We start from the raw sequence: 112145 nt of genomic DNA, 5'->3' as shown, positions 1-112145 counted from the left end.
TTCTCTATCCGCTATTGACCGCGGCTGCGGCAGCGACGTTCCTCCTATCACTGGTGCGCGGCGCACCGGAAGCGCAGCGCTTCTGCTCCCGAATCCTCTGTTTCTTCGGCCGCACCTCCTACGCCATATATCTCACGCATCTGCCGATCCTCGGGTTGATGCATGGCCTTCTCCTCGGCGCGCGTCCCGACGTCGTAACGCCGGCGCAATGGCTGGTGACGTTGGCGTCGCTGCCGCTGTGCGTCGTGGCCGGCTGGGTGCTGACCCGGTTGATCGAAGAACCGATCACCGCCTATGGGCGGACATGGACGTGGAGCGGCGTGGAGCGCCGCACACGGGCTGTCACGGCGGTTGAACCCACGCCGAAGCAAATCTGAAGGCCTCCGACTTCAGGCCGCTGCCGCGCGCTTGAGCCAGCGGCTCCACGGCTCCGGCGCCAGCAGTTCGTCGCTGATCCATACTGGCGCGATGACCGTTCTTGTCGCCGAAGCGGCCGATGACCGCCGGCTTACAAAGGTGCTGCGTACCGCGGCAGGTCGGTCGTGCCGGCCGCATTGACCGCCTGCACCCAGAGCTGGAAGCCGATCCGGCTCGCTTCCATCGGATCTTTGGTGGTTGCCTCGGCATCAAGATAGCCGGGACAAGCCCGATCATGACGTTGGAAATACAAAATCAAAAAAATGGCCGGGCTTTTTGCCCGGCCATTGGCAATGTCGGCGCGGTGACGCGCTTACGTATTCATCGACTCGAAGAACTCGCTGTTGCTCTTGGTGTTGCGCAGCTTGTCCAGCAGGAAGTCGATGGCGTCCATCGTGCCCATCGGATTGAGGATGCGGCGCAGGACGTACATCTTCTTGAGCACGGCCGGCTCGGTGAGCAGCTCTTCCTTGCGCGTGCCGGAGCGGGTGATGTCGATCGCCGGGAAGGTGCGCTTGTCGGCGACCTTGCGATCGAGGATGAGCTCGGAGTTACCCGTGCCCTTGAACTCCTCGAAGATCACTTCGTCCATGCGCGAGCCGGTGTCGATCAGCGCGGTGGCGATGATGGTCAGCGAGCCGCCTTCCTCGATGTTGCGCGCGGCGCCGAAGAAGCGCTTCGGCCGCTGCAGAGCGTTGGCGTCGACGCCGCCGGTGAGCACCTTGCCGGATGACGGAACGACCGTGTTGTAGGCGCGGCCGAGGCGGGTGATCGAGTCGAGCAGGATGACGACGTCGCGCTGGTGCTCGACCAGGCGCTTGGCCTTCTCGATCACCATCTCGGCGACCTGCACGTGGCGCGAGGCCGGCTCGTCGAAGGTCGAGGAGATGACCTCGCCCTTCACCGAGCGCTGCATGTCGGTGACTTCCTCCGGCCGCTCGTCGATGAGCAGCACGATGAGGAACACTTCCGGGTGGTTGGCGGTGATGGCGTGGGCGATGTTCTGCAACAGCACCGTCTTGCCGGTACGGGGCGGCGACACGATCAGCGCGCGCTGGCCCTTGCCGATCGGCGCGACGATGTCGATGACCCGGGCCGAGAGATCCTTCTTGGTCGGATCGTCGTGCTCCATCTTCAGCCGCTCTTCTGGATAGAGCGGCGTCAGGTTGTCGAAGTTGACCTTGTGCTTGGCTTTCTCCGGGTCCTCGAAGTTGAGGGTGTTGACCTTGAGCAGCGCGAAATATCGTTCGCCTTCCTTCGGCGAACGGATGTGGCCCTCGACCGTATCGCCGGTGCGCAGACCGAAGCGGCGGATTTGCGAGGGCGAGACGTAGATGTCGTCCGGGCCCGAGAGGTAGTTCGACTCCGGCGAGCGGAGGAATCCGAAACCGTCGGGGAGGACCTCGACGACGCCTTCGCCGATGATGTCGACCTCCTGGCTCGCGAGCTGTTTCAGGATCGCGAACATCAGCTCCTGCTTGCGCAGCGTGCTGGCGTTTTCGACCTGGTGCTCTTCAGCGAAAGCGACGAGTTCGGGAGGCGTCTTGGACTTCAGGTCCTGGAGCTTCATTTCCCGCATGGGGGGCATTGGTCCTGTAGGGATGATCGGCGGGCCAAATGAAAAGTTGGGTGCCGCCTTGGAATGAGAAGTCTGGAGTCGCAGGTCTGGATTGATTGGGGGCGCTTAGGGGAAGGTCCCTGGGGCCCGATGCTGCGCCCGGCTCCGAACGAGATCGGTTCCGGAACGCGACGGCATCCGCCTGCGTTCGGGGGGATACCGACCAACATAAGTTGGCGCGTGCTTTTGCGCAAGGGGCGAAGTCCGACGGCTCCTACGATCTTTTGAGGGACGCGCTCGCGGTTCGCCATGGTGTGCACGGGCAGTGCCGATCGGCGCGCCGGCTAGAACGGCTTGACCACCGCCAGGATCACGATGGCGATCATGAGCAGCGTGGGTATCTCGTTGGCGATACGGAAGAATTTCTGCGGCCGCCGGTTGCGGTCGTGCTGGAAATCCCGCTGCCAGCGGCTCATCAGACCGTGCATAGCTGAAAGCACCAGCACCAGCACCAGCTTGGCGTGCAGCCAGCCGGCCACCTTGAAGGCGTCGAGGCCCATCGCCCAGATCATCGCCAGACCGAACAGCCAGGTGGCAATCATCGCCGGCGTCATGATGTAGCGCAGCAACCGCCGCTCCATCACCTTGAAGGTCTCCGACTGCTCGGACCCGGGCGTCGCGACCGCGTGATAGACGAACAGCCGCGGCAGGTAGAGCAATCCGGCCATCCACGAGATGACGGCGATGATGTGCAGGGCTTTGAGCCAGAGGTACATGAGCCGTGCCTAGCGAAGCGAAATGGCCGGCACAAGCCTGGCCATGACCTACACCCGTTATCCCCGCACTCGCTTGAGCATACGCTCGACATGCGCGATCGGCGTTGGCGGCAAGATGCCGTGACCGAGGTTGAAGATGAACGGCCCGCCCGCGAGCGCTTCCATTACCGCGTCGACCTCGCGGTCGAGGGCGCCGCCGCCGGCCAGCAGCGCCAAGGGATCGACGTTCCCCTGCACCGGCTTGAGCGGCTGGATGTGGTCGCGCGCGTAGATCAACCCTTGCGTCCAGTCGAGGCCGACGGCATCGACGCCGGTGTCCTGCACGTAGCGCCAGAGCTTCGCGCCGACGCCGCGCGGAAAGCCGATGATCCTTGCGCCCTTGACCTGCCCGCGCACGCCCTCGACGATGCGTTTCGCAGGCTCAATCGACCAGCGCTCAAACTCGCCCTGCGACAGCACGCCCGCCCAGGTGTCGAACAACTGCACACACTCGGCGCCAGCCTTCAATTGGCCGACCAGGTACTCAATCGAGGCCCCGACGAGCCGATCGATCAACAGTGCGAACGTCTCAGGCTCGCGATAGGCAAACATGCGCGCCGGGGCCTGATCGGGCGTGCCTTCGCCGGCCACCATGTAGGTCGCGACCGTCCACGGCGCGCCGCAGAAGCCGATCAACGTCGTCTTGTCGTCGAGCGACTTGCGCACGCGCCGCACGGTTTCATAGATCGGCGCCACCACCATGGCGTCGATGCGCTTGGCCAGCCGCTTCACACCCTCCGCATCGGTCAGCGGCTCGAGCTTTGGCCCTTCGCCAACAAGAAATTCCACCTTGCGGCCGAGCGCCAGCGGCACGACCAGGATGTCGGAAAACAAGATCGCGGCGTCGAAACCGAACCGCCGCACCGGCTGCAGCGTTACTTCCGCCGCGAGCTCAGGGTTGAAACAGAGATCGAGGAAGCCGCCCGCTTTCTCGCGCAGGGCGCGGTACTCCGGCAGGTAACGTCCCGCCTGCCGCATGAGCCAGACCGGAGGAACGGCCTGTCGTTCGCCAGCAAGGACGCGCAGCACGGGTTTTGTCCCCACGGCAGGGCCGGTCCCGTCTTCCCTCATCAAGACTCTCTTAAGATTATCTGTAGTGGTTATTGGAGTGTTGATTGGACTCATGCCTGCCGCTCAACAGTCTGTCCACTGGCATGCCGATCACGATCCAGATTCACCTGCAATCCGATAGCGGGCGGTCCACAGCGGTACAGGCCCATTCACCGCGTCTTTGCGCAGATATCCCCGGCCGTCCCCAGCCGGCTGTCCACATCGCCGGGTGATCGCGGCTCCTCGGTGCGTGGGCGCCCCCAATGGACGGCATGTGGAGGGTGTGAGGACAGAATCGGCAAGGACGCTTGCCTCGGGGGGTTAAAGGTGGCCTCCTCCCCAACTGTCCACACGTGAAACCTTTCGTTATCCATGGCCGATACCGGTTATTTCCATCTGCACCTGGTCTCCGATGCGACCGGCGAAACGCTGATCACCGTCGCGCGCGCGGCGGCAGCGCAGTACGCCAACGTATCGCCGGTCGAGCACCTCTACCCGATGGTGCGCTCGAAGAAACAACTCGACCACGTGCTTGCCGAGATCACCGAGTCGCCGGGCCTTGTGCTCTACACCTTGCTGGAAGAGGACCTGATCCAACTCCTGGAAGAGAAATGCCGCGAGCTCGGTCTGCCCTGTATGTCGGTTCTGGGACCGATCCTGCGCCTGTTCCAGTCCTATCTCGGCGCTGAGACAATCCACCGCGTCGGCGCGCAGCACGTGCTCAATGCCGAATATTTCCAGCGCATCGATGCGCTGAACTTCAGCATGATGCACGACGATGGCCAGCATCCGGAAGGGCTGGAAGAAGCCGACGTGGTGCTGATCGGCGTATCGCGCACATCGAAGACGCCCACCTCGATCTATCTTGCCAACCGCGGCGTAAAAACCGGCAATGTGCCGCTGGTGCCCGGAGTGCCGCTGGCGCCGCAGGTCGAGCAGCTGGCGCGACCGCTGGTGGTCGGGCTGTTCGCAAGTCCCGAACGCATCGTGCAGATCCGCGAAAACCGGCTGCTTGGACTGAAGGCGCACCGCGACGACGACCAGTACATCGACAAGGCGTCGGTGGCGGAGGAGGTCCAGTTTTCGCGCCGGCTATGCTCGCGCCACAACTGGCCGATGATCGACGTGACGCGCCGCTCTATCGAGGAGACCGCCGCCGCGGTGATGCGGCTCCTGACCGACCGCCGCCGCGCGCCGGGGATCTGATTTCGCGGATGACTTGGTGCGGCCCAAGTTGAATTTTAGGGCTGACCGCGATACCCCGCTCATTCCCGCGCAAGCGGGAATCCAGCGCTGGGCCCCCGCTTTCGCGGGGGGCGAACGGATAGAACGCAGGGAATTCCATGCCGCTCTGGCTCGCGCCGCAACCGCTCGTGCTCGCCTCCAAGAGCGACATCCGCGGCAAGATTCTCGCCGCCGCCGGGCTGCGCTTCGAAATCCGCCCGGCGCAGATCGATGAGCGCGCGGTCGAGACCGCGGCACAGCCGGCCGCTGCGGCCGCTGCGGCGCGCCTTCTGGCGCGCGCCAAGGCTGAAGCCGTCGTCGCAAACGTGCCGGGGCGTCCGGTGCTCGGCGCGGACCAGACCTTGGCGCGCGGCGCGCAACGCTTCACCAAGCCGAAGGATCGCACCGAGGCCGCCGCCCAATTACGCGCGCTGCGCGGCCGTACGCACGAATTGCATTCGGCGCTGGCGCTGGTGCGCGACAGCGAATTGCTGTTCCAGTGTGTCGACACCGCGCGGCTGACGATGCGCGATATCTCCGATCGCTTCATCGACGACTATCTCGACATGAGCGGCGACCTGGCACTCGCGAGCGTCGGCGCTTATCAGCTCGAGGGCATCGGCGTGCATTTGTTCGAGCGCGTCGAAGGGGACTATTTCACCATTCTCGGCCTGCCGCTGCTGCCGCTATTGGCGTATCTGCGCGGCGCCGGGTTTGTGGATGGCTGACGATGTTCATCCTCGGCCTCACCGGATCGGTCGGCATGGGCAAATCGGCCACGGCGAAGATGTTCGCCGAGGAAGGCGTGCCGGTGAGCGATGCCGACGCCGTCGTGCACCGGCTTTACGAAGGTGAGGCAGTGGCGCCGATCGAAGCGGCGTTTCCCGGCACGACCGCCGGCGGCAAAGTCGATCGCATGAAGCTCGGCGAGCGGGTGATAGGCCAGCCTGAGGAGATGCGCCGGCTGGAGGCGATCGTGCATCCGCTCGTGGCGGCAGCGCGCGACGCGTTCCTCGCCGCGGCCGAGCGCAGCGGCGCGCCGGTGGCCGTGCTCGATATTCCGCTGCTGTACGAGACCGGCGGCGACACGCTGTGCGACGCGGTGGTCGTCGTCTCGGCGCCGCCCGAGATGCAGCGCGAGCGCGTGCTGGCGCGGCCGGGCATGACCGAAGCGAAGTTCACCGCCATCCTCGTCAAGCAGACGCCTGACGCCGAGAAGCGGGCGCGGGCGGACTTCGTGGTGGATACGTCGCAAGGCTTCGACGTCGCGCGCGCGCAAGTGCGGGACATTCTGGTCAAGGTCGCTACAATGCCGAAGCGGCGGAGCTGATTCCCGCCAGCGCCACGGAACAACATGCGCGAGATCGTCCTCGATACCGAAACGACCGGCCTCTCCCCCGACCAGGGGCATCGGGTGGTCGAGGTCGGCTGCATCGAGCTGCTCAACCGCATCCCGACCGGCGCGACCTTTCACGCCTATCTCAATCCCGACCGCGATATGCCGGCGGAGGCTTTCGCCGTGCACGGGCTGTCGGTCGAGTTCCTGAAGGACAAGCCCCGGTTCGCCGACGTGGCCGACGATTTCCTGGCGTTCCTCGGCGACTCGCCGCTGGTCGCGCACAATGCCGGCTTCGACTACGGCTTTATCTGTCACGAGCTGAAGCGCGCCGCGCGGCCGGAATTGCCGCGCGACCGCGTCGTCGACACGCTGATGCTGGCGCGGCGCAAGCACGCGGCCGGCCCCTACAGCCTCGACGCTTTGTGCGCGCGTTACGGCATCGACAATTCACGCCGCACCAAGCACGGCGCGCTGCTCGACGCCGAGATCCTCGCCGAAGTCTATCTCGAATTGATCGGCGGCCGGCAGGCGCAGCTCGGTCTCGCCGAGACGGTGGTGACGGCGGTCACCGGCACTGACGGTGCTTTGGTGATCCGCGTGCGGCCGGCGCCGCTCGCGCCGCGCATCACCGAGGCCGAGCGCGAAGCGCATGCGGCCTTCATCGCCACATTGGGCGAAGCCGCAATCTGGCTGAGCTATTCGGCAGAGAAGTAGCGCTGCCGCGGCACCTCGGACAGCAAGCTCTTCAAAAAGCAATGGCCGGGACAAGCCCGGCCACAACAAAACATCTAATGCTGCGCGCGACGCCTTACGCCATCGCGGGGTTCGCCTGCATCTGCTCCATCTTCTGGCGATAGAGCGCGACGAAGTCGAACGGATCGAGCAGCAGCGGCGGGAAGCCGCCGTTGCGCACGATCGTGGCGACGATCTCCCGCGCGAACGGAAAGAGCAGGCGCGGACATTCGATCAGCACGATCGCCTGCAGGCTCTCCTGCGGCACGTTCTGGACGCGGAACACGCCGGCGAAGGTGAGCTCGAAGGCGAACATCACATTCGACTCGTGCTCCGCCCTGCCTTCGAGTCGCAGCGCGACCTCGATGTCGGTTTCCGACAGCGGATTGGCGTCGACATTGATCTGGATGTTGATCTGCGGCTGCTGACCCGGCATCAGCGAACGCGGCGCGTTCGGGTTCTCGAACGAGAGATCCTTGATGTACTGCGCCAAAACGCTGAGCTGCGGCTGCGGAGCCTCGGCGGGGCCGCCATTGGTCGTCGACATGCGATCTCCTTCGTATGCGGCGGGTTCGCTAACACAGCCCCCCGCGACGAACAAGGATGGGTGACGGCGGCCGCTTACCGGCCATCGCGGTCGTTGCGGCGGTCGGGCAATTCCGGGTCGGGCACCCGATGCCACTGCTCCGGCTCGAGATCGACCACGCCGTCATTGGCGCGTGCGACGCCCGGCCGCAGGCCGACGAGACCCAGCACGGCTCGACGCAGCGGTGGAAACAAGAGCGCCAGGCCGAGCGCGTCGGTGATGAAGCCGGGGATGACCAAAAGCACGCCGGAAAGAAGGATCATGCCGCCGGTCGCATCCGCCTGCAGGGTGCTGAAATTGCCCTCGGCCATGGCGACGCGGAGGCGCGAAATGTGGCTGCCGCCGGCGTGGCGCAGCAGCAGCATCCCGGCGATGCAGCCTAGCAGGATCAGCCCCAGGGCCGCGCCAAAGCCGATCGCCACCGCAACTGCAATGAACACCACGAGTTCCATCAGTGGCAGAAACAGCAGGAAACTGAGCAGCGAACGGGCGATCTTCATTCCATTTACTCATTTCGGGCCCGTATTTTGCCGCGGGCTCCGTGTTGGCGGCAGCGCCCCAAATCGTCTAACGTGCGGCCCGGATCGGGAGGCCGGAACATATGGCTCCCGGCCTATGGATCGGCGCCGCCATCCGCTTACATAGTACCGGTGGGTCCGGCTGCCATGCCGTCCCGCCGGCGACGGTCCCGACGGGCCGTCCGTCACGGTAGCCGAAAGCATGCAGAACGTGTTCGACATCTACACCATCATCTTCCTAGCGCTGGCGGTGTTCATTTTCCTGCGCCTGCGCAGCGTCCTCGGCCAGCGGACCGGCCGTGAGCGGCCCCCGTACGATCCCTATTCCGCCCGCGAGCCGGTGCGGCCGGCGACCGAGAAGGTCGTCGCTTTGCCGCCGCGGCAGGCCGAGCCCATGGCGGCGCCGAAGCCGGCGGAGCTGGCCGAGCCGAGCGAGCCGGGCGACCGCTGGAAGGGCATCGCCGAAGCGGGCTCCCCGGTGGCGGCCGGTCTCGAAGGCATCGTTGCGGCCGATCCCGCTTTCGACGGCAAGCACTTCGTCGCCGGGGCGCGGGGCGCCTACGAGATGATCGTCGGCGCCTTCGCCGAGGGCGATCGCCGCACGCTCAAGAACCTGCTCTCGCGCGACGTCTACGACGGCTTCGACGCGGCGATCGGCGAGCGCGAGAAGCGCGGCGAGACGGTCGAGACGCGCTTCGTCTCGATCGACACCGCCGACATCGTCGCCGCCGAACTGAAGGCGAAGACAGCGCAGGTGACGGTGCGCTTCCATTCCAAGCTCATCACCGCGACACGCGACGGCAACGGCAACGTCATCGACGGCAGCGCCGAGCGTGTCACCGATATCACCGACGTGTGGACATTCGCGCGCGACGTGTCGTCGCGCGATCCGAACTGGAAACTGGTCGCGACCGAAGCCGAGCATTAGGGGCATGCGCAGAGGGGGGCTCGCTCTCGCACTGACGATCGCGCTGACCGCGCCGGCGCTGGCGCGCGAGGTGCCGATGCAACTGCGTCGCGCGCACGTCGTGCCGCTCACCTTCGCCGAGATGAAGGGCTGGCGTCGCGACGATCATCGCGCGAGCTATGCCGCTTTCGTGAAGAGCTGCGGCGCGATCCTGAATTCCAGCAAGGCGCAGCGCGCCAGGCGCGCGATGCTCGGCGGCCTGTACGTCGCCTGCCAGCAGGCGGTGAAAATCGCGAAGCCCGACGACGCACAGGCACGCCAGTTCTTCGAGGACAATTTCCGGCCCATGCGCATCGCCAAGGCGGGCGACGTCGACGGCTTCTTCACCGGCTATTACGAGACCGAAGTCGAGGGCTCGCTGGTCAAGACCGCCGAGTACAACATTCCGTTCTACGGCATCCCGTCGAAGCTCAAGGGACGCAGCACCGTCTTCGGACAGTACGACCGCACGCAGATCGAGGCCGGCGCCATCGCCGGCAAGGGCCTCGCGCTCTGCTGGGTGAAGGACCCGGTCGACGTGCTGTTCGCGCAGATCCAGGGCTCGACGCGCGTGAAGCTGGCGGACGGTCAGCTCCTGCGGCTCAACTACATCGCCAGTAACGGCAAGCCTTATTACCCGGTCGGCAAATATCTCATCGATCAGGGCATCATCGCACGCCAGGACATGTCGATGGACCGCATCCGCGACTGGATGGAAGCCAATCCGGTCGAGGGTAAGGCGCTGCGCGACAAGAACCGCTCCTATGTCTTCTTCGAGAAGACGCCGCTGTTGCCGACGACGCAGATCCTCGGTGCGCAGGGTGTGCCGTTGACGCCGCTTCGTTCGGCCGCGGTCGACAAGTCGCTGCACATCTACGGCACGCCGATCTGGATCAACGCCAACCTGCCGCTGCTGAGCGAAGAGCCGTCGACGCCGTTCCGGCATCTGGTGATCGCGCAGGACACGGGCTCTGCCATCGTCGGCCCGGCGCGCGCCGATATCTTCTTCGGCGCCGGCAATCTCCTCGGCCACGTCGCCGGCCGCATCAAGGACCATGGCGAGTTCGTGATGCTGGTGCCGAAATCGGTTGCGCTGCGCGGCGACAGCCCCGCCGCCGAGGTGCCGCTGCCGCAACCCCGGCCGGCGGCCATCGCGACGCGCACGGCGGAAGCCGACGACGCAGCGGACGGCGCCGGCGCGCGTTGACCGCATGGCCCCCCGCGACGGCAAGCGCCGCGTCCTCTCCTACGATGAGCGCGTGCTGTGGACGATGGTGGCGAAGTCCATCGCCCCGATGCATGGCGCGCTGCCGGCGGTCGAAGAGATGGCGGCGCCTGAGCCGGCAAAGCCGGTGCGCGCAAGGCCGGTCAGCGTTGCCCCGCCGTCTTCAGCTCCGCCCGCCAACCGGCCGCCGCCGCTGACGCCGCTCGGCCGCCGTGCGCGCCAGCGCGTGGCGCGCGGACGTGACGCGATCGACGCGCGCTTCGATCTGCACGGGCTGACGCAGGCGGAAGCACATGCAGCGCTGACGCGCTTCCTGCATTCGGCCAGCACCCGCGGCGCCCGCCTGGTGCTGATCATCACCGGCAAAGGCCGTGCCGGCGATAGCGAGCGCGGCGTGCTGCGCCGGCAGGTGCCGCACTGGCTGGCGCTGCCGGAATTGCGCGAACTCGTCATCGGCTTCGAGGAAGCACATGGCGCGCATGGCGGGGAAGGCGCGCTCTACGTAAGATTGCGCCGCCAGCGCGCCGCCGGCGACGACGAGTGATCTTCGCGGCGCCCCCGCCGCGGCATGATACGGCATCAGGGACGGAGGACGTGATGACACGGACGGCCGTTTTCTTCGCGACAGTGCTACTGGCGGCATCGGCCGCCGGCGCGGCGACCATGACGCCCAGCGCGCCCGACAAGATGGCTTCGCCCGCCGACAAGCAGAAGATGCAGGCCTGTCAGGATCGCGCCGCCGCGCAGAAGGTACCGATGCCGGATCGCTCGAGGTTCGTCATGAACTGCATGGCGAAGCCGGCGAAGTAGCGACCGCGGTTCTTGCCGGCGACTTGATGCCGCGAACCGGCGGGCGTGGTTCGGCGCGGCTGGTCAGCGCCAGTACTTTCTCACGCAGGCGAGCGATGCTCAGCCACATGCCGAGGAATTCGCTCTCGATGTCGTCGACGCTGTCGGCAGGCGTGCGGCCGCGTGCGGCCGGCACCGTCGCGGGCTTGGCAGATCGGCTCATGATACCCCCTTACGCGATGCGCGCCATGATTGGCTCATTCTCGCTTACACAACCTAAGGAAGCATACATCACCAACCCGGTCTGTCAAATTTTGTTTATTGCCTATTTGACACGCCTTGCGCGTTTGCGGGCCCGCGTCGGCAGCGCCCCCAGCGGCACGATCTCCAGGCTGAGCACGGGATCGCCAGGCCGCAAAAGGATATCGCGGTCGCCGGCGTTGAAGATGCACACCTCGAGCGCGCCGCTGAAACCGGGGTCGATCTGCAAGGCGTGCGAGGCGATGGCTCCGAGACGCGCCAGATGCGGCACCGCGCCGATGCGGCCGAGGTGATCGTGTGGAAATGCGACGCGCTCGCTGGTGACAATGCGCACGCTGCGTCCGCGCGTAAGCCTTACGCTACGCGCAGGAGTATTCCGCCGCGGCGCGACGACTGCGCCGAACGTCAGATCGAAGGCCGCCGGCCGCATTCTCGCCTCGTCGAAACCGGTGATGCCGATCACGCCGTCTTTCACTGCCCGTGCGATCTGGTGGTTCACCAAAACGCTGCCGCGAGGTTGCGCGGCAGTTGCCGGCACTGCGCTGCCGCCGAACGACCCTTGCAGCCAGTAGTCGGAGCTGTGGCCGGTGATGCGTCCGAGCTTGGCCGCCATCGCGCGCGAGATCGGCTGCCGGCCGTTGACGATATTGTTGATCGATTGGCGCGAGACGCCGGTCGCCTTGCTCACCGCGCCCTGGTCGAGCCCGAGACGCGCGAACTCCGCACGCAAGTGGTCACCCGGTTTGAGCGGACTGCCGCGCCTGGCGCGGTCCGTGCTTTGGGCGGACATTGTCTCCTCCTTGTCGGTCGTCCCGACGCGATGCCGCGAAGGAAAGCGTCCCCTTTTTTACAACCGGAGGCGGCAAGTCAGAAATCAGTCCGCGACTATCGATGATCTTGGTTTACGGTAACCATAGGATATCGCGTCGGGAATCCGTCGGCCGACGGCACTCGGAAAGGTAGTATTTCTAGCCAAATTACAGAATGAATCGACTGAGATCGGTGTTCTTCGCAAGGTCGCCGATGTGCTTCTGCACGAAGACGGCGTCGATGTGGACGGTCTCGCCGGCGCGGTCGGTGGCGGTAAACGACACCTCGTCGAGCACCCGCTCCATCACCGTCTGCAGCCGCCGCGCGCCGATGTTCTCGACGCTCGCGTTCACCGACACGGCGATGTCGGCGATCGCATCGATCGCGTCCTCGGTGAAGTCGAGGGTCACGCCTTCGGTCAACATGAGCGCGACGTATTGCTTGATCAGCGACGCCTCGGGCTCCGTGAGGATACGGCGGAAATCGTCACGCGTCAGTGCCTTCAGTTCGACGCGGATCGGGAGGCGGCCCTGCAATTCGGGCAAGAGATCCGACGGCTTTGAAATGTGGAAGGCGCCGGAGGCGATGAAGAGGATGTGATCGGTCTTCACCGGACCGTGCTTCGTGTTGACGGTGGTGCCTTCGATCAACGGCAAGAGATCGCGCTGTACGCCCTCACGCGAGACGTCGGCGCCGCCGCGACCCTCGCGGCCGGGGCCGGCGATCTTGTCGATTTCGTCGAGGAAGACGATGCCGTTCTGCTCGACTGTGCGGATCGCCTCCTGCGTCAGCTGCTCGCTATCGAGCAGCTTGTCGGATTCCTCGTTGATCAGGATCGCGTGCGAGTCCTCCACCGTGACGCGCCGCGTCTTGGTGCGGCCGCCGCCGAGCTTGCCGAAGATGTCGCCGATCGAGATGGCGCCCATCTGCGCGCCGGGCATGCCGGGTATCTCGAACATCGGCATGCCGGACGAGCCTTGGCTCAACTCGACCTCAATTTCCTTGTCGTTGAGCTCGCCTGCGCGCAGCTTCTTGCGGAAGCTCTCGCGCGTCGCGGGGCTGGCGCCGGGACCGACCAGGGCACTCAGCACGCGCTCTTCCGCCGCCTGTTCGGCGCGAACCTGTACGTCCTTTCGCTTCTTTTCGCGCGTCAGCGCGATCCCGATCTCGACGAGATCGCGCACGATCTGCTCGACGTCGCGACCGACATATCCGACTTCGGTGAACTTAGTCGCTTCCACCTTGAGGAATGGCGCGCCGGCAAGCTTGGCCAACCGCCGCGAAATCTCGGTCTTGCCGACGCCGGTCGGGCCTATCATCAGGATGTTCTTCGGCAGCACCTCTTCGCGCAGTCTGTCGTCGAGCTGCAGGCGGCGCCAGCGATTGCGCAGCGCGATGGCGACGGCGCGCTTGGCGTCGGCCTGGCCGACGATGAAGCGGTCGAGTTCGGAGACGATTTCCCGCGGGGAGAAGTCGGTCATGCGCTGCGCACCATGAGGATTGCGGGGCCGTTGGGCGTGTCCACTAAACGGTCTTTGTTAAAGCCGGCCTTTTCATAGGCGCGTACCGCGCGAAGGTTTGCGGGATCGGGGTCGGTGATGACGCTCGGCGTTCCCGCCGCGAGTTGAGCGTCGACGAAGGCGCGAACGAAGGTCGAGCCGTGGCCGCGACCGATCATGTCCGCCTCGCCGATGAACTGGTCGATGCCGCGCGTGCCGTACGGCAGCCGGCCGAAACCGTTCTCCGGCCAGACGTGCGGATCGTAGCATTGCAGGTAGGCGAAGGGCCGGCCATCCGCCGCCACGATGAACTGATCTATCGCCGGATGAGCAAGATCGCCGCTGACCAATTCGAACTGCGTATCGGCGTCGCCCCACCATTGCGCAACCTGCGGCGTTTCCAGCCACTGCCGGATCAACGGCAGGTCGGCGGGCGTCATCGGACGAAACTGGTAACCCGCCATGCTCACGCGCTCTTCAGCGACTCGATGGTGACGTTGCGGTTGGTGTAGACGCAAATGTCGGCGGCGATGTCGAGCGACTTGCGCACGATCGCCTCGGCGTCGAGCGGCTGGTCGAGCAGCGCGCGCGCGGCGGCGAGCGCATAGTTGCCGCCGGAGCCGATGCCCATCACGTTGTTTTCCGGCTCGAGCACGTCACCGGTGCCGGTCAAGACCAGCGACACCTGGCTGTCGGCGACGATCATCATCGCCTCGAGCCGGCGCAGGTAGCGGTCGGTGCGCCAGTCCTTGGCGAGCTCGACCGCGGCGCGGGTGAGCTGGCCAGGGTACTGCTCGAGCTTGGCCTCGAGCCGCTCGAACAAGGTGAAGGCGTCGGCGGTGGCGCCGGCGAAGCCTCCGATGACGTCGCCCTTGCCGAGCTTGCGGACCTTCTTGGCGTTCGACTTGATGATGGTCTGGCCGATGGAGACCTGGCCGTCGCCGCCGATCACCACGGTCCCGCCCTTGCGGACGGTCAGGATGGTGGTGCCGTGCCAGGAGGGAAGCTCAGCGGACGCCATACGTTAACCCCTTGAAAGGCGTGATCTAGGCACACCGGTCGGGGAATGCAAACCGGTCCGGGGCGTTGGCGAATCCGCTCGGGCCCTGCTAAAAGGCGGCGCAATCGAAGGATTTTTGCCCATGCGCACCGGCGCCGTGAAGCGCAAGACCAAGGAAACCGACGTCGAGGTCGCGGTCGACCTCGACGGCCAGGGCCGTGCCGACGTCTCCACCGGTATCGGCTTCCTCGACCACATGCTCGACCTTCTGGCGCGCCATTCGCGCATCGACATCACGGTCAAGGCCAAGGGCGACCTGCACGTCGACCACCACCACACCACCGAAGACGTCGGTATCGCGCTCGGGCAGTCGGTCAAGCAGGCCCTCGGCGACATGAAGGGCATCACCCGCTACGCCGACGTGCACATGCCCATGGACGAGGCGCTGACTCGTGTCGCCATGGACATCTCCGGCCGGCCGTTCCTCGTGTTCAAGGCTGAGTTCGTGCGCGACAAGGTCGGCACCTTCGACACCGAGCTGGTGCAGGAATGGTTCCAGGCCTTCGCCATGAACGCCGGGATCACGCTGCACGTGGCCACTTTGTATGGCACGAACGATCACCATATTGCCGAGTCGTGCTTCAAGGGATTGGCGCGCGCCTTGCGTGCGGCAATCACCATCGACCCGCGTGCCGCCGGCGAGGTGCCGTCGACCAAGGGCTCGCTGGGGGGCTAGGCGTCGGCCGGCCTCGCGATCTGTTCGAGAGTATTGCGTATGCCCACGTTCACCGTGCACGCCCCGCCGCGAACTGACGGAGCGCCGGCTTCGCCGGAGCGCTTCCTGTTCGTGCGCGACGGATTCCACGGCTGGGCCTTCCTGCTCGGGCCGTTCTGGCTGATCCGCTATCGGCTGTGGCTGGCGCTCGTGCTTTATGCCATCGGGATGGTCGCGCTCATCGCCGGGCTGGCCACGCTCCGCGCATCGGGATCGACGCAGGCCTTTGCCCTCTTCATCGTTGCGCTGCTCATCGGCTTCGAAGCGGCAAGCATTCGCCGCTGGACCTTGGCGCGTCGCGGCTGGGCGACGCTCGGCTTCGTTGTCGGCGACGACCGCGACATCGCCGAGCATCGCTTCTTCACGCAATGGGCCGGGCGCGATCAGAGCGCGCCGCCGCCGGCGCAGGAGCCGCCACCGACCGTGACCGCGCCGATACGGCGCGGGCCGCCGAGCGGCCGCGATGTGATCGGCCTGTTCCCCGAGCCGGAGCAGACGCGATGACGGTCGCCATCGTCGATTACGGTTCCGGCAACCTGCACTCGGCGGCGAAGGCCTTCGAGCGCGCCGCGCGTGACAGCGGGCACGACCAGCCGATCCTCGTCACGTCCGACCCGGCGGCGGTGGCGCGCGCCGACCGCGTCGTGCTGCCGGGCGTCGGCGCCTTCGCCGACTGCCGCCGCGGGCTCGATGACATCCCGGGCATGATCGACGCTCTCAACGAAACCGTGCGCAAGCGCGGTCGGCCGTTCTTCGGCATCTGCGTCGGCATGCAACTGATGGCCGAGCGCGGCCGCGAATATCAGGTAACGCCGGGGCTGGGCTGGATCGCCGGCGAGGTCGACCGGATCGCGCCTGACGATCCGCAATTGAAAATCCCGCACATGGGATGGAACACGCTCAACGTCGCGCGGCCGCACCCGCTGCTCGACGGCATTCCGACCGGCGCGCAGGGGCTGCACGCCTATTTCGTGCACTCCTACGAGCTTAAGCCCGCGCACCACGCCGACCTGATCGCGCAGAGCGATTACGGCGGGCCGCTGACGGCCATCGTTGGCCGCGACACCATGGTCGGCACGCAATTCCATCCCGAGAAGAGCCAGAAGCTCGGGCTGAAACTGATCGCGAATTTTTTGAAGTGGAATCCATGATCCTCTTTCCAGCCATCGATCTGAAAGAAGGCCTCGCCGTTCGGCTGGAACAGGGCGACATGGCGCGTGCGACCGTCTTTCATCGCGATCCAGCGTCGCAGGCGCGCGCTTTCGAGCAACAGGGATTCGAATATCTGCATATCGTCGATCTCGACGGCGCCTTCGCCGGCAAGCCGGTGAATGCCGCGGCGGTCGACCGCATTCTGGAAAGCGTCAGCATTCCGGTGCAGCTCGGCGGCGGCATCCGCAACACGGCGACCATCGAAGGCTGGCTGGACAAGGGCGTGACGCGCGTCATCATCGGCACCGCCGCTGTGCGCGATCCGCCATTCGTCAAGCAGGCCGCGCGCGATTATCCGGGCCGGATCGCCGTCGGTCTCGACGCCCGCGACGGCAAGGTCGCGGTCGAAGGCTGGGCCGAAACGTCGGAGGTGACGGCGCTCGATATTGCGAAGCGGTTCGAGGACGCCGGCGTCGCCGCCATCATTTACACCGACATTTCCCGCGACGGCATGCTCCAGGGGCTCAACCTCGACGTCACCATCGCGCTGGCCGATGCGATTTCCATTCCGGTGATCGCCTCGGGCGGCTTTGCCTCCATCGACGACGTGAAGGCGCTCCTCGAGCCGCGCGCACGCAAACTCGAAGGCGCCATCGCCGGCCGCGCGCTTTACGACGGCCGGATCGACGCGGCGGAGGCGCTCAGGCTCATCCGTGCGGCGAGGAAAGCGGCCTGATGTTCAAGGTCCGCGTCATCCCCTGCCTTGACGTGAAGGACGGCCGCGTCGTCAAAGGCGTCAATTTTGTCAATTTGCGCGACGCCGGCGATCCTGTGGAGGCGGCGATCGCCTACGATGCCGCTGGCGCCGACGAGCTCACCTTCCTCGACATCACCGCCAGCCACGAGAACCGTGACACCATCTTCGACGTCGTGCAGCGGACGGCGGAAGCCTGCTTCATGCCGCTCACGGTCGGCGGCGGCGTGCGCACCGTCGACGACATCCGTAAGCTGCTTACTTGCGGCGCCGACAAGGTGTCGATCAACACCGCCGCAGTGGCGCGGCGCGAGTTCGTCAAGGAAGCGGCGGAGAAGTTCGGCGACCAGTGCATCGTCGTCGCCATCGACGCCAAGAAGGTGTCGAAGGGCGGCGAGCAGGATCGCTGGGAGATCTTCACCCATGGCGGCCGCAAGCCGACCGGCCTCGACGCCGTCGAATATGCGCGTGAGGTGGTCTCGCTCGGCGCCGGCGAGATCCTGCTCACCTCGATGGATCGCGACGGCACCGGCCATGGCTATGACATCCCGCTGACGCGGGCGATCGCCGACGCAATCACCGTGCCGGTGATCGCTTCCGGCGGGGTCGGCGCGCTGCAGCACATGGTCGAGGGCATCCGCGACGGTCACGCCACGGCGGTGCTGGCGGCCTCGATCTTCCACTTCGGCCAGCATTCGGTGCGCGAGGCCAAGGCGTACATGGCCGCCGCCGGCCTGCCGATGCGGCTGGACCCCTAAGCCGCCGAGCCGAATGACGGCCTGCCGAGAACCTGCTAAATCACCGCCCGGAAAGGACCTTTCCGATGACCGACTTCACCCTTGCTGACCTTGAAAAACGCGTTGACGAACGGGCGCAGGCTGGCGCGACCGAGTCCTATACCCGCGCGTTGATCGACAAGGGCGTGGCGCATTGCGCCAAGAAGATGGGCGAGGAGGCATTCGAAACCGCCATTGCCGCCGTGCAGGAAGACAAGGGCCGGCTCGTATCCGAGGCGGCCGACCTGCTTTATCATCTGCTGGTGGTGTTGAAGGCGCGCGACGTTTCCCTCGCAGAGGTCGAGGCCGAGCTCGCCAAGCGTACCGCGCAGTCGGGCCATGCTGAGAAGGCGTCGCGACCGCGCGGCTGACCGGATTATTCGATGGAACAGCGGACCGAAGAAAACCTATCGCCCTACCGCACATTCACGCGCTCCGCCTGGGCGGCGATGCGCGAAGATGCGCCGATGACGCTGACCTCGGACGAGGTGCAGCGGCTGCATTCGTTGCACGACCGCCTCGACATCAAGGAGGTCGAGGACATCTACCTGCCGCTGTCGCGTCTGTTGTCGATGTATGTCGACGCCACGCAGCGGCTGTTCGTGGCGCAGGAGCGCTTCCTCCGCACCGAAGACGCCAAGATGCCGTACATCATCGGCGTCGCCGGGTCGGTTGCGGTCGGCAAATCGACCACAGCGCGCGTGCTACAGGCGCTGCTGGCGCGCTGGCCGCACGTACCGAAAGTCGATCTCGTCACCACCGACGGCTTCCTCTATCCGAACGCGGTGCTGGCACGCGAAGGCCTGATGGAGAAGAAGGGCTTTCCCGAGAGTTACGACCTGCCGGCGCTGTTGCGCTTCCTCACCGACGTCAAGGCCGGTCGGCGTCCGGCGCGCGCACCGATCTACTCGCATCTCATCTACGACGTCATCCCGAATCAGTGGGTCGAGGTCGACCGACCGGACATCCTCATTGTCGAGGGGCTGAACGTGCTGCAGACCGGGCGCCTGCCGCGGGATGGCAAGGCGATCCCGTTCGTGTCGGATTTCTTCGACTTCTCGGTCTATCTCGACGCCGAAGAGGACGTGCTCAAGAACTGGTACGTCGACCGGTTCCTGACCTTGCGCGGCACCGCGTTCCGCGATCCGAAATCGTACTTCCATCGCTACGCGCGGCTGTCGGACAAGGAAGCGGTCGTGACCGCGTCCGATATCTGGGAGCGCATCAATCTCGTGAATTTGCACGAGAACATCCTGCCGACGCGGCAGCGCGCCGACCTGATCCTCAAGAAGTGCCAGAACCACACGATCGAGAACGTGTCGCTGCGACGCCTGTAAGCTTGGCTGCCGCGCGGCGGCAAATCAGGCAAACCCGTACAGAGTCTTGGCGTTGTCGGCCAAAATGCGGTTGCGCACGCTCTCGTTTGGAACCCATTCTCCGATTTGGTCGAACAGATCGCCGTCATTCGGCATCGTGCGGCCGTTCATGTTCACGTGCGGCCAGTCGGAGCCCCACACCAGCCGCTCCGGCGCGTACTTCACGAAGGCGCGCGCGAGCGGGATGACCGAAGGATAAGGCGGCTCCTCCATGGTGCAACGCATCGGGCCGGAGAGTTTGAGCCAGACGCGGCCGGTGTCGAGCATGCGCAGCACGGTCCGCATCGCCGGCTGATCGACGCCGCCATTGGCAGGAATGCTGGCGAAGTGATCGAGCACGATCGTGTTGGGAAGCGCGAGCAGGCGATCGGCGTAATCGACGATATCGGCGCCATGCGGGTAGAACTGCAAATGCCAGCCGTGTTCGTGCGCGCGCGCCGCGGTTTCCGGATTGAGATGCGGTACGTGACTGCCGCGGCCGACGCTCATCATACGCAGGCCGCGCACGCCGAGTTTGCCCAACCGTTCGAATTCGGAATCCGAAGCGTGATCCGGCATTAGTGCGATGCCACGCAAGCGCTCGCGGTACCGGCTCAGCACGTCGGCGAGCATCGCCATATTACGGCCGTAGCCCGCCGGGCTGACGATCACCGCGCTGCTCAGACCGAGCACATCCTGCAACGCGATCAGGGTTTCCGGCAGCGCGTCGCGCGCCTCGTACGGGCTGTCGGAGGCAAACGGATATTTGCCCGTCGGGCCGAACAGATGCACATGAGTGTCGCAGGCACCCGGTGGTGCCTTTATGCGTGGCATTTTGGGATGCGGATCAGGCGCTTGCGTCAGTTCGGGCATTGGCGATTTCGTTTCTCCTGGACTACTGAAGCGTGATGTGGGCGCTCTTCGCCAGATCGCCCCATTGTTTCAGTTCGTGCGTGATCAGATCGGCAAATTGCGCCGGCGTGCCGCCGATCGGCTCGACGCCTTGCGTGCGCAGGCGCGCGGCGAGCGCAGGATCCTTCGCCGTTGCCTGCGCGGCGGCCGCCAGACGATCGATGACCGGCTGCGGCGTTCCGGCCGGCGCCATCATGCCGATCCAGAGCACGCCCTCGTAGCCGGGAACGCCGAGCTCGGCGATGGTCGGAATGTCCGGCAACAGATCCGAACGATGGCTGCTGGCGATCGCCAGCATGCGCAGCTTGCCGGCAACGACATACGGATGCGACGTCGCATAGGTGTCGAGCTTGAGCTGTACGACGCCGGCAAGCAGGTCGGTCATGGCTGGTGCGGCGCCGCGATAGGGCACCTGCGTAAGTTTGATCCCGAGCCGGTGCGCCAGCAACTCCATGGTCACGTGCGGCAGCGTGCCGAGCCCGGCGGAGGCATAGTTGATCTTGCCGGGGTTCTTCTTGGCGTAGGCGACGAAGTCGGCAAATGTTTTGTACGGTGCGCCTGGATTGCTGACGAGGACCTCCGGGACGTCCGCCAGCACCGAGATCGGCGTCAGGTCCTTCTGCGTGTCGTACGGTAGCGAGGCACGCATCGCGCCGTTGATGGTGTGATTAGGTGTGGTCAGCAGCAGCGTGTAACCATCGTGCGCAGCCTTCGCCACCGCTTCGGTGGCGATGATGCCGCCGGCTCCGGCCTTGTTCTCAACGATGATTTGCTTCCCGAGGATCGCGGACATCTTGGCCGACATGAGCCGCGCCACAATGTCGACGGCGCCGCCTGGCGGAAACGGCACCAGCAGGTGGATGGGCTGTTCCGGATATTCGGCGAGACTGCGGGCCGGCTGCAGAAGCACGGCAATTGCCAGCAGCACCAGCGCTGCCCGTTGAAGACGTTTCATACCGTTCGCCTTGGTTATTTTGTGCGCGCGAACGCGCACTTTCCCGGGCGGATGACCGGCCGTCAACCGGGCGATACCGCAGCGCTCAAGGCTGATGGACGAAGAGGCCTTACGCCGCCCTGCGGCTCAAATCGAAGTGCTCGATATAGCGCTTCTGGATCACCGACATCGGCAGCACGATCAGCACGTCGGTGGTGCCGAACTCATGGTCAATGACGGCGCCGTCGCCGATATAAGCACCGAGGCGGAGATAACCCTTGAGCAGCGGCGGCAGCGCGCGCAAGGCCGCCTTGGGATCGATCGCCTCCTTCGAAAGGCGGTTCATCTCGACGTAGCGCTCCGGCAGCGCCTGCGCGCGCCACTGCTCCGGCGCCCGCGAATAATGATGCAGGAATGACAGCGGCAGCGCGAGCCGCGACGGGTCGGTGCCTTCGATCGAGGCGCAGCCGATCATCACGCCGCAGCGGTTCTGCAGCACGTAGGCATGGATGCCGTGCCAGAGCAGCTCGACGGTGCGCTTGTTGCGATATTCCGGAAGAACGCAGGAACGGCCGAGCTCGAGGAATTGCAGTTGGCAGTGGCGGCCGACGAGGCCGCCGATGTCGAACTCGCCGGCGGTGTAGAAGCCGCCATACTCCTCGGCGAGCGGCTGGCGCAGCAGCCGGTAGGTGCCGACGACCGCCGGCCGGTTGAGCGGCCCGCGTTCGCGGCTGGTGTGATCGACCACCAGCAGGTGGTCGCAGATGGCGTCGTAGGAATCGACGTCGCGGCGGGCGAGGAGACGGGCCGGGTTCGGAACCGCCGAGCCCTCTTCGTAGAACACGCGGTAGCGCAGCTTCTGCGCCTGCCGCACCTCGGCGGCGTTGCGCGCCAGCCGCACCTCGAGGCTGCCGATCCGGCCGAGGGTCTGCGAGGCTTGGGGGGCGCGTGCCGCCAGGGTCTGGATCCCGCCATAGGCCTGCAATGCCGGGAGCAGGCGCGGCACGTTTCCAGCGGGCGGAGAGCGCAGTCGGCCAAACAAGTTGCGCGTCAAATTCACGCGTTGCATCATAGGGTTAGGTCCTAGCGGATTCTCGACCAAGTGCCAAACGGGCAGCGAATCACACCAAGGGCCGCCGTCCGTAGCCCTACACCACAGGGGGGACACGGATTTATGACACTGTGCGGAAGGTTTCACTACGCCGCAAGCGGCGCCGATGCCCGGTGGATAGTTTCGAGCACTTCGCGCAAGCGCTCGCGATCGAGCGGCTTCACCAGCAGGCCGTCCATGCCGGACGCGAGAACCGCGTCGCGGTCGTCGCCGGACGCGTTGGCGGTGAGCGCCAGCACCGGCGTCGGTTTCTCCCCGAGCTCGGGCTCGCTCTCGGCTGCGCGGATACGACGCACCGCTTCGAGCCCGTCCATGACCGGCATCTGCACGTCCATCAGCACCAGATCATAGGGCGCGCCGGCCGCGCGCGCCGCCTGCCACGATTCGACTGCGGCGGCGCCGTCGCTGGCGATCGTCGGACGGTGGCCAAGGCGCGTCAGCAGAGCGCGGGCGAGCAGGGCGTTGATGTCGTTGTCCTCGGCGACGAGGATCGACAGGCCTTTGTCGGCGCCGGCGCCGGCGCCGGCGCCATTCGCCGCCGCGACCGCTTCGTCGGTGGCGTCGGCGACCGCCTGCTCATAGGCATTGCTCGCGGCCAGCCGCGCAGCGAGCGATGCGGCGCGCACCGGCTTGACCAGATAGCCGTTAAACCCCGCTGCCTTGAGCGCCGGCAGCTCATGGCGGTCGGTCGGGCGGATGAGCACGATCCGCTTCGCGACGTCGATCTTGCTCAGGTCGCCGCGCGCCATCATCGCCTTGGCCAACGGGTAGTCGACGATCAGCGCATCCCATCGCCGCTCGGGCAGCAGCGCGAAAGCGACCTCCTCGTCGAGCGCGGCGCAAGTCCTGGCGCCCCAGCGGCCGAGCCGTCGTGCAAGCAACGACGTTTCGATTTCCGCGGCGGCGACGATCATGACCGCGGCATCGGAGAGATCGGGCGGCGCGAAAGCATGTTCCGGTTCGCCGGGCGCCGGCATCAGCGGCACGGTGGCGCTGAAGGTCGCGCCCTTGCCCGGGGCGCTGTCGACGGCGATGGCGCCGTGCATACGTTCGACGATGCGGCGCGAGATGGCGAGGCCGAGCCCGGTGCCGCCATGTTTGCGCGTCGATGAGGAATCCGCCTGCTCGAAATCCTGGAAGATGCGCGCCTGATCCTCAGGCGCCAGCCCGACGCCGGTATCGCGCACGCGGAAGCGGACCTCGTGTACGCGCTCGCCCGGCTCGACGATGACGGCGACGCCACCCTTCTCGGTGAATTTGATGGCGTTGCCGGCGAGATTGAGCAGCACCTGGCGCAGCCGCGGCGCGTCACCGACGAGGCGCGCGGGCAGGCGCTCGTCGACGAAGCTCGCGATCTCGATGCCTTTGGCCTGCGCGCGCGGGGCCAGCAGTTCGACCGCTTCCTCGACCAGCGCCGCGATGGCGAACGGCCGCGCCTCGACATCGAGCTTGCCGGCTTCGATCTTGGAGAAATCGAGAATCTCCTCGATCAGCGACAGCAGCGTCTCGCCCGATGTTTTCGTCGCCTTGGCATAGGTGACCTGTTCGGGCGAAAGCGGCGTGTCGAGCAGCAGGTCGGCCATGCCGAGGATGCCGTTGAGCGGCGTGCGGATCTCGTGGCTGACCATGGCGAGGAAGCGCGACTTGGCACGGTTGGCGCTCTCGGCCTGATCGCGCGCGGCGTAAAGCGCGCGCTCGGCCTCGACGCGCGTGGTCACGTCGCGGCCGACCGCCTGCACCTCGTTGCCGTCCTCGGTGCGCACGGCGACCTCGCGCCAGGCGATCCAGCGCGCGCCGTCGTCGGTGTCGATCTTCTGGTCGTGCACGCGGGTGCCGTCGGGCAGCACGCTCAGCTCGCTCTGCTCGCGCACCGGCAGCGCGAAGGTCTGGCCGATCAGGCTCGGCCGGCCGCGGCCGACGAGCTTACAGAAGGCGTCGTTGACGTAGGTGATGCGGCCTGCGCCGTCGCGGCGAACGATGAGATCGCCCTGCGCGTCGATCAATCCGCGCGCGCGTTCTTCCGCCTCGCGCAGCTCCCAGTTCCGATCGGCAAATTCGTCGACCTCGCTTTGCAATGCGCGCAACTGGCGGAGGAGGCTGCGCCGGCGCATGAGCATGAAGGCGAGCATGGCGCAGGCGACCGCGAACAGGGCGGCGACGCCGGTGGCGAAATTCGCGGCGTCGAAATTGCCGCGGCCGATCTGGATGCCGGCGAAGAAGCCGATCGCAGTCGAAGCCACCGCCAGTGTCGTGAACACGGCACGGCCGAACAGTATCAACGCCGCCTTGTTGCGGAACCTGGTGCGTTGCGCGCGCATGTGCGTCCGGGTGTCCGCGTGCATCGGTTCGGCGGCCTTCGTCCTCGGCAGAAGCACGTCCCTGCCGGGTATTGTGCCGCATTGAACGTTGCGGATTTATTGGAAAGTAACGCTGACGGGTTCCGACGCGCGGTCGTGGTGAATGCGGCGTTAACGCCGCGTCACGCGGCGTGGCGCATTTCGTCGGCGAGCGAACGGTAGGACAAGGCCTCGGCGAAATGCACGCGCCCGACCTTCTCGGCGCCGTCGAGATCGGCGAGCGTTCGCGCCACGCGCAGCACGCGGTGATAGCCGCGCGCCGAGAGATGCATGGCGCTCGCCGCATCGCGCAGCAGCGCGAGGCCGGCATTGTCGGCGCGCGCGATTTCCTCGAGCACCGGCCCCGAGGCCTGCGCATTGACTCGCACATGATCGAGCTTGAGCGCGGCGTAGCGTTGCACTTGAAGGTCGCGCGCCCGGGCAACGCGCGCGGCGATCTCGCGTGAGCCTTCCGACGGCGGCGGCAAAATGAGATCGGCGGCGGTGACGGCCGGCACCTCGATGTGCAGATCGATGCGGTCGAGGAACGGCCCGGACAGCCGCGCCTGATAATCGGCGGCGCACCGGGCGTTCGGCGCGCGGCGGCAGGCGAAGCCCGGATCGGAGGCGCGGCCGCAGCGGCATGGATTCATCGCCGCCACCAGCATGAAGCGCGCCGGATAGGTGATGCGGTGGTTGGCGCGGGCGATGGCGACCTCGCCGGTTTCCAGCGGCTGGCGAAGCGAGTCGAGCACGGCCGGCGCGAACTCCGGCAGCTCGTCGAGAAACAACACGCCGTTATGCGACAGCGAAATCTCGCCCGGCCGCGCGCGCAAGCCGCCGCCGACCAGAGCCGGCATCGAGGCGGAATGATGCGGCGCGCGGAATGGCCGGCGGTTGGTGAGCGCGCCGCCTTCGATCTCGCCGGCGACCGAAGCGATCATCGACACTTCCAGGAGCTCGGCCGGCAACAAAGGCGGCAGGATGGTCGGCAGCCGCGCGGCGAGCATCGATTTGCCGGCGCCGGGCGGACCGACCATCAGGAGGTTATGGCCGCCGGCGGCGGCGACCTCGAGCGCGCGCTTGGCGCTTTCCTGGCCCTTGATGTCCGCGAGATCGAGCGGCACGCCGTCGAGCTCGCGGATGCGCGGCTGCGGCCGGTTGAGCACCTGCGTGCCCTTGAAATGGTTGGCGAGCTGGATCAGCGACTGCGCCGCGACGATCTCGATCTCCGGACTTGCCCAGGCCGCCTCGGGGCCGCAGGCGTAGGGGCAGATCAGGCCGTGGCTGCGGGAATTGGCGCCGATGGCGGCGGGCAGCACGCCGGCGACCGCCGCGATCGAACCGTCGAGGCCGAGCTCGCCAAGCACGTCGTAGCCGGCGAGCGCGTCGGCCGGGATGGCGCCGATCGCCGCCATCAGGCCCAGGGCGATGGGCAGGTCGTAGTGGCTGCCTTCCTTCGGCAGGTCGGCGGGGGCGAGGTTGACGGTGATGCGCCTTGCCGGCAGCGCCAGCCCGGAGGCGATCAGCGCAGCGCGCACGCGCTCCTTGGCCTCGGAGACCGCCTTGTCCGGCAGGCCGACAATGTTGAAGGCCGGCAGGCCTGGCGCGACCTGCACCTGCACATCGACGGCGCGGGCCTCGATGCCCTCGAACGCCACGGTGGTGACACGCTGGACCATGTCCGTCCCTCTGCCGCTACCCAGAGTAGTACCGCAAGTTGTGGAGGACGGGTGGTGTCTCAGTTTGAAATCTGTGCATTCCGTTTGCGATAGGGGCCGCGAACCTTCGGCATCTCGCAAGCGTCGATAATCGCAACAAGATCGGCCATATCCATCACCTTGTCGGTGAGGCCAGCGGCCATTGCCGGGGTCACGCGCAGCGTCTTGTGAATGCGCATGAAGTTGTACCAGACGAAGTAGAGCGCCAGCGCGTGACAGTGGTTTTCCAGCTTCTTGGAGAAGCCGTTAGTCAGGCGAGTAAACCGGCGCATGGACATGCGCATGGTGAGGTTCTGGCGCTCGGCAAATGACGTATTGATGTGAGCCGGGTCGGGGTTGCCACGGATCACCTTGGTATCGGTGGCCACGACCACGGGCGGGCTATAGCGACCAGCGGGGCCACTTTCCTTGCCGAAAATCTTGATCAGCATGGCGTAGTCGGCGTCGAAATCGAGTTCTTCGACCGCACTGAGATACGCGCGATGACCGTCCGTGGAGAGTTGCACCTTGTTCGCCAGCCGGGCGCGAAGATCGCTCATGAACTCCATCGCCGCGCCGTGATGACGGTCGCCGACGTGCCATGACACGATCAGCTTCGAATCTGCGTCAATCCCGGTCCACGTCCACACGTCGCCAGACCCGTAGGGAGCAGCGCTAGCGGTGCGCAGGTTCTTTTGCTTGGCGTAGGAGAAGCTCCAGATTTCATCGCACTGGATGCTCTTAGAGGCCACGTTGCGCACGTTCTCGTGGTGATACGCCGCACAGACGTTACCGGCATCCACAAGCAGCTTCGTGACCGTATTGATGGAGACCCCACAGACCCGGGAAACCGAGCGCATGGACGACCCCTCGCAAAGCATCGAGAGGATTTGGACGCGGGTCTCAACAGGGAGTCTGTTCATGGGACACAGCATGAACGCTGTATCCATTTCTGTCAAGATAAAAGTTCAGTTTAGACTCCACTTAACCCTACAAGTAGTAACTTGTTGGATTCGTACGTATTTTACGTTTGGATAGCGCCTGAAATTGGCTATATTAAATAGATCGCGCGCTCCGGGTGGGGCTCGAACCCACATTCTCCCGATTAGCAATCGGGTGCTGTACGCCCTGGCAGGCATCCAATTCAGCTTCCGGAGCACGCGACAGATAGAAGATCGGCGGGGCCGAGCACCCCACCGCAGAAAGCTATAGCCACTAGCTGGTGTTGTTCATCAACGCCTCCTTCATTCGGTTACATCGTCCAAGGGACCCGGGGAGCCACCCCCGGGTTTCTTCGTTTCGTCGCTCGGTGACGGCCCGAAGAACCACGTAAACCCGTCGCGGTGCGCAAGGTTTTCTTGCGACAAGCGGTACAGGGTCATGCCGATAGTTTTGTAATGAATTTGCCTATTTAGAGCGGCCTCAACGGTCCTGCGGATGGGGCCAGCTTTGGACCCTTTGGTGCCCGCGCCTTGCAATAGTGACAGGACCAATTCGCGTATCGTCGGCGGGGCTAACTCGTAGCCCGGCGGGAGTGGTGGTGGTACGGGCGGACGCGAGAGCGGCAATTCGGCCATCGCCTCGACTGGTCCGATAGGGGGCGGCGGTAAGGGCGCTGGCGGCGCAGACGTGACGGCTGATGGAGGGGCTGGCCGCGCCTTGATTATGAGAGCCGGGCGCACGTCTTCCGGAAGCTTGACTTCCAAGCCGAAGAGCCGACCAGCGGCGCGACAGTCCCAAAGGTCGCGGTCAATACGCCGGATGCGCTTATCGATTTCCGACTTATTGGCTAACTCCCGTTCGCGAGCCTCCAACAGCTCGCGGAGCTTTGCCTCAATTGCCTGAGCGGCAACTCTATTGGATGTCTGGTTTGAGTCCGGCGCCATTACCAGAGTGTGCCGGAAACCTGACTGGAAATCAAGTAGGTGTTTCTAATTCCCCTTGTTCCGACTCCGAGCGGCTTGTTGGGCTATCTTAACCCTTTGTTCACTCGACAAATTCGCGGCCCGCTTCTTTCCGCCGATCTGCCCGGCAGCGGCCTTGGTCAAGTTTTTCGGGGGCGTTTCGTCCACATCGCCAGTAGCGATTCGGGCCACCATTATGGCGGCACCGATCACGTCTGCGGGGCGCTTCTCGCCTTTGGGACCTCGGGGCATGGTTCAGCTCAGGTTTTGAAGGGCAAGGTTGCGATGGGCTTCGGGCAGCGTCGCAATCGGATTTGCTAGAGCGGCGAGCACACGCGCTTTCAGCGCATCCGAGATCGGCCCTCGGTCCCTGGCGGCGGTAGCTTCGGAACTAGAAATGCCCTTAATGCCCGAAAGGTCTAGATAGCAACCTTTCGTAATCGCCGGATGCTCGCCAGCCGCAATAGCCAATTGGCCGTGCCCGTGGAACGCTGCGCTGCTATTAAACCAAAACAGGAAGGACTGTTTGTCGCAGACGCAAAGGGCGATTTTGTCGTGTGGATTTTTGATCCACTGACATAGATAGATGCATACCTTCTTGTTCTTCAGCGTCATAGAATGGCATAGGCAGCGTTTTCTTGCGCCAACCTAAGTATTTCTTTTTTGTGCGGATTGTCGTCGTCAATAAAATCTGCGTAGTCCATTGGGCGATTAGCCTCGGCCGCTTTCCATGCCTTTTCGAAATGCGTTATTTTCGATAGCTCGTCTGGGCTTTTGTCTTTGCAGTAGTCAATTGCTTCTTTCAGACATTCGGCGTCCGATGACGAAAGTAGCCCTCCTTCTTGGCGGCCTTCAATCGGCATCAGGCGAGGAAATCGTCCGCTGTGGTCAATCTTCACCGCCTCATCGAGGCCGTCCGGTTCGGGCGACCATCCCCATTCTCCATCCATGTAGTTTTTGATGGTAGACGGAACCGGACCACGGGGCATTGCGATGTAGGTGTCCGCGATGATCGGCCGACCGTATCGGTTCAAGTGCCATTTTTCCGCGAAGAACAGAACTTTTGCGACGTAAAATGGAGTGAACCCAGCCTTTATCTTTGCGATAAAAGCTAGAGTTTCCAGTGCTTTAGCTTCGTTGAAGGCGAACTTAAGGGGCATTGCGATGGACCCCCGCGCTATCAGGCGAAACGCCAAAAATACAAGTCGCCCAGCGCTCCATCCGTTCGGACTATATCTGAATCGTGACCAAATTGCATCACCCGAATAGGCCATTAGCTACCCGCCTTTTTTCAAACTGAGACACTACCGGAGGACGACAAGAACATTTGCAGAACAAAAAAGACAGGTTACACTCCCAGGATACCCAGGACGGGGGACGAGCCATGATCGATCGCAAAGCCATGCAAGACGACCTCGACCGCGCGCGGCAGGCGCGGCTGGACGCCGAGGCCGCAAACGCCGACGTCGAGGAGATGCTGTGGGAGGTGCAGCACATCCGCCTCGGTCACCAGCGCATCGTGTTCTCGATCGCCGGCTTCGAGCAGGACGCGCTCGTCAACTGAGACGCGCCGCGCGCGTCACCGTGATTCGCGTTGATCTCGCGCGCGAAGCCGCCGATCATCTCCCCATAAAAAGCTATGGGGAGAAACGACCATGACGATGCGGTGGAGGAGTCTGCTTGCCGGTGCGGCGGTAGGGACGGCGTTGTTCGCCGGCGCGGCCGCGGCGGGAGCGCAACAGCTGAAAGTCTGGAAGCACGGCATCATCGAGCCGAAAGGCGACGCCGGCTTCAGCCTGATGGTCGGCCAGCACGACTTCGCCGCCAAGCACGGGCTCAAGGTCGAGATCGTCCCGATCAAAAACGGCGCCACCGCGCACAAGGCGCTGCTCGCCGGCGAGCTCGACAGCATCGAATCGAGCCCCGGCGCTGCCATCCTCGCGGGATCGCACGGCGCCGACATCAAGATCATCGGCTGCGACTGGCCGGGCGTGCCGCACGGGCTGATGACGCACGCGAACATCAACTCGGTTGCCGACTTGAAGGGCAAGACCATCGCTGTGGCAGCGCCGGGCTCGTTGCCCAACCTGCTGGTCAATGCCATTCTCGAGCAGAACCACATGAAGCCGTCGGACGTGCGCTTCGCTAATCTTGGCGGCGATCTCGACCGCTACAAGGCGATCCTGGCCGGCGTGGCCGACGCGGGCATCGTCGCTTCGGAATTCATGGCGGTGGCGCCGAAGGATATAAAAATGCTGGTGCCCGGCCACGCGGCGTTGCCGAACTATGTACGGCTGTGCCTCACCATGACCGGCAAGACCGTCGCCGGCCGGCACGACGACGCAGTGAATTTCATCGCCGCCGAAATGGACGCGCTGCATTACGCGACGACGCATCGTGACGACACGATCCGCGTCACGCGCGAGGCGATCCACGCCAAGCCCGACGATCCGCGCCCGGCTTTCGCCTATGACGACACCGTCAAGCGCAAGCTGGTCGATCCCGACGTGACCTTGCCGCTCGACAAGCTTTCCTGGATGCAGAACGAGCTGCACAAGGCCGGTAACCTCAAGGCGCCGGTCGATCTGGCTAAGATCACCGCGCCGGACATCCACGACGCGGCGGCGAAGCTGGTGGGGAAATAGCGCTCAGACCTTGACCGGCGCCATGATGCCGGGCGGGAAGATCTCTTCCGGCCTGGCGAGCCGATGGGCGATGCCCTGTTCATGGCAGTAGCGCAGGAACAGCTCCAGTGTCGGGCGGTTGGGCTCGATGCCGTAAGGAAAGGGGTCGCCGCCGAACATCTCGCTGATGCTGCGGGCGTGGTTGGTCAGCCACGGGATGGGATAACGCGACACGGCGGGATCGAGCAGGCGCTCGAGGCTGCGCCTTTTCGATTCCTCGAAGGCATTGAGCAGATTGCGCGCGATCCACGGATTGTCGGCCAGGATCGCCTTGCGCAACGCGATCACATGCATGATCGGATAGACATGCGTGTCCTGGTAATAGCGGTGCTCGATCTCCTCGAAGTCGGGAAACAGCCGCACGACGTCGGGATGCTTCTCGCGGAAACAGTTCGGCGGCCGCGCGATGATGACGCAATCGAGCTCGCCGCTGGCGATCATGCCGCTCAGCGTCTTCTCCGGCTCGCGCCGCAGCGTGACGCCCTTCGGCAGCGTCAGCTCGACTTTCTCGATGCGACCGGCCTCGTTGGTGCCGGCCTGCACCCATTCGATATCCTGCAGCGGCACGCCGCCCTCATGCATCAGCCAGCCGCGCATGTAGACTGCGGCGGTGTGCGCCCATTCCGGCACGCCGATGCGTTTACCGCGCAGGTCCTTGGCTGTTTTGATGCCCTTGGTGCGGTTCACGTAGAACGACGCGAAGCGGAACAGCCGCGAGGCATAGACCGGCAGGCCAATGATGTCGCTGTCCGCCCGCGTCACCTGCGCCGAGAACTTGGCGAAGGATAGTTCGGCCACGTCCCATTCGCGGTTGAAGGTGAAGCGCGAGAAGATTTCGTGATGGCCGAGCATAGACCAGGTCGCGTCGATGCCTTCGGCGCGCACGAGGCCCGTGCGGAAATCACGGAAATGGTCGTAGTCGGTGGTGGCGACGGAGAGCTTGACGTTCATTTGAAATTACCCGCGGCGCTTGGCTTCGATTTTGTCCCAGATGAGCTTGGCGATGTCCGGGCCGCCGAGATTCTTGATGGCGCGGATGCCGGTCGGCGAGGTGACGTTGATTTCGGTGATGTTGTCGCCGATCACGTCGATGCCGACGAAGAGCAGGCCACGCTCGCGCAGCGCCGGACCGATGCGCGCGCAGATCTCGCGCTCGCGTGGCGTCAGCTCGGTCGCGGTCGCCGCGCCGCCACGCACCATGTTCGAGCGCAAATCGTCGGCCGCCGGCACGCGGTTGACCGCCCCGGCGAATTCACCGTCGACCAGGATGATGCGCTTGTCGCCGGCCTTCACCGCCGGCAGGAACTTCTGCACCACCCACTGCTCGCGGAACGTCACCGCGAACATGTCGTAGAGCGAGCCAAAATTGAGATCGTCGCGCGTGACGCGGAACACCGCGCCGCCGCCGTGGCCGTACAGCGGCTTCATGACGATGTCGCCGTGCTCGGCGCGGAAGGCCTTGATCTCGTTGAGGTCGCGCGTGATGAGCGTCGGCGGCATCAGGTCGGGAAACAGGGTGACGAACACCTTTTCCGGCGCGTTGCGCACGTGCGCCGGGTCGTTGACCACCAGAGTTTTTGGCTGGATGCGCTCGAGGAAATGCGTCGTCGTCACATAAGCGAGATCGAACGGCGGGTCCTGCCGCAGCAGCACGACGTCGAATTCGGTCAGGTCGGCGCGGCGCGCGGTGCCGAGCTCGAAGTGATCGCCGGGCTGGTCGCGAACGGTCAGCGGCTCGACCGAAGCGAACAGCTTGCCGTCGAGCAGCGCGAGCCGGTCCGGTGTGTAGTACGAAAGTCGGTGTCCGCGCGCTTGCGCCTCGAGCAGCAAGGCAAATGTGGAATCGCCTTTGACGTTGATCCGGGCGATCGGATCCATCTGGACCGCAACATTCAGACTCATGATTGCTCTCGGCTGCCTTTGTTGTGCATTCCGCGCAAAGGAAAATAGTGCGTTAACACATTGTTGCCAGTATGCCCCGGCCGCGCGGGTAGGGGCAGGCCGTGACCGTTCCGAAGCTCTCCATCTCCACCAAGCTCTATGCGACTTTCGCCCTGATGGCCATCGGGGCGGTCCTGCTCGACAGCGTCGTCGATTACAACGCGCCCGTCTGGGTTACCGCGGCCATGGGCGTTCTTTTCCTCGGCACCGTGACGCTCGCCGTCATCGGGGTGCGCAGCGTCGCCCACGCGGTCGCCGGCCTGACCCGGGCCACCGAAAAGATCGCCGCCGGTGAAGCAAACGTCTCGATCCCCGCCTGCGAGCGCACTGATGAAGTCGGCGCGCTTGCCCGCTCGATTGCCGTCTTTCAGCAGACGATGGCGCACAATGTCGAGCTCAACCGCACCGTCTCCGGCGACGCCGAGGCCCGCGCGCAGCGGCAGAGCGTCATGTCGGCGGAAATCGCCCGCTTCTCCGGACATATCGAAACGACCTTGTCGGAGCTCGGACGCATCTCGGACGAAATGCTCACGGCCTCCAGTCAGCTTGCCGGCGTCGCTGACAACGCCACCGGTAAGACCGTGCGCGCCGAAGCCGCATCCTCGGAAGCCTCCGCCAATGTGCGCGACATTGCCTCGGCGGCGGACGAGCTCTCGGCGTCGGTGAACGAGATCGACCGTCAGGTCGCGCAGTCGACCACCATCGCCGGCAAAGCGGTCGTGGAAGCGGAGGCGACCAACGCGGCGGTGAAGGAACTGGGCGAGGCCGCCGCGCGCATCGGCGACGTGGTCAAGCTGATCACCGATATTGCTGAGCAGACCAACTTGTTGGCGCTCAACGCCACCATCGAGGCGGCGCGCGCCGGCGAGGCGGGCCGCGGATTCGCGGTGGTGGCCGGCGAGGTGAAGGCGCTGTCGGGCCAGACCAGCCGCGCCACCGAGGAGATACGCACCCAGATCGATGGCATGCAGCGTGCGACGTCGCGCTCCATCACCACCATCACTGCGATCGAGCAAACCATCCGCGAGATCGGCAACATCTCGAGCGCAATTGCCGCGGCGGTGACGCAGCAGGGCGCGGCGACGCAGGAGATCGCGCGCAGCGTCGAAATCGCCGCGCACCGGACCATCGAGACGGCGAGTGAAGTGGCGTCGGTCGGTGCGGCGACGCAGGACACCCGCACCAGCGCGGTCGCGGTGAAATCGGTCGCCGACGATCTTGGCCAAGTTGCCGGTCGCATCCGCGCGCAGGTCGACGAATTCTTCGAGCGGCTGAGCGCCTAAACTACGTCTCGAACGCCCCCTGGATGTGCCGCGGAAACTTGCCGGGCGCCACCAGCATCGCGTCGAAGCGAATATCGGTGATCGACGGATCGGGATAGGTGGCGAGCCAGGCTTCGGCCGCCGCCGCGATGCGCGCGCGCTGGCGCGGCGTCACCGATTCCGCGGCTTGGTCGAGATCGTTGCGCGCCTTGACCTCGACGAACACCAGCAACGCGCGCCGGCGCGCGACGATGTCGATCTCGCCGACCGGACTCCTCCAGCGCCGCGCGACGATGCGGAAGCCCTTCGCCACCAGCAGCGCGGCGGCGCGGCTTTCCGCCGACAGCCCGGTGCGGAAGGCGGCCTGCCGCTCGGGGCTCGGCTCCGCCTTCGCCTTGTCCGGCTTCGGGCGGAGGCCGGGCGATCTGAATCGGCTCGGATCCATCACTCGTCGTCGCCTTTCGAAAGTTCGAGCGCGCGCTGGTAGACCTCGCGCTTCGGTTTGCCGGTTGCAAGCGCAACCTCTCCGACCGCGTCTTTCACCGAAACGCGCGCCAGCGCGCGGCGCAACAGGTCGTCGACATCGGCGGGCGCGGTCTCGTCCTCCGGCGGCGGCGCCACGACGACGACGAACTCGCCGCGCGTCTCGGCACCGTGCGCGTAGTCGCGCGCGAGATCGACGAGCGTGCTGCGGCGCACCTCCTCGTGCAGTTTTGTCAATTCGCGGCAGATCGCGGCCGGCCGGTCGCCCAGGCCCATCGCCAGGTCGGCGAGCGCCTCGGCGATGCGCGGGCCGCTCTCGAACAACACCAAAGTCGCCGGCATCGGCGCGAGCGCGGCGATGCGTTTCTGCCGCGCTCCCTGCTTCGACGGCAGGAAGCCTTCGAAGAAGAACCGGTCGGTCGGTAACCCGGCCACCGACAGCGCCGTCAGCACGGAGGAGGCGCCCGGCACGGCGACGACCGCAAAGCCCAGGTCTTGCGCCTCGCGCACCAGCCGGTAACCGGGATCGGAGATCAGCGGCGTGCCGGCGTCCGACACCAGCGCGACGGCTTCGCCGGCGGCCAGCCGTGCCATGAGCTTCGGCCGCGCGCTTGCGGCGTTGTGGTCGTGGTACGGGGTGAGTGGTGTTTCGATGCCGAAGCGGTCGGCGAGCTTGCGGGTGACGCGCGTGTCCTCGCAGGCGATCACGTCGGCGCCGGCCAGCACCTCCAGCGCGCGCAGCGTGATGTCGCCGAGATTGCCGATCGGCGTGGCGACCAGATAGAGGCCGGCCTTCGCCTTCCGCGCTTCGACGGGCACGCCGAACGGTGCGTAATCGTGTCGCCGTGCGCTCTCGGACTTGTCGTGAATGGCCATGCCGGCACTCTAGACGCCTCTCGTCCGGCCGTCAGCCTCGCGGCAGATTCCCTCGTTTTTTCACAGCCTTAACTTTTGCGCGACAAAATCGGCAAGAGTCGCTAGGACTTGACCTCATTGAGGTCGGGGAGCCGCCATGGCGGGAACTGGTGCGGGGACGGGACTGTGGTCGCGCGGCCGTCGCCGCCTGCTGACCGCGTTCGGGGTCGCCGCCGCCGCTGTCGCCCTCGCCGCCTGCTCCAGCACCAGCCTCAACCAGTTCAGCGAAGCGCAGCCGGCGCCGCAGCCGCAGGCCGTTGAGCCACCGCCTGCGCCGGGCACGATCGGCACCGGCCAGATTCGCGTCGGGCTCATCCTGCCGCTGTCGGCGCCGGGCAATGCCGGCGTGGCGGCGCAGTCGATGAAGAACGCTGCCGAGATGGCGCTCGCCGAATTCAAGCAGCCGAACATCCAGCTTCTGGTGAACGACGACGGCGGTACGCCGCAGGGCGCCGCCGCGGCGGCGCAGCAGGCGCTCGCCGGCGGCGCCGAGATCATCGTCGGCCCGCTGTTCGCGCAGTCGGTCACCGCGGTCGGACAGGTCGCGCGATCGCGCGGCATTCCGGTGATCGCCTTCTCGACCGATTCCAGCGTCGCGGCGCCGGGTGTGCATCTGCTGAGCTTCCTGCCCGAGACCGACGTCAAACGCATCGTCGATTACGCCGTGTCGCGCGGCAAGCGCTCGTTCGCGGCGCTGCTGCCCGACAATGCCTACGGCACCGTGGTCGAGGCCGCCTTCCGGCAGGAGGTGCCGCGTCGCGGCGGTCGCATCGTCGCGCTCGAGAAATATCCGGTCGATCCCGGCCGCACCGCGGAAGCGATCAAGCGCGTGGCGCAGTCGGCGAGCCATGCCGACGCGTTGTTTGTTCCTGATGACGGCACGATGGTGCCGAACATCCTGCAGCAGCTCGCGGCCGACGGCGTCAATCTCAAGCGCATCCAGTTGCTCGGCACCGGCCTGTGGGCCGACAATCCGCAGCTCGCCGGCGACAAGCTCGCCGACGGCGGCTGGTATCCCGCCCCCGATTCTGCCGGCTTCCGCAGCTTCGCCACGCGCTATCGCGCGCGCTACGGCCAGGACCCCGTGCGCACGGCGACCTTGAGCTACGATGCGGTGGCGCTGGTGGCGGCGCTGGTGAAGACGCAAGGCACGCAGCGCTTCACCGAGCAGGTGCTGACGAATTCGTCGGGCTTCGCCGGCATCGACGGCGTCTTCCGCTTCCGCAACGATGGCACCAACGAGCGCGGCCTCGCCGTGCTGCAGATCGCCCCGGGCGCGCCGCGCGTGATCAGCCCACCGCCGAAGTCATTCGGGTCCGGCACCTGACGCGTCACCCTGAGGGGCTCGCATGCATCAGCATGCGAGCCCCGAGGGGGCTCTGAATCGCAACAAAGGCGAGTTTTGGGTCGAGGTCCTTCGAGGCCAGCGCGTTCGCGCGGGCTCCTCAGGACAACGGGCTACGCCGCCAGATCCGCCACCACCGCGTCGAGCACCGGGAAGCCCGATGGCGTCACGCGCAGGCGGCCGTCGGCGGTGGTCTCGACCGCGCCTTCGTCGCGCAGGATCGACACACGCGCCGGATCGAGCGTGCGGCCGGCGATCGCGGTGTAGCGCGACGGCTCGATGCCTTCGACAAGGCGCAGCCCCATCAGCAGGTATTCGTCGGCGGTCTCGCCTGGCGTCAGCGCCTCGTCGACGATGAGACCGTGGCCCTTCGCCTCGACGCGCATGATCCAGCTCTCCGGACGCTTCTCGGTCTCGGTGGCGCAACGGCGGCCGTCGATGGTCAGGCGGCCGTGCGCGCCGGGGCCGACCCCGGCGTAATCATGGCCGCGCCAGTAGACGAGGTTGTGCCGGCACTCGGCACCGTCGCGCGCGTGATTTGAAATCTCGTAGGCCGGCAGGCCGGCGTCGGCGCAGACCTGCTGGGTGAGATCGTAGAGGTCGCGGCCGAGATCGTCGTCCGGCGTGATCAGCTTGCCGGCCTTGTGCAGGCCGTAAAACGGCGTGCCCGGCTCGATCGTCAATTGATAGAGCGAGAGATGCTCTGCCGCCTCGGCGATGGCGCGTTTGAGCTCGGCTTCCCAGGCCGCGAGCGTCTGCCGCGGCCGCGCATAGATCAGATCGAACGAGTAGCGCTCGAAGATCGAGCGCGCGACGGCAACCGCATCGAGCGCCTCTTGCGCCGTGTGCAACCGGCCAAGCTCTTTAAGTGAAGCATCGTCGAGCGCCTGCACGCCCAGCGACACGCGGTTGACGCCGGCGGTGCGATAGCCACGGAAACGCGTCGCCTCGACACTGGTCGGATTGGCCTCGAGCGTCACCTCGGCGTCGGGCGCCACGCTCCAATGTTTTGCAATTGCGTCGAGGATCGCCTGCACCGATTGCGGCTGCATCAGCGACGGCGTGCCGCCGCCGAAGAAGATGCTGGACACCGTGCGTCCCGGCACGCGCCGCGCGGTGCTCGCGAGCTCGGTCTCGATGGCGCGCACATAGCGCGACTCATCGTAGCCGCCGTGCCGCACGTGGCTGTTGAAGTCGCAATACGGGCACTTCGACAGGCAGAAGGGCCAGTGCACGTAAACGGCAAAGGGCGCGGGAATCGGTGAATTCATATTAACCATCTTAGGCCTTGAGCCCCCGCGGGAAAAGCACGCAAAGGTTTTCGCGGCGGATAAGTACTTAAAATTGTAATCAATTATGGCTTTCGCAAGCAGGCCGCGGCGAGCTTGATGAAGGCGCGGGCGCGGTGCGAGAGGCCCTGCCCCTGCGGCGGCAGGCCGTGTTTTTCCTCGGCGGTCATCTCGCCGAAGGTGCGGTCGAAGCCGTCGGGCTGGAACAGCGGATCGTAGCCGAAGCCGAGGAACCCGCGCGGCGGCCATACCGCGACACCGTCGACGCGGCCTTCGAATGCCTCGATATGCCCATCCGGCCAGGCGAGGCACAGCGCGGCGATAAAATGCGCGCGACGCTGTTCCGGCGTGCGTGCACCGCGTTCGATCAGCAGCGTCTGGATGTGGTTCATGGCGCCGCGGAAATCCTTGTCGGGTCCCGCCCAGCGCGCCGAATGGATGCCGGGCTCGCCGCCGAGCGCCTCGACGACGAGACCTGAATCGTCAGCAAACGCGACCTTGCCAGTCGCTTTGGCGGCCGCCTCGGCCTTGATGCGCGCATTGGCGGCGAAGGTGGTGCCGCTCTCCTCCGGCTCGGGCAGACCGAGCTCGCCGGCCGACTGCGCGTCGATACCGTACGGCGCCAGCAATTCGTGCATTTCGCGCAGCTTGCCGGGATTGTGCGTGGCGATGACGATCGGACCGGTGAGGAGGCGGGGCAAAGCTACCCCACCGCCATCTTCTGCAGATCGACGAGCTTGCCGATGCCTTTGCGCGCCAGCGCCAGGAGCGCAAGGAACTGGTCCTCGCTGAACGGCGTCTTTTCGGCGGTGGCCTGGATTTCCACAATATTGCCGTTGCCGCTCATGACGAAATTGGCGTCGGTCTCGGCTTCCGAATCCTCAGCGTAGTCGAGATCGAGCACCGCGACGTTGTTGTAGACGCCGCACGACACCGCCGCGATATGATCGCGCATTACGTCGGTCTTGAGCATGTCGCGCGCCTTCATCCAGGAAAAGCAGTCGGCGAGCGCCACCCAGGCACCGGTGATTGAGGCGGTGCGGGTGCCGCCATCGGCCTGGATGACGTCGCAGTCGATGGTGATCTGACGCTCGCCCAAGGCCTGGAGGTCGACGACCGACCGCAGGGAGCGCCCGATCAATCGCTGGATCTCGACGGTGCGACCGCCTTGCTTCCCGGCAGAGGCCTCGCGGCGGGTGCGCTCGGAGGTGGCGCGGGGCAACATGCCGTATTCGGCGGTGACCCATCCGCGACCCTGGCCCTTGAGCCAAGGCGGGAGACGTTCCTCGAGGCTGGCGGTGACCAGCACGTGAGTGTCGCCGAATTTCACGAAACACGACCCCTCGGCGTATTTGACGACGCCGCGTTCCAGCGACACCGGCCGCAATTCGTCGACTTGTCGGCGGCTTGGCCGCATGAGGCGCTCCTGTTCCTGTGAGCCCGGCGCCGGCCGCCGAGTCCGCGCCTTTTACGGACCATGGGCGGCGGCGGCAAGGCCGCGCGGCCGCGGCTATTTCACGGTGACGGTGCCGTGCATCCCCGCTTCACGATGGCCCGGAATGAGGCAGGCGAACTCGAATGTGCCGGGCTGCGTGAACCGCCACACCATCTCGGTCGACTTTCCGGGGACGAGGCTGACGGCGTTCGCCTCGTCATGCTCCATGTCGGGCATCTCGCGCATCATCGCCGCGTGCTCGTCGTTGTCTTTGACGGTCGCCAGTCGGAATTCGTGCCGCAGCGCGCCCTTGTTCTCCAGCACAAAGCGGACCTGCTCGCCTTTATTGACCTCGAGTCGGTCGGGCGTGAACTTCATGCTGCCGTCGCCCTCGCTCATGATGACGGTCACCGTGCGCGCCGGCAGCTTGGGATCGCCCGGGGCACCGGCGGCGAAATGCTCGTCATGGGCGCTTGCCGGAAGGAGCATGGCGGCCAACACGATTGCCGCGAGGGACGGGAGGAGCGCATGCTTCACGGGGATTCTCCTGGAGGCTGGTCGGCCCGGCCAGCAACGTCTTGAACAACTCCGCTAGAATGGTCAATTCTGTGGCTGGTTTGAGGAGTTACCGCCTTGGCGTCTCATGATGTGCCCATCGGCTCGTCGCAGGTCACGCTCGCGTCGCTCAACGAGCGCTCTCGCGAGATCTTCCGCTCGATCGTCGAGAGCTATCTGACCACCGGCGAGCCCGTCGGCTCGCGCAATCTCGCGCGCATCCTGCCAATGAGCCTGTCGCCGGCTTCCGTGCGCAACGTGATGTCGGACCTTGAGCATCTCGGCCTCATCTTTGCGCCGCACACCTCGGCTGGCCGCCTGCCGACGGAACTGGGCCTGCGCTTCTTCGTCGACGCGCTGATGCAGGTCGGCGACCTCTCCGAGCAGGACCGCCGCGCCATCGAGGCGCAGGTCGCTGGCATCGGCTCCGGCAAGACGGTCGAGGACGTGCTGATCGAGGCGTCGCAGGCGCTGTCGGGGCTGACGCGCTCGGCCGGCATCGTGCTCACCGCCAAGAACAACGTGCGCCTCAAGCACATCGAGTTCGTGCGGCTGGAGCCGGAGCGGGCGCTGGTCGTCATGGTGGCGGAGGACGGGCAAGTCGAGAACCGCGTTCTGCCGGTGCCGCCCGGCCTGCCGACCTCGTCGCTGGTCGAGGCCGGCAACTTCCTGAACGCGCGCCTGCGCGGCAAGACGATCGGCGACCTGCGCTCCGAGATCGAGAACTCTGTCGCCGAGGGCCAGGCGGAACTCGACCAGCTCACCCAGAAGATCATCGCCAACGGCCTGGCAAGCTGGTCGGGAGGGGACAGCGAGGAGCGCAGGCTGATCGTGCGCGGGCACGCCAATCTGCTCGATGACCTGCACGCGCTCGACGATCTGGAGCGGGTACGGCTCTTGTTCGACGCGCTGGAGACCAAGCGCGGCGTCATCGACCTGCTGGGCCGTGCCGAACGCGCCGATGGCGTCCGTATCTTCATCGGCTCGGAAAACAAGCTGTTCTCGCTGTCCGGCTCCTCCACCATCGCGGCGCCCTATCGGGACAGCAAAGGGCGCGTGGTGGGGGTCATCGGCGTCATCGGCCCGACCCGGCTCAACTATGCCCGCATCGTGCCGATGGTCGATTACACCGCCCGGGTGGTAAGCCGGCTCCTGTCCGGCGCTTGATTTTTGGGTCTCGAGGCCTGATATGCCGGTGATCCGACGACATTTCAGGGTGGATTGCGCACGATGACGGATTCGACCGCTCAGGCCGACAACGCCGAGATCAAAACCGACGCCCCGCAGGCCGAGGCACCGGCCGCCGATCCCGTGGCGGCGGCGCAGCGCGAGGCCGCCGAGTACAAGGACAAGCTGCTCCGCACCTTGGCGGAGATGGAGAATCTGCGCCGGCGGACCGAGCGTGAGGTCACTGATGCGCGCCTTTACGGCATCGCCAGCTTCGCCCGCGACGTGCTGGCGGTCGCGGACAACATGCATCGCGCGCTGGAGGTGATCGGCCCAGAGCTGCGCGAGCAGGCCGACGGCAAGATCAAGTCGCTGATCGAGGGCGTCGAGTTGACCGAGCGCGAATTGCTCAAATCGCTGGAGAAGAACGGCGTGCGCAAGTTCTCGCCGCAGGGCGAGAAGTTCGATCCGAACGTGCACCAGGCGATGTACGAGGTGCCTGCCGCAGACGTGTCCCCCGGTCATGTCGCGCAGGTGGTGCAGGCCGGCTACATGATCGGCGAGCGCGTGCTGCGCCCGGCGCTGGTCGGTGTCGCCAAGGCGGCGCCGAAGCCGATGAGCGCCAACCCGCCGAACTGAACACGCTCTTTCGCACCTGTTATGCACAGCCGCTCGCTTTGCGGGCGGCTGTTGGCATTTTGGACATTTGAAAGTGCGCCGCGCGTTCGCGAAAGCGCGCAGGGGCTTAGGCGCGATCCTCACATTGGACCAAATCGAAACTGACTGTTCTTCTTTACTCCAATTCTAAGTTATTGATTTTCAACGATTTTTCCTTGACCCGGGCTGCGCGTCCGGGGGATCCTCCGCCGCCATCAACGATGCGACGGAGACAAAACATGCAATCGTTTTCTCAATTTTTACGCGGTGCGCTGATCGCGACCTTCGCCGCGCTCACGATGAACGCGGCTGCGGCCGATCCACTCAGCGACGGCGCCGCCGCGTACAAGCCCTACGCCGTCGAGCACATCGGCATCGCCCTTGCCGGCGCGAAGGAGCTGCAGGCGGCGGCCAGGGCCGGCGACGTCAAGGCGGCGCAGGCGGCCTGGATCAAGTCGCGCAAGGGCTGGGAAGCGGCCGAGCCGATCACCGGCGAATTCTTCTCCAAGCTCGACGAGGTGATAGACGCCTGGCCCGATGCCAAGCAGGGCTATCACGCCATCGAAGCGGCGCTGTTTTCCGGCAAGCTCGCCGACATCGCCGCGCCGACCGACAAGCTCGTTGCCGATCTCGCCACCTTCGACAAGGAGCTCAAGGCGCCGGGCTTCAAGTTCACGCCGCAGGGTCTCATCAACGGCGCGACCAAGCTCGCCTACGAGGTCGGCGAGAACAAGTCGAAAGGCGGCGAGTCGCCTTACGCCGGCACCTCGATCGTCGACATGCAGGAGAACGTCGAGGGTATCGAGGCCGTCTACAAGCTGGTGTTCGAGGAGTCGCTCAAGGCGCACGACGACAAGCTCGCCTCCGCGATCGACGACAAGATCGAGGACGTCGAGGGCCTGGTAAAGGGCGACGATCTCAAGAAGGTCGACCAGGCGGCGTTGAAGCGCAACGGCGAAGAGCTCGCTGTCATGCTGCAGAGCGCGGCGGCGAAGCTCAACCTCAAGAAGCCAACGGTCGGCGAGTAGGGTCATGCGCCCGCTTGCTCGCCTCCGCGACAGCATCGCCGCCGGCCTCGCGGCGATGCTCTTCGCCGGCGCCGCCCTCGCGACGCCGATCACCACCAAGGAAGGAGTCCTGCCGCCCGGCACGGATCTCGGCGACAGCGTCGGCGCCCAGCCGACCGAGCTGTTCGCCACGGAGCTAGCCGGCGGCCAGCGCTCCTATCTGCAGAAGCTCGGCGACATGCTGTTCTCGTCGCCGGCGATCTTCGGCGGCGTAGCCAAACAGGCGGGGATCAGCTGCAACACCTGCCACCAGCAGGGCGCTGGCAATGCGGCGCTTTTCGTCCCCGGCCTGTCGAAGCGGCCTGGGACCTTCGACACCACAGGCGCGCTGTTCAATCCGAACGCGGACAACCATCTGTTCGATCCGGTAACGCCGCCGAGCCTGCGCGGCGCCAAGTTCCTTGCACCCTACGGGCACGACGGCCGCTTCGCCTCGCTGCGCGATTTCGTGCGCAACGTCATCGTCAACGAATTCGCCGGTCCCGAGCCGTCCGGCGAGGTGCTCGATGCGCTGGTCGCCTATGTGCAGGACATCAGCTTCCTGCCCAATCCGAAGCTCAATTCCGACGGCCGGCTGACCGATGCGGCATCGGGTGCGGCGCGTCGCGGCGAGCGCATCTTCAACCGGCCGTTTCCGCACGAGGCGTCGATGAGCTGTGCCAGTTGTCACCCGCCATCGAGCGCCTTCGTCGATCATCAGGTGCACGACATCGGTACGGGCGGCTGGTTCAAGACCAAGACGCTGATCAACGCCGACTTCAATGCGCCGTATTTCCACGACGGCCGCTTCGGCAGCTACGAGGAGGTCGTCGGCTACTTCGATAGACATTTTGTACTTGGCCTGACGGCGTCGGAACGCGCCGATCTCGTGGCCTATCTCGATGCCGTCGGCGACGCATCCCAACCGACGACGCCCGAGACGGTCGACAGCGAGCTTGCCGAAATCGCCACTTTCGTCAGCGTGCTCGATACCGCGATCCGCGAGCGCAATACCGCCATCGTCGCCATCACCGTCGATTCCGTCGGCGACGAGTGGCGCGAGCTCGGCGAGCAGATTCCGGAGCCAAAGGATACCAGCGTCGCTGGCGGTCTGCGGGAGCGCGTCCGGGCGCGTGCCGCGGTGCGCGACATGGTGTTGGCGCTCCGGCAGATCGACATGGCGGCATCGCGCAACGACTTCCAGGCCGCGGGCGAGGCCTACGCCGGTTACCGGGCGCAGGTGGCCACGGCAGCCACGGCGCTGGCCGCCGCCGAACCATGGTCGCTGTTCGACCCAGAGGTACGTGGTCGGCATGTCGCCGCGCTGGCGCGGTTGGCCGCCCTTGCGAAGTAAGATGATGCATGAAATGTTATAACATAACATCTATGGGGTAAAACGTGAGAAAGTCGCGTGGCGCACGAACGAATCAGATGGCACAAGACGGTGGACGGGTTGGCCCAGTGGGACGAACAGGCGTGATACGTGGTGTCGCGATTACCGCGATGGCGGCGCTCTCGTTAACGGGCGCGCGGGCGGCGGACGCGCCGAAAGCGCCAAAGTCGATCTGGGAGCAGGACACGCTCACCGGCGACTGGGGCGGCGCCCGCACCGCACTGAAGGACAAGGGCGTCGATCTGACGCTAACCTACATCAACGAGGCCTTCGGCGTCCTCGGCGGCGGGCTGAGCCGCCGGTCTAGCTATGAGGGCCGCTTCGAGTTCTCCGTCGATACCGACCTGCAGAAATTGGTCGGCTGGGACGGCGCGACGACGCACGTGACGGTCTATCAATTGCACAACGGCGGCCATGATGCGGTCGAGAACGCCGGCAGCATCTCCGATCCCAGCAACATCGACGCGCTCGCCACTACGCGGCTGTTCACGGCCTGGTTCCAGCAGAATGCCTTTGACGACCGCGTCTCGCTGCGCATCGGCCAAATTGCGGCCGACGACGAATTCCTGAATTCGCAGACGGCGTCCGGGCTGATAAACGGCACCTTCGGCTGGGCCGATGTGGTCGCCGCCAACATGCTCAACGGCGGGCCGGCCTTCCCGCTCGCCACGCCGGGCGTGCGGCTTGCGGTGAAGCCGACCGACGCACTGACCGTGCAGACGGCGGTGTTCTCCGGCAATCCGGCGGGGGGCAGTTGCACGGACACGCCGCAGCAGTGCAATCGCTACGGCACCACGTTCAGCTTCAGCGGTGGCGCCCTCTGGATGGGCGAACTGCAATACGCGATCAATCAGGGCAAGGATGCCGTCGGTCTGCCGGGCGTCTACAAGCTCGGCGGCTGGTACGCGACCGCCGACTTCAACGACCTCCATTATGGGCTCGACGCCAGCGGCACGCAGGTCTCGCTCGGCGTCGATTCGAACGCCACCCCGCTCACACACAAAGGCAACAGTGGCATCTACGGCGTCGCCGACCAGATGGTCTGGCGCGGCAAGGAGTCGAGCCTCAATTTCTTCCTGCGCGGCGGCTTCGCTCCGTCCGACCGGAATTTGGTGTCCTACTATGTCGATGCCGGCGCCGGCCTGAAAGGCCCGTTGCCCGGTCGCCCCGACGACACGCTCACCTTCGGCGTCGCCTACGCCAAGATCAGCAAGGATATCGCGGCGGTCGATCAGGACACGGTGCCGGCGGTCGTCGTGCGCGATTACGAGGCGGTGTTCGAATTGAACTACGCACTGCAGGTCGCGCCGTGGTGGACTGTGCAGCCGGATCTGCAATACATCGTGCATCCGAACGACGGGCAGAATCCGAACGATCCGACCCAGCGGCTCGGCAACGCCTTCCTCGCCGGCATCCGCAGCACCATCAAATTCTGACGGCCGGCAGGGACGTCATTTCCCGCCGATGCCGTCGCGTACGGCACGGAAGCGCGGGAACATGGAGTCCCATTCCGCCGTCGGACTGACGCCGATGATGCGCATGAAGCCGCCGGTCCCGAAGCGCAGCCATTGCACCAAAGTGATCGGGGCATTGGACGCATCCTTGCCCGTCGCCCTCAGCTCGTTGCCGGGTGAGCCGTTGATGCGCATGCTCTCACCTGAGGTGATGGCGAGTTCGCGCACCGGCGCCGAACGCAGGAGATCCTGCGCGAACAGCGACCGGTCCCCCTGCTGGCTCGGGCCGCCGTTCGAGACGCTGACGACCACATAGGCCTGGCCGAACGGGTTGCCGGTCGGGTTCTCGCTCAAGATGACGACGCCGTTCGGCAGCACTTGGCGCACATGGAAGCCGCCGCGGTCGCCAACCTTGTAGGGCAGCAGCGACAGCTGCTCCTCGACCGGTGGCCGGCGGAAGGTGATGCTCTTCAACGCCTTTTCGACGACGGCATCGGTGTAGACGCTGCGGGCTTTGTCCGGCACCTCGACGGTGACGAAGGCGGTCAGGTTCGGCACCGGCCCGGCGACTGTGGTCGCCACGAAAAACCATTTGTGCACCGCCACCCCGTTCTCCTTCACGTCGGCCGTCGCCAGCAGTGCGATGCCGTCGCTGAATGGGAAGGCGCGGCGGGTGACGTTCTCCGCCCCGGCCTGTTTGGCGAACAGCGAGCCCTCGACCTCGTTGTAGGCAGGCGCCGGCAGATCGAGGACGAGAATGGCGGCCTTCCGCTCGGGGTCCTCGAAGCCGGTGAACTGCTTGCTCGCCACCATGCCCGGGGGTGGCTCAAGCCCGATCCTGAGGCCGGGCGGAAACACCGGTTGGGCCATGGCCGGCGCGCCGAGCAGCAGTGAGAGGAGGACGAAGGCCCAGAGGGCATGAATACGTGTCATCGGTAATCCGATCATCGGCGCTGGGTGTCAGTGTCGCATGGACGCGAGGGGCGGAAGAACTGGTTAAGGTCCGATCGCCGCTTTTTGGCGGCAGACGCGGGCCGGCGCAACTCGCCTGACCCGGCCTAAAAAGTGAACGGACATAGGCACATCTTGCGGCCCCATAGGCCCCTCCTATATGAGCCAGTGAGCCGCGATCTGCGGTGAATCGCGAATCCAGGGGGCTGGATCGAGGGGGGCGTTGGCGGACGAGCCGCCGGCATCCCATTCGGGCGCCAAGTGGCCCGACCAGCCTGCCGCAAATTGAGAGGAACAACCATGGGTAAGGTCATCGGCATCGACCTCGGCACGACGAATTCGTGCGTCGCCGTCATGGAAGGCAAGACGCCGAAGGTCATCGAGAACGCCGAAGGCATGCGTACGACGCCGTCGATCGTTGCTTTCACGGACGATGGCGAGCGTCTGGTCGGCCAACCGGCGAAACGTCAGGCAGTCACCAATCCGGAAAAAACCATCTTCGCGGTCAAGCGCCTCATCGGACGGCGCTACGACGACCCGATGGTGGAGAAGGACAAGAAGCTCGTCCCTTACAAGATCGCCAAGGCATCGAACGGCGATGCCTGGGTCGAGGCGGACGGCAAGCCCTATTCCCCGTCGCAGATTTCCGCCTTCACGCTCGGGAAGATGAAGGAGACCGCGGAAGCCTATCTCGGGCAGAAGGTCGATCAGGCGGTCATCACCGTCCCGGCCTATTTCAACGACGCCCAGCGCCAGGCCACCAAGGACGCCGGCAAGATCGCCGGCCTTGAAGTGCTGCGCATCATCAACGAGCCGACGGCGGCCGCGCTCGCCTACGGCCTCGACAAGCAGAAGAACGGCCTCATTGCGGTCTACGACCTCGGCGGCGGCACGTTCGACGTTTCGGTCCTCGAGATCGGCGACGGCGTGTTCGAAGTGAAGTCCACGAACGGCGACACGTTCCTGGGCGGCGAAGACTTCGACATGCGTCTCGTCAATTATCTCGCCGACGAATTCCAGAAGGAGCAGGGCATCGACCTGCGCCGTGACAAGCTGGCGCTGCAGCGGCTGAAGGAAGCCGCCGAGAAGGCGAAGATCGAACTGTCGTCGACGACCCAGACCGAGATCAACCTGCCATTCATCACGGCGGACGCCTCCGGTCCGAAGCACCTGACCATCAAGCTGACGCGCGCCAAGCTCGAGGCGCTGGTCGACGATCTCATTCAGAAGACCGTCGAGCCGTGCCGCAAGGCGCTCAAGGACGCCGGCGTGTCGGCGAGCGAGATCCAGGAGGTCGTCCTGGTCGGCGGCATGACGCGCATGCCGAAGGTCCAGGAGGTCGTGAAGCAGTTCTTCGGCAAGGAGCCGCACAAGGGCGTCAACCCGGACGAGGTCGTCGCCATCGGCGCCGCCATCCAGGCCGGCGTGCTGCAGGGCGACGTCAAGGACGTGCTCCTGCTCGACGTGACCCCGCTGTCGCTCGGCATCGAGACGCTCGGCGGCGTGTTCACGCGCATCATCGACCGCAACACCACGATCCCGACCAAGAAGGCGCAGGTCTTCTCGACCGCCGAGGATAGTCAGAACGCGGTGACCATCCGCGTCTTCCAGGGCGAGCGCGAGATGGCCGCGGACAACAAGATCCTCGGCCAGTTCGACCTCGTCGGCATCCCGCCGGCGCCGCGCGGCGTGCCGCAGATCGAGGTCGCCTTCGACATCGACGCCAACGGCATCGTCAACGTGTCGGCCAAGGACAAGGCCACCGGCAAGGAGCAGCAGATTCGCATCCAGGCCTCCGGTGGTCTGTCGGAAGGCGACATCGAGAAGATGGTCAAGGATGCGGAAGCGCACGCCGAGGAAGACAAGAAGCGCAAGGCCGCCGTCGAGGCGAAGAACCACGCCGAGGCGCTTGTCCACTCGACAGAAAAGGCGCTCTCCGAGCACGGCTCGGCGGTCGGTGAGGCGGATCGCGGCGCCATCGAGAACGCCATGGCCGATCTGAAGGAAGCCTTGAAGGGCGACGACGCCGACGCGATCCAGCAGAAGACCAATGCGCTGGCGCAGGCCTCGATGAAGCTCGGCGAGGCGATGTACAAGGCGCAGCAGGAAGGCGCGCAACCGGGCGCCCAGCCGGGCGCCGGTGCCTCCGCTGAAAACAAGGAAGACGTGGTCGACGCGGAATTCACCGAGGTCGACGACGACAAGAAGAAATCGGCCTGACGGCCGTCAAATGAAAAGCCTCGTCCTGTAAGTCGCGTCACGCGCTTCTTCGGGACGAGGTTTTTACTATTCGGGGACAAGCAGTGTCCAAACGCGACTACTACGAGGTGCTGGGCGTTTCGCGGACCTGCACGGAGGCCGAGCTCAAGACGGCGTTCCGCAAGCTCGCCATGCAGCATCATCCGGACCGCAATCCCGGCGATACCGAGTGCGAGCACAAGTTCAAGGAACTCAACGAGGCTTATGACGTCCTGAAGGACGGCGACAAGCGCGCCGCCTACGATCGCTTCGGCCACGCCGCCTTCGAGCAGGGCGGCATGGGCGGTGGGCAAGGCTTCTCCTCCGACTTCGGCTCGGCCTTCGCCGACATCTTCGAAGGTATCTTCGGCATGCAGGGCGGCCGTGGCGGCCGCTCCTCCGGCCGCGAGCGTGGCTCCGATCTCCGCTACAACATGGAAATCACGCTCGAGGACGCCTTCGAGGGCAAGACGGCGCAGGTGCGTATCCCGACCTCGGTGATCTGCGAGGCCTGCTCCGGCTCCGGCGCCAAGGCCGGCACCAAGCCGAAGACCTGCGCCACCTGCGGCGGTATGGGCAAGATCCGCCACGCCCAGGGCTTCTTCACGCTCGAGCGCACGTGCCCGACCTGCCAGGGCCGCGGCCAGGTCATCGACGACCCGTGCAAGGCCTGCGGCGGCGCCGGGCGCGTCACCCGTGAGCGTACTTTATCGGTGAATATCCCGGCCGGTGTCGAGGACGGCACCCGCATCCGGCTGGCCGGCGAGGGCGAGGCGGGGCTGCGCGGTGGGCCGCCGGGCGATCTCTACATCTTCCTGTCGCTTGCGCCGCACGAGTTCTTCCAGCGCGACGGTGCCGACCTGCACTGCCTGGTGCCGATCTCGATGGTCACGGCGGCTCTGGGCGGCGATTTCGAGGTGCCGGCAATCGACGGCAGCAAGGCAAAAGTCAAGGTTCCGCCCGGGACCCAGACCGGCCGCCGTTTTCGCTTGAGCAGCAAGGGTATGCCGGTGCTCCGGTCGAAACAAACGGGCGATATGTACGTTCAGGTCTCGGTGGAAACGCCGCAGAACCTGAACAAGCGCCAGCGCGAATTGCTGGTGGAATTTGCCAAGCTTTCGTCCGACGAAAACCAGCCGGAGGCGGCCGGATTCTTCGGTCGGGTGAAGGAATTCCTTGATGGATTGGGGACTCGGGGCAGCCATTCCGAGTAGCCGTCTTGACCCCGCCCACAGGCCCCTCTACGCATGACGCTCTGATGACAGCGTCAGGCCCGCAAAGGCGTAAACGTGTAAAGATGCCGTCGCCTTCAATCGCCCGCGTTGCCAAGAAACCGCTTCGTCTCGACGACGAGCTGCAGTTCATCCGCTCATGGATCGACAAGCCGCTGCGCACCGGCGCGGTGATGCCGTCGTCCAAGGCGCTGGCACGCGCGATGGCGCGTGCGGTCGATCCGCAGGCCCCCGGCCCGGTGATCGAGCTCGGGCCCGGTACCGGTCCGGTGACGGCGGCCTTGGTCGAGCGCGGCATCGATCCCTCGCGCCTCGTGCTCGTCGAATTCAATCCCGACTTCTGCCGCCTGCTGCGCACCCGTTATCCGACCGCGACCGTAATCCAGGGCGACGCCTATCGGCTGCGTCGCCTGCTCGAGACCACGCTCAAGGAGCCGGCGGCGGCGATCGTGTCCGGCCTGCCGTTATTGACCAAGCCTTTGCGCACGCGGTTGCGCCTCCTCGCCGACGCGGTGGCGGTCATGAAGCCCGGCGCACCGTTGGTGCAATTCACCTACGGCGTCGTGCCGCCGATCCCCAAGACGCTGGCCGGCGTCTCCGCCGAGCCGTCGAGCCTCGTCTGGCTTAACATTCCGCCGGCGCGCATCTGGGTCTATCGCAGGCGATGACAACACGCGCCGTGCGCCGAATTCGTCATGCGCGGGCATAGCCCGTCGCAGACGGGCGTAAACGACCTTACGCCGGGGCATCAACGTCTTTAGGGTATCCTCCGATTTCAAGACATGGATGGCCGGGCAACGCTTGGCCGTGACGGCAACGAGACGCGTCCGATGGCCTCGCCGAAGATCCTGGTCCTGCCCGGCTCGTTGCGCTCCGGTTCGCACAACGTGCGCCTCGCGGCGCTGGCCACCAAGGAATTGACGCTGCTCGACGCCGACGTCACGCGCATCTCGCTCGCCGACTATCCGCTGCCGCTCTACGACGCCGATCTCGACGCGCGCGCCGGCCAGCCGGAGAATGCGGTCAAGCTGAAGCACATGATCGCGTCGCATCACGGCATCTTCATCGCCAGCCCGGAATACTCCGCATCGGTTACGCCGCTCCTGAAGAACGCGATCGACTGGGTGTCGCGCGTGCGCGAGAGGGGCGATCCGACCTACGCTGCCTTCAAGAACCGCGTTTTCGCCATCGCCTCCGCTTCGCCCGGGAGGACGGGTGGCCTACGCTCGCTGATGGCGCTGCGGCAAATCCTCGAGCTCGGCTGCGGCGCGCTGGTGGTGCCGGAGCAGGTGGCGATTCCCGACGCAGAACGCGCCTTCGACGACATGGACAATCTCCTGGAGACCGGACTCGCCAATCTGTTGCGGGCCGAACTCGCGCGTCTCATCGAGATGGCGCGGCTGATGATGTGATAGGTCATTCCGGGATGGCGTGAAGCGCCAGATCCGGAATCCAGCGATGCATACGGACGTGTCTGGAGTCCGGGTTCTCGACCTGTGGCCGCGCCCCGGAACGACGAGAAGAGAGGAAGCCTGGCGTGACATTGGATGCGCGTGAACGGCTGATCGTGGCGCTCGACCTGCCGAGCGTTGCCGATGCGGAGAAAATGGTCGCGCGTCTCGGCGACGCCGTGTGGTTCTACAAGATCGGCTACCAGCTCGGCTTCGCCGGCGGGCTCTCGTTCGCCAGCCGGTTGATCGCCGACGGCAAACAGATTTTTCTCGATTTCAAATTGCACGACATCGGCAACACCGTGCAGAAGGGCGTCGAGAGCGTCGCCCGGCTGGGCGCCACGTTCCTCACGGTGCATGCCTATCCGCAGACGATGAAGGCGGCGGTGGAGGGCAAGCGCGGATCGACCTTGCGCATTCTCGCCGTCACCGTGCTCACCTCCTATGACGACACCGATCTCGCCGCCGCCGGCTACGACATGACCGTCGGTGAGCTCGCCGCGGCGCGTGCAGCGCAGGCGCGCGACATCGGTGTCGACGGCCTTGTCTGTTCGGCCGAAGAGGTCACGAAACTGCGCGACATCGCCGGGCCCGGCATGGCGCTGGTGACGCCGGGCATCAGGCCGGCGGGCAGCGCGGTGGGCGATCAGAAGCGCATCATGACGCCGGCGCGCGCCATCGAGGCGGGCGCCGACTATCTCGTCGTTGGCCGCCCGATCGTCGATGCGCACGATCCGAAGGCGGCAGCCGAGGCGATTGTCGCCGAGATCGCGCTGGCAGCCGGCAAATAGGAGGAGATCGATGCCCAAGGGCTACTGGATCGGGCGCGTCGATGTGCACAACGACGAGGGCTACAAGCCTTACGCGCTCGCCAACAACACCATCTTCAAGAAATTCGGCGGCCGCTTCGTCGTGCGCGGTGGTAAGTTCGAGAACCCGGAAGGCGCGGCGCGCTCGCGCAACGTGGTCATCGAGTTTCCGGACTATGCCACCGCGCTCGCCTGCTACAATTCGCCGGAATACCAAGCCAACATCAAGGTGCGGCAGCCGCACTCGGTGGCCGATATCGTCATCATCGAGGGCTACGACGGCCCGCAGCCGTGATGGCGCAGCGCCGCTTTCCAGCGTGAGCCGGCCCCGCTATACCCCTGACGTCAATTCCGGAGCAGGAACCGATGTCCGACATGCGGCTGATCGTGGCGGGGGCGGGCGGACGCATGGGCCGCACGCTGGTGAAGGCCATCGCTGAGACCAAGGGTCTCGTACTCGCCGGTGCGGTCGAAGGCGCTGGCTCGCCGCTCCTTGGCAAGGACGCGGGCGAGCTCGCCGGCATCGGCGCCAACGGCGTCAAGCTCACCGCCGACGCCGCGCCGCTCATCGACAAGGCTGACGGCATCATCGACTTCACCGTGCCGGGGGCGACCGTGGCGTTGGCGGCGCTCGCCGCCAAGGCCGGCAAAGTGCACGTCGTTGGCACCACCGGCTGCTCGGCGGCGGACGACGCCAAGATCGGCGAAGCCAGCAAGAACGCCATTATCGTGAAATCCGGCAATATGAGCCTCGGCGTCAATCTGCTGGCGGCGCTGACCAAGCGCGTGGCCAAGACGCTCGACCCGTCCTTCGACATCGAGGTGCTGGAGATGCACCACAACCAGAAGATCGACGCGCCCTCGGGCACGGCGCTGCTGCTCGGGCAGGCGGCGGCGCAAGGCCGTGGCATCGACCTAAAGACACATGAAGTGATGAGCCGCGTCGGCCATACCGGCGCGCGCAAGCCGGGGGACATCGGCTTCGCCACGCTGCGCGGTGGCACCGTGGTCGGTGACCACACGGTGATGTTCGCCGGCCCGGCCGAGCGCATCGAGCTGACGCACAGGGCCGCCGACCGCATGATCTTCGCGCGCGGCGCGCTGCACGCGGCGCTGTGGGCGGCGAAGCAGAAGCCCGGCCTCTACTCGATGATGGATGTACTGGGGCTGAAAGATTTTTGAGGTGTTCTCTTCACCTCTCCCATAGGGAGAGGGCGACCGTGCGAAGCGCGGGCGGGTGAGGGGTTACAAATCACGAGGTTCAGGAACCCCCTCACCCCAACCCACTTCCCAGCGGGGAGAGGGAGTCCTGCCATGCCTGTCGAAGCTCTTACCCCTGCATCAGCGATGTGCCCGTCATCTCCGCAGGCTTGGGTAGGCCCATCAGCTCGAGCAGCGTCGGCGCGATATCGGCGAGTCGGCCTTCCTTGACGACGACACGGTTGCCCGCACCCATCAGGATCAGCGGCACCGGATTGAGCGTGTGCGCCGTGTGTGGACCGCCGGTCGCGGGGTCGACCATCATCTCGGCATTGCCATGGTCGGCGGTGACGAGCAAAGCGCCGCCCATCGACTCGATCGCATTGGCGATCTTGCCGAGCCCGGTGTCGACCGTCTCCACCGCCTTGATCGCCGCCGGGATGCTACCGGTATGGCCGACCATATCGGCGTTGGCGAAGTTGAGCACGATCAGGTCGTACTTGCCTGACTTGATCGCTTCGACCGCCTTGTCGGTCAATTCGGGCGCCGACATCTCGGGCTGCAGGTCGTAGGTCGCGACCTTGGGCGAGGGCACCATGATGCGGTTTTCGCCGTCGAACGGCTCCTCGCGGCCGCCGTTCAGGAAATACGTGACGTGCGGATATTTCTCGGTCTCGGCCATGCGCAATTGCGTGCGATGCGCGTTGGCGACGACCTCGCCGAGGATGTTGGGAAAGCTCTGCGGCGGAAAGATCGTCGCCATCAGCCTGTCGAGCTCTTCGCTGTATTGCGCCATGCCGACGGCGGCGGCAACTTTCACCGTGCGCTTGCGTGTGAAGCCCGAGAACGCGGGATCGAGCATTGCGCCCAGGATCTCGCGCACGCGATCGGCGCGGAAGTTGAAGCACAGGACGCCGTCGCCGTCCTTCATGCCGCTGTAGTCGCCGATCACGGCGGGCAGGATGAATTCGTCGTGGACCTTGTTGGCGTAGGCGTCGGCGATGGCCGCCTGCGGATCGGCAAAGTGCGCACCCTCGCCGGCGACGATCGCATCATAGGCCTTCGACACGCGCTCCCAGCGCTTATCGCGGTCCATGGCGTAATAACGGCCGATCACCGTCACGACCTTGACGGACGGCGGCAGCGCGGCGGTGAAGGTCTTGAGGTACCCGGCCGCGGCCTGCGGCGGCGTATCGCGGCCGTCGGTGAGCACGTGCACCACGACGGGGATCTTGGCGTCCGTCAGGATTTTGGCGAGCGCCACCGCGTGGTTCTGGTGCGAGTGCACGCCGCCCGGCGAGACCAGGCCCAACAGGTGGCAGGTGCCGCCGCTCTGTTTCAACGTCGCGATCAAATCGATGACGGCCGGCATCCGCGCGATCTCGCCGCTGGCGATTGCGTCGTCGATGCGCGGCAGGTCCTGCATCACCACGCGCCCGGCGCCGATGTTGAGATGGCCGACCTCGGAATTGCCCATCTGGCCCGGCGGCAGGCCGACATCCTTGCCCGAGGTGTGCAGGAAGCCGTGCGGGCAACTGGACCAGAGACGGTTGAAGCTCGGGGTCTTGGCCTCGAGAACGGCGTTGTTGGCGGCGTCTTCGCGCCAGCCCCAGCCGTCCAGTACCACCAGCATCACAGGACGGCGCTTCTGCATTCGGATAATTCCCGCTGTCGGACCAATCCGGCGGGGTTTTGGAGGATCGGCCCGACATCGTCAACTCGCCGGCTGCCGGCAAGTTGCAGTCGTTTTCCGAAAGAAACCTTAGGCGGCCGCACCCGCCTGGCCCGCTTCCCAGCCGAGCATCGCGCGCTTGCGTGTAAGCCCCCAATGATAGCCGGTGAGCTCGCCGCTCTTTCCGATGACGCGGTGACACGGCACCACGAAACAGATCGGGTTCTTGCCGACGGCGGCGCCGACCGCGCGCGCGGCATTCGGCTTGCCGGCCTTCGCCGCCAGATCGGAATAGGTGGTGAGTCGCCCCATCGGGATGGTGAGCAGCTTTTCCCACACGCGCACCTCGAAATCGGTGCCGATCAGCACGACACGCAGCGGCTGCTCCTTGCGCCACAAGCCTGGATCGAAGATGCGCCGCGCCGTCGGCGCGGTGGCGGCGAAATCCTCGACGTATTTCGCTTTCGGCCAGCGCGATTTCATGTCGCGCAGCGCGGCGCGCTCCTTGCCGGAGTCGGCGAGCGCGAGGCCGGCGAGGCCGCGAGGCGTCGTCATCACCAGCGCCATGCCGAACGGGGAAGGGTGGAAGCCGTAGGTCATGGTGAGGCCTTCGCCGCCGGCCTTCCATTCGCCCGGCGACATCGCCTCGTGCGTGACGAAGAGGTCGTGCAGCCGTCCGGGGCCGGAGAGTCCGACTTCGTAAGCGGTGTCGAGCACGCTCGCCGACGAGCGCAACAATTCGCGGGCCGAGTTGAGCGTCAGCGCCTGCAGAAACGCCTTCGGCGTCAGTCCGCACCAGCGGCGGAACAGATGATGCAGTTCCGTGGCCGTGACGCCGGCGGAATGGGCGATGGCTTCGATTTCCGGCTGCGAACGCCAGTTGCCGCGGATATGCGCGATCGCGCGCCGTACCACGTCGTAATCGGCCGCCGCAGTCGCAAGGGGCGCGAACTCGGGCAGGCGGATGGCCGGAGCCATGTCATCGAGGGTGATGTTCATGGCCAAAATGTAGGCCCGGGGGCCGTCGGCCACCACCCGGTTTCTGCCTAGGGCAATACCGTCCTGGTCACGCCGCGCCTGGCCTCGTTGAGAGCATTGGTGAGCGCCTTGGCGAAATCGGCCTTCTCGTTCGGCCCGAGGAAACCGGCGACGGTGAGGTGTTTGCCGCGCGAAACGAGGAACAGGCGTTCGATGCCGTATTCTTCGTGCGTCACGCGCTCGAGCCGGACCCACAGCGGATTGAGCAGCCATTCGCGCACGGCGCCGCGATGGCTGACCTTGCGCACCGTGAGCGCCGATGGGGTGATCCTGAACTCCTCGTAGGCGGCGGCACGGGCGTAGTTCACGCGGAACGCCCAATAGAGCAGCAGCACGTCGAGACCCATGAAGCCGAACACCGGCCAGGCACCCATCAGCCAGAAGCCGATGCCGGCGGCGAAGCTGACGGCGCCGTAGACCGTCATCAGGATGATGAAACCGACGCTGTGCAGCGACCGGTGCGGCGTCAGCACGGTCGAAAAGATCGTGGGTTCGAGTTCGTCGGCGTTGTCGGTCGTCATGCGCACCACTATACCGGGATCATGGCGAAGAAATCGAGCCGCAAGGCGGTCCGCAAGCCCGTGCGCAAGGTCAATAAGCCCATCGCCAAAGCGCGCAAGGGTACGGCGGCCAAGGTGAAACCGAAGCCGCAACGCGCGAAAGCCGACACCAAGGCTGCTGACGGCGCGCTGCCGCAGTGGACCAATGCCGAGATCGAGGAGGCGTTCCGCCGCTTCCAGGCGGCCAATCCGGAGCCGAAGGGCGAGCTGCAGCACATCAACCCGTTTACGCTCCTCGTTGCCGTCGTGCTCTCGGCGCAGGCGACCGATGCCGGCGTCAACAAGGCGACGCCGGCTTTGTTCGCCGCCGCCGACACTCCGGCGAAGATGGCCGCGCTCGGCGAGGAGCGCGTGCGCGATCTGGTGAAGACCATAGGCCTCTTCCGCACCAAGGCGAAGAACGTGGTCGAGCTGTCGCGGCGGTTGGTGGCCGAGCATGGCGGCGAGGTGCCGCGCTCGCGCGAGGCGCTGGAGACGCTGCCCGGCGTCGGCCGCAAGACGGCGAACGTCGTGCTGAATATCGCCTTCGGCGAGCCGACCATCGCCGTCGACACGCACATCTTCCGCGTCGGCAACCGCACGGGGCTCGCCACCGGCAAGACGCCGCTCGAGGTCGAGCAGAAGCTCCAGCGGGTCGTGCCCGAGCAATACAAGCGCCACGCGCACCATTGGCTTATCCTGCACGGGCGCTACACTTGCGTGGCGCGCAAGCCGCGCTGCGAGCACTGCATCATCGCCGATCTGTGCAAGTGGCCGGGCAAGGCGGTGGTGCAATAATAAAAAAGCGTTCAGGGAGTAGGCGTCATGGAAGCTTTCGGGATCGCGCCTGCAGGAGAGTCCGTTCAACAGAATGGAGCTGAAACTCTGCGGCGCGGTGGCGTCCCGGACAAGGCGGCCGCTGCCTGGAGCAAGGCGCAGCCGCCCGTAAGCGGAAACCTCAAACGCGACGTTGCGGCCGCGACCAAGTTCTGGCGTGCCGGCAACGATCTTCTCGCCAAGCTGCCGAAAAAGCCCGAACGCACAGCCGAACAGCAGATGGCGGCAGCAGTCCTTCTTCAAGAGCTCCGTCGCTCGCGCGAGCGGTTTCTCACCCGCCACGCCGATGCCATCTACCGCAAGCTCACCAAAAATCTTACGCGCTTCGTCCGCGTCGATGATCTCGTTTTCGACGCGGCCAAGCTCGTTCCCGGGCTGACGCCGACGCGCATGCAGGTCGGCGCCGACAGCGGGATGCAGAGCGAAAAGGACGGCGTCGAAGTCGATCAAGGCATTTTCCTGGCGCAGGTGCTCGCGCTGCCAGAGGCGGGCACGCATCTTTGCCACGCCATGCTGATGCCGAGACCGGAGGCGGTCGAGCGCGCCGGCGAGTTCGTCAAGAATGGCGTGATCGATTTCGGCCCGGCGCGCGTCGAGCGGCGTGGCAAGTCGGCGGTGGTTAGCGTGATCAACCCGCGTTTCCTCAACGCCGAGGACGACGACACGCTCGACGACACCGAAACCGCCGCCGACATCGCGCTCCTCGATCCGACGAGCGAAATCTGCGTGCTGCGCGGTGGCGTGGTCGAGCACCCGAAATACAAGGGCCGCAAGATCTTCTCCGCCGGCATCAACCTCACGCATCTCTACATGGGGAAAATCCCCTACCTCTGGTACATCCGCCGCGACATGGGCATCGTCAACAAGATGATGCGCGGGCTCGCCAGGGCTGACGTGAGCCCCGACGAGGTTTATGGCGGCACGCGCGAGAAGCCGTGGGTCGCCGGCCTCGATGTCTTCGCCATCGGCGGCGGCTGTCAGTATCTGCTGGCGATGGATTATGTCGTGGCCGGCAGCGACGCCTACATGACGCTGCCAGCGCGCAAGGAAGGGATCATCCCCGGCGCGGCGAATCTGCGCATGCCGCGCTTCGTCGGCGACCGCATCACGCGCCAGGCAATTCTGATGGGGCGGCGGCTCGATTGCGATACGCCCGAGGGCCGGCTGATCTGCGACTTGGTCGTGCCGCCGGGCGAAATGGAGCAGGCGATCGACCGCGTGGTCGACGACTTCACCGGCTCCGGCGTGGTGAGCGCAGCCGGCAACCGGCGCGCCATCCGCGTCGGCGAGGAGCCGCTCGACCTGTTCCGCCGTTACATGGCGGTGTACTGCCGCGAGCAGGCCTATTGTCACTTCTCGCCGGCGCTGATCGCCAATCTCGAGAAGCACTGGAACGCGGCGCAACGAAAGATCTGACCGTGCCTGGCCTCGTCCTCAAAGGCGCCGATCTGACGCCGCGCCGCGAAGCCATCGAGCCGATCGAAATCGCCTCGCGCGACGAGATTTCGGCGCTGCAGCTCGACCGCCTGAAATGGACGCTGGCGCATGTCTACAGGAACGTCGCGCATTACAAGCGCGTCTTCGACAAAGCGGGTGTGCATCCGGACGATCTCAAGACGCTCGAGGATCTACGCAGGTTTCCGTTCACCACCAAGGCCGAGCTACGCGAGAATTATCCGTTCGGCCTGATGGCGATGCCGCGCGAGCAATTGCTGCGCGTGCATGCGTCGTCGGGCACGACCGGCAAGCCGACCGTGGTCGGCTACAGCCGCCGCGACATCGAGACCTGGGCCGACATCATCGCGCGTTGCATGCGGGCGGCGGGCTGCCGTCCCGGCATGCTGGCGCAGAATTCCTACGGCTACGGCCTTTTCACCGGCGGCCTCGGCTTCCATCACGGGGCCGAGCGACTGGGTCTGACCGTGGTGCCCGTCTCGGGCGGCATGACTGAGCGGCAAGTCAAGCTGATTGGCGACTTCAAGCCCGACATCATTTTCGTCACCCCGAGCTATCTGCTCGCCATCCTCGATGAATTCCGCGCCCAGAAGGTCGATCCGCGCGCGAGCTCGCTCAAGATTGCGATGTGCGGCGCCGAGCCCTGGACCAATGCGATGCGCGCCGAAATCGAGGACGCCTTCGACCTGCATGCAATCGACAATTACGGCCTGTCGGAAGTGATCGGCCCGGGCGTTTCGGTGGAATGCATCGAGAGCAAGGACGGCTGCACCATCTGGGAGGATCATTTCTATCCGGAGGTGATTGATCCGGCGACCGGCGCCGTACTGCCGGATGGTGAGGTGGGCGAGCTCGTGTTCACGTCGCTCACCAAGGAGGCGATGCCCGTCATCCGCTATCGCACGCGCGACCTGTCGCGAATCTTGCCCGGCACCGCGCGCTCGATGCGCCGCATGGAGAAGGTGATCGGCCGTTCCGACGACATGATGATCATCCGCGGCGTCAACGTGTTTCCCAGTCAGATCGAAGAGCTCATCCTCAAGGACGAGCGGCTGGCGCCGCATTTTGTGATCGAGCTGCGCCGCGACGAGCGGCTCGACGCCATCAAGGTCATCGTCGAGGCGCGTGCCGATGTGGCTGACGAGGAATGGCCGAAGAGCGCGCGCACCCTCGCGCACCACATCAAGAGCCAGGTTGGAGTGACCGCCGAGGTGGAGACGGTCAAGCCGGGCGGCGTGGAGCGCTCGGCCGGCAAGGCTCGGCGCGTCATCGATCTGCGGCAGAAGGGCTGAGGCGCTACTGCGTCCGCTCGATTAACTCGACCCGCTTCGCCGCCACACGCTTGTGAATGTGCACCATGAAGGCCATGGCGAAGACCGGCGTCGCCAGATTGAGGATCGGGATCGACACGAACAGCGCGATGAACATGCCGGCGATGAAGACATAGCCGGCGTTGCGGCGGCGCAGCGCCTTCGCCTCCCACGGCGGATAGAAGCGCATCGCCGCGAGCTCGAAGAAGTTGCGCCCGAGCAGATAGCTGTTGGCGACGAACAGGATCAGGACGCCGAAGCCGGCGAACAGAACGAAGGGCAGCGCGACCAGATAGACGATGAGCGCCAACAGCGCGAACTTGCCGCCTTCGATGACGGCGGTGACGATCGACAGCGCGCGGCCCGGCGGCTCGGCCGGGTAGTGCCAGCGCTCGATCTCGTCGGCGACGTCATCGACGAAGAAGCTGCCGACGAAGGCGGTGACCGCCGGCATCAGGAACACCGCGCCGGTGATGATGCCGACACCGGCCATGATCGACAAAAGCCAGGCGATCGCCGCCCACAGCGAATGCGGCGCAAAGCCGGAGGTCTGCTCCGCCCAGGTGGCGCCGTTTTCGGCCAGCGACGACAGCACGCGCTGGAGCGCGATGCCGATGACGACGATCAGCGCCAGCGCGAGCAGGACGGACTTGATCAGCACCGAGCGCAGCGGCGGCCGGAGCATGTCGGCGAGGGCCTTGAAGGCGGCATCGAGCATGAGGGAAGAGGTAGGCGGAGCGGCGCGGGAACACAAGCGGCGTCATTTTTGGTTGTCATCGCCGGGCTCGTCCCGGCGATCCCGATCAGGCGGGCATCGCGCCGGGACGAGCCCGGCCATGACACCCTCCTAGACCGCCGGCGACAATTCCTCGGCCGGTTCCGCCGCCGGCACCAGCGACGCCGCCTCCGCCAGATCCGCCCAGGCCATCGCCTTGTAGTCGAAGCCGTTGCGCACGGTCGGCTTCACCACCTCGAAATAGGGCGAGATATCGAAATCGCGCGGCGCGTAGAGCGAGGAGTGACGGATCTCCAGGATTTCTTCGCGCGCGGCGTCGCTCTCCGCACGCATCACCTTCGGCAGGATCGGATAACGCACCGTCTCGAAAGCTTGCGCGATGAGCGCCGAACAGATGATGCGCGTCGGATGGCCCGAGCCGAGCGCAATCATGCGCCGGCGCCAGCGCTGCGGCACCGGCAGCGGGAAGAGATAGCGCATGAGGTCGAGGATGTTCTTGAGATCGTAATCGAAGCCGATGCGCTCGGCCGCGTATGCGCAGACGCGCGCGCGGTCGTCGTCGGTCAGGCCGACCGGCCGGCAGATGCGCGTGTGGAAGCGCGTGTATTTCGACAGCGGTGCCGCGACCACGCCCTGGCCGATATTCGCCTCGACCAGCACCAAAGGCTCGCCCTCGGCGGTGACGCGGTCGCCGATCGGCCCGACATAGAGCGCGGCGTGCGACCAGGTCGATTGCGTGAGATACTTGATGACGCCGGAGATGTGGTTGTTGCCTTCGACGAGAAGGACGTCGCCGGGCTTGAGCGCTGCACGCAACGCCCCGGCGTCGCTCGGCGTGAACGGCTCGTAGCCGACCGCCGGCTTCTCCAGGTAATGCGCGATGACGCGCCCGATCCCCTCGACGACGATGCCCATGACGTCCATCCCGGCGTCAGCCCCGCGACGCCAAGCGGCACTCCCCAGTCGCGTGCCAGCCGCACGCGTTCGTCTTGTTCGTGACAGATTTAATCCAGAGTCATTGCAATTCCGTTCATCGCGCGTCGAGGCGTTAATCGACGTTAGCCATGGAAATTGCGCGTTGGCGCGCATTCGTGCATTCTGGCCACCCGCCTGGAAACCATTCGGACACCATGCCGCGTTTGAGCCGCCGCAGTTTTCTCGCCGCATCCGCTGCGCTGCTGGCGCGCCCGGCTTTGGCGGCGAAACCCGCCGGTGAAGACGCGGACGTGATCGTCATCGGTGCCGGCGCCGCCGGTCTCGCGGCGGCACGGCGGCTTACCGCCGAGAAGTTGCGCGTGCTCGTCTTCGAGGCGTCCGACCGCATCGGCGGGCGTTGCGCAACCGACACGACGACCTTCGGAATCCCGTTCGATCTCGGCGCGCACTGGATTCACAATCCGGGTGCCAATCCGCTGCTGGCGGGCGGACCGCCGGCCGGCCTCGACGTCTATGCGGCGCCGCGCTGGCAGAACATGCGCATCGGCCCGCGGGCCGCGCGCGACGCCGAGCTCGAACTCTTCCTCGCCGCCGAGGTGCGAGCGCAGCGCGCGCTGCGCGAGCCGCCCAAGGGCAAAGGCGACATCCCGGCGGAGCGGCTGCTGCCGAACGACCTTGGCTTATGGAAGTCGTCGCTCGAATTCATGCTCGGTCCCTACGCGACGTCGAAGGATCTCGTCGACATCTCCGCCGCCGACCTGGTGCGCACGGTCGAGCGCAGCGGCGAATCATTCTGCCGCCAGGGCTACGGCGCGCTGCTGGCGAAGCAGGCGGCCGGGCTCACCATCAAGACGAAGACGCCGGTGACGATGATCGCCTGGGGCAAGAGCGCGGTGCTGGAGACCGAGGAATCGCTGTGGTACCCGCGCGCGGTGATCCTGACCGCCTCGACCAACGCGCTGCTCGGCGACGATATCGAATTTATTCCGCCGCTGCCGAAGAACGTCAAAGCCTCGCTCGGCAACCTGCCGCTCGGCAGCCTCGACCACATCGCGCTCGACATGCCCGGCAATCCGCTCAATCTGCAGAAGGACGACCTGATCTTCGAGCAGGCGACCGGTAACAAGACCGCGGCGCTCATCGCCAACGTCTCGGGCACCAGTCTGCACGTGGTTACCATCGGCGGCGCGTTCGGCCGCGAGCTGTCGGCGAAAGGCGAAGCGGCGATGCTCGATTTCGCCACGTCGTGGTTATCCTCGGCCTTCGACACCAACGTCAAAAAGTATATCAAGAAGAGCCGCGTCACGCGCTGGAACGCTCAGGATTATGTGCTCGGCGCCATGTCGGCGGCGACGCCAGGCCATGCCGAGGCGCGCAAGGCGCTGGCCGAGCCGCTCGGCCGCGTCTGGCTCGCCGGCGAGGCGCTGCACGAAACGCAATGGGGCACCGTTAATGGCGCCTGGGAGTCGGGTACGCGCACGGCGGAAGCGGTGATCCGCTATCTTCAGCACGGACGCCGCGAGGAACCGAAGACGCGGTCGAAGCGCCGCAAGCGGCGGGGAGAGAATTGATGCGGCCGAAGGCCCTGATCGCCTGGTCGAGCGGCAAGGACAGCGCCTGGGCGCTGCATATCGTGCGGCAGAGCGGCGATTACGACGTTGTGGGCGCGCTGACCACGGTCAACCGCACTTTCGAGCGCGTCGCCATGCACGGCGTACGCCAACAGCTGCTGGAAATGCAGATAGCCGCCGCCGGATTGAAGCCGGTGCTGGTGCACATCCCGCATCCATGCACGAACGACATCTACGAGAAGGCGATGGCGGAAGCGACTGCGCAGGCGAAGGCAGATGGCATCACCCACATCATCTTCGGCGACCTGTTCCTCGAGGACATCCGCGCCTACCGTGTCGAGAAGCTGAAGGAGACAGGCATCACGCCGGTATTTCCGCTATGGCTGAAGCCGACCGATGCACTGGCGCGCGAGATGATCGCGGGAGGCTTGCAGGCGCATCTGGCGACCGTCGACCTGAAGAAGCTGTCCGCCGACTTCGCCGGTCGCCGCTTCGACCCGGCGCTGCTCGGCGATCTGCCGGCCGGCGTCGACCCGTGCGGTGAGAACGGCGAATTCCACTCGTTCGTGTTTGCCGGGCCGATGCTGGCGCGGCCGGTGCCCGTGCGCGTCGGCGAGACGGTCACGCGCGATGGGTTTGCCTACGCGGATTTGCTGGCGGCCTAACCGCGCAGCACCCCACCTGTGCGTTTCGTCACCTCGGCGACGATCTTGCCCGCCAGCGCCTCGATCTCCTGATCGGTCATCGTCTTCTCGCGCGGCTGCAAGGTCACCGCGATGGCGATCGACTTCTTGCCCGGATCGATGCCCTTGCCCTCGTAGACATCGAACACGCTGACTTTGGTGATCAGCTTGCGATCGACGCCGAGCGCCGTACGCACGATGTCGCCGGCCTTGACCGCGCGGTCGACGATGAAAGCGAAGTCGCGCTCGACCGGCTGGAACGGCGACAGCTCGAGCATCGGCTTGGCGCGCGTCGCCTTGGCCTTCGGCTCGGGGATCGTCTCGAGCAGCACCTCGAAGCTGACCAGCGGACCGTCCGCCTGCAGTGCGGCAAGCGCGCGCGGATGCAGTTCGCCGAACCAGCCGATGACGTTCTTCGGCCCCATCTGGATAGTGCCCGAGCGGCCCGGATGCAGCCAGGCCGGGCCGCCGGCGACGATCTGGAGCGCAGCCATCGGTGCGCCGGCAGCGGCGAGCACGGCAAAGGCGTCGGCCTTGGCATCGAACGCGTCGACCGGGGTCGCTGCGCGCGACCAGTCCCGGCCAACGCCGTCTGGCTTGGCCAGCGCGCGGCGCAATCCCGAGGCGGCAGTGAACTGGTCCTCAGGCCTGTCGCCCTTGAAGATCTGGCCGACCTCGAACAGCGCCACGTCGCCGATGCCGCGGTCGGCATTGCGTTGCGCCGCCATGATCAGGCCCGGCAGCAGGCTCGGCCGCATGTCGGAGAGCTCGGCGGCGATCGGATTGGCGAGCGCGAGCTCCGCCTGGCCGCCGCCGAACAATTCCGCCTCGCGCTTCGACACGAACGACCACGTCACCGCCTCGACGAGGCCGCGCGCGGCGAGTGCGCGCTTGGCCTTGCGCGTGCGATTCTGGATCGAGGTGAGCACCGGCTTGCGCGCCTTGTCGCCGCGGGGGAACGGCGTCGGCGGCACCTTGTCGACGCCGACAATGCGCACGACTTCTTCGACGATGTCGGCGCGGCCGTGCACGTCGGGCCGCCAGGACGGCACCGCGACCTTCACCTTCTCGCTTTGGCCGGCGATGAAGAAGCCGAGCTTCGCCAGCACGCGGCGCACGTCGCTGATCGGCAGTTTGAGGCCGGACAGCCGCGGCAATTCGGACAATGGGAAGTCGATGACCTTTTCCTTCGGCGTGGGGTCGCCGGCGAGGAAAATCTCCGAGGGCTCGCCGCCGCAGAAGTCGAGCACCATCTGCGTCGCCAGATCGAGGCCGGGGACGGTGAAGTTCGGGTCGACGCCGCGCTCGAAACGGTAGCGCGCATCGGTGTTGATGCCGAGCTTGCGGCCGGTCTGTGCGATGTTGAGTTCGTTCCACAGCGCAGATTCGATCAGCACGTCGGTGGTGGTCTCGTCGCAGCCCGACTCCTCGCCGCCCATGATGCCGGCAAGCGATTCGACCGCGCGCTCGTCGGCGATGACGCACATCGCGTTGTCGAGCGCGTAGGTGCGGCCATCGAGCGCGAGCAGTTGCTCGCCGTTCTGCGCGCGGCGGACGGTGAGATTGCCCTTCACCTTCCTGGCGTCGAACACGTGCAGCGGACGCGCGCGGTCGTAGGTGATGTAATTGGTGATGTCGACCAGCGCGTTGATCGGACGCAGGCCGATGGCGGCGAGCCGCTTCTGCAGCCATTCCGGCGACGGGCCGTTCTTGACGCCGCGCACGAGGCGCAGCGCGAAGGCCGGGCACAATTCCGGCGCCTCAATCTTGACGGTGACCGGGCAGGGGAAGGTGCCGGCGATGCGCTTCGGCGCATTCTCCTTGTAGTCGCCGATGAGCGTCGCACCGAGGTCGCGGGCGATGCCGTTGACGCCGGTGCAATCCGGGCGGTTCGGCGTCAGATTGATCTCGATCACCGGCTCGGAGATGCCGAGCACTTCCGCGAACGGCGTGCCGATCGGCGCGTCTTCCGGCATCTCGATGATGCCGCTGTGGTCGTCGGAAAAGCCGATCTCGGCGCCAGAGATCATCATGCCCTGGCTCTCGACGCCGCGGATCTTGCCGACTGAGAGCGTGATGTCCTTGGCCGGAATGTAGGTGCCCGGCAGTCCGAGCACCGTCTTCAGCCCCGCGCGCGCGTTCGGCGCGCCGCAGACGATCTGCAGCGGCGCGCCGGTGCCGTTATCGACTTTGCAGACGCGCAGGCGGTCCGCATTCGGATGCTGCACGGCTTCGATGATCTGCGCGACCTTGAACGGCGCGTATTCCTTCGCCTTGTCCTCGACGCGCTCGACCTCGAGCCCGATCATCGTCAGCGTGGTGACGATCTCGTCGAGCGACGCCGACGTGTCGAGATGATCCTTCAGCCAGGAGAGGGTGAATTTCACGACGAAAGCCCTCCGGCCAGCGTCGGGAAATCGAGGGGGCGGAAGCCGTAATGATCGAGCCAACGCTGGTCGGCCTCGAAGAAGGCACGCAGGTCGTGCATGCCGTATTTGAGCATCGCGATGCGGTCGATGCCCATGCCCCAGGCAAAGCCCTGGTATTCGTCCGGATCGAGGCCGCAATTCTTCAGCACGTTCGGATGCACCATGCCGCAGCCGAGGATTTCGAGCCAATCCTCGCCCTCGCCGAACCTGATCTCGTCCTTGCCGCGTTTGCACTGGATGTCGACTTCCAGCGATGGTTCCGTGAACGGGAAGAATGAGGGGCGGAAACGCATGTTGACGTTGTCGACCTCGAAGAAGGCCTTGCAGAACTCCTGCAGGATCCACTTGAGATGGCCGAGGTGCGAGCCCTTGTCGATGACCAGGCCCTCGACCTGATGGAACATCGGCGTGTGCGTCTGGTCCGAATCGCTGCGATAGGTGCGACCGGGACAGATCACGCGGATCGGCGGCTTCTGACTGAGCATCGTGCGCACCTGCACCGGCGAAGTGTGCGTGCGCAGCAGCAGGCGCGAGCCGTCCGGCTTCGGATTGAAGTAGAACGTGTCGTGCATCTCCCGGGCCGGATGGCCTTCGGGGAAGTTCAATTTGGTGAAGTTATAATCGTCGGTCTCGATGTCGGGACCTTCCGCCACCGCGAAGCCCATGTCGGCGAAGATGGCGGTGAGCTCGTCGATCACCTGGCTGATCGGATGCACGCGGCCGCTCTCGGCCGGCGCCTCGCGCACCGGCAGCGTGACGTCGACGGTCTCGCTGGCAAGACGCGAGTCGAGCGCGCTGGCGGCGAGCTCGTCCTTGCGCGCGGCGATCGCGGCGCCGACCTTGTCCTTGAGCCCGTTGATCGCAGGGCCCTGCACCTTGCGCTCGTCCGGCGTCATGGCGCCCAGCGTCTTCAGCAGCGCCGAGACCGAGCCGCTCTTGCCGAGCGCGGCGACGCGCACGGCCTCGAGCGCCACCTCGTCCTTGGCGGACGAAACGGCGGTCAGGAGTTCGGATTCAAGCGAAGCGATGTTGGACATGGCGAGGCTCGTTTGAGTACCCCGTCATGGCCGGGCATAGCCCGGCGAAGACGGGCGTAAACGCCCTTTTTGTCCCGGCCATCCACGTCTCGCTGACGGAAGGAAGGCGTGGATGCCCGGCACAAGGCCGGGCATGACGACCGTGAGTCTTACGCTTGGGCTTGCGCCGGCAGCGCGGCCTTGGCCTTCTCGACGATCGCGGCGAAAGCAGCCGGCTCATGGATCGCGAGATCCGAGAGCACCTTGCGGTCAACCCCGAGACCCGACTTGGCCAGCCCGTCGATGAACTTCGAGTAGTTGAGACCGAACGGGCGGACCGCGGCGTTCAGGCGCTGGATCCAGAGCGCGCGGAAGGTGCGCTTGCGACGCTTGCGGTCGCGGAAGGCGTACTGGTTCGCCTTCTCCACCGCCTGCTTGGCGATACGGATCGTATTCTTGCGGCGGCCGTAATAGCCCTTGGCGGCCTTGTAGACTTTCTTGTGCTTGGCGTGGGCGGTGACGCCACGTTTGACGCGGGCCATGGCAGTACTCCTGAGCTAGATCAGCAAACGGGATGAGCGACGAAGAAATCCGGATCAGCCGTTCGGCATCCAGTATTTCTTGATGTTGTCGCCGTCGGTCTTGAACAGCACCGCGGTGCCGCGATGCTCGCGGATCGTTTTGGTGGTCCGCTTGATCATGCCGTGACGTTTGCCGGACTGCTGGTACTTCACCTTGCCTTGGGCGGTGATCTTGAAGCGCTTTTTGGCGCCCGATTTGGTCTTCAGCTTGGGCATTTGGCTCTCCTGGCGGCGTTTGCGGACAGGCCGCAACGACCGGAATTGCCTTGAACCACAAGGGTTTAGGCAGGGTGCTCGGGATTGAGCGGGGTTCGTCGCCACGGCAGCCCTATGTAGCCGGGCGGCGAGCGGGCGGGGTTATGGCAGAGGCGGGCGCAGTTTTCAACAGGCGCGGGCGGTGCTCGCCCGCCGCGGACGGGTCAAGGGGGCGCACCACAGCCCTCCCCCAACGGGGGAGGGAACCTGCCGGCGCGAGCCGCTCAGCGCGGGGCCAGCACCATGACCATCTGGCGGCCTTCGAACCGCGGTTCGGACTCGACCTTGGCGATCGGTCCGATGTCGCCCTTGACCCGGTTCAGCAGCTGGTAGCCGAGTTCCTGGTGGGCCATCTCGCGGCCGCGGAAGCGCAAGGTAATCTTGACCTTGTCGCCTTCCTCGAAGAAGCGCTTCATCGAGCGCATCTTCACGTCGTAATCGTGGTCGTCGATCATCGGCCGGAGCTTGATCTCCTTGATCTCGACGACGTGTTGTTTCTTGCGGGCCTCGGCCGCCTTCTTCTGCGCCTGGTACTTGTACTTGCCGTAGTCCAGGAGCTTGGCGACGGGCGGAGCGGAATTCGGGGCGATCTCGACCAGATCAAGCCCCGCGGCCTGCGCCATTTCGAGCGCGGTCTGGATTGGTGTCGGGCCGTGGTTGTGCCCGGTGGCATCGATCAGCTGTACCTCGCGGACGCGGATCTCCTCGTTGATGCGCGGGCCGTCTTTTTGAACGGGCTGCGCGGCTTTCATCGGACGACGAATGGCTGCTGACTCCTCTGTTGTTGCGACAAAACCCGGGACGGCATTTCACCACCCCGGCACGTGAGAGATTGGTAGAAACGGCGAATAAGTCAACGCGGTTCCTGGGCCAGGAGGCAAAGAAAACCGGTCTGTGGTGTTCAAATTCTAAGATTCTCGCGGTTTTTCAGGCTGCAACCCGCGCGCCGGCGACGGCGGGACGGCCGATCGCCTCGGCATAGAGCTGCAGCGTCTGTTCCGCGACCAGCTCTGCGTTGAAATGCCCCAGCACCCAGTCGCGGCCGCGCCCGCCCATCGCCGCCCGCATCGGCTGCGGGATCGAGAACAGTCGCAAAAGCGTCGCCGCCAGCCGGCTGTCGTCGCCGGCGGGAAAGCGTAGGCCGGCGACGCGGCTCTCCGGCACCGCCGGAGCGGTCAGCACGACGTCGGTGCCGGCGGCGAGGTCGGACACGATCACCGGCCGGCCCATCGCCTGCGCCTCGAGGATCGCCCGTTGCATGCCCTCCGGCTGGATCGCCGCCGAAACGACGACTGAGGCGGCCGCATAGGCCGCCGGCATGTCGTGCACCGGCGCGGCCATGCGGATCACGTCCATGGTGCCGGTGGAAAGCACCAGATCCCAGAGTTCGCCGGTGTAATGGGTGCGGCCGCGGTCCTCGCCGACGAAAACACAGAGGAAATCCTTGAGCCCCATCGTCTTGAGCCGATCGACCGCTTTCACGACGACGTGGTGGCCTTTGCGGCGCAGGATGCGGCCAACGACGAGGATCACCTTGGTCTCGCCGGTGACGCCCCAGGCGTGACGGATCGCGTCGATGCGCTCCTGCGTCATGCGTTCGGGATCGAAACGGTCGAGATCGACGCCGCACGGCAGCACGGTCAGCTTCTCCCACGGCGTGCCGTAGCGATCGTTGACGAGTTGCGCCAGTTGATCGCTGACGGCGACGACACGGTCGCCGCGCGCCATGACGCTGTTATAGACGTGCTTGAACAGGTTCTGGTCGCGGAAGCCCTTGTACCAGCTGGTCAGGAACGGCAACCGCGTGAGCCGCGCGGCGAGGAACGCGCTCCAGGCGCCCGAGCGGCCGAGCGCATGGATGCAGTCGCAGCGCTTGTCGCGCGCCAGCCGCCTGAGCGCGAAGGCATTGCGCAGCATCTTCACCGGATTGGCGGTGGCGACGTCGAGCGGCACGAACTCCGCGCCGGCGGCATTGATGTCGGCGGCGAGGCGCCCGGCGCGCGAGACGACGATCGCCTTGTGGCCGGCGTTCTGCAGGATGCGTGTCAATTCCACCGCGCCGGCATCCGCGGCACCGCCCTCGAGCGCCGGGGCGACGATCAGGACGCGCATCGGCGCAAACGACGGATCCTGCACGCGCACGGCATTGGCGGTTGATGCTGACGCGGACTGAACCGGCATCGTTCGTTACGGCCTCGAAAGCACGGCGCCCTCAAAAATCGGCGCAACAGGACAAGAACGGGAATTCGGATGGGCGCAGGCGTCAGCGGTCCCGCGACAAGAGCGAGGTATAGACCCCGCGGATGGCTTCGGCAACGCTCTGCGGCGAGAACATGAATTCGGCGAATTGCCGCGCGCGGGCGCCCAGCGCCTCCGCCGCCGTGGGGTAGTAGGCGAGCGCCGCGCCGACCGCGCCTGCGAGTTCGCCGGCATGGTTCGGCCGCACCACCCAGCCGGTGCGCAATGCGTCGCTCATGCGCGGCGGCGCCAGCACGTTTTCCGGCAGCATGCCGACGGCGGTCGTCACCACCGGGCGGCCGACGGCCTGCGCTTCGGAGACCGCCCGTCCGGTCAGCGGCGGTTGCAGCGCCGGCACGACGACGACATCGGCCACCGCGAGCGCGGCGGGCATATCCGGACAATGTCCGACGAAGCGGCACAACGTGTCGATGCCATGCGTCTGCGCGCGCCGGCGCAGGCTCGCCGCGTAGCGCAGGTGCCGGCGGTCCTCGCCAACGAAGACGAAGGCGATGTCGCGGCGGCCTTGCGCAACAATAAGACGCGCCGCGTCGACCATGCTCATCTGTCCGTTCCACGGCGCAACGCGGCCGGCGATCACCACCACGCGCATGTTCGGTAACAGGCCCCAGACGCGGCGCAGCGCGGCGATGCGCTCGCCGCTGATCGCGGCCGGGTTGAACGTCGCCGTGTCGACTGCGCGCGGGATGACGGTGATGCGTTCGGGCGCGATCCTGTAGCGATCGATCATCGCCAGAGAGATGTAGCTCGACGGCGCGATGACGCGGTCGCCGCGTGCGAGCGAGGCGCCGGCCGCTTTCGTCCACGCCCCCGTCGATAGCCGGTCGGGAAACGACGTCACCGTGAACACCGGCTGCCGGTGCGTGGCCTGCAACGCGCTCCATGCGGCGCCGGCGCTTTGCGCATGCACGATGTCGACGCGCTCCGCCGCGATGAGCTCGGTGAGCTGCCGCGCGTTCCTGCGGATACGGAACGGATTGATGCTGTCGTTGATCATCGGCAGCCATTGGCCGCCGAGGGCGCGCAATTCGCCGACCAGCGGTCCGCCGTCGCCGGCGATGATGGCGCGCGCACCCGATTGCAGCAGCGTGAGCGCGATCTCGACGGCGGCGTGCCCGGCCGGGTCGTCGCTCAAGGCCGGCACGATCTGCAGGATGGTGGCGCCGGCGAGCGAGCGCGGCTTGCCCCGGCTCGGCTGCGCTACCGGCACGCGGGCCCCCTTGCGCGGCTGCGCGCAATGCGGCGACAACAGGCACCCACGATCGCGTTTGTTCCGGAACCGGCCCGACCTATGAGTGAAGCCCGTCTCACATTCCTGACCATCGAATCGCCTGCGCCTCGCCGGACCATCGCCGTGCGCGTGCGCGAGGGCAAGGGCCCGGGCCTGATCTGGCTGGGCGGTTTCAAATCCGACATGAAGGGCACCAAGGCCGAGGCGCTCGATCGCTGGGCGGCCGAGCAGGGCCGCGCCTGCCTGCGCTTCGATTATTCAGGGCATGGCGAGTCGAGCGGCGATTTCCGCGACGGCACCATCGGTCTATGGCTGGAGGAAAGCCTGGCCGTCTACAGGGAATTCGCCAAGGGCCCGCAGGTCGTCATCGGCTCGTCGATGGGCGGCTGGATCGCATTACTTTTGGCGGCGCGATTGCGCGAGTTGAAAGGGTCCGCGCCGCAAAATACGTCACTTGCCGGTATGGTGCTGATCGCCCCGGCGGTGGATTTCACCGAGGAACTGATGTGGAAGCAGTTCTCGCCGGCCATCAAGCGCGACATCGAAACGAAGGGCGAGTGGACCCGGCCGTCGGACTACGACCCCGGCGGCTATCCGATCACGCGCAAGCTGATCGAGGACGGCCGCCAGCATCTCATGCTCGGCGGCCTGATCGAGCCGGGCTGCCCGGTGCACATCCTGCAGGGCGTCCAGGACCCCGACGTGCCGTGGCGGCACGCGGAGGAACTGGTGACGCGACTGTCGCGCGACGACGTGGTCCTGACGCTGATCAAGGATGGCGATCACCGGCTGTCGCGGCCGGAGGACATCGAACGGCTGATCGCGGCGGTGAAGGAGTTTTGATGCCTCGTGCCCCGGACGCGATGCAGCACGAAGTTCTGCTTCGCAGATCCGGGCCCTAGCTTTCTTGCGACAACCGGGGTCCCGGGTCTGCAGCGCATCACTGACGTGCTGCGCTGCGCCCGGGACACGAGTCATCCGAACGCGGCAGCCCACTCTTCATTGACGGTTGCGTCGCCATCGTCACGCCGCAGCTTTTCAAATTCCGCTCGCGGCAACAGGCGCGACAACGCCCATACCGCCGCGCCGCGCACGAGCGGTGATGCATCGTCAAGCAGGCGCGTCGCCTCTTGCGCGAGTGCGCTGTCGCCGGAATTGCCGATGGCGATGAGCACATTGCGGATGAAGCGGTCGCGGCCTGTGCGCTTGACCGGACTCTTCGCGAACAGTGTACGGAAGCGCGCATCATCAAGGCCCGACAATTCGGCAAGGTCGGGCGCGCGCAGGCTGTCACGCGCGGTGAGCTTCGCCTCTCGCCCGGCTTGCGCGAACTTGTTCCACGGGCACACCGCAAGACAATCGTCGCAGCCGTAGATGCGGTTGCCTATTGCGCCACGGAACTCACGCGGGATCGGGCCTTTGTGCTCGATGGTCAGGTACGAAATGCAGCGCCGCGCATCGAGGCGATAGGGCGCAGGAAAGGCCGCGGTCGGGCAGATGTCGAGGCAGGCGCGGCAGGAGCCGCAACTGTCGTCGACCGGCGCATCGGCGGGCAAGTCGAGCGTGGTGAAGATCGAGCCAAGAAATAACCAAGATCCATATTGGCGAGAAACCAAATTTGTATGTTTGCCCTGCCAGCCGAGGCCAGCGCTGGCGGCGAGCGGCTTCTCCATCACCGCGGCGGTGTCGACGAAGACTTTCACGTCGCCGCCGGCGGTGGCGACCAGCCAGCGCGCGATCTCCTTGAGCTTCTTCTTGATCAGCTCGTGATAGTCGTCACCCTTGGCGTAGACCGAGATCGCCGCCTTGCTGCGCTGCGCGAGGATCGCGAGCGGATTCTCGTCGGGCCCGTAGTTGAGCCCGAGCATGATCACCGAACGTGCCTCCGGCCACAGCGCCAGCGGCGATGCGCGCCGCCCGGCGGTGGTCGCAAGCCAGTCCATGTCGCCGTGCGCGCCGTCAGCGATGAAGCGCGCTAGTCGTTCGCTTGTTTCGGGGGTCGCGTCAGGGCGCGTGATGCCGGCGGCATCGAAGCCGCAGGCGCGCGCCTTGTCGATCAGCGATGATTTTAAACTCGTGAGGTCGCTTCCTTTTTCCCTCCCCCCGCGAAGCGGTGAGGAGGGTCGGTTCGCATCGGCACGATGCGGACCGGGTTGGGGGGATTTCTGCGGAGTCAAAGATCCGCCCCCCGCCCCCGACCCCTCCCCGCCACTCGCTTCGCTCGCGGGGGGAGGGGAGAAGGAATTTTCAGAAATCCAGATCGGCGTAGTGCTCCGCCGGCGGCAGGCCGCCCAGCGTCTCGGTGAGCAGTGGCCGGAACGACGGCCGCGACTTCACCCGCGCGTACCACTGCTTGGCTGCGTCGTCGTCGTTCCACGGTACTTCGCCCAGATAATCCATGGTGGACAGGTGCGCCGCCGCAGCCAGATCGGCGAGCGACAGGTGCTCGCCGGCGAGCCAGTCGCGGGTGCGCGCCAGCCAACCGATATAGGCCAGATGATACCGGATATTGTGGCGCCCGGCGCGCAGCGCCTCGGTATCCGGCGAGCCGCCGCCCTGCTCGCGCGTCATGTACCGTTTGAGCACGCGCTCCAGCACCAGCGGACCTGAGACTTCGGCGAGAAATTTGTCGTTGAACCAGCGGGTGAGCCGCCGCACCTCGACGCGCTCGGCGGCGCTCGAGGGCATCAGCCGGTCGGGAACCTCGGCCGCCGGCAGCGTTTCCTCGAGATACTCGGCGATGATGTCGGCGCCCGGCACGGCCGGCTGCCCTTCCGCAACCAGCACGGGCAGCTCGCCCGCCGGGTTGAGCAGCAGGAATTCCTCACGCCGCTCCCAGTACCGCTCCTCGACCAGGCGCACGGCAACGCCGTATTCGCCGAGAATCAGCCGCACATAGCGTGACTGCGGCGACAACGGATGGTGGAACAGAGTGAGCATGAGGCCCGTGAGGTGGCGCTGAAACGGCGGGGAGCGTTGATTGCACTATAGAAAGGCGGTCCGGCAAGGCAAATTGGCGCACAGTTAAGAGAGTTTTAAATTGGATACCGCCTCCCTATAGGCAGGACTTGCAAGCAGCCGGCGGTCGCGACAGCCGCCCGATCTCCGGAGCAGAAACCCCATGAATTTCGACGCCATCATGGCGCCGGTGGGCCACGCACTCTCGGCCCATATCGATCTGGTGAAGGCGGCGGTCCTCGGCATCGTCGAAGGCTTCACCGAATTCCTGCCGGTGTCGTCCACCGGACATCTCCTGCTGATGGAACACATCCTCGGCTGGGGCGACGACTCCTTCGGCAAGTCCTTCGCCATCCTGATCCAGCTCGGCGCCATCCTCGCGCTGCTGACCATCTATTTCGGCCGGCTGTGGGCGCTCGCCATGCAGATGTTCACGCGCTGGGCGGCGGCGCGGTTCGTTATCGGCGTGCTGCTCGCTTTCCTGCCGGCGGCGGTGATCGGCGCGCTCGCCTACCACGTGATCAAAAGCACCCTGTTCGACGTGCGCGTCGTCTGCATCTCGCTGATCGTCGGCGGCTTCATCCTGCTCGGGGTCGACCGCCTGAACCTCAAACCGCGCTTCCACGAGTCCACCGAGTTTCCGCTGTGGATGTATTTCGGCATCGGGCTGTTCCAGTGCGTGTCGATGATCCCGGGCGTCTCGCGCGCCGGCGCGACCATCGTCGGCGCCATGCTGTTCGGCGCCGATCGCCGCGCTGCGGCCGAGTTCTCGTTCTGGCTGGCGATGCCGACCATGGTCGGCGCCTTTGCTTACGAGGCCTACAAGAGCAAGGCCGTGCTGATGCACGGCGATCTTACGGCCATCGCCGTCGGTTTCGTCTTCTCGTTCATTTTTGGCTGGATCGTCGTCAAGACGTTCCTGCGCTTCGTGCAACGTCACTCGTTCTCGGTGTTCGCCTGGTGGCGCATCCTGGTCGGCAGCGCCGGCATCTACGCGTTGTATTTCTGGTGAGGCTTGGACCTGCGCCGCGTCAGACGTTGCGCAGGCGCGCGCTGTAATCGTCGAACAGAATATCGCGGCTGACCTCGGCGACGTCGCGCACGCCGGTGAGCGCCATGCTCAGGCGCAATTCGCTTTCGATCAGGCTCAGCGCCTTTGTCACGCCGGCGCCGCCCATTGCCGCGAGTCCGTAGAGATGCGCGCGACCGATGAAGCAGCCGCGGGCGCCGAGCGCCAAAGCCTTCAGCACGTCCTGACCGGAGCGCACGCCGCCGTCGAACAGGATTTCGATGCGGTCGCCGGCGGCGTCGGCGATGCGCGGCAGGGCCACGATCGTCGCCGGCGCGCCGTCGAGCTGGCGGCCACCGTGATTGGACACGACGATCGCGTCGACGCCGTGGTCGGCGGCCTTCTTCGCATCCTCGGCGTCGAGCACGCCTTTCAGGACCAGCTTGCCCGGCCACACCTTGCGCATCCAGGCGATGTCGTTCCACGACAAAGTCGGATCGTAGTTCTCCTGCGCCCAGCGGCCGGCGGCGAGCGCGCCGGTCTGCGCCTTCTGGTGCAGGAAAGTGGCGATATTGCCGAACGTCTTGCGCTTGCCGCGCAGCACGCTCATCGCCCAGGCGGGTTTGGTCGCGATATCGAAGACGTTGCGCGGCGTCAGCCGCGGCGGCACTTCGAGGCCGTTCTTCAAATCGGCATGGCGCTGGCCGCGCATCGGCAGATCGACGGTGACGAACAGCGCGGTACAGCCGGCGGCATGCGCGCGCGCGAGGATCTGCTCGCTGAAGGCGCGGTCGCGGAACACGTAGAGCTGAAACCAGAATGGTCCCTTGGTCGCCGAGCGGATGTCCTCGATCGAGCAGATCGACATCGTCGACAGGCAATAGCGGATGCCGGCATCCTCGGCGGCGCGCGCGGCGACCATCTCGCCGTCGCCATAGAGAAGGCCGGCGAGGCCGGTCGGCGCGATGGCGACCGGCATCGCCACTTTCTCGCCGAGCATGGTGGTTGAAAGCTTGCGCTCGCCGGTGTCGATCAGGATGCGCTGGCGGAAACGGATGGCTTTGAGCTCCGCCGAATTGGCGCGATAGCTCAGCTCGTCGTAGGAGCCGGTGTCGACGTAGTCGAACAGCGCCTTCGGCACCTTGCGCCGCGCGAGGCGGCGCAGATCCTCGATGTTGGTGATCACCGGCATGCGCGGCCCGCGCTTATTGCGTCGGCTGCGCGCGGAACTGACCGGTCTTGCGGAAGCGCCACAGATAGGACGGCACGATCGCCTCGATCGGCTCCGGCGTCGTGATGCCAAGCCCCTGCAGCGTGCGCTGCTGGGTCATTGCCTCCTGCGACACGACATTGTCGGTGCGGAGCAGTTCGACCTGGTCCGGGGTCAGCAGCGGCGTCGGCATGAACTGCATGAGGCTCGCCTGCAGCTTGGCGAGGAGGAACGGCAGTGGCACCAGCAGCCGCCGGCGCTCGGTCGTCTTCAGGATGTATTCGAGAATCTCGCGGAAGGTGCGCACCTCCGGCCCGCCGAGTTCGTAGGTCGTGCCGGCGCGCGCTTCGCCGTCCACCGCGCGCGCGATCGCCTGCGCGACGTCGCCGACGAAGACCGGCTGGAAGCGGGTATGGCCGCCGCCGATCAGCGGCAGGAACGGCGACATTCGCGCCAGCGAGGCGAACAGGTTGAAGAAGTTGTCCTCGGGGCCGAACATGATCGACGGCCGCATGATCGTCGCCTCGGGCACGATCTCGCGGATGACGTGCTCGGCGGCGGCCTTCGACCGCGCATAGCTGCTCGTCGAGTTCTCGTCGGCGCCGATGGCGGACACATGCACAAGACGCGCGCCCTGCGCTTTCGCCGCGCGTGCGACATTGGCGGCGCCTTCGGTGTGGATCGTGTTGAAGCGCTGGCGGCCGCGCTCGAACAGGATACCGACCAGGTTGACCACCACGTCGGCGCCCTGCGCGGCCGCCGCGACCGACTCCGCGTTGCGCAAATTGGCCTGCACCGGGCTGATCTGGCCGACCCGGCCGAGCGGCTGCAGATGGAAGGCGAGGTCCGGCCGGCGCACCGCCACCCGGATGCGGTAGTGGCGCCTGGCCAGCGCACGGACGACGTGGCGACCGAGGAAGCCGGAGCCGCCGTAGACGGTGACAAGGGTGTCGTAAGGACTGCGTGCGGTCATGCCGCTCTCGCTTCACACAAGGAGGGACCGGGATGCGTCGGGCCCTTGCGGCAATACAGGATCGCACCAGGGCTGTACAGGCTGCCGCGCCGCCGGAAACGGTTCAATTGACAAGGCGGACCGGGCTCAATACCTAGAGCCGCCAGTGCCCAGGTGGCGGAATTGGTAGACGCACTAGTTTCAGGTACTAGCGGGTAACACCGTGGAGGTTCGAGTCCTCTCCTGGGCACCATCGCCGCAGATTTTCGAGGGATGACGCAGGCTCTTACCGCCATCCCCAGCCGGAACACCTGAATGACGATCCGCCTGCACCGCGGCGACCTGCCCGACCTCTCCGCCTACAAAGGCGCGGTGGCCATCGACACCGAGACCATGGGTCTCGACCCCAACCGCGACCGTCTTTGCGTGGTTCAGCTCTCGCCGGGCGACGGCTCGGCCGATGTGGTGCAGATCGCCGCCGGGCAGACGCGGGCGCCCAACCTCGAGCGGCTCCTCGCCGATCCCTCGATCGTCAAGCTGTTCCATTACGCCCGCTTCGATCTCGCGGCTTTGGCGAAGGCGTTCGGCGTGATGCCGCAGCCTGTGTACTGCACCAAGATCGCCTCGCGGCTCGCCCGCACCTATACCGACAAGCACGGGCTGAAGGATCTCGCGCGCGAGGTGCTCGGGGTCGACCTGTCGAAGCAGCAGCAGTCCTCGGACTGGGGCGCCGAAACGCTGACCGACGCCCAGGTCGCCTATGCCGCCAGCGACGTCCTGCATCTGCACGCCTTGCGCGAGAAGCTCGACGCCATGCTGGCGCGTGAGGGGCGCGCCGACCTTGCCGCCGCTTGCTTCCGCTTCCTGCCCGACCGCGCCCGGCTCGATCTGGCCGGCTGGGCGGAGCAGGACATTTTCTCGCATTCGATGTAAACTGCTGTCCGGGTGAGAGAATCGCCGGGCTCGCGCGGCCTGCCGCCGCGGGGCCATATTCCCCGGTCATAGCTTCGGCCGGGGCGGTTCGTGCATTTCCGCGACTTCAAGCCTGCAACGAGGGTCCGCCCGGCGCAATGAACCGTGTGATCACCGCCCGTACCGATCCGGAGACGGCGCGCTCCTATTGGACGATGAGCCGTGCCGACAGCGATCGCGCCTTCCGCGCGGCGCGGCGGCACAGCCGCATCGTGCGCATCCTGCGCGTCGCCTTGCCGATTGCGGTCGTCGGTGCGCTCGCGCTGACAGTGCTGGTCACCTATCTCAATCCGCTGCGCATGATCAGCTCGCTGCCGGTCAATATCGACAAGCTGGTCGTCTCCGGCACGAAGATCACCATGGAAAAGCCGCGGCTCGCCGGCTTCACGCATGATGCACGCGCGTATGAGATGTCGGCGGAATCGGCGCAGCAGGATCTGACGAAGCCCGATCTCGTCGAACTGTATAACCTGCACGCCAAGCTGCAGATGCAGGACAAGACCACGATGACGATGTCGGCGGCGAAGGGCCACTACGACGCCAAGACGGAGATCCTGAAGCTGGAAAAGGACATTTTGCTGTCCGACAAGAGCTATGAAGGCCGGCTGAGCGAGGCGACCATCGACATCAGCAAGGGCAATGTCGTCTCCAACGCCCCCGTGGAATTGAGAATGTTGCAGGGCACGCTCAACGCCAATCATCTCGAAGTCATCGATTCCGGCGATCTGGTTCGTTTCACCCAGGGTGTCACGTTGGACCTGACGAATCTCAACCAATCCTCGTCGCCGAAGGGCTCGCGGCAAGACCAGGGCTCGGCAGCGAAATGAGGTCGATGCGTCGGTTCGCTGCAATTCTCGTCTGCGCCTTCGTTGGAACGGCGGCCGCGGTGGCGCAGCCGGCCAAAGGGCCGCCGAACGCCCTGCAGGGGTTCTCGCAGAACCGCGATCAGCCGGTGCACATCGAGGCGGCGACGCTCGAAGTGCGCGACAAGGACAAGATCGCGACCTTCAGCGGCAACGTGCATGTCAAACAGGGCGACACCGACATGCGCTGCAAGTCGCTGGTGGTGTTCTATGAGCAGGACGACGAGCCGCAGAGTAAGGGCCAGGGCAAGCCGATGCAGACCGATACGCCAGGCCCGGGCGGCAACCAGAAGATCAAGAAGCTGGAAGCCCGGGGCGGCGTCATCGTCACGCAGAAGGAGCAGACCGCGACCGGCGAACTCGGCATTTTCGACATGAAGAGCAACACCGTCACGCTCAAGGGTAACGTCGTCATGACGCAGGGCAAGAACGTGCTGCGGGGCGATACTCTGATCGTGGACTTGACCAGCGGCGTGTCGCGGGTCGAGTCGGCCAAGAACGGCAGGGGGCGGGTCCAGGGCCTGTTCCTGCCGAGCAGCGGCGGCATGCCCGATCTCAAGCCCGGCGGCGCTCCCGGCTCGGGCGCGGCGGCGCCGGAGCATCGCCCGGTCCGGTAGTCGCTTGACCGTGACGTCTCCGATAGCCCGCTCCGCTCCGGCGGCTTGGGAATCAGCTATGGTCGTGCGCCCGGAACCGTCGGGCGCAGGCTCGCTCAAGCGCCGCAAGGGACCCCTTTGAATATCCTGTCGCTATTCCAGCGCCGTCCGCAGCAAGCCCGCCGCGACCCCGCTCCGGTCGCGCGCGGCGCCCAAGGCGCGCCGGTCGTCCGGCAGGGGGTCCAGGCCCGTCAGCAGGCGCCGGCGCAGCAGCGACCGGCGGATCCGCGTCAGGCCGCGCGGCACGCCTATCTCGCCGCCCATGGGGTCGAGAAAAGCTTCGGCAACCGCATGGTCGTGCGCGGGGTGACGCTCTACGTCCGCCGCGGCGAGGCGGTCGGTCTGCTTGGCCCCAACGGCGCCGGCAAGACCACCGTGTTCTACATGATCACCGGCCTCATCAAGGCCGACCGCGGCCGCATCGAGCTCGACGGCTACGACGTCACCGCGCTGCCGATGTACCAGCGCGCGCGTCTCGGCATCGGCTACCTGCCGCAGGAGGCGTCGATCTTCCGCGGCCTCAACGTCGAGGAGAACATCCGCGCCGTGCTCGAGGTGGTCGAGCCCGACCGCCGCCGCCGCGAAGCCGATCTCAACGCCTTGCTCGAGGAGTTCAACATCGCCCGGCTGCGCAAGACGCCGACCATCGCGCTATCGGGCGGTGAGCGCCGCCGCGTCGAAATCGCGCGCGCGCTGGCGACGCGGCCGAGCTACATGCTGCTCGACGAGCCCTTCGCGGGCATCGACCCAATCGCCGTCGGCGACATCCAGGCGCTCGTCCGCCACCTGACCAACCGTGGCATCGGCGTGCTGATCACCGATCACAATGTCCGCGAGACTCTCGGCCTGACCGACCGCGCCTACATCATCTACTCGGGCGAGGTGCTGATGGAGGGCCGGCCCGACGACATCGTCAACAATCCCGACGTGCGACGGCTGTATCTCGGTGAGGAGTTCCGGCTCTGACCGGCCGGCGAGCCACTCGCCTCAGGCGGGTGGCTGCCCAATGTTTTATCCCGTAGCAAGCCATGCCATTTATTTGAGCAATCCCGCACTGCGGAATCACATATCGCCAAACCCCTGAGAACTGGTATAAACATCGTGAAGCAAGAATCAGACCAGTTTCCGCCGGGAAACCGTCCAAATGGCCTTGTCGCAACGACTGGAGTTCCGCCAGAGCCAGGCTCTGGTGATGACGCCGCAGCTGATGCAGGCCATCAAGCTGCTGCAGCTCTCCAGTCTCGATCTCGCGCAATACGTCGAGGGTGAACTCGAGCGCAATCCGCTGCTCGAGCGCGGCAGCGAAGACGACGGTGCGGCGGCTCCCGAGCAGGAGGCCCCCGAGGTCCGCGACGATCCCAGCCCCTCCGACTGGACCGGCGACGAACTGGAAACCAGCCGCAGCGCCATGGAGCAGGGGCTCGGCACCGAGCTCGAGAACGTGTTCCCCGACGACGCCACCCCACGCGCGACCGCGGCCGAGGCACCGCCCCCGGCCTATTCGGAATGGTCCGGTGTCGGCGGCGGTGGCGGCGACGGCGACAACAATCTGGAGTCCTACGTCTCGTCGGAGATCACGCTCGCCGCGCATCTCGCCGAGCAACTGACGCTGGCGATCGCCGATCCGGTGCGCCGCATGATCGGCCAGTACCTGATCGACATGGTGGACGAGGCCGGCTACCTCGCCGGCGACCTCGAAGGCGTCGCCGAGAAACTGGGCGCGCCCGTCACCGAGGTCGAGTCCGTGCTTCTGCAACTGCAGAAGTTCGATCCGCTCGGCGTCTGCGCGCGCAACCTCACCGAATGCCTGGCGATCCAGTTGCGCGAGCGCGACCGCTTCGATCCGGCGATGCAGGTGCTCGTCGCGCATCTCGATCTGCTGGCCAAGCGCGATGTCGCCGCGTTGCGTAAGCTGTGCGGCGTCGACGACGAGGATCTCGTCGACATGATCGGCGAAATCCGCAGCCTCAACCCCAAGCCAGGCCTCGCTTTCGGCTCGATCTCGGTGCAGCCGATCGTTCCCGACGTCATGGTGCGCGCCGCGCCCGACGGCACCTGGCAGGTGGAGCTGAACTCGGACACGCTGCCGAAAGTGCTCATCAACCAGCGCTACTATGCGCAGGTCGCGAAGGGCACGCGCGGCGACAAGGACAAAGCCTACGTCGCCGACTGCCTGCAGACCGCCACCTGGCTGGTGCGCGCGCTCGATCAGCGCGCCAAGACCATCCTCAAGGTGTCGAGCGAGATCGTGCGCCAGCAGGACGCCTTCCTCGCCAAAGGCGTTCAGCATTTGCGGCCGCTGAATTTGAAAACGGTGGCGGATGCCATCAGCATGCACGAGTCGACCGTGTCGCGTGTCACCGCCAACAAATACATGGCGACCAGCCGCGGTATTTTCGAATTGAAATACTTCTTCACCTCGTCGATCGCATCGGCTGATGGTGGCGAGGCGCATTCGGCGGAAGCGGTGCGCCACCGGATTCGTCAGCTTATCGATGGCGAGACCGTCAGCGACATTCTGTCGGACGATACGATCGTGGAGAAGCTGCGCTCCGCCGGCGTCGACATCGCGCGCCGCACCGTGGCGAAATATCGCGAAGCGATGCGGATACCTTCGTCCGTGCAGCGGCGGCGCGAGAAGCAAACGGTCAGCGCCTGAAGCTGCGGCGTTCCGCCGCTCGCTTCCGGAACTTTTCCCCTTGGCAAGGCTTTGTGAACGCACGACCTTTGGCTTCTTGAAAGACAGGCGGCTTTCGTCGGCTCTTGCGTCCACATAGACTTAGCTGTGGACTTGCTATGTGCGGTAGCGCACCGCGACGAGATGGCAGGAGGAAATCGCATGCCCTTGCGCGTTTCCGGGAAGAACATCAGCGTCGGGCCGGCGCTGCAGGAGCGGATCAGCGGTCGTGTCGCCGATGCGACGGCGAAATACTTCCGCGGCGGATTTTCCGGTTTCGCCACCGTCGGCAAGGATGGCTTTGGCTTCCGTACAGAATGCGTGTTGCATCTCGACTCCGGTGCGTCGATCGAAGCCGAAGGGTCGGCGCCTGACGCCTATGAGAGCGCCGATCAGGCGGCGCTGCGCATCGAAAAGCGGTTGCGGCGCTACAAGCGCCGTCGCAAGGATAGCCAGGCCCGCCGGGGCGTGTGAGGAAGACCTTGCGGGAACAGCACTTTCCCTCCCATTGACGACAGCCGCAGCCCTCCCTATGGTCCGCCGCCTTCAGCCAACCCCCTTGCAATTCGGCGCCGCCTTTTCCGATCATTGGACATGTCCATGACGCTCACCGATCTCGTTGCTGCGAGCGCGATTGTTCCGGCGCTCAAGGTCAACAGCAAGAAACAGGCGATTCAGGAACTCGCGGCGCGAGCGGCCGAACTGACGGGCCAGAACGAGCGGACGATTCTTGAAATCCTGACGCAGCGCGAGAAGCTCGGCTCGACCGCCGTCGGCAACGGCGTCGCCATTCCGCACGGCAAGCTGCCGAAGCTCGGGCGTCTGTTCGGTCTGTTCGCGCGTCTCGAACGCCCGATCGACTTCGAAGCGCTGGATGGACAGCCGGTCGATCTGATCTTCCTGCTGCTGGCGCCGGAGACGGCCGGCGCCGATCATCTGAAGGCCTTGGCGCGCGTCGCGCGTCTGCTGCGCGATCCCGACATCGCTCGCAAGCTGCGCGACTCGCGTGACGCCGATGCGCTCTATGCCGTGCTGGCCATGCCGCCGGCGTCGAGCGCGGCGTAAGACATCGCTCAGGCCGAGTTGTAAAAATATATTTTCATGTCATGGCCGGGCTTGTCCCGGCCATCTCGCTTACGGACGCAGTGCTCTCATAAGCGAGATCGCCGGGTCACGGTGCTGCGCGCCGGCCCGGCGATGAAAAGAAGGTGAGAACGCGCGCTACAACCGCGCGCTCAGTGCAGGCTCACCGGCTCGAGTTCCTGGCTCCAGGCATTGGCGAGCGCGGCTTCGCGCGTGTCGGTCAGCATGATCGGCGTGCCGTCCGCGGCATAGAGCGCGAACAGGTCGATGCCGGGTTCGATGCGCGGTGCCTGTGGAAACATCTCCGCGACGTCCTCGGAACGGATCGGCTTCACGTAAGCGAGGCGCCCGTCGCCAAGCTGCGCCAGCGCTTCCTGCGTGATCGCGGGATGAGTTCCATTCGGTTCGGTGGTCTTGTCGTTGGTCATGGCCCTCGACTCCTTATTGGTTGAACGCTTGACGCGGTCGAGTCCTTTTTCACGAGTCCGTCATTCGGTCTGATTGATCGCGATGCTCTTGACGATCCGTTCCAGCTGCGGCCGGACGAGATCGACCGACAGCAATCCGTTGCGCAGGTCGGCGCCGAGAACCTCCATGCCGTCGGCCAGCACGAAGGTGCGCTGGAACTGGCGCGCCGCGATACCGCGGTGGATGTAGTGGCGGGTCTTGTCGTCCTGCTGCCGGCCGCGGATTACAAGCTGGCTGTCCTCGACGGAGACGTCGAGCTGATCGCGGGTGAAACCCGCCACCGCCAACGTGATGCGCAGCCGATCCGGACTTTCGGTATCCCGCGGCACCCGTTCGATGTTGTAGGGCGGATAGCCGTCGGAGCCCTTGGCGACGCGGTCGAGGATGCGCTCGATCTCGTCGAAACCCAACAGGAACGGGCTGGAGAGAGACGGAACTCGTGTCATTGGTCCTCAAAGTCCTCGCTGAAGCGACTTTGACGTGGGGCCCGGTAGGCACCCCTGACGGACCGGCTTCATGCCGTCCCGCCGGTTCCTAATATGGGCGGAGGCAGTTAAGGGTTCAAGAACGGGTGCTTCTGCCGTTTCGACCGTCCTGCCGGGGAGTGACTATGCCGACCATGCCGCCGCTGCCGCCGCTCGCCATCCGCGCCATCCGCGCCAGGTCCACCGAGGTGCCGCTTACCTTCGTGCTGGGCACCAGCAAGGCCGCGCTGCGGCAGGTGCCGCTCGTCCTGATCGACCTGGAGACGGAGGAGGGGATCACCGGGCGCTCCTACCTGTTCGGCTATGTCAAAGCCTCCGCGCCGGGAATTGCTGCCATCGTCCACGAGATCGAGGCGCTCACGAAGGGCGAACGCGCCGACCCTGCGGCGCTGGGGGCGACGATCGCGCGCCGCTTTGGCCTCATCGGCGTGCAGGGCATCGTGCGCATGGCGCTCGCCGGCTTCGACGTCGCGCTGTGGGACGCCCTCGCCATTGCCGCGGGACAGCCGCTCGTCCGTTTCCTCGGCGGCGAGCCGCGGCCGATCCCGGCTTACAATAGCTGTGGCCTCGGGCTGACCGGCGACCTCGGCGCACTGGCGGCCGAAGCAGAGACCCTGCTCGGCATGGGCTTCTCGGCGGTGAAGCTTCGGCTGGGCTACGCGACACTCCACGAGGACATCGCCGCCGTGCGCGCGGTGCGCAAGCGCATCGGCGACGACGCTGCGCTGATGGTCGACTACAATCAGGCGCTTTCGCTCGACGAGGCGCTCAAGCGCGGCGGCGCGCTTGACGGCGAGAACATCTATTGGCTGGAAGAGCCGATCCGGCACGACGACTATGCCGGCGCCGCAGCACTCTGCCGTGCGCTCGAAACGCCGGTGCAACTCGGCGAAAACTTCTCGCTGCCCTTCGGCATGCAGGCCGCGCTCGAGGCCAACGCCGCCGACTACGTCATGCCGGATCTCGAGCGCATCGGCGGCGTCTCCGGCTGGCGCGAGGCCGCCGCGCTCGCCGCCGCGCGCAAGCTGCCGATGTCGTCGCATCTTTTTCCGGAAGTGAGCGCACATCTGCTCGCGGTCACGCCGACCTGCCATTACCTCGAATATGTGGACTGGGCCAACGTGCTGCTGCAAGAGCCGATCAGGATCGCCGACGGCCACGCGCTCGTGCCGGAGCGCCCGGGCAACGGCCTCGTCTGGGACGAAGCAGCGGTCGCACGTCACCAATTCTCATGAGCCGCCCGCGGCAATCGTTTACAATTGTAATTAACGACCGCGCGGCATGGTAAATTAAGCATCTACGTTTGCCTTCTTTGGTCAAAATTTTCTTAAAGTCCGTCCATAGCGCATTACCGGCCCTAGTATCGCACCGCGTTTGAGCCCCGGCGGTTCATTGCGAGCGGAGGCGAACAGTGTTGACGAGCACCATCGACTTTCATGCGTCCGATGCGACGTTCGAGGAGCGAATCTTCGTCGGCGCCAAACGCCTCTGCATCGTCTTCGCGGTCGCTGCGCTCGGGATCAGCGCTTTGGACCTGATGAATGTGCGGTCGGTCGAGGCGGCCGCCGAATTCATCCACGACCGCAACCTGAGCTTCGCGAGCCTGCGTCAAGGCCTGCAGGATTTCCAAATTCCGATCGGCTCGCATGATCAGCTCGCGCAAATCACCGTTGCGATCCCGCGCGACGTGCTTGCGGAGGTCGCCGACAAGATGCCGCTGCATTCGGGCAATGCCTCGCAGCCGGCCACGGCGCTCGAACGCATGAAAGACAACCCAGCTGTCGCCGCGCTGGCCGACGCGCGGCACGAAGACGCGATCGAAGCGGCGATGGCGCCGCCCGCGCCGCCGAAGGCGACGCTGCAACTCGCCAGCATCGATGCGACATTGCTACCGCGCGAAGTGGCGCCCGCGTCCGCGGTGCCGGAGCCGATCCAGATCAGTCTGCCGGCGCTGCTGGCGGTGCTGCCGCCGCCGGCGCCGGGCGTGCCGCCGCCGACGCCGATCGAGCGTCTGCATCTGCAGGGCAAGTCGCTGGCGCGGGCCGAGCGCTGTCTCGCCAACGCCGTCTATTTCGAAGCGCGCGACCAGCCCTTCAAGGGTCAGGTCGCCGTCGCGCAGGTGGTGATGAACCGCGTCTTCTCCGGCTTCTATCCGGAAGACGTCTGCGGCGTCATCTACCAGAACGCCGATCACCATCTCGCCTGCCAGTTCACCTTCGCCTGCGACGGCAAGCGCAAGACGATCAGCGAACGCGGCGCCTGGGCGCGCGCCAACCGCATCTCCAAGGAGACGCTCGCCGGCAAGCTCTACGAGCCGGCGGTCGGCACCGCGACGCACTATCACGCGCTCTATGTGCACCCCAACTGGGTGCGCGAGATGCACAAGCTGGTGCGCTACGGCATTCACAGCTTCTACCGGCCGATCGCCTGGGGCAACGGCTCCGACGAGCCGATCTGGTCGAAGCTGGCGCTGAAGAAAACCAGGAAGAATTGAAACGCCGTTGCGATGGTCTCTCCTGCGTCATGGCCGGGCTTGTCCCGGCCATCTCGCTTAGCGCGACAAAGCAGCGCCCGCATGATCGAGATGCGCAGGTCTAGCCCGCGCATGACCGCCGAGAGATGGTGCGTTATTTCATTTTCAGCTTGAACAGCTTGATCGCATTATCGCGGCCGATCTTGACCCGATCGGCCTCGCTGATCGCCGCCTCGTCGAACCATTCGCAGCCCTGACCGACATCCTCGAACGGCCAGTCGACCGAGAACATCACGCGTTCGACGCCGAGCTCGGCGACCGCGTTGAGCATCGACGGCGTGTGGAAGTTGCCCGACGTCGTGACGTGGAAGTGCTTGCGGAAGTAGTGGCCGACGCCGTGCTTGGCCGGATAGCGGTGCGGCTCCTTCATCCACATGTTGCGGCCGTCGATGCGCCACAGCTGCACCGGGATCCCTTCGCCGAGATGGCCGAGCACGATCTGCAAGTTCGGGCATTCGTCGAACAGGCCGGAGCCGATCAGCCGCAGCGCATGCACGGCGGTCTCGGCGGCGAAGGCCCAGTTCGGCCCCAGCATCCAGTTGTGCCCCTCGTAGCCTCGCGTCCACGACGGCAGCGGGTTGCGCGGATGCAGATAGAACGGCATGCCGAGCGCCTCGGCGGTGCGCCAGAACGCGCGATACTGCGGCAGGTCGTAATAGAGGGCGTTGTCCGGCGTGCCGGCCTGCGAGAAGCCGTTGACCAAAGCGCCGACGAAGCCGAGGTCCTTGATGCAGCGGGTCAGCTCCGCCGCGGCCGCTTCCGGGTCCTGCATCGGCAGCGCCGCGAAGCCGGCCCAGCGGTCCGGACGCTTGCGCACTTCCTCGGCGAGCACGTCGTTCGCCTGCCGGGCCACCTCGATCGCGCGCTTGACGTCGTGGATCGCCTGCACCGCCGGCGCGTTCAGCGACAGGATCATCATCTCGACGCCGTGCTTGTCCATCTCGCGCAGACGCATGCCCTGGATGTCGACGAGACGCGGGCCGAGATCGCTCCAGACGTGCGCGCCGAACACCTGCGAGTCGCCGAGCGTCGCCTCGATAGCGAAGTGTTCCTCGAGCGCGATCTTGCCGTGCATTGCGTGTCCCCCGTTTTGCTTTTGCCGCATCATGCAATGCCGTGGTGCGGGCTGTCAGCAACGCCGCAATAAAAAAGCCGCCTCGCGGCGGCTGATTTCATCCGAAGTTGGTGGAGCCAGGCGGGATCGAACCGCCGACCTCCTGCATGCCATGCAGGCGCTCTCCCAGCTGAGCTATGGCCCCGATCTCGAAACTCTGCCGCGTTGGGAACGCGCGCGGCCCGCGATGCCGGTACTTTAAACGGCAGAAAGGATCAAGTCTCTTCTTCCTTCTCGATCGTGTCGCCGATGATGTCGGTGACGTCGTCGCTGCCTTCTTCCTCTTCCTCGATGAAGGCGGCATCGTCGAGGCTCTCGTCGATCTCGACGTCCTCGTCCTCGCCGGCGGCGTCCGGTTCGGCACCGGCCGTGGCGGGCTTCTTCTTGCCCTGCTGTTCGGCTTCGGCGTCCTCGAGCGACACGAATTCGGCTTCCGCCACCTCCGGCGCGACCTCGACCTCCTGCGGCACCGGGGCGCGCGCGGCGGCTTCCGGCCGCGCACGGCTCACCGGCAGCGGCGCGATCGGAACGATCTTGCCGGTGTAGGGGGAGACGACGGGCGTCTTGTTCAGGTCGTAGAACTTACGGCCCGTGTCGGGACAGACGCGCTTGGTGCCAAGCTCGGATTTCGCCACGATTGCAGGTTCCTCGGAGATCGCCAGATCGGTGCTTCACTTGGCTAGTTGCAGGCGCGCTGTCAATAGCGGCGGCGTCCCTTCCGCCGCCAGTGACGCCGGCCGCGCACGCGTGGTAGGAGGGCCGCGTCGTCAAGGACCGGTCCCGTGCATCCATCTGAACGTTCGCCCCTTTCCGCCAGGCGCGGCGGCCCGCTCTCGGGCCGCGCCCGCGTCCCGGGCGACAAGTCGATCTCCCACCGTGCCCTGATCCTGGCGGCCATGACGGTCGGCGAGAGCACGGTGGCCGGGCTGCTGGAGGGCGAGGACGTGCTCAACACCGCGAAGGCGATGCGCGACCTCGGCGCGACCCTGACCTGCGGCGCGGACGGCCTCTGGCGTATTCACGGGGTCGGCGTCGGCGGCTTTGCCGAACCGGCCAAGCCGCTCGATTTCGGCAATTCCGGCACCGGCTGCCGGCTGGTGCTCGGGGCCGTCGCCGGCTGCCCGATCAAGGCGACCTTCGACGGAGACGCTTCCTTACGCAAACGTCCGATGCGGCGCATCGTCGACCCGCTCGCGCGCATGGGCGCACGGGTCATCGAGGCGGCTGAAGGTGGCCGCCTGCCGCTGACGATCGAAGGCGCACGCGATCCGATTCCGATCGAATACGAAACCCCGGTGCCGTCGGCACAGATCAAGTCCGCCGTGCTGCTCGCCGGCCTCGCCGCGCCGGGCGAGACCACGGTGATCGAGACGGAAGCGAGCCGCGATCACACCGAGCGCATGCTCAAGCATTTCGGCGCCAGGATCGTGTCGAAGCCGCACGGCGAACATGGTCGCCGCATCGTGCTGCAGGGTCAGCCGGAACTGGAGCCGGCCAACCTCGTGGTGCCGGCCGATCCGTCGTCCGCGGCGTTCCCGCTCGTGGCGGCGCTGATCGTGCCCGGCTCCGAACTGGTGCTCGAGAACGTGATGACCAATCCGCTGCGCACCGGCCTGTTGACGACGTTGCGCGAGATGGGCGCGAGCATCGAGAAGGTTGCGACGCGCGACGACGGCGAAGAAGTCGCCGATCTGCGCGTGGTCACCTCGAAGCTCAAAGGCGTCGAGGTGCCGCCGGAGCGCGCGCCGTCGATGATCGACGAATATCCGGTTCTCGCCGTGGCCGCGGCCTTCGCCGAAGGCGTAACGCGCATGCGCGGCTTGAAGGAGTTGCGGGTCAAGGAGAGCGACCGCCTCGAAGCAACCGCGGCCATGCTGCGCAACAACGGCGTCACTGTCGAGATCGAGGGTGACGATCTCATCGTGCACGGCAGGGGCATGGCGCAGGGCGGCGGCGAAGTCGCGACGCACATGGATCACCGCATCGCGATGTCTGCGCTGGTGATGGGCCTGGCGAGCGAGCAGCCCGTGCGCATCGACGATTCCGCCTTCATCGCCACCAGCTTCCCCGGCTTCGTCCAGCTCATGCGCTCTCTCGGGGCGGATCTTTCATGAGAAGTGCAACACACGCTCTTCACCTCCCCCTGGAGGGGGAAGGTCGATCTCGCGAAGCGAGATCGGGAGGGGGTGTTCTTTCTAATTGCAAATTCACCCCACGCCGCTCGCCGTCGCTTCGCGACGACGAGCGACCCTCCCCCTGCAGGGGAGGGTGAAGATGATCATCGCCTTCGACGGGCCGGCCGCGTCGGGCAAGGGCACGCTCGGCAAGAAGCTCGCGGCCCACTACGGCCTGCGCCATCTCGACACCGGTCTTTTGTATCGTGCGGTTGCGAAGGCCGTGCTCGATGCCGGGAAGAGCCCCGAAGACCAGAACGCCGCGCTGGCCGCTGCGCTGACGCTCGATCCGGCGCGCTTCGACGAAGCGGTGCTGAAAGCGCCCGCCGTCGGCGAGGCTGCCTCCATCGTCTCGGCCATGCCGCAGGTGCGCGCGGCGCTGCTGGCGTTCCAGCGCGAGTTTGCGGCAGTGCCGCCGGGCGCCGTCCTCGATGGACGCGACATCGGCACCGTGATCTGCCCGGGCGCCGACGTGAAGATCTTCGTCACCGCGACCCCGGAGGTGCGCGCTCGCCGCCGCGCCCTTGAATTCGCCAACGCCGGCAGGGGCATGGACGAGGCCGCGGTGCTGGCCGACATCAAGGCGCGCGACGACCGCGACATGAACCGCGCCGCCGCGCCCCTGAAACAAGCGGCGGATGCGCACTTGCTCGATACCACCGAAATGGATATATCGACGGCAATTCGGGCCGCCATCGATCTCGTCGAGGCTACCCGAGCGGGCCGAGGGCGCGGCTGACCGCCCCTCGTTGTTGGAGGACAAAGCCCCGCTCGCGCCTCTACGTGAGGCGGCCTGATCCGAACCCTCGTTCAAAAGCACGGTTTTTGCGCCGGCTCTCCGGGATTCCGGAGGCCGCTTTCGGTCTTGCGGGGCCGAAGGCCCGCGCTTTCGAACGCCATTCCAACCCGCCGGCGCTCGCTGACAGGAGATTTCATGGCCACCGCTACTGCAACCGCCCCCTCGCGTGAAGATTTCGCCGCGATGCTCGAAGAGTCCTTCACCCAGGGCAGCCCGCAAGAGGGCACCGTCGTGAAGGGCAAGATCGTCGGCATCGAGAAGGACATGGCCGTCATCGACGTCGGCGCCAAGACCGAAGGCCGCGTCGCCATGCGCGAGTTCGCCGCGCCGGGCCGCCAGGCCGATCTCAAGGTCGGCGACGAAGTCGAGGTTTATCTGGAGCGCGTCGAGAACGCGCTCGGCGAGGCGGTGCTGTCGCGCGACAAGGCGCGCCGCGAGGAGAGCTGGGGCAAGCTGGAGAAGGCCTTCAACGACAATCAGAAGGTCTCGGGCACGATCTTCAACCAGGTCAAGGGCGGCTTCACCGTCGATCTCGACGGCGCCGTCGCCTTCCTGCCGCGCTCGCAGGTCGACATCCGTCCGATCCGCGACGTGACGCCGCTGATGAACTCGCCGCAGCAGTTCCAGATCCTCAAGATGGATCGCCGCCGCGGCAATATCGTCGTGTCGCGCCGCACGGTTCTCGAAGAGACCCGCGCCGAGCAGCGCCAGGAGCTGGTGCAGAACCTCGAAGAGGGTCAGGTCATCGACGGCGTGGTCAAGAACATCACCGACTACGGTGCGTTCGTCGACCTCGGCGGCATCGACGGCCTGCTGCACGTCACCGACATCGCGTGGCGCCGCGTCAATCACCCGACCGAAGTGCTCAACATCGGTCAGCAGGTGAAGGTCAAGATCATCAAGATCAACCACGAGACGCACCGCATCTCGCTCGGCATGAAGCAACTGCTCGACGATCCGTGGCAGGGCATCGAGGCCAAGTATCCGGTCGGCACGCGCTTCAAGGGCCGCGTGACCAACATCACCGACTACGGCGCCTTCGTGGAGCTGGAGCCGGGCATCGAGGGGCTCATCCACGTCTCCGAAATGTCGTGGACCAAGAAGAACGTCCACCCGGGCAAGATCGTCTCGACCTCGCAGGAAGTCGAAGTACAGATCCTCGAGGTTGATCCGGTCAAGCGCCGCATCTCGCTCGGCCTCAAGCAGACCATGCGCAATCCGTGGGAAGTCTTCGTCGAGAAGCACCCGCCGGGTTCGGTGGTCGAGGGCGAAGTCAAGAACAAGACCGAGTTCGGCCTGTTCCTCGGCCTCGACGGCGACGTCGACGGCATGGTCCACCTCTCCGACCTCGACTGGAAGCGTCCGGGCGAGCAGGTGATCGACGAGTACAAGAAGGGCGACATGGTGCAGGCGCAGGTTCTCGACGTCGACGTCGAGAAGGAGCGCATCTCGCTCGGCGTCAAGCAGCTCGCCGGCGATCCGATGGCCTCGGGCGCCGCGGGCGAGATGAAGAAGGGCTCGGTCGTCACCTGCGAAGTGACCGAGGTGAAAGACGCCGGCATCGACGTGAAGATCGTCGATACCGACCTCGTCACCTTCATCAAGCGCGCCGATCTGGCCCGTGACCGCGCCGAGCAGCGCCCCGAGCGCTTCGCGGTCGGTCAGAGGGTCGACGCCCGCGTCACCCAGTTCGACCGCAAGACGCACAAGCTGGGCGTCTCCATCAAGGCGCTGGAAGTCGCCGAGGAGAAGGAAGCGATGGCGCAGTACGGCTCGGCCGACTCGGGCGCGTCGCTCGGCGACATCCTGGGCGCCGCGCTCAAGCAGCGCGCCGGCGAGGACAAGGCGGAAGACTGACATCTTCCGTCGCCAAATTCGGCAAAGATGACGAAACCCCCGGGGCTTGCCCCGGGGGCTTTTCTTTGTGACATGACCGTGCCCAGAATTGCCGGCAAGGATGGAATCGGCAGCCCGGGTCCTTTGGCTGAGGTTTGCCGCAACCTGTTCCGACGCGAGGAAAGCTCGTCATGTCGCTCGATGCTGATGCCATCGTCGACCGCCGCCGCATGCGGCGGAAGCTGACGTTCTGGCGCGTCACCGCCGCCGTGGTCGTGCTGCTGGCCATCGCCGGCGCCGTATTTGCGGTGAATCCCGGCCGTTTCAGCCGTCCTGGCGACTACATCGCCCGCATCCGCATCCAGGGCCTGATCCGCGACAACCAGGAGCGCGTCGAGGCATTGAACCGCTTGGGCCGGTCGCGCGCCAAGGCGGTCATCGTGCACATCGACAGCCCCGGCGGCACCACCGCCGGCTCGCAGCAGCTCTATGACGCCCTGCGCGAGCTGCAGGCGAAGAAGCCGATGGTGGTCGTGGTCGACGGACTGGCCGCCTCGGGCGCCTATATCGCGGCGCTGTCGGCCGACCACATCATCGCCGAGGATACCTCGCTGGTCGGCTCGATCGGCGTCCTGTTCCAGTTTCCGAACTTCACCGACGCGCTCAAGACAATTGGCGTCAAAGTCGAGTCGATCAAATCGTCGCCATTGAAGGCCGCCCCGAACGGGTTCGAGCCGACCAGCCCGGAAGCAAAGGCGGCGATCGAGGCGATTGTCCTCGACAGCTATGCCTGGTTCAAGAACCTGGTGCAGAGCCGCCGAAACATGACCGATGGCCAGGTTTCCGCCGTCTCCGATGGCCGCGTCTTCACCGGCCGCCAGGCCGTGCCGCTGAAGCTGATCGACGGAATCGGCAACGAAAGGACCGCGGTGACCTGGCTGGAGCAGGCGAAAAAGGTCCCGGCCAACACCCCGGTCCGCAACATTTCGCTATCGCCGCGGTTCGGCGAGCTCTCGTTCCTGCATGTCGCCGCCTGGGGCTTCAATGCAGTCGGTTTGACCGCGGTCTCGCGCTGGATGCAGGAATGGGGCGGCGACGCGGCGTTCGAGAGACTAAATCTTGACGGTCTGCTAGCCCTTTGGCACCCTCCGTCCTCTCAGTAACCCTCGTGCAGGCAAGCGGCGACATGATCAAGTCTGAACTGGTCCAGCGCATCGCCGCCCAGAACCCGCATCTCTACCAGCGCGACGTCGAGAACATCGTCAACGCGATCCTCGGTGAAATCACCGCGGCGATGGCGCGCGGCGACCGCGTCGAGCTGCGCGGCTTCGGCGCCTTTTCGGTCAAGCATCGGCCGGCGCGCACGGGGCGCAATCCGCGCACCGGCGCGCACGTGTCCGTCGACCAAAAGTCGGTGCCGTTCTTCAAGACCGGCAAGGAAATGCGCGAGCGCCTGAACCATGCGGCCGAGGCGGCCGCGTCGGCGGCTGGCCACCATCCGACCGAGGCGCATCGCTAGCGCGTCAGGCGGCGCTTGTCCGGGCCGCAGGCGGCCTTAGATTGCAGCCATCAGGGGTGTCCGGCCGGCGCAAGCCGGCCATAGCCGTGAGCCGCGCCATGTTCCGTAAGGTCGTCACCGCCATCATCGTCGTGCCGTTGGCGATCGTCATCGTCGCGTTCGCCGTCGCCAACCGGCAGGTCGTGACGGTGTCGTTCGACCCGTTCTCGTCCGCCAGTCCGGCCTACGCCGCCAGTCTGCCGCTGTTCGTGTTGATCTTCGTGCTGGTCATCCTCGGCGTCATCATCGGCGGCGTGGCCGCCTGGCTCAGGCAGGCGGCGTGGCGCCGCACCGCGCGCCGGCTCGATGCCGACGTGCGCACCCTGCATCAGGAACTTGAGGCCATGCGCCGGCGTGCCGCGGAGGAGGAGGCGCGGCGCGAGGCTGCCGTGCGAGCCACCCTTCCAGCCGTCGCGCCGCCCGCGGCCTAGCCCGACACTTTGCCGTGCCGACGATTAGGCGCTAGAACGCGCCCCACAATGGCATTGGCGATCAAAATCTGCGGCCTGACGACTCCGGACGCGCTCGACGTGGCGCTCACGGCGGGAGCCGATTTCGTCGGCTTCGTGTTCTTTCCGCCGAGCCCGCGCAATTTGGGGCTGGAGGCGGCGCGCACGCTCGGGGCGCAGGTGCAGGGGCGGGCGGGGAAGGTGGCGCTTACCGTCGACGCCAACGACGACACCATCGCCGCCGTCGTCGCCGCGCTGCAGCCCGACATGCTGCAACTGCACGGCAAGGAGACGCCGGACCGGGTGGTGGCGGTGCGCACACGTTTCGGCCTGCCGGTCATGAAGGCGCTGCCGATCGCAACCCGCGCCGACCTTGCCTCCATTCGCGTCTATTCCGACGTCGTCGACCGGCTGCTGTTCGACGCCCGCCCGCCGCCGGAAGCCACGCGTCCCGGCGGCCTCGGCGTCAGCTTCGACTGGACGCTGCTCAAGGATATCAAGCCCGGCGTGCCTTGGATGCTGTCCGGCGGCCTCGACGCTGGCAACGTCGCCGAAGCGATTGCGCTCACCGGCGCCCCTGGCGTCGATGTCTCGTCCGGCGTCGAGCGCGCGCCCGGCGAAAAGGACGTCGGCAAAATCCGCGCCTTCATTCGCGCCGCGCGCATGGCCGAGGCGCCTCTCGATCTGACGAAAGCATCCATCGTATGAGCGTTCAGCAGCAGCCCAACTCGTTCCGCACCGGTCCCGACGAGCGCGGGCACTTCGGCATCTATGGCGGCCGCTTCGTCGCCGAGACGCTGATGCCGCTGATCCTCGATCTGGAGCGCGCCTACACCGAGGCCAAGGCCGACCCGGCTTTCAAGAAGGAAATGGACGGCCATCTCGCGACCTATGTCGGCCGGCCGTCGCCGCTCTATTTTGCCGAGCGCCTCACCGAGCACTGTAGAAGCGTTAAGACGGCCTCCGGCCTTTCGGGCGGCGCGAAAATCTACTTCAAGCGCGAAGAGCTCAACCACACCGGCGCGCACAAGGTGAACAACGTGCTCGGCCAGATCATGCTGGCCAGGCGCATGGGCAAGACGCGCATCATCGCCGAGACCGGCGCCGGCATGCACGGCGTCGCGACCGCGACGCTCTGCGCCAAGTTCGGTCTGCCGTGCATCGTCTACATGGGTGCGGTGGACGTCGAGCGGCAGAAGCCCAACGTTCTGCGCATGCGCATGCTCGGCGCCGAGGTGCGTCCGGTCACGTCCGGCTCGAAGACGCTCAAGGACGCGATGAACGAGGCGCTGCGCGACTGGGTGACGAACGTCGCCGACACGTTCTACTGCATCGGCACGGTGGCCGGTCCGCATCCCTATCCGGCGATGGTACGCGACTTCCAGTCGATCATCGGCCGCGAGACGCGTGAGCAGATCATGGCCGCCGAAGGCCGCCTGCCGGATTCGCTGGTCGCCTGCATCGGCGGCGGCTCCAACGCGATGGGCCTGTTTCATCCATTCCTCGACGACCGCGCCATCGAGATCTACGGCGTCGAGGCCGCCGGCCACGGCATTCCGAGCGGCCAGCACGCGGCCTCGATCGCTGGCGGCAAGCCCGGCGTGCTGCATGGCAATCGCACGTATCTCTTGATGGACGCCGACGGCCAGATCATGGAGGCGCATTCGATTTCGGCCGGCCTCGATTATCCGGGCATCGGTCCCGAGCACGCCTGGCTCAGCGACATGGGTCGGGTCACTTTCCTCTCCGCCACCGATCGCGAAGCGGTCGAGGCGTTCCAGTTGTGCAGCAAGCTCGAAGGCATCATCCCCGCGCTCGAGCCGGCGCATGCGCTCGCCAAGGTGTTCGAGCTCGCGCCGCAAAAGCCGAAGGATCACCTGATGGTGGTCAACGTCTCCGGCCGCGGCGACAAGGACCTCGACAGCGTAGCGGCGTGGCTGGAAACGCACCGATGAGGGCGGAGAGGCAGTGTTACCTCTCCCCGATGGGGAGAGGTCGCTCGCGAAGCGAGCGGGTGAGGGGGGCCTGCCCTCACATCGGCCGCAGTGTCTGGTCGATCATGTCAAGCACGCCGCCGAGGTTCTCGTACACATCGATGTTCGATACGCGCACGACATTGTATCCGAATGCTTCGAGTATCCGCGTGCGCTCTGCATCGCGGAAGAGCTCGCGGTCGGTTTCGTGCGTGACCCCGTCCACCTCGACGATCAGCCTGCCTTCGACGGTGACGAAATCGACGACGTATCTATCGATCGGATGCTGCCTCCGGAATTTCCAAGCGGCCAGGCGTCGCCCGCGCAAGGCTTGCCAGAGCCGTGCCTCGGCACTCGTCTGTGACGCCCGGAGCTTGCGCGCTCTCTGCCTGAAGCGCTCCATCCCCCTCACCCGGCCGCTGCGCGGCCGACCTCTCCCCTCCGGGGAGAGGTGTAACACAGGTCGTGCCGCGGCATGAGTACAAGAATTGAAAAACGCTTCGCCAAGCTGAAGGCGGAAGGGCGCGCGGCGCTGGTCACCTTCACCATGGCCGGAGATCCCGACACGGCGACGTCACTCGCCGTCATCAAGGCGCTGCCGAAGGCCGGCGCCGATATGCTCGAGATCGGCATGCCGTTCACCGATCCGATGGCCGACGGTCCGGCGATCCAGGCGTCCGGCGTGCGCGCGCTCGTCGCCGGGCAGACCATGATCAAGACGCTTGCCATGGTGCGCGACTTCCGCGCCGCCGATAACGACACGCCGATCGTGCTGATGGGCTATTACAATCCGATCTACATCTACGGCGTCGACAAATTCCTCGTCGACGCCAAGGCGGCCGGCGTCGATGGGCTCATCGTCGTGGATCTGCCGCCGGAAGAGGACGACGAGCTCTGCATCCCGGCGCTGAAGGCCGGATTGAATTTCATCCGCCTCGCCACGCCGACCACCGACGACAAGCGGCTGCCCGCGGTACTGAACAACACCTCGGGCTTCGTTTACTATGTCTCGATCACCGGCATCACCGGTTCCGCCGCGCCCGATCCAGGCAAGGTTTCGGCCGCGGTCGGCCGCATCAAGAAGCACACGACGCTGCCGGTGGCGGTCGGCTTCGGCGTTCGCGACGCGGCGAGCGCCCGCGCCATCGCCGCCGGCGCCGATGCTGTGGTGGTCGGCTCCGCCCTGGTCGAGGTGGTGCGCAAGAGCCTCGACAAGGACGGCAAGGCCCAGGCGCATACGGTCAAGGCGGTCGCCGAGCTGGTGGCGGAGCTGGCCGATGGCGTACGCAGCGCCAAAAGGGTCATGGCGACGCCATAAACCATGGTTACCCGTCGGTAGCGGGGCTTTCCGCAATCCGACGATCAGGTAAGTCTATTTGCAGTTTTCAATGGATACCCGGCTCGGACCGGGGCATGACAAGGCCATGAACTGGATCTCGAACGTCGTCCGGCCGAAAATCCGCAGTTTCCTACGTCGCGAGACGCCGGAAAACCTCTGGATCAAGTGTCCTGAGACCGGCCAGCTCGTCTTCTACAAGGACGTCGAGGCCAACCAGTTCGTCATCCCGTCGTCGAACTATCACATGCGCATCAGCGCGCCGGCGCGGCTGAAAAGCGTGTTCGACAACGGCGAGTACGAGGACCTGCTGCTGCCGGACGTGCCGGTCGATCCGCTGCGCTTCCGCGACGAGCGTCGTTACGCCGATCGCCTCAAGGACGCGCGCACGAAGACCGGGCTGCAGGACGCGGTGAAGGTCGGCGTCGGCATGCTCGAAGGTCTGCGGGTGACGATCGGCGTTCAGGATTTCGATTTCATGGGCGGTTCGCTCGGCATGGCCGCAGGCGAAGCCTTCATCAAGGGCGTCGAGACGGCGGTACAGCGCGAGACGCCGTTCATCATGTTCGCGGCCTCGGGCGGCGCGCGCATGCAGGAAGGCATCCTGTCGCTGATGCAACTGCCGCGTACCACCGTCGGCGTGCAGATGCTGCGCGAGGCGCGGAAACCGTACATCGTCGTGCTCACCAATCCGACCACCGGCGGCGTCACCGCGTCCTACGCCATGTTGGGCGACGTTCACATCGCAGAGCCGGGTGCATTGATCGGCTTCGCCGGCCCGCGCGTCATCGAGCAGACGATCCGCGAGAAGCTGCCCGAGGGTTTCCAGCGCGCCGAATATCTCACCGCGCACGGTATGGTGGACATGGTCGTGCATCGGCACAAACTGCGCGAGACGCTCGCGCGCCTCTGCCGCGTGCTGACCAAGGCGCCGGCGCCTCTGCCGCAGCCCAGCCTGCCGGTTCCCGCGCACGCGTAGTTACCTCCCCCGGCGAAGTGGTGGGGGAGAGTCGATTTGCATCGCGCTGGCGATGCAAATCGGGGTGGGGGGCATTACCTTAACGGCAGCGAAGAGCCCCCACCCCCGACCCCTCCCCACCCTCGCAAGGGCTCGTGGGGGAGGGGAGAACGCCGTCACCCCGTATCCCATGACCCACATCGACTCCATTCTTGACCGGCTGACGGCGCTGCATCCCAAGCGCATCGATCTGTCGCTCGAGCGCATCGAGACGCTGCTCGCGGCGCTCGGTCACCCCGAGCGGAACTTGCCGCCGGTCATCCATGTCGCCGGCACCAACGGCAAGGGGTCGACCGTCACGTTTCTGCGCTCAATTCTCGAAGCGGCGGGGCTGTCGGTGCACACCTACACGTCGCCGCATCTCGTGCGCTTCAACGAGCGCTTCCGCATCGGCGGGAAGGGCGAAGGCAAGTTCGTCTCCGACCAGGAGCTTGCTGCCGCGATGGAGGACTGCGAGCGCGCCAATGCCAGCCGGCCGATCACGGTGTTCGAGATCACGACCGCGGCAGGCATGCTGCTGTTCTCGCGCAATCCGGCCGACGTGCTTGTGCTGGAAGTGGGCCTCGGCGGCCGCCTCGATGCCACCAATGTCATCGAACAGCCGCTGGCCAGCGTCATCACGCGCATCTCGATCGACCACACCGACTTCCTCGGCACGAGCCTGGCGCAGATCGCCGCCGAGAAGGCCGGCATCATGAAGCGCAACGTGCCGGCGATCGTCGCCGCGCAGCATCGCGATGCACTGCAGGTGATCGAGCGGCAGGCGGCCCGGCTTAGTGCGCCGCTGCGCATCGCCGGTGAGGACTTCACCGCGACCGAGGAGCGCGGCCGCCTCGTCTATCAGGACGACAACGGCCTGCTCGATCTGCCGCCGCCGCGGCTCTACGGCCGCCATCAATACGAGAATGCCGGGCTCGCAATCGCGACGTTGCGCGCAATCGAGCGCTTCCGCATTCCGCACGCGGCCTACGAGACCGGCATCGCCAGGGCCGACTGGCCGGCGCGCATGAACCGGCTGACGCAGGGCGCGCTGGTCGATCTGGCGCCGGCGGGCAGCGAAGTCTGGCTCGACGGCGGGCACAATCCGGATGGCGGCCGCGCTGTCGCCGCGGCCTTTGCCGATCTGGAGGAACGCGTGTCGCGGCCGCTGGTCATGATCGTCGGCATGCTGGCGAGCAAGGACTGCGAGGGCTTCCTGCGCAATTTTACCGGGCTGGCGCGCCGCATGATCGCGGTGCCGGTGCCGGGCTCGGAGAAGAGCGTGCCGGCCGAAGCGCTGGCGGACACCGCGCGCGGCATCGGCCTGTCGGCGACCAGTCGCGACACCATCGCGGAAGCGTTCGAGGCCGTGCGCAAGCTCGATCTCGATCCGCCGCCGCGCGTGCTGATTACCGGCTCGCTGTATCTCGCCGGCGAAGTGCTCAAGCAGAACGGGACGTTGCCGCAGTAGCGGGACAGGCGTGTCCCGGGCGCAGTGCGGCGCGTAGCGGTGCACTGCAGACCCGGGACCCCGGTGCTCCGTGCTGCGTCGCGTCCGGGGCACGCAAGAGCTACTTCAGCAACCTCATCAAGTCCGCTTGCTTCGCGCCCGCCACCTGCTCCGTCGTGCACTGCCGCGGCGCCTTGTCCGGCCGCCAGCGCAACAGACGTGGGCCGTGGCGGAACCGGCCGCCGGAGAAATGATCGTAGCAGACCTCGACCACGAGCTTCGGCTTGAGCGGTTGCCACTCCGACGAGCGCTTGGTCGACCAGCGGCTCGGGCCGCCGGGCTTGTCGCCGGTGAAGCCGGGCGGGCCGATCAGCTTTTCGAGCTTCTCGGTCAGCGCTTTCTTCTCGCCGCCCTTGAGCGACGAGGTGAAGCCGACATGGTCGAGCAGGCCTTCGTCGTTGTAGAGGCCGAGCAGCAGCGAGCCGACCGTCTTCCTGCCTTCGTTGTAGCGGAAGCCGCCGACCACGCAGTCGGCCGAGCGGTAGTTCTTGATCTTCTGCATGCCATGGCGGTTGCCGCTCGCGTAGGCGAGGTCACGGCGCTTGGCGATGATGCCGTCGAGCGTGGCGCCGACCTGAGTCAGCCACTTCTTCGCGTCGGCAAGCTTCGTCGTCGCCGGCGACAGGCGGAAGGCCTTGTGGCCTTTCAGAGTCCTCTTGGCGAAGACGTCGAGTGCCCTGCGCCGGTCGCGCAATGCTTCATCGGTGAGATCGTCTTCATCGGCCGCGAGCAGGTCGAACACGATCATCAGCGCCGGCGTCTCGGCGGCGAGCCTTCTTACCCGGCTCGCCGCCGGATGGATGCGCTGCAGCAGCGCATCGAATGAAAAGGCGCGTCCCTGCGGCACGACGATTTCGCCGTCGAGCACGAAGCGCTTGGCCTTCAGCGCGGCGGCTGCCTCGACCAACTCGGGGAAGTAGCGCGTCAGTGACTGTCCGGATTTCGACTGCAATTCGATCCTGTCGCCGTCGCGGAACAGCAGGCAGCGGAAACCGTCCCATTTCGGCTCGTATTGCCAGTCCTTGCCCTCCGGGATCGTGTCCACGGACAGGGCTTCCATCGGCGCGAAGGGCTGTTTGAGCGGCAGGGTCATGCGCTCTGCATAACGCGCATGGGGCGTTGGGGTTTGCCCAAACAAAAATGGCCGGGACGATGCCCGGCCATTGGAAATACTCACATCGGTCGACGGGTCAGACGCCCGACGAAATCCACTGCTGCAGCTTCTGCTTCGGCGCGGCGCCGACCTGGCGCGAGGCGATCTCGCCGTTCTTGAACATCATCAAGGTCGGGATCGACATGATGCCGTATTGCGCGGCGACCTTCGGGTTCTCGTCGACGTTGAGCTTGACGATCTTGACCTTGTCGCCGAGCGCGCCGGCGATCTCCTCCAGGGCCGGGGCGATCATGCGGCAGGGGCCGCACCACTCGGCCCAGAAGTCGACGACCACCGGCTCCTTGGCCTTCAGCACGTCCGCCTCGAAGCTCGCATCCGAAACCTTGCCGACGGCCATGGGACTACCTCGTCTTGTATATGGCGGCGCGCGTCGCGCCATGAATAGGAGCGCAGAACCTATGGAGGGCTCCGCGCAGCGTCAAGGCGGCCTCACGCGGGCTTGACCTGCGCCAGGGCGGCGTCCAGCGCCGCCGACGAAATCTCCATCAGATCAGGGACTTCGGTCCAGACCAGCGCGGCGCGAACAGGACGATCGGGGTAAAGCCGCGCGAGCAGCGCGCGGTAGAGCGCGATCTGGCGGAGGTAGGGCTTCGGCACGTCCTCGATTCGGCGCGGCGCGGGGCGATTCGTCTTGAAGTCGGCGATCAAAACTTCGTCCGCCGTCACCACCAGCCGGTCGATCTGGCCGCTGACGCGCACCGCCGCACCGTTTGCGAGCACGAGCCGGCCGACGATCGGCACCTCGGCGCGGCTGCCGGGCGCATACAGCGCGCGGAAGTCGGCGTGCGCGACGAGGTGCAGCACCTGGCCGGCGATGGTCGCGCGCTCCTCGGGCGGCAAAGCGTTGCCGGCGCGCGCGAGGAAGTCCTCGGCCGCCGCGCGGCGCCGTTCGGCCGGGATGTCCGGCAGCGACTGCATCAGCCGGTGCGTCAGCGAGCCGCGCAGCAGCGCCTGGGCTGAAGCGGGCGCCGGGGCGCGCCTGACCGCGTCCTCCTCGGTGCTCGACGGCGTGATGGTGCGCGCGGCGGGCTTCTCCTGCGGCGCGTCGCGCGTGAGCCAGGCCGGTACCGTAACCGGCTCCGACGACGGCTCGTGGCCTTCGGCCGCGCGCAGCGATTCAGCCTCGCCCTTGCGATAGCGCAGCACGTCGCCCACGCCGTCGTCGGCCGGCTCGCTGACGCACGCGCCTTCGAGCGCGTCGCGCACGAGCTGGTACCAGCAGCCGTCGGGGATCTTCCTGTCGCTCTTGGTGCCGCAGACGATCAGCCGCTCGGCGGCGCGCGTCATCGCGACGTAGAGCAGGCGGCGGTATTCGTCGCGCGCGGCATCCTCGAGGCGCGTGCGCGCCGCGGCGATGGCGTCGGTGTCGTCCTGCTTGCGCTTGGCCCACACCACGCTGCCCGATTCAAGCGGCAAGAGCTTCGGCGGATGCGAACCCTTCGGGTCGGTGGTGGTATCGGCGAGGATGACGGTGTTGGCCTCCAGCCCCTTGGCGCCGTGCACGGTCATCACCCGCACCTCGTCGCGCGCCAGTTCCATGTCGCGTCGCACCTCGCTCTCGGCGCGCCGCAGCCAGGCGAGGAAGCCCTGCAGCGACGGCGTCTCGCGCTGCTCGTAGTCGAGCGCAAGATTGAGGAATTCGTCGAGCGCGTCGTTCGCCTCCGGCCCGAGCCGGGCGAGGATGCGGGCGCGGCCACGTCCGCCGCCGAGCACGTGTGCGAAGAAGCCGAAGGGCGACTGCGAGCGCGCGACCTGCGCGAGCGTGTCAACCGCGCGGCTCGTCGCCGCGAAGGCGGGATTGTCGCGCAGGCTCTTGCGCAGCGAACCCTTGCGGTTCCACGCGAGCTCGAACAACTGCTCCTCGCTCAAGCCGAACAGCGGGCTCTTGAGCGCGCAGGCGAGCGCCAGGTCGTCCTCGGGCAGCAGCAGCGCGTCGGCGAGCGCCATCAGGTCCATGACCGCGATGTGCTGCGTCAGCACCAGCCGGTCGGCGCCGGCGACCGGCACGCCGGCGTCCTTGAGCGCGCGGATGATCGCCTCGAACAGCGGCCCGCGCTGGCGCACCAGGATGAGCGCGTCGCCGGCTTTCAGCCCGCGCGCCATCCAGAGCTTGAGATGATCGGCGATGCGGCGCGCGAGCCTGACGCGCGGCGACACCTCGCTCTCGAGATCGAACGGCGCGTCCCAGCCCTCGATCTCTTTCTCGCGCCTTTCCGGCGCTTCGAGATCCCACACTTCGACCAGGCCCGGCGCGGCATCGGGTAACGATTGGTGCGCCGGCACGCCGGCGTCGTCGGTGGTGATGCTGGCGTAGATGTCGCGCGCCTCGAACACGCGGTCGACCGAGCCGAGCACGTTGGCGCCCGAGCGGAACGAGTGGTGGAAGCGCAGATAGCGCCAGCCGAGCTCCGCGCGGTTGAACTGGCGCTCGAACAGATGACGCATCTCGTCGAACGCTTTCGGCGACGCGCCCTGGAAGGAGAAGATCGACTGCTTCTCGTCACCGACCGCGAAGATCGTGCGCTTGACGTTCTCGCGCGCGCCGCCGGGCGTGAACTCGGAGCAGATGGTTTCGATGATCTTCCACTGGCTCGGGCTGGTGTCCTGCGCCTCGTCGATCAGCACGTGGTCGATGCCGAGGTCGAGCTTGTACAGCACCCAGGCGGCCGTGGCGCGCGAGAACAGCTCGAGCGTCTTGTCGATGAGGTCGTCGTAGTCGAGAAGGCCGCGGCGGTCCTTCTCCTGGCGGTACCGACCGATCACTTCGTCGGCGATGGTGACCAGCGCGCGTGTGCGCTCGCGTGCCGCCAGCGCGCGCTCGCGGGCGAGCAGACGGCAGACGCGATCCTGCTCCGCCTGCAGACGGTCGAGCCATTCGGGATGGTTCTGTGCGATCGATTTGGTGACAAGGTTTTTCCGCGGCGCGAGTTCGGTCGTGCAGAAGATTTTCAGATATTCGTCTACGCGCTCGCGGCCGGAGGCGGCGCGCGCCGCGTGCAGCGCTGCGACATGCTTCTTGTCGCTGGAGAGACCGGATTCGAGCACCTCGATCAGCAGCGGCCATTCCTGCATCGGGATGAGCGAAGCGGCGAAGAAATCGTCCTCGACGCTTTCAAGCGTCTCGGCGGGATCGACCCCGAGTTCGCGCGACAGCTCGGCCATGGCGCCGTCGACGCCGCCTGTGCGTCGCAGCCAGTCGGCGAGCGCGTCGCGCTCGCGGATGGCGTCATTGATGACGTCCTTGAAAGTCTGGTCGGCGGCGACGACGATCGCCCGCGCCAGCGCGCGGCCGAGCGCGCTCTCCGCATTGGCGGCGGCTTCCTGCAGAATCTCGAGCGTCAGCCGATCCAGTGTTTCCTTCGTCGTCGCCTCGTCGAGCACGCTGAAGCGCGCGGCGACGTTGGCCTCGAACGGGAACTGGTGCAGCAGCCGTGTGCAGAAGGCGTGGATGGTCTGCACCTTCAGGCCGCCCGGCGTCTCCAGCGCCGAGGCGAACAGCCGGCGCGCCCGCGCGCGCTCCGACGGGCCGGGCTTCCTGCCGGTCGACAGGCGAATGCGCTCGTCCAGCGCGCCGTCGTCGAGCACCGCCCAGTCGGCGAGCGTGCCGAAGACGCGGTTCGCCATATTGGCGGCGGCGGCCTTGGTGAAGGTGATGCAGAGAATCTTCGCCGGGTCGCAGCCGCGCAGCAGCAAATTAATGACGCGCTGCGCCAGCACGTGCGTCTTGCCGGAGCCGGCATTGGCCGAGACGAAGGCCGAGATCTCCGGATCGGCGGCGGCGATCTGCACGTTGCGCACGGTGTCGGGAATGGTGCGAGGGGAGGTCATGGCCGGACCGCGCAATCGACTTTCTTCAACCCTCCCCCCGCGAAGCGGTGGGGAGGGTCGCTCAGCAATCGCATCTGCGATTGCTGAGCGGGGTGGGGGGGCTTTGTGCGTGTTTCTGCGCCGCCGCCCCCCACCCCCGACCCCTCCCCGCCACGCGCAAGTGCGCGTGGGGGGAGGGGAGCAGGCGGCGCCGTCGCTGCAACAAAAACACGGCTTGCAAGCATCATCCCTCGCCCCCCTCGCCGCCGCCGGCGAGCGACCATTCCTTGACGCGCGCGAGGTGGTCGTAGTCGCCGTAATGCGTTTTCCACATCGGATGCACGAGCGAGTAGTACGGCGTGTTGGGATTCTCGAAGTCCGCTGCCAGCGCCTTCAGCCGCGCCAGCGCGTGCGCGGCGTGCTCGTCCGGCGTGCCCGTTCCCTCCTTGAAGTCGATCGGGCAGGGCACGCCTGGCGGCTCGCCGCCGCGCACGGTGATGTAGGCAATCTCGGACACCGCGCCGGGCGTGATGGAGCCGAAGCCACTCGCGCGCAGGATCGCGGCTTCGAGCGTCAGTTGCGGCGCGAGCCCCGTGCGCACCTGTTTCTCGGTGCGCGCCTGTCCGGTCTTGTAGTCGATGATGGCGTAGCTGCCGTCGCTCAAGCGTTCAATGCGGTCGGCGATGCCGGACAGCGTGAACTCGCGCTGGCCGACCCGGAATTTCAATTCGCCGCGGATTTCGGCGAAGAGCGCGGCAAGCCCGGCGCGGCGTTGCAGGTCCCAGCGTGCGAACCAGTCGGCGATGCGCAGGTAACGCGGCCACCAGAAGGCCTTCGCCTCCGGATAGTCGGCGAACGGCTTGAACTTCTCTTCGCCGAGCTTGATGAGCTCGGCGAGCGGATCGGCCGGCGCTGCGCTCGCGAACAGGCGCGAATAATCGCCGATGGCGCCATGAATGACGGTGCCACGGTCGCGCGCGCCCGGCGGCGTGTCGACCTCCTCGAGCGGATGCAGGTTGAGAATGTGCCTCGCGTAGATGGTGTAAGGGTCACGCAGCCAGTCTTCGATGGCGGTGACCGAGAGCCGCGTCGGCCGCGCCGCAAGCGGCGGCGTCGGCGCTGGCCGCTTCGCCGGCGTGACCGCCTGCGGCTCGTCGAGCGCGCGCGCGAGCGCAACGTAGTCCGCTCCGCGCCGCACGACCTGCTTCCAGTTGTCCTTGCCGACGAGCGCGGCGATGCGCTGCACGAAGCGCGACGTCACCGTCGGTGCGCCGGCGAGTTTCTGCGCCCGCGACAGCACCACCTCGGTCATGCCGAGCGCCTGCGCGAAGTCGTGCGCGGACAGGCCGATGCGGCGCTCCGGCGGATCGAGCCCGAGCTGCCGCCGCATCGGCCGGCTGAGCCAGGGATCGCTGCGTGTCTCCGGCGGCCAGGTCGCCTCGTTGAGCGCGCCGAGCACGACGCGGTCGATCGACTGCAAGCGCGCTTCGAGCGGGCCGTAAATGTGCACGCGCACGTCGCGCACGTCCGGGCGGCGCACGACGCGGTCGGCGATGGCGGCGTGGAAGACCTCGACGTAGTCGCGGGCGGCGAGCGCCAGGCTCGCGGCGGCCGGCGCCGTGAGGATGTCCTCGAAGGCACGCGCCAGCGCGATGCCGTCATGATTGTCGAAAGCGGCGGCGATGCCTTCGGCGTCGCGCGACAGCATCTCGATGGCCTTGCGATGCGCGGCGGCCAGGTTCGCCAGCGCATGATCACCGCGCGGCAGCGTCTCCAGCGGCGCGAGCGCGGCCGCGAGCTTTTCGATCAGTGCCGCCGCCGCATCGAGATCGTTCTCCTCGATCAGCCAGCGCGGATCGCTGCGATGCATGTCGTCGCGCGTGTCGCGGAAGGTGGCGAGCGCGTGCGCCAGACCATCGCAGCCCGGCTTTGGCCGCGGCCCGCGCAACAGCGCGCGCTCCAGCACCGACGTCGCATGCGCGTTGGCGCCGGCGTCCTGCCCGAGCCGCAGCAGTGGATGCTTGAGCAGCGCCAGCAGCGTGACGGGTTCGAGGCCTTTGAGCGCCGCTTCGGCAGTGAGTCGCGCGACGGCGCCGGCCGGCGTGTCGGCGAGCGCGTCGCCGCCGGAGTCGTCGACCGGCACGCGCCAGCGTTCGAGCGCGGCGATCACGCGCCGCGCCAAAGTGCGGTCGGGCGTCACCAGCGCAGCGCGCTTGCCTGGCGTCTCCACCGCCTCGCGCAGGCAGACCGCGATGGCCAGCGCTTCCTCTTCGGCATTGGCGGCTTCGATGAGCGACAGCCCGGCGACGGCGGCATCGGCGCTTGATCCGAATGCGTCGCCGGCGCGGCTCAGCTGCCAGTGCTCGGTGGTCGCCGCCGGGCGCAACGCTTCCGACAGCAGCGCGTCGCGCGGTGCCGCCGGCGCGAGCGCTATCACCTCGCTGCGCGCGATGCCGATGCGCGCGAGCAGCGCCTGCATGGCGAATTGCGGATGGCCGGCGGCGGGCAGGCCGTCATGCGTCTTGTCGCCGTCGTTGCCGGCGATCATCTGCCATGACGGCTCGTCGAGGTGCGTGTCGAGGCCGGGCAGCACCACGGCGCCGTGCGGCAGCGCGGCAATGGTGGCGAGCAGCTTGGCGGTCGCCGGCATCGAACCGGTCGAGCCGGCGGCGATGACCGGTGCGTCCGAGCCGGCCAGGCGCTTGGCTTCGGCCTCGATCAGCAGGTCGCGGCGCTCGGCCGCCTCGATGGCGCCGCGCTCGGCGCGGATTGCCGGCCAAGCGTCGCGCGCGATCGTCAGGAAACGCAGCGAGCGCTGCCAATAGGTATCGAGATCGTCGGGGACGAGCGTGTCGAGCTTGTCCCAGCCGACCTGCCGCGTCGTCATGTCGTCCATCAGCCGCGCCAGGTCGTCGGCGAGGCCGAGCGCGGTGGACGGCGTGTTGGCGACCAGCGGCGATCCCTCGGCGCCGCGCATTTCCGGCGAATTGGCCCACTTGAGGATCAGCTCGGCGAGCAGCAGCCGGCGCTCGAGCGGCGCAATCGCCGGCGGGATATCAAGCGCCGCTTCCGCGAGCTCGGCGGTGGCGGCCTCGGCGAAGGCGATCTCGTCCTCGTCGATGTCGCCGAGCGGCACGATGCGCGGCAGGATCGCTGCGTCGGTGCCGAGCCGCTCGAGGAACACGTCGCGGGCGAGGCGGCAGGCGCGCCGCGTCGGCAGGTAGATGGTGGCGTGCGCAAGCGCCAGCGGATCGCTGCTCGTCGGGAAGCCGGGCACGAGCCGGCCCTCGCGCAGCGCATCGATCAGTACCGTCAGGAACGGCGCCGAAGCGGGAATGGTGAAGACGTTGACGCGACTCGCCGGCATGGGCGCGAGCATATACCAGAGCGCGAACTACGATGCGCTTTTGCGGATCGCCGCTTCCGCTTCGCCCACGGCCTCGGGCGTACCCACGTGCATCCACAGACCTTCGAGGCGCAGACCGTGCAGGCGGCCGACGTCGGCGGCGCGGTCGAACAGGTCGGTGAGGGAGAATTCGCCCTGCGGCGCGCCCTTGAACATCGCCGGGGACAGGATCGCGGCGCCGGCATAGACGAACGGCGCCACCTCGCGCTCGGCGCGGCGGTTGAGGCGGCCGTCCGGCGCCATGGCGAAGTCGCCGCGGCCGGCATAGCCGATGCTGCCCGTGGTGGGCGCCAGCAGCAGCAGCGCGTCCATGGTCGCGGCGTCGAAGGCTTGCGTGAGCCGCGTCAGGTTCGGCGTGACGCCGTCGATCCAGATCGTGTCGCTGTTGATGTGGAAGAACGGCGCGGTGCCGAGCTCGGCCAGCGCCTTGACCACGCCGCCGCCGGTGCCGAGCAAAAGCCCGCGCTCGTCGGAGATGGTGACGCGCGGCTTCGTGCGCGACTTCGTGTGCATGATGATCTGCTCGGCGAGATAATGCACGTTGACCACGGCGCGTTCGACGCCGGCCTCGGCGAGGCGGTCGAGCACGTGGTCGAGCAACGGCTTGCCGGCAACTTCGATCAGTGGCTTCGGCTTCGTATCGGTCAGCGGCCGCATGCGCGTGCCGAGACCGGCCGCGAGCACCATGGCCGTGCGCGGTATCGAGACCATCCCTTACGTCCTCAGCGCCGGTACGTGCACGCGATACCAGCTTTGCAGCGTCTCCAGCGCCGGATGCGCCAGCGAACGGCGAAGATAGGCCCATACGCGCGGCATGTGACGCAAATATTGCGGCTTGTGGTCGCGCTTCTCCAGCCGCGCGAAGATGCCGAGGATCTTGGTGGCGCGCTGCGCCGCCATGGTGGCGTAGAGCTGCGCAAAATGTTTCGCGTCGAATGACGGATCGGCGGCGTGGCGCGCACGCGAGTACCGCGTCAGCAGCGCGATCTCCAGCGCCTCCGGCACGTCGACACGCGCATCCTGCAACAGCGACGCGACGTCGTAGGCGGCCGGTCCCATCACCGCGTCCTGGAAATCCAGGAGGCCGACGCGTGCAACGCCCTCGCGCTGCGGCAGCCACAAGAGGTTGGGCGAATGATAATCGCGCAGCACCCAGGTCGCGGGCGCCTCCAGCGCCGGCGTCAGCGCGTCGTGCCAGAGTTCGAGGAACTTGTCGCGGCCGGCGCCCGAAATGGTGGCGTTGAACTTCGGCAGATACCAGTCGAGCAGCAGCTCGGCCTCGATCAGCAGCGCCTGCATGTCGTAGCCGGGCAATTGATAATCGAGTCCGGGCTCGACCGGCAGCAGGTCTGGCAATTCCATGCCGTGCAGTGCCGCGAGCACATCGGCCGCGACGCCATAGCGTTCCTCGATCGGCGCCGGCGGATCGCCTGCGACGACCAGATCGCCGCCGAGATCCTCCAGCACGATGAGGCCGGCTTCGCGATCGGCGGCGAAGATCTGCGGCGCCGAGAAGCCGCGCTCGGTGAGCCCGCGCGCCACGGCGATGAACGGCGTCACGCTCTCGGCGAGGTGCGCGATCGCGCTGTAGGGCTTGCCGTCGCGTACCGGCG

Annotated in this window: 113 protein-coding genes, 3 tRNA genes and 1 pseudogene (2 of these 117 running past the window's edge); 60 read left to right on the top strand and 57 right to left on the bottom strand. The window is 66.2% G+C overall.

The features are described 5' to 3' along the window. A protein-coding gene (locus VGV41_RS05480; RefSeq protein WP_326862690.1) for an acyltransferase crosses the window boundary here: on the top strand, positions 1-377 show its final stretch. The gene continues 802 nt to the left of window position 1, outside the view; the window shows 377 of its 1179 coding nt (coding positions 803-1179); its start codon lies off the left edge, out of view; its stop codon occupies positions 375-377. Between the two features lie 131 nt (positions 378-508). On the opposite strand, the gene VGV41_RS05475 is transcribed toward VGV41_RS05480, so the two are convergent. From VGV41_RS05475 to hemE, 4 genes are all read right to left on the bottom strand, one after another. Then, positions 509-676, bottom strand: coding sequence for a hypothetical protein (locus VGV41_RS05475; protein ID WP_326862689.1), 168 nt, complete (start codon positions 674-676; stop codon positions 509-511). 54 nt (positions 677-730) lie between these two features. Beyond that, a complete protein-coding gene (rho, locus tag VGV41_RS05470) occupies positions 731-1996 on the bottom strand; it encodes a transcription termination factor Rho (RefSeq protein ID WP_326862688.1) in 1266 nt (421 codons plus the stop codon). Between the two features lie 323 nt (positions 1997-2319). Then, complete coding sequence (gene hemJ / locus VGV41_RS05465) at positions 2320-2751, bottom strand: protoporphyrinogen oxidase HemJ (RefSeq protein ID WP_326862686.1); 432 nt, start codon at positions 2749-2751, stop codon at positions 2320-2322. Between the two features lie 57 nt (positions 2752-2808). Next, positions 2809-3861 (bottom strand): uroporphyrinogen decarboxylase, encoded by a 1053-nt coding sequence (gene hemE, locus VGV41_RS05460; protein WP_326862684.1) that lies wholly within the window; start codon positions 3859-3861, stop codon positions 2809-2811. 351 nt (positions 3862-4212) lie between these two features. Here hemE and VGV41_RS05455 point away from each other — a divergent pair, with 351 nt between their 5' ends. The 4 genes from VGV41_RS05455 (at position 4213) to dnaQ (ending at position 7117) form a co-directional block, all read left to right on the top strand. Further along, entirely contained in the window at positions 4213-5046 is an 834-nt protein-coding gene (locus VGV41_RS05455) for a pyruvate, water dikinase regulatory protein (protein ID WP_326862682.1), read from the top strand. A gap of 137 nt (positions 5047-5183) precedes the next feature. Continuing rightward, positions 5184-5792 (top strand): Maf family protein, encoded by a 609-nt coding sequence (locus tag VGV41_RS05450; protein WP_326862681.1) that lies wholly within the window; start codon positions 5184-5186, stop codon positions 5790-5792. Positions 5793-5794: 2 nt separating this feature from the next. Continuing rightward, the gene (coaE, locus tag VGV41_RS05445; RefSeq protein ID WP_326862680.1) at positions 5795-6394 is read left to right on the top strand and encodes a dephospho-CoA kinase; all 600 of its coding nucleotides are present in this window, start codon (positions 5795-5797) and stop codon (positions 6392-6394) included. 24 nt (positions 6395-6418) lie between these two features. Further along, the gene (dnaQ, locus tag VGV41_RS05440; protein ID WP_326862679.1) at positions 6419-7117 is read left to right on the top strand and encodes a DNA polymerase III subunit epsilon; all 699 of its coding nucleotides are present in this window, start codon (positions 6419-6421) and stop codon (positions 7115-7117) included. 94 nt (positions 7118-7211) lie between these two features. On the opposite strand, the gene secB is transcribed toward dnaQ, so the two are convergent. Continuing rightward, entirely contained in the window at positions 7212-7682 is a 471-nt protein-coding gene (gene secB, locus VGV41_RS05435) for a protein-export chaperone SecB (protein ID WP_326862677.1), read from the bottom strand. 74 nt (positions 7683-7756) lie between these two features. Beyond that, positions 7757-8221, bottom strand: a complete 465-nt coding sequence (locus tag VGV41_RS05430) for an FxsA family protein (protein WP_326862676.1) — start codon at positions 8219-8221, stop codon at positions 7757-7759. Positions 8222-8441: 220 nt separating this feature from the next. Here VGV41_RS05430 and VGV41_RS05425 point away from each other — a divergent pair, with 220 nt between their 5' ends. Genes VGV41_RS05425 through VGV41_RS05410 form a run of 4 tightly spaced genes read left to right on the top strand, consistent with a single transcriptional unit; the run spans position 8442 to position 11220 of the window. Further along, positions 8442-9167 (top strand): Tim44/TimA family putative adaptor protein, encoded by a 726-nt coding sequence (locus VGV41_RS05425; protein WP_326862675.1) that lies wholly within the window; start codon positions 8442-8444, stop codon positions 9165-9167. 4 nt (positions 9168-9171) lie between these two features. Next, positions 9172-10392 (top strand): murein transglycosylase A, encoded by a 1221-nt coding sequence (locus VGV41_RS05420; RefSeq protein ID WP_326862674.1) that lies wholly within the window; start codon positions 9172-9174, stop codon positions 10390-10392. Positions 10393-10396: 4 nt separating this feature from the next. Continuing rightward, on the top strand, positions 10397-10954 hold the full coding sequence (locus tag VGV41_RS05415) for a Smr/MutS family protein (protein WP_326862673.1): 558 nt from the start codon (positions 10397-10399) through the stop codon (positions 10952-10954). 53 nt (positions 10955-11007) lie between these two features. After that, positions 11008-11220, top strand: a complete 213-nt coding sequence (locus VGV41_RS05410; protein ID WP_326862671.1) for a hypothetical protein — start codon at positions 11008-11010, stop codon at positions 11218-11220. Here the strand turns inward: VGV41_RS05410 and VGV41_RS05405 are convergent. The 5 genes from VGV41_RS05405 to hslV all read right to left on the bottom strand — a co-directional run bounded on the left by VGV41_RS05405 (position 11189) and on the right by hslV (position 14790). Then, positions 11189-11422, bottom strand: a complete 234-nt coding sequence (locus VGV41_RS05405) for a hypothetical protein (RefSeq protein ID WP_326862670.1) — start codon at positions 11420-11422, stop codon at positions 11189-11191. The genes VGV41_RS05410 and VGV41_RS05405 overlap by 32 nt on opposite strands. 102 nt (positions 11423-11524) lie before the next feature. Then, a complete protein-coding gene (locus VGV41_RS05400) occupies positions 11525-12250 on the bottom strand; it encodes a HigA family addiction module antitoxin (protein ID WP_326862669.1) in 726 nt (241 codons plus the stop codon). A 187-nt stretch (positions 12251-12437) separates the two neighbouring features. After that, a complete protein-coding gene (hslU, locus tag VGV41_RS05395; RefSeq protein WP_326862668.1) occupies positions 12438-13751 on the bottom strand; it encodes an ATP-dependent protease ATPase subunit HslU in 1314 nt (437 codons plus the stop codon). Further along, complete coding sequence (locus VGV41_RS05390) at positions 13748-14209, bottom strand: GNAT family N-acetyltransferase (RefSeq protein WP_414705061.1); 462 nt, start codon at positions 14207-14209, stop codon at positions 13748-13750. The genes hslU and VGV41_RS05390 overlap by 4 nt, the downstream gene beginning before the upstream one ends. A 26-nt stretch (positions 14210-14235) precedes the next feature. Then, positions 14236-14790, bottom strand: a complete 555-nt coding sequence (gene hslV, locus VGV41_RS05385; protein ID WP_326862665.1) for an ATP-dependent protease subunit HslV — start codon at positions 14788-14790, stop codon at positions 14236-14238. A gap of 121 nt (positions 14791-14911) precedes the next feature. Here hslV and hisB point away from each other — a divergent pair, with 121 nt between their 5' ends. The 7 genes from hisB to coaA all read left to right on the top strand — a co-directional run bounded on the left by hisB (position 14912) and on the right by coaA (position 19563). Beyond that, positions 14912-15505 carry an imidazoleglycerol-phosphate dehydratase HisB gene (gene hisB, locus VGV41_RS05380; RefSeq protein WP_326862664.1) on the top strand — a complete coding sequence of 198 codons (594 nt, stop codon included), beginning with the start codon at positions 14912-14914 and terminating at the stop codon, positions 15503-15505. Positions 15506-15544: 39 nt separating this feature from the next. Beyond that, positions 15545-16048 (top strand): DUF2628 domain-containing protein, encoded by a 504-nt coding sequence (locus tag VGV41_RS05375; RefSeq protein WP_326862663.1) that lies wholly within the window; start codon positions 15545-15547, stop codon positions 16046-16048. Continuing rightward, positions 16045-16695, top strand: coding sequence for an imidazole glycerol phosphate synthase subunit HisH (gene hisH / locus VGV41_RS05370; RefSeq protein ID WP_326862662.1), 651 nt, complete (start codon positions 16045-16047; stop codon positions 16693-16695). Before VGV41_RS05375 ends, hisH begins: the two co-directional genes overlap by 4 nt. Beyond that, positions 16683-17432 carry a 1-(5-phosphoribosyl)-5-[(5-phosphoribosylamino)methylideneamino]imidazole-4-carboxamide isomerase gene (gene hisA, locus VGV41_RS05365; RefSeq protein ID WP_326862661.1) on the top strand — a complete coding sequence of 250 codons (750 nt, stop codon included), beginning with the start codon at positions 16683-16685 and terminating at the stop codon, positions 17430-17432. The genes hisH and hisA overlap by 13 nt, the downstream gene beginning before the upstream one ends. Continuing rightward, positions 17432-18208, top strand: coding sequence for an imidazole glycerol phosphate synthase subunit HisF (gene hisF, locus VGV41_RS05360; protein ID WP_326862660.1), 777 nt, complete (start codon positions 17432-17434; stop codon positions 18206-18208). The genes hisA and hisF overlap by 1 nt, the downstream gene beginning before the upstream one ends. Before the next feature lie 65 nt (positions 18209-18273). Beyond that, positions 18274-18597, top strand: coding sequence for a phosphoribosyl-ATP diphosphatase (locus VGV41_RS05355; RefSeq protein ID WP_326862659.1), 324 nt, complete (start codon positions 18274-18276; stop codon positions 18595-18597). Positions 18598-18609: 12 nt separating this feature from the next. Continuing rightward, positions 18610-19563 (top strand): type I pantothenate kinase, encoded by a 954-nt coding sequence (gene coaA, locus VGV41_RS05350; RefSeq protein WP_326862657.1) that lies wholly within the window; start codon positions 18610-18612, stop codon positions 19561-19563. A 24-nt stretch (positions 19564-19587) separates the two neighbouring features. On the opposite strand, the gene VGV41_RS05345 is transcribed toward coaA, so the two are convergent. The 9 genes from VGV41_RS05345 to VGV41_RS05305 form a co-directional block, all read right to left on the bottom strand. Beyond that, complete coding sequence (locus VGV41_RS05345) at positions 19588-20415, bottom strand: amidohydrolase family protein (RefSeq protein ID WP_326862656.1); 828 nt, start codon at positions 20413-20415, stop codon at positions 19588-19590. 61 nt (positions 20416-20476) lie between these two features. Next, positions 20477-21448 (bottom strand): tripartite tricarboxylate transporter substrate binding protein, encoded by a 972-nt coding sequence (locus VGV41_RS05340; protein ID WP_326862654.1) that lies wholly within the window; start codon positions 21446-21448, stop codon positions 20477-20479. Between the two features lie 109 nt (positions 21449-21557). Next, positions 21558-22499, bottom strand: a complete 942-nt coding sequence (locus VGV41_RS05335) for a GNAT family N-acetyltransferase (RefSeq protein ID WP_414705060.1) — start codon at positions 22497-22499, stop codon at positions 21558-21560. 125 nt (positions 22500-22624) lie between these two features. Continuing rightward, a complete protein-coding gene (locus VGV41_RS05330; RefSeq protein WP_326862649.1) occupies positions 22625-24856 on the bottom strand; it encodes a PAS domain-containing hybrid sensor histidine kinase/response regulator in 2232 nt (743 codons plus the stop codon). Between the two features lie 161 nt (positions 24857-25017). Further along, positions 25018-26556, bottom strand: a complete 1539-nt coding sequence (locus tag VGV41_RS05325; RefSeq protein WP_326862647.1) for a YifB family Mg chelatase-like AAA ATPase — start codon at positions 26554-26556, stop codon at positions 25018-25020. Between the two features lie 59 nt (positions 26557-26615). Continuing rightward, the gene (locus tag VGV41_RS05320; protein ID WP_326862646.1) at positions 26616-27497 is read right to left on the bottom strand and encodes an IS1 family transposase; all 882 of its coding nucleotides are present in this window, start codon (positions 27495-27497) and stop codon (positions 26616-26618) included. 147 nt (positions 27498-27644) lie between these two features. Continuing rightward, positions 27645-27732, bottom strand: a tRNA-Ser gene (locus tag VGV41_RS05315). Between the two features lie 1001 nt (positions 27733-28733). Next, complete coding sequence (locus VGV41_RS05310; protein ID WP_326862644.1) at positions 28734-29093, bottom strand: hypothetical protein; 360 nt, start codon at positions 29091-29093, stop codon at positions 28734-28736. Then, a complete protein-coding gene (locus VGV41_RS05305; RefSeq protein WP_326862643.1) occupies positions 29090-29638 on the bottom strand; it encodes a Panacea domain-containing protein in 549 nt (182 codons plus the stop codon). The genes VGV41_RS05310 and VGV41_RS05305 overlap by 4 nt, the downstream gene beginning before the upstream one ends. A gap of 224 nt (positions 29639-29862) precedes the next feature. On the opposite strand from VGV41_RS05305, the gene VGV41_RS05300 reads away from it, so the two are divergent. Beyond that, positions 29863-30042, top strand: coding sequence for a hypothetical protein (locus tag VGV41_RS05300; protein WP_326862641.1), 180 nt, complete (start codon positions 29863-29865; stop codon positions 30040-30042). A gap of 91 nt (positions 30043-30133) precedes the next feature. Next, positions 30134-31123, top strand: a complete 990-nt coding sequence (locus tag VGV41_RS05295; RefSeq protein ID WP_326862639.1) for an ABC transporter substrate-binding protein — start codon at positions 30134-30136, stop codon at positions 31121-31123. 3 nt (positions 31124-31126) lie between these two features. Here VGV41_RS05295 and VGV41_RS05290 read toward each other — a convergent pair whose 3' ends face one another. Together VGV41_RS05290 and gshB are read right to left on the bottom strand one after the other, a co-directional pair. Next, positions 31127-32113 (bottom strand): ABC transporter substrate-binding protein, encoded by a 987-nt coding sequence (locus VGV41_RS05290; RefSeq protein ID WP_326862638.1) that lies wholly within the window; start codon positions 32111-32113, stop codon positions 31127-31129. Positions 32114-32119: 6 nt separating this feature from the next. Then, complete coding sequence (gene gshB / locus VGV41_RS05285) at positions 32120-33064, bottom strand: glutathione synthase (RefSeq protein ID WP_326862636.1); 945 nt, start codon at positions 33062-33064, stop codon at positions 32120-32122. 101 nt (positions 33065-33165) lie between these two features. On the opposite strand from gshB, the gene VGV41_RS05280 reads away from it, so the two are divergent. Further along, a complete protein-coding gene (locus tag VGV41_RS05280) occupies positions 33166-34386 on the top strand; it encodes a HAMP domain-containing methyl-accepting chemotaxis protein (RefSeq protein WP_326862635.1) in 1221 nt (406 codons plus the stop codon). 1 nt (position 34387) lies between these two features. On the opposite strand, the gene VGV41_RS05275 is transcribed toward VGV41_RS05280, so the two are convergent. Together VGV41_RS05275 and rsmI are read right to left on the bottom strand one after the other, a co-directional pair. Beyond that, complete coding sequence (locus VGV41_RS05275) at positions 34388-34810, bottom strand: YraN family protein (RefSeq protein WP_326862633.1); 423 nt, start codon at positions 34808-34810, stop codon at positions 34388-34390. Further along, positions 34810-35724 carry a 16S rRNA (cytidine(1402)-2'-O)-methyltransferase gene (rsmI, locus tag VGV41_RS05270; RefSeq protein WP_326862631.1) on the bottom strand — a complete coding sequence of 305 codons (915 nt, stop codon included), beginning with the start codon at positions 35722-35724 and terminating at the stop codon, positions 34810-34812. The genes VGV41_RS05275 and rsmI overlap by 1 nt, the downstream gene beginning before the upstream one ends. Before the next feature lie 136 nt (positions 35725-35860). Here rsmI and VGV41_RS05265 point away from each other — a divergent pair, with 136 nt between their 5' ends. Further along, positions 35861-37090 (top strand): penicillin-binding protein activator, encoded by a 1230-nt coding sequence (locus VGV41_RS05265; RefSeq protein ID WP_326862629.1) that lies wholly within the window; start codon positions 35861-35863, stop codon positions 37088-37090. 131 nt (positions 37091-37221) lie between these two features. Here the strand turns inward: VGV41_RS05265 and hemW are convergent, their stop codons facing one another. The 4 genes from hemW to VGV41_RS05245 all read right to left on the bottom strand — a co-directional run bounded on the left by hemW (position 37222) and on the right by VGV41_RS05245 (position 40321). After that, positions 37222-38379, bottom strand: a complete 1158-nt coding sequence (gene hemW, locus VGV41_RS05260; RefSeq protein ID WP_326862626.1) for a radical SAM family heme chaperone HemW — start codon at positions 38377-38379, stop codon at positions 37222-37224. Positions 38380-38462: 83 nt separating this feature from the next. Beyond that, complete coding sequence (gene rdgB, locus VGV41_RS05255; protein WP_326862625.1) at positions 38463-39098, bottom strand: RdgB/HAM1 family non-canonical purine NTP pyrophosphatase; 636 nt, start codon at positions 39096-39098, stop codon at positions 38463-38465. A gap of 2 nt (positions 39099-39100) precedes the next feature. Then, the gene (rph, locus tag VGV41_RS05250) at positions 39101-39814 is read right to left on the bottom strand and encodes a ribonuclease PH (protein ID WP_326862623.1); all 714 of its coding nucleotides are present in this window, start codon (positions 39812-39814) and stop codon (positions 39101-39103) included. Between the two features lie 93 nt (positions 39815-39907). After that, positions 39908-40321, bottom strand: a complete 414-nt coding sequence (locus VGV41_RS05245; RefSeq protein ID WP_326862750.1) for a cupredoxin family protein — start codon at positions 40319-40321, stop codon at positions 39908-39910. Positions 40322-40465: 144 nt separating this feature from the next. Here VGV41_RS05245 and hrcA point away from each other — a divergent pair, with 144 nt between their 5' ends. The 5 genes from hrcA to VGV41_RS05220 all read left to right on the top strand — a co-directional run bounded on the left by hrcA (position 40466) and on the right by VGV41_RS05220 (position 46086). Then, complete coding sequence (hrcA, locus tag VGV41_RS05240; RefSeq protein ID WP_326862621.1) at positions 40466-41554, top strand: heat-inducible transcriptional repressor HrcA; 1089 nt, start codon at positions 40466-40468, stop codon at positions 41552-41554. Between the two features lie 63 nt (positions 41555-41617). Next, entirely contained in the window at positions 41618-42193 is a 576-nt protein-coding gene (gene grpE, locus VGV41_RS05235; RefSeq protein ID WP_326862619.1) for a nucleotide exchange factor GrpE, read from the top strand. 257 nt (positions 42194-42450) lie between these two features. Next, positions 42451-43239, top strand: a complete 789-nt coding sequence (locus VGV41_RS05230) for an EfeM/EfeO family lipoprotein (protein ID WP_326862618.1) — start codon at positions 42451-42453, stop codon at positions 43237-43239. Positions 43240-43243: 4 nt separating this feature from the next. Then, the gene (locus VGV41_RS05225; protein ID WP_326862617.1) at positions 43244-44611 is read left to right on the top strand and encodes a cytochrome c peroxidase; all 1368 of its coding nucleotides are present in this window, start codon (positions 43244-43246) and stop codon (positions 44609-44611) included. A gap of 122 nt (positions 44612-44733) precedes the next feature. Further along, the gene (locus tag VGV41_RS05220) at positions 44734-46086 is read left to right on the top strand and encodes a carbohydrate porin (RefSeq protein ID WP_326862615.1); all 1353 of its coding nucleotides are present in this window, start codon (positions 44734-44736) and stop codon (positions 46084-46086) included. 15 nt (positions 46087-46101) lie between these two features. Here VGV41_RS05220 and VGV41_RS05215 read toward each other — a convergent pair whose 3' ends face one another. After that, positions 46102-47037: a hypothetical protein gene (locus tag VGV41_RS05215; protein WP_326862613.1), complete on the bottom strand. Its 936-nt coding sequence runs from the start codon at positions 47035-47037 to the stop codon at positions 46102-46104. Between the two features lie 318 nt (positions 47038-47355). Between VGV41_RS05215 and dnaK the strand changes: the two genes are divergently transcribed. The 7 genes from dnaK to dapB all read left to right on the top strand — a co-directional run bounded on the left by dnaK (position 47356) and on the right by dapB (position 53967). Further along, on the top strand, positions 47356-49275 hold the full coding sequence (gene dnaK / locus VGV41_RS05210; RefSeq protein ID WP_326862611.1) for a molecular chaperone DnaK: 1920 nt from the start codon (positions 47356-47358) through the stop codon (positions 49273-49275). Positions 49276-49358: 83 nt separating this feature from the next. Beyond that, positions 49359-50507, top strand: coding sequence for a molecular chaperone DnaJ (dnaJ, locus tag VGV41_RS05205; protein WP_326862609.1), 1149 nt, complete (start codon positions 49359-49361; stop codon positions 50505-50507). Positions 50508-50590: 83 nt separating this feature from the next. Further along, on the top strand, positions 50591-51193 hold the full coding sequence (locus tag VGV41_RS05200; protein WP_326862608.1) for a class I SAM-dependent methyltransferase: 603 nt from the start codon (positions 50591-50593) through the stop codon (positions 51191-51193). A gap of 162 nt (positions 51194-51355) precedes the next feature. Continuing rightward, entirely contained in the window at positions 51356-51937 is a 582-nt protein-coding gene (locus VGV41_RS05195) for an NAD(P)H-dependent oxidoreductase (protein ID WP_326862605.1), read from the top strand. A gap of 125 nt (positions 51938-52062) precedes the next feature. After that, positions 52063-52767: an orotidine-5'-phosphate decarboxylase gene (pyrF, locus tag VGV41_RS05190; protein ID WP_326862604.1), complete on the top strand. Its 705-nt coding sequence runs from the start codon at positions 52063-52065 to the stop codon at positions 52765-52767. A gap of 10 nt (positions 52768-52777) precedes the next feature. Beyond that, positions 52778-53080 (top strand): DUF1330 domain-containing protein, encoded by a 303-nt coding sequence (locus VGV41_RS05185; protein WP_326862602.1) that lies wholly within the window; start codon positions 52778-52780, stop codon positions 53078-53080. Between the two features lie 71 nt (positions 53081-53151). Next, entirely contained in the window at positions 53152-53967 is an 816-nt protein-coding gene (gene dapB, locus VGV41_RS05180; RefSeq protein ID WP_326862600.1) for a 4-hydroxy-tetrahydrodipicolinate reductase, read from the top strand. Between the two features lie 148 nt (positions 53968-54115). On the opposite strand, the gene gpmI is transcribed toward dapB, so the two are convergent. From gpmI to VGV41_RS05165, 3 genes are all read right to left on the bottom strand, one after another. Next, the gene (gpmI, locus tag VGV41_RS05175) at positions 54116-55639 is read right to left on the bottom strand and encodes a 2,3-bisphosphoglycerate-independent phosphoglycerate mutase (RefSeq protein ID WP_326862599.1); all 1524 of its coding nucleotides are present in this window, start codon (positions 55637-55639) and stop codon (positions 54116-54118) included. A gap of 108 nt (positions 55640-55747) precedes the next feature. Beyond that, positions 55748-56635, bottom strand: coding sequence for a bifunctional helix-turn-helix domain-containing protein/methylated-DNA--[protein]-cysteine S-methyltransferase (locus VGV41_RS05170; protein WP_326862749.1), 888 nt, complete (start codon positions 56633-56635; stop codon positions 55748-55750). Positions 56636-56703: 68 nt separating this feature from the next. Next, the gene (locus VGV41_RS05165) at positions 56704-57216 is read right to left on the bottom strand and encodes a DUF2244 domain-containing protein (protein ID WP_326862597.1); all 513 of its coding nucleotides are present in this window, start codon (positions 57214-57216) and stop codon (positions 56704-56706) included. Positions 57217-57237: 21 nt separating this feature from the next. Here VGV41_RS05165 and nth point away from each other — a divergent pair, with 21 nt between their 5' ends. From nth to paaK, 3 genes are read left to right on the top strand one after another with little or no spacing between them, the layout of a single operon-like run. Then, positions 57238-58032 (top strand): endonuclease III, encoded by a 795-nt coding sequence (gene nth, locus VGV41_RS05160; RefSeq protein WP_326862595.1) that lies wholly within the window; start codon positions 57238-57240, stop codon positions 58030-58032. 27 nt (positions 58033-58059) lie between these two features. Continuing rightward, on the top strand, positions 58060-59487 hold the full coding sequence (locus tag VGV41_RS05155; RefSeq protein ID WP_326862593.1) for an enoyl-CoA hydratase/isomerase family protein: 1428 nt from the start codon (positions 58060-58062) through the stop codon (positions 59485-59487). A gap of 2 nt (positions 59488-59489) precedes the next feature. Then, positions 59490-60818: a phenylacetate--CoA ligase PaaK gene (gene paaK, locus VGV41_RS05150; RefSeq protein ID WP_326862591.1), complete on the top strand. Its 1329-nt coding sequence runs from the start codon at positions 59490-59492 to the stop codon at positions 60816-60818. Between the two features lie 4 nt (positions 60819-60822). Here the strand turns inward: paaK and VGV41_RS05145 are convergent, their stop codons facing one another. Both VGV41_RS05145 and VGV41_RS05140 read right to left on the bottom strand, forming a co-directional pair. Continuing rightward, a complete protein-coding gene (locus VGV41_RS05145; protein WP_326862590.1) occupies positions 60823-61554 on the bottom strand; it encodes a sulfate transporter family protein in 732 nt (243 codons plus the stop codon). A 129-nt stretch (positions 61555-61683) separates the two neighbouring features. Then, positions 61684-62487: a YiiX/YebB-like N1pC/P60 family cysteine hydrolase gene (locus VGV41_RS05140; RefSeq protein WP_326862589.1), complete on the bottom strand. Its 804-nt coding sequence runs from the start codon at positions 62485-62487 to the stop codon at positions 61684-61686. A gap of 215 nt (positions 62488-62702) precedes the next feature. Between VGV41_RS05140 and VGV41_RS05135 the strand changes: the two genes are divergently transcribed. Continuing rightward, positions 62703-64079 (top strand): NAD(P)/FAD-dependent oxidoreductase, encoded by a 1377-nt coding sequence (locus tag VGV41_RS05135; RefSeq protein WP_326862588.1) that lies wholly within the window; start codon positions 62703-62705, stop codon positions 64077-64079. Further along, positions 64079-64744 carry an ATP-binding protein gene (locus VGV41_RS05130; protein WP_326862587.1) on the top strand — a complete coding sequence of 222 codons (666 nt, stop codon included), beginning with the start codon at positions 64079-64081 and terminating at the stop codon, positions 64742-64744. Before VGV41_RS05135 ends, VGV41_RS05130 begins: the two co-directional genes overlap by 1 nt. Here the strand turns inward: VGV41_RS05130 and pheT are convergent. From pheT to VGV41_RS05095, 7 genes are all read right to left on the bottom strand, one after another. After that, the gene (gene pheT, locus VGV41_RS05125; RefSeq protein ID WP_326862586.1) at positions 64741-67149 is read right to left on the bottom strand and encodes a phenylalanine--tRNA ligase subunit beta; all 2409 of its coding nucleotides are present in this window, start codon (positions 67147-67149) and stop codon (positions 64741-64743) included. The genes VGV41_RS05130 and pheT overlap by 4 nt on opposite strands. Then, complete coding sequence (gene pheS / locus VGV41_RS05120) at positions 67146-68228, bottom strand: phenylalanine--tRNA ligase subunit alpha (RefSeq protein ID WP_326862585.1); 1083 nt, start codon at positions 68226-68228, stop codon at positions 67146-67148. Before pheS ends, pheT begins: the two co-directional genes overlap by 4 nt. Before the next feature lie 149 nt (positions 68229-68377). After that, positions 68378-68749, bottom strand: coding sequence for a 50S ribosomal protein L20 (gene rplT / locus VGV41_RS05115; RefSeq protein ID WP_326862584.1), 372 nt, complete (start codon positions 68747-68749; stop codon positions 68378-68380). Between the two features lie 54 nt (positions 68750-68803). Continuing rightward, positions 68804-69004, bottom strand: a complete 201-nt coding sequence (gene rpmI / locus VGV41_RS05110; RefSeq protein ID WP_326862583.1) for a 50S ribosomal protein L35 — start codon at positions 69002-69004, stop codon at positions 68804-68806. A 263-nt stretch (positions 69005-69267) separates the two neighbouring features. Next, positions 69268-69807 carry a translation initiation factor IF-3 gene (gene infC, locus VGV41_RS05105; protein WP_326862748.1) on the bottom strand — a complete coding sequence of 180 codons (540 nt, stop codon included), beginning with the start codon at positions 69805-69807 and terminating at the stop codon, positions 69268-69270. Positions 69808-69970: 163 nt separating this feature from the next. Then, the gene (locus tag VGV41_RS05100; RefSeq protein ID WP_326862582.1) at positions 69971-71224 is read right to left on the bottom strand and encodes a glycosyltransferase; all 1254 of its coding nucleotides are present in this window, start codon (positions 71222-71224) and stop codon (positions 69971-69973) included. Positions 71225-71306: 82 nt separating this feature from the next. Next, positions 71307-72512, bottom strand: a complete 1206-nt coding sequence (locus VGV41_RS05095) for a glycosyltransferase (protein ID WP_326862581.1) — start codon at positions 72510-72512, stop codon at positions 71307-71309. 81 nt (positions 72513-72593) lie between these two features. Here VGV41_RS05095 and VGV41_RS05090 point away from each other — a divergent pair, with 81 nt between their 5' ends. Next, positions 72594-73376: an alpha/beta hydrolase gene (locus VGV41_RS05090; RefSeq protein WP_326862580.1), complete on the top strand. Its 783-nt coding sequence runs from the start codon at positions 72594-72596 to the stop codon at positions 73374-73376. Between the two features lie 131 nt (positions 73377-73507). Here the strand turns inward: VGV41_RS05090 and queG are convergent, their stop codons facing one another. Both queG and VGV41_RS05080 read right to left on the bottom strand, forming a co-directional pair. Continuing rightward, the gene (gene queG / locus VGV41_RS05085) at positions 73508-74593 is read right to left on the bottom strand and encodes a tRNA epoxyqueuosine(34) reductase QueG (protein ID WP_326862747.1); all 1086 of its coding nucleotides are present in this window, start codon (positions 74591-74593) and stop codon (positions 73508-73510) included. A 187-nt stretch (positions 74594-74780) separates the two neighbouring features. Next, the gene (locus VGV41_RS05080) at positions 74781-75473 is read right to left on the bottom strand and encodes a glutathione S-transferase family protein (protein WP_326862579.1); all 693 of its coding nucleotides are present in this window, start codon (positions 75471-75473) and stop codon (positions 74781-74783) included. Positions 75474-75654: 181 nt separating this feature from the next. Between VGV41_RS05080 and VGV41_RS05075 the strand changes: the two genes are divergently transcribed. Further along, a complete protein-coding gene (locus tag VGV41_RS05075) occupies positions 75655-76503 on the top strand; it encodes an undecaprenyl-diphosphate phosphatase (protein WP_326862578.1) in 849 nt (282 codons plus the stop codon). A gap of 19 nt (positions 76504-76522) precedes the next feature. Here VGV41_RS05075 and VGV41_RS05070 read toward each other — a convergent pair whose 3' ends face one another. Further along, on the bottom strand, positions 76523-77692 hold the full coding sequence (locus VGV41_RS05070) for an alpha-hydroxy acid oxidase (RefSeq protein WP_326862577.1): 1170 nt from the start codon (positions 77690-77692) through the stop codon (positions 76523-76525). Between the two features lie 13 nt (positions 77693-77705). Next, positions 77706-78683 (bottom strand): complex I NDUFA9 subunit family protein, encoded by a 978-nt coding sequence (locus VGV41_RS05065; RefSeq protein ID WP_326862576.1) that lies wholly within the window; start codon positions 78681-78683, stop codon positions 77706-77708. Positions 78684-78830: 147 nt separating this feature from the next. Between VGV41_RS05065 and VGV41_RS05060 the strand changes: the two genes are divergently transcribed. The 8 genes and pseudogenes from VGV41_RS05060 (at position 78831) to ptsN (ending at position 84895) form a co-directional block, all read left to right on the top strand. Further along, positions 78831-78915: transfer RNA gene (locus tag VGV41_RS05060), tRNA-Leu, on the top strand. A 62-nt stretch (positions 78916-78977) separates the two neighbouring features. Continuing rightward, positions 78978-79595: a ribonuclease D gene (locus VGV41_RS05055; RefSeq protein ID WP_326862575.1), complete on the top strand. Its 618-nt coding sequence runs from the start codon at positions 78978-78980 to the stop codon at positions 79593-79595. Between the two features lie 137 nt (positions 79596-79732). Next, positions 79733-80461 (top strand): LPS export ABC transporter periplasmic protein LptC, encoded by a 729-nt coding sequence (gene lptC / locus VGV41_RS05050; protein WP_326862574.1) that lies wholly within the window; start codon positions 79733-79735, stop codon positions 80459-80461. A 5-nt stretch (positions 80462-80466) separates the two neighbouring features. After that, the gene (locus VGV41_RS05045; RefSeq protein ID WP_326862573.1) at positions 80467-81114 is read left to right on the top strand and encodes an LptA/OstA family protein; all 648 of its coding nucleotides are present in this window, start codon (positions 80467-80469) and stop codon (positions 81112-81114) included. A gap of 117 nt (positions 81115-81231) precedes the next feature. After that, positions 81232-82119: an LPS export ABC transporter ATP-binding protein gene (lptB, locus tag VGV41_RS05040; protein ID WP_326862572.1), complete on the top strand. Its 888-nt coding sequence runs from the start codon at positions 81232-81234 to the stop codon at positions 82117-82119. A 178-nt stretch (positions 82120-82297) separates the two neighbouring features. Next, positions 82298-83812 carry an RNA polymerase factor sigma-54 gene (gene rpoN, locus VGV41_RS05035; RefSeq protein ID WP_326862571.1) on the top strand — a complete coding sequence of 505 codons (1515 nt, stop codon included), beginning with the start codon at positions 82298-82300 and terminating at the stop codon, positions 83810-83812. A 180-nt stretch (positions 83813-83992) separates the two neighbouring features. Continuing rightward, a pseudogene (hpf, locus tag VGV41_RS05030) lies at positions 83993-84295 on the top strand (ribosome hibernation-promoting factor, HPF/YfiA family); the annotation flags it as partial. 135 nt (positions 84296-84430) lie between these two features. Beyond that, on the top strand, positions 84431-84895 hold the full coding sequence (ptsN, locus tag VGV41_RS05025) for a PTS IIA-like nitrogen regulatory protein PtsN (protein WP_326862570.1): 465 nt from the start codon (positions 84431-84433) through the stop codon (positions 84893-84895). Between the two features lie 170 nt (positions 84896-85065). Here ptsN and VGV41_RS05020 read toward each other — a convergent pair whose 3' ends face one another. Next, positions 85066-85341: a DUF1150 domain-containing protein gene (locus tag VGV41_RS05020; RefSeq protein ID WP_326862569.1), complete on the bottom strand. Its 276-nt coding sequence runs from the start codon at positions 85339-85341 to the stop codon at positions 85066-85068. A 60-nt stretch (positions 85342-85401) separates the two neighbouring features. Next, positions 85402-85827 (bottom strand): Hsp20 family protein, encoded by a 426-nt coding sequence (locus VGV41_RS05015; RefSeq protein WP_326862567.1) that lies wholly within the window; start codon positions 85825-85827, stop codon positions 85402-85404. A gap of 164 nt (positions 85828-85991) precedes the next feature. On the opposite strand from VGV41_RS05015, the gene VGV41_RS05010 reads away from it, so the two are divergent. Continuing rightward, the gene (locus VGV41_RS05010) at positions 85992-87101 is read left to right on the top strand and encodes an enolase C-terminal domain-like protein (RefSeq protein ID WP_326862566.1); all 1110 of its coding nucleotides are present in this window, start codon (positions 85992-85994) and stop codon (positions 87099-87101) included. Between the two features lie 176 nt (positions 87102-87277). Next, a complete protein-coding gene (locus tag VGV41_RS05005; RefSeq protein WP_326862565.1) occupies positions 87278-88360 on the top strand; it encodes a cell wall hydrolase in 1083 nt (360 codons plus the stop codon). 133 nt (positions 88361-88493) lie between these two features. Here the strand turns inward: VGV41_RS05005 and VGV41_RS05000 are convergent, their stop codons facing one another. The 3 genes from VGV41_RS05000 to VGV41_RS04990 form a co-directional block, all read right to left on the bottom strand. Then, positions 88494-89474 carry an amidohydrolase family protein gene (locus tag VGV41_RS05000; protein WP_326862564.1) on the bottom strand — a complete coding sequence of 327 codons (981 nt, stop codon included), beginning with the start codon at positions 89472-89474 and terminating at the stop codon, positions 88494-88496. Between the two features lie 108 nt (positions 89475-89582). After that, positions 89583-89658: transfer RNA gene (locus VGV41_RS04995), tRNA-Ala, on the bottom strand. A gap of 70 nt (positions 89659-89728) precedes the next feature. Next, on the bottom strand, positions 89729-90148 hold the full coding sequence (locus tag VGV41_RS04990) for a TIGR02300 family protein (RefSeq protein ID WP_326862563.1): 420 nt from the start codon (positions 90146-90148) through the stop codon (positions 89729-89731). A 147-nt stretch (positions 90149-90295) separates the two neighbouring features. On the opposite strand from VGV41_RS04990, the gene aroA reads away from it, so the two are divergent. From aroA to trpB, 8 genes are all read left to right on the top strand, one after another. Further along, positions 90296-91627, top strand: a complete 1332-nt coding sequence (aroA, locus tag VGV41_RS04985; protein WP_326862562.1) for a 3-phosphoshikimate 1-carboxyvinyltransferase — start codon at positions 90296-90298, stop codon at positions 91625-91627. Between the two features lie 160 nt (positions 91628-91787). Then, the gene (gene cmk, locus VGV41_RS04980; protein WP_326862561.1) at positions 91788-92426 is read left to right on the top strand and encodes a (d)CMP kinase; all 639 of its coding nucleotides are present in this window, start codon (positions 91788-91790) and stop codon (positions 92424-92426) included. 195 nt (positions 92427-92621) lie between these two features. Next, a complete protein-coding gene (rpsA, locus tag VGV41_RS04975; protein ID WP_326862560.1) occupies positions 92622-94343 on the top strand; it encodes a 30S ribosomal protein S1 in 1722 nt (573 codons plus the stop codon). 170 nt (positions 94344-94513) lie between these two features. After that, the gene (gene sppA, locus VGV41_RS04970) at positions 94514-95485 is read left to right on the top strand and encodes a signal peptide peptidase SppA (protein ID WP_326862559.1); all 972 of its coding nucleotides are present in this window, start codon (positions 94514-94516) and stop codon (positions 95483-95485) included. A gap of 5 nt (positions 95486-95490) precedes the next feature. Further along, positions 95491-95841 (top strand): integration host factor subunit beta, encoded by a 351-nt coding sequence (locus VGV41_RS04965; protein WP_326862558.1) that lies wholly within the window; start codon positions 95491-95493, stop codon positions 95839-95841. A 98-nt stretch (positions 95842-95939) separates the two neighbouring features. Beyond that, positions 95940-96311 (top strand): LapA family protein, encoded by a 372-nt coding sequence (locus VGV41_RS04960; protein WP_326862557.1) that lies wholly within the window; start codon positions 95940-95942, stop codon positions 96309-96311. 48 nt (positions 96312-96359) lie between these two features. Continuing rightward, positions 96360-97037 carry a phosphoribosylanthranilate isomerase gene (locus tag VGV41_RS04955; RefSeq protein WP_326862556.1) on the top strand — a complete coding sequence of 226 codons (678 nt, stop codon included), beginning with the start codon at positions 96360-96362 and terminating at the stop codon, positions 97035-97037. Further along, the gene (gene trpB, locus VGV41_RS04950) at positions 97034-98284 is read left to right on the top strand and encodes a tryptophan synthase subunit beta (RefSeq protein WP_326862555.1); all 1251 of its coding nucleotides are present in this window, start codon (positions 97034-97036) and stop codon (positions 98282-98284) included. Before VGV41_RS04955 ends, trpB begins: the two co-directional genes overlap by 4 nt. 76 nt (positions 98285-98360) lie before the next feature. On the opposite strand, the gene VGV41_RS04945 is transcribed toward trpB, so the two are convergent. Then, positions 98361-98705, bottom strand: coding sequence for an endonuclease domain-containing protein (locus tag VGV41_RS04945; RefSeq protein ID WP_326862554.1), 345 nt, complete (start codon positions 98703-98705; stop codon positions 98361-98363). 72 nt (positions 98706-98777) lie between these two features. Between VGV41_RS04945 and trpA the strand changes: the two genes are divergently transcribed. From trpA to VGV41_RS04930, 3 genes are all read left to right on the top strand, one after another. Next, positions 98778-99620 (top strand): tryptophan synthase subunit alpha, encoded by an 843-nt coding sequence (gene trpA, locus VGV41_RS04940; protein ID WP_326862553.1) that lies wholly within the window; start codon positions 98778-98780, stop codon positions 99618-99620. Between the two features lie 106 nt (positions 99621-99726). Beyond that, positions 99727-100617, top strand: a complete 891-nt coding sequence (gene accD, locus VGV41_RS04935) for an acetyl-CoA carboxylase, carboxyltransferase subunit beta (protein WP_326862552.1) — start codon at positions 99727-99729, stop codon at positions 100615-100617. Positions 100618-100786: 169 nt separating this feature from the next. Next, positions 100787-102106 carry a folylpolyglutamate synthase/dihydrofolate synthase family protein gene (locus VGV41_RS04930; RefSeq protein WP_326862551.1) on the top strand — a complete coding sequence of 440 codons (1320 nt, stop codon included), beginning with the start codon at positions 100787-100789 and terminating at the stop codon, positions 102104-102106. 100 nt (positions 102107-102206) lie between these two features. Here VGV41_RS04930 and VGV41_RS04925 read toward each other — a convergent pair whose 3' ends face one another. The 6 genes from VGV41_RS04925 to tsaE form a co-directional block, all read right to left on the bottom strand. Next, the gene (locus VGV41_RS04925) at positions 102207-103238 is read right to left on the bottom strand and encodes an ATP-dependent DNA ligase (RefSeq protein ID WP_326862550.1); all 1032 of its coding nucleotides are present in this window, start codon (positions 103236-103238) and stop codon (positions 102207-102209) included. 97 nt (positions 103239-103335) lie between these two features. Next, positions 103336-103656, bottom strand: a complete 321-nt coding sequence (gene trxA / locus VGV41_RS04920; protein WP_326862549.1) for a thioredoxin — start codon at positions 103654-103656, stop codon at positions 103336-103338. Between the two features lie 92 nt (positions 103657-103748). Beyond that, positions 103749-107147, bottom strand: coding sequence for a double-strand break repair helicase AddA (gene addA / locus VGV41_RS04915; protein WP_326862548.1), 3399 nt, complete (start codon positions 107145-107147; stop codon positions 103749-103751). Between the two features lie 223 nt (positions 107148-107370). Next, positions 107371-110493, bottom strand: coding sequence for a double-strand break repair protein AddB (addB, locus tag VGV41_RS04910; RefSeq protein WP_326862547.1), 3123 nt, complete (start codon positions 110491-110493; stop codon positions 107371-107373). Between the two features lie 27 nt (positions 110494-110520). Next, positions 110521-111243, bottom strand: a complete 723-nt coding sequence (locus VGV41_RS04905) for a nucleotidyltransferase family protein (RefSeq protein ID WP_326862546.1) — start codon at positions 111241-111243, stop codon at positions 110521-110523. Between the two features lie 3 nt (positions 111244-111246). Beyond that, positions 111247-112145 carry the 3' portion of a tRNA (adenosine(37)-N6)-threonylcarbamoyltransferase complex ATPase subunit type 1 TsaE gene (gene tsaE / locus VGV41_RS04900; protein WP_326862545.1) on the bottom strand. The gene runs 637 nt beyond the window's last position, so 899 of the gene's 1536 nt are visible here — the last part of the coding sequence; its start codon lies off the right edge, out of view; its stop codon occupies positions 111247-111249.

Source organism: Pseudolabrys sp. (assembly GCF_035943735.1).
Classification (GTDB): Bacteria; Pseudomonadota; Alphaproteobacteria; order Rhizobiales; family Xanthobacteraceae; genus Pseudolabrys.
Note: the sequence above shows the minus strand (reverse complement) of the source record. Positions and strands in the feature narration are given on the sequence as shown.

Bases quoted from the DNA above. Each gene is read 5' to 3' on its own strand.
- VGV41_RS05295 (WP_326862639.1), top strand. From the start codon at position 30,134: ATGACGATGCGGTGGAGGAGTCTGCTTGCCGGTGCGGCGGTAGGGACG.
- hisF (WP_326862660.1), top strand. From the start codon at position 17,432: ATGTTCAAGGTCCGCGTCATCCCCTGCCTTGACGTGAAGGACGGCCGC.
- rpoN (WP_326862571.1), top strand. From the start codon at position 82,298: ATGGCCTTGTCGCAACGACTGGAGTTCCGCCAGAGCCAGGCTCTGGTG.
- VGV41_RS05355 (WP_326862659.1), top strand. From the start codon at position 18,274: ATGACCGACTTCACCCTTGCTGACCTTGAAAAACGCGTTGACGAACGG.
- rpmI (WP_326862583.1), bottom strand. From the start codon at position 69,004: ATGCCCAAGCTGAAGACCAAATCGGGCGCCAAAAAGCGCTTCAAGATC.
- VGV41_RS05080 (WP_326862579.1), bottom strand. From the start codon at position 75,473: ATGCTCACTCTGTTCCACCATCCGTTGTCGCCGCAGTCACGCTATGTG.
- coaE (WP_326862680.1), top strand. From the start codon at position 5,795: ATGTTCATCCTCGGCCTCACCGGATCGGTCGGCATGGGCAAATCGGCC.
- VGV41_RS05345 (WP_326862656.1), bottom strand. From the start codon at position 20,415: ATGCCACGCATAAAGGCACCACCGGGTGCCTGCGACACTCATGTGCAT.
- rpsA (WP_326862560.1), top strand. From the start codon at position 92,622: ATGGCCACCGCTACTGCAACCGCCCCCTCGCGTGAAGATTTCGCCGCG.
- gpmI (WP_326862599.1), bottom strand. From the start codon at position 55,639: ATGCAGAAGCGCCGTCCTGTGATGCTGGTGGTACTGGACGGCTGGGGC.
- cmk (WP_326862561.1), top strand. From the start codon at position 91,788: ATGATCATCGCCTTCGACGGGCCGGCCGCGTCGGGCAAGGGCACGCTC.
- VGV41_RS05320 (WP_326862646.1), bottom strand. From the start codon at position 27,497: ATGAACAGACTCCCTGTTGAGACCCGCGTCCAAATCCTCTCGATGCTT.
- pheS (WP_326862585.1), bottom strand. From the start codon at position 68,228: ATGTCCAACATCGCTTCGCTTGAATCCGAACTCCTGACCGCCGTTTCG.
- nth (WP_326862595.1), top strand. From the start codon at position 57,238: ATGGCGAAGAAATCGAGCCGCAAGGCGGTCCGCAAGCCCGTGCGCAAG.
- VGV41_RS05010 (WP_326862566.1), top strand. From the start codon at position 85,992: ATGCCGACCATGCCGCCGCTGCCGCCGCTCGCCATCCGCGCCATCCGC.
- hslU (WP_326862668.1), bottom strand. From the start codon at position 13,751: ATGACCGACTTCTCCCCGCGGGAAATCGTCTCCGAACTCGACCGCTTC.
- VGV41_RS05455 (WP_326862682.1), top strand. From the start codon at position 4,213: ATGGCCGATACCGGTTATTTCCATCTGCACCTGGTCTCCGATGCGACC.
- VGV41_RS04925 (WP_326862550.1), bottom strand. From the start codon at position 103,238: ATGACCCTGCCGCTCAAACAGCCCTTCGCGCCGATGGAAGCCCTGTCC.
- VGV41_RS04945 (WP_326862554.1), bottom strand. From the start codon at position 98,705: ATGGAGCGCTTCAGGCAGAGAGCGCGCAAGCTCCGGGCGTCACAGACG.
- VGV41_RS05015 (WP_326862567.1), bottom strand. From the start codon at position 85,827: ATGACACGAGTTCCGTCTCTCTCCAGCCCGTTCCTGTTGGGTTTCGAC.
- VGV41_RS05195 (WP_326862605.1), top strand. From the start codon at position 51,356: ATGGCCTCGCCGAAGATCCTGGTCCTGCCCGGCTCGTTGCGCTCCGGT.
- VGV41_RS05245 (WP_326862750.1), bottom strand. From the start codon at position 40,321: ATGCTCCTTCCGGCAAGCGCCCATGACGAGCATTTCGCCGCCGGTGCC.
- VGV41_RS05340 (WP_326862654.1), bottom strand. From the start codon at position 21,448: ATGAAACGTCTTCAACGGGCAGCGCTGGTGCTGCTGGCAATTGCCGTG.
- VGV41_RS05425 (WP_326862675.1), top strand. From the start codon at position 8,442: ATGCAGAACGTGTTCGACATCTACACCATCATCTTCCTAGCGCTGGCG.
- hemW (WP_326862626.1), bottom strand. From the start codon at position 38,379: ATGAATTCACCGATTCCCGCGCCCTTTGCCGTTTACGTGCACTGGCCC.
- VGV41_RS05375 (WP_326862663.1), top strand. From the start codon at position 15,545: ATGCCCACGTTCACCGTGCACGCCCCGCCGCGAACTGACGGAGCGCCG.
- trpA (WP_326862553.1), top strand. From the start codon at position 98,778: ATGAGTACAAGAATTGAAAAACGCTTCGCCAAGCTGAAGGCGGAAGGG.
- dnaK (WP_326862611.1), top strand. From the start codon at position 47,356: ATGGGTAAGGTCATCGGCATCGACCTCGGCACGACGAATTCGTGCGTC.
- VGV41_RS05100 (WP_326862582.1), bottom strand. From the start codon at position 71,224: ATGCCGGTTCAGTCCGCGTCAGCATCAACCGCCAATGCCGTGCGCGTG.
- VGV41_RS05405 (WP_326862670.1), bottom strand. From the start codon at position 11,422: ATGAGCCGATCTGCCAAGCCCGCGACGGTGCCGGCCGCACGCGGCCGC.
- VGV41_RS04905 (WP_326862546.1), bottom strand. From the start codon at position 111,243: ATGGTCTCGATACCGCGCACGGCCATGGTGCTCGCGGCCGGTCTCGGC.
- VGV41_RS05170 (WP_326862749.1), bottom strand. From the start codon at position 56,635: ATGGCTCCGGCCATCCGCCTGCCCGAGTTCGCGCCCCTTGCGACTGCG.
- hemJ (WP_326862686.1), bottom strand. From the start codon at position 2,751: ATGTACCTCTGGCTCAAAGCCCTGCACATCATCGCCGTCATCTCGTGG.
- VGV41_RS05215 (WP_326862613.1), bottom strand. From the start codon at position 47,037: ATGACACGTATTCATGCCCTCTGGGCCTTCGTCCTCCTCTCACTGCTG.
- coaA (WP_326862657.1), top strand. From the start codon at position 18,610: ATGGAACAGCGGACCGAAGAAAACCTATCGCCCTACCGCACATTCACG.
- grpE (WP_326862619.1), top strand. From the start codon at position 41,618: ATGACGGATTCGACCGCTCAGGCCGACAACGCCGAGATCAAAACCGAC.
- VGV41_RS05200 (WP_326862608.1), top strand. From the start codon at position 50,591: ATGCCGTCGCCTTCAATCGCCCGCGTTGCCAAGAAACCGCTTCGTCTC.
- VGV41_RS05230 (WP_326862618.1), top strand. From the start codon at position 42,451: ATGCAATCGTTTTCTCAATTTTTACGCGGTGCGCTGATCGCGACCTTC.
- VGV41_RS05430 (WP_326862676.1), bottom strand. From the start codon at position 8,221: ATGAAGATCGCCCGTTCGCTGCTCAGTTTCCTGCTGTTTCTGCCACTG.
- addB (WP_326862547.1), bottom strand. From the start codon at position 110,493: ATGCCGGCGAGTCGCGTCAACGTCTTCACCATTCCCGCTTCGGCGCCG.
- VGV41_RS05390 (WP_414705061.1), bottom strand. From the start codon at position 14,209: ATGACGCCCGCCGACCTGCCGTTGATCCGGCAGTGGCTGGAAACGCCG.
- hisB (WP_326862664.1), top strand. From the start codon at position 14,912: ATGCGCACCGGCGCCGTGAAGCGCAAGACCAAGGAAACCGACGTCGAG.
- VGV41_RS05305 (WP_326862643.1), bottom strand. From the start codon at position 29,638: ATGCCCCTTAAGTTCGCCTTCAACGAAGCTAAAGCACTGGAAACTCTA.
- VGV41_RS05300 (WP_326862641.1), top strand. From the start codon at position 29,863: ATGATCGATCGCAAAGCCATGCAAGACGACCTCGACCGCGCGCGGCAG.
- hisH (WP_326862662.1), top strand. From the start codon at position 16,045: ATGACGGTCGCCATCGTCGATTACGGTTCCGGCAACCTGCACTCGGCG.
- VGV41_RS05140 (WP_326862589.1), bottom strand. From the start codon at position 62,487: ATGGGCATCGTCGTCGAGGGGATCGGGCGCGTCATCGCGCATTACCTG.
- VGV41_RS05135 (WP_326862588.1), top strand. From the start codon at position 62,703: ATGCCGCGTTTGAGCCGCCGCAGTTTTCTCGCCGCATCCGCTGCGCTG.
- VGV41_RS05415 (WP_326862673.1), top strand. From the start codon at position 10,397: ATGGCCCCCCGCGACGGCAAGCGCCGCGTCCTCTCCTACGATGAGCGC.
- VGV41_RS05310 (WP_326862644.1), bottom strand. From the start codon at position 29,093: ATGACGCTGAAGAACAAGAAGGTATGCATCTATCTATGTCAGTGGATC.
- hslV (WP_326862665.1), bottom strand. From the start codon at position 14,790: ATGGCGTCCGCTGAGCTTCCCTCCTGGCACGGCACCACCATCCTGACC.
- VGV41_RS04930 (WP_326862551.1), top strand. From the start codon at position 100,787: ATGACCCACATCGACTCCATTCTTGACCGGCTGACGGCGCTGCATCCC.
- VGV41_RS05130 (WP_326862587.1), top strand. From the start codon at position 64,079: ATGCGGCCGAAGGCCCTGATCGCCTGGTCGAGCGGCAAGGACAGCGCC.
- dnaQ (WP_326862679.1), top strand. From the start codon at position 6,419: ATGCGCGAGATCGTCCTCGATACCGAAACGACCGGCCTCTCCCCCGAC.
- VGV41_RS05145 (WP_326862590.1), bottom strand. From the start codon at position 61,554: ATGCTCGATGCCGCCTTCAAGGCCCTCGCCGACATGCTCCGGCCGCCG.
- VGV41_RS05325 (WP_326862647.1), bottom strand. From the start codon at position 26,556: ATGGTCCAGCGTGTCACCACCGTGGCGTTCGAGGGCATCGAGGCCCGC.
- secB (WP_326862677.1), bottom strand. From the start codon at position 7,682: ATGTCGACGACCAATGGCGGCCCCGCCGAGGCTCCGCAGCCGCAGCTC.
- VGV41_RS05265 (WP_326862629.1), top strand. From the start codon at position 35,861: ATGGCGGGAACTGGTGCGGGGACGGGACTGTGGTCGCGCGGCCGTCGC.
- VGV41_RS05155 (WP_326862593.1), top strand. From the start codon at position 58,060: ATGGAAGCTTTCGGGATCGCGCCTGCAGGAGAGTCCGTTCAACAGAAT.
- VGV41_RS05045 (WP_326862573.1), top strand. From the start codon at position 80,467: ATGCGTCGGTTCGCTGCAATTCTCGTCTGCGCCTTCGTTGGAACGGCG.
- VGV41_RS05055 (WP_326862575.1), top strand. From the start codon at position 78,978: ATGACGATCCGCCTGCACCGCGGCGACCTGCCCGACCTCTCCGCCTAC.
- VGV41_RS05165 (WP_326862597.1), bottom strand. From the start codon at position 57,216: ATGACGACCGACAACGCCGACGAACTCGAACCCACGATCTTTTCGACC.
- rsmI (WP_326862631.1), bottom strand. From the start codon at position 35,724: ATGGCCATTCACGACAAGTCCGAGAGCGCACGGCGACACGATTACGCA.
- VGV41_RS05075 (WP_326862578.1), top strand. From the start codon at position 75,655: ATGAATTTCGACGCCATCATGGCGCCGGTGGGCCACGCACTCTCGGCC.
- VGV41_RS05090 (WP_326862580.1), top strand. From the start codon at position 72,594: ATGAGTGAAGCCCGTCTCACATTCCTGACCATCGAATCGCCTGCGCCT.
- VGV41_RS05275 (WP_326862633.1), bottom strand. From the start codon at position 34,810: ATGGATCCGAGCCGATTCAGATCGCCCGGCCTCCGCCCGAAGCCGGAC.
- VGV41_RS04960 (WP_326862557.1), top strand. From the start codon at position 95,940: ATGTTCCGTAAGGTCGTCACCGCCATCATCGTCGTGCCGTTGGCGATC.
- accD (WP_326862552.1), top strand. From the start codon at position 99,727: ATGAACTGGATCTCGAACGTCGTCCGGCCGAAAATCCGCAGTTTCCTA.
- VGV41_RS05400 (WP_326862669.1), bottom strand. From the start codon at position 12,250: ATGTCCGCCCAAAGCACGGACCGCGCCAGGCGCGGCAGTCCGCTCAAA.
- VGV41_RS05290 (WP_326862638.1), bottom strand. From the start codon at position 32,113: ATGAACGTCAAGCTCTCCGTCGCCACCACCGACTACGACCATTTCCGT.
- lptC (WP_326862574.1), top strand. From the start codon at position 79,733: ATGAACCGTGTGATCACCGCCCGTACCGATCCGGAGACGGCGCGCTCC.
- VGV41_RS05070 (WP_326862577.1), bottom strand. From the start codon at position 77,692: ATGCCGGTGATCACCAACATCGAGGATCTGCGCCGCCTCGCGCGGCGC.
- rho (WP_326862688.1), bottom strand. From the start codon at position 1,996: ATGCGGGAAATGAAGCTCCAGGACCTGAAGTCCAAGACGCCTCCCGAA.
- VGV41_RS05410 (WP_326862671.1), top strand. From the start codon at position 11,008: ATGACACGGACGGCCGTTTTCTTCGCGACAGTGCTACTGGCGGCATCG.
- VGV41_RS05000 (WP_326862564.1), bottom strand. From the start codon at position 89,474: ATGCACGGCAAGATCGCGCTCGAGGAACACTTCGCTATCGAGGCGACG.
- gshB (WP_326862636.1), bottom strand. From the start codon at position 33,064: ATGAGTCTGAATGTTGCGGTCCAGATGGATCCGATCGCCCGGATCAAC.
- VGV41_RS05065 (WP_326862576.1), bottom strand. From the start codon at position 78,683: ATGACCGCACGCAGTCCTTACGACACCCTTGTCACCGTCTACGGCGGC.
- VGV41_RS05020 (WP_326862569.1), bottom strand. From the start codon at position 85,341: ATGACCAACGACAAGACCACCGAACCGAATGGAACTCATCCCGCGATC.
- addA (WP_326862548.1), bottom strand. From the start codon at position 107,147: ATGACCTCCCCTCGCACCATTCCCGACACCGTGCGCAACGTGCAGATC.
- VGV41_RS05330 (WP_326862649.1), bottom strand. From the start codon at position 24,856: ATGCGCGCGCAACGCACCAGGTTCCGCAACAAGGCGGCGTTGATACTG.
- trpB (WP_326862555.1), top strand. From the start codon at position 97,034: ATGAGCGTTCAGCAGCAGCCCAACTCGTTCCGCACCGGTCCCGACGAG.
- VGV41_RS05420 (WP_326862674.1), top strand. From the start codon at position 9,172: ATGCGCAGAGGGGGGCTCGCTCTCGCACTGACGATCGCGCTGACCGCG.
- VGV41_RS05225 (WP_326862617.1), top strand. From the start codon at position 43,244: ATGCGCCCGCTTGCTCGCCTCCGCGACAGCATCGCCGCCGGCCTCGCG.
- VGV41_RS05335 (WP_414705060.1), bottom strand. From the start codon at position 22,499: ATGATGCAACGCGTGAATTTGACGCGCAACTTGTTTGGCCGACTGCGC.
- ptsN (WP_326862570.1), top strand. From the start codon at position 84,431: ATGACGCTCACCGATCTCGTTGCTGCGAGCGCGATTGTTCCGGCGCTC.
- trxA (WP_326862549.1), bottom strand. From the start codon at position 103,656: ATGGCCGTCGGCAAGGTTTCGGATGCGAGCTTCGAGGCGGACGTGCTG.
- VGV41_RS04955 (WP_326862556.1), top strand. From the start codon at position 96,360: ATGGCATTGGCGATCAAAATCTGCGGCCTGACGACTCCGGACGCGCTC.
- dapB (WP_326862600.1), top strand. From the start codon at position 53,152: ATGTCCGACATGCGGCTGATCGTGGCGGGGGCGGGCGGACGCATGGGC.
- hemE (WP_326862684.1), bottom strand. From the start codon at position 3,861: ATGAGGGAAGACGGGACCGGCCCTGCCGTGGGGACAAAACCCGTGCTG.
- VGV41_RS05450 (WP_326862681.1), top strand. From the start codon at position 5,184: ATGCCGCTCTGGCTCGCGCCGCAACCGCTCGTGCTCGCCTCCAAGAGC.
- sppA (WP_326862559.1), top strand. From the start codon at position 94,514: ATGTCGCTCGATGCTGATGCCATCGTCGACCGCCGCCGCATGCGGCGG.
- rplT (WP_326862584.1), bottom strand. From the start codon at position 68,749: ATGGCCCGCGTCAAACGTGGCGTCACCGCCCACGCCAAGCACAAGAAA.
- VGV41_RS05185 (WP_326862602.1), top strand. From the start codon at position 52,778: ATGCCCAAGGGCTACTGGATCGGGCGCGTCGATGTGCACAACGACGAG.
- rph (WP_326862623.1), bottom strand. From the start codon at position 39,814: ATGCGGCCAAGCCGCCGACAAGTCGACGAATTGCGGCCGGTGTCGCTG.